This is a genomic window from Acetobacter senegalensis (assembly GCF_001499615.1).
Classification (GTDB): Bacteria; Pseudomonadota; Alphaproteobacteria; order Acetobacterales; family Acetobacteraceae; genus Acetobacter; species Acetobacter senegalensis.
The window spans coordinates 519,043-634,385 of the sequence record NZ_LN606600.1 but is presented as its reverse complement, the minus strand read 5'-3'; the positions used below and the strand labels follow the sequence as shown (position 1 = coordinate 634,385).

97 protein-coding genes, 1 tRNA gene, 1 other RNA gene, 1 pseudogene and 1 riboswitch (1 of these 101 running past the window's edge) are annotated in these 115,343 nt (G+C 57.0%); of the genes and pseudogenes, 33 read left to right on the top strand and 67 right to left on the bottom strand.

The window, feature by feature from the left end; translation table 11 throughout:
- Positions 1-181 precede the first annotated feature (181 nt).
- From ASN_RS02720 to recO, 4 genes are all read left to right on the top strand, one after another.
- Positions 182-1,285: a Rieske 2Fe-2S domain-containing protein gene (locus tag ASN_RS02720; RefSeq protein WP_058989077.1), complete on the top strand. Its 1,104-nt coding sequence runs from the start codon at positions 182-184 to the stop codon at positions 1,283-1,285.
- 160 nt (positions 1,286-1,445) lie between these two features.
- Positions 1,446-2,243, top strand: a complete 798-nt coding sequence (gene rpsB / locus ASN_RS02715) for a 30S ribosomal protein S2 (RefSeq protein WP_039904457.1) — start codon at positions 1,446-1,448, stop codon at positions 2,241-2,243.
- A gap of 124 nt (positions 2,244-2,367) precedes the next feature.
- A complete protein-coding gene (gene tsf / locus ASN_RS02710) occupies positions 2,368-3,273 on the top strand; it encodes a translation elongation factor Ts (protein WP_039904455.1) in 906 nt (301 codons plus the stop codon).
- 19 nt (positions 3,274-3,292) lie between these two features.
- On the top strand, positions 3,293-4,126 hold the full coding sequence (gene recO, locus ASN_RS02705; RefSeq protein WP_039904453.1) for a DNA repair protein RecO: 834 nt from the start codon (positions 3,293-3,295) through the stop codon (positions 4,124-4,126).
- 75 nt (positions 4,127-4,201) lie between these two features.
- Here recO and ASN_RS02700 read toward each other — a convergent pair whose 3' ends face one another.
- On the bottom strand, positions 4,202-5,164 hold the full coding sequence (locus tag ASN_RS02700; protein WP_058987131.1) for an alpha/beta hydrolase: 963 nt from the start codon (positions 5,162-5,164) through the stop codon (positions 4,202-4,204).
- 160 nt (positions 5,165-5,324) lie between these two features.
- On the opposite strand from ASN_RS02700, the gene parC reads away from it, so the two are divergent.
- Positions 5,325-7,532 carry a DNA topoisomerase IV subunit A gene (parC, locus tag ASN_RS02695; protein WP_039904451.1) on the top strand — a complete coding sequence of 736 codons (2,208 nt, stop codon included), beginning with the start codon at positions 5,325-5,327 and terminating at the stop codon, positions 7,530-7,532.
- A gap of 277 nt (positions 7,533-7,809) precedes the next feature.
- Here parC and ASN_RS02690 read toward each other — a convergent pair whose 3' ends face one another.
- The 3 genes from ASN_RS02690 to ASN_RS02680 form a co-directional block, all read right to left on the bottom strand.
- Entirely contained in the window at positions 7,810-8,565 is a 756-nt protein-coding gene (locus ASN_RS02690) for an arginyltransferase (RefSeq protein ID WP_006558735.1), read from the bottom strand.
- Positions 8,566-8,713: 148 nt separating this feature from the next.
- A complete protein-coding gene (hemB, locus tag ASN_RS02685; protein WP_058987130.1) occupies positions 8,714-9,718 on the bottom strand; it encodes a porphobilinogen synthase in 1,005 nt (334 codons plus the stop codon).
- Positions 9,719-9,858: 140 nt separating this feature from the next.
- Positions 9,859-11,316 (bottom strand): amino acid permease, encoded by a 1,458-nt coding sequence (locus ASN_RS02680; protein WP_058987129.1) that lies wholly within the window; start codon positions 11,314-11,316, stop codon positions 9,859-9,861.
- 186 nt (positions 11,317-11,502) lie between these two features.
- Here ASN_RS02680 and glyA point away from each other — a divergent pair, with 186 nt between their 5' ends.
- The 3 genes from glyA (at position 11,503) to ASN_RS20030 (ending at position 14,791) form a co-directional block, all read left to right on the top strand.
- Positions 11,503-12,792 (top strand): serine hydroxymethyltransferase, encoded by a 1,290-nt coding sequence (gene glyA / locus ASN_RS02675; protein WP_006558732.1) that lies wholly within the window; start codon positions 11,503-11,505, stop codon positions 12,790-12,792.
- A gap of 417 nt (positions 12,793-13,209) precedes the next feature.
- Complete coding sequence (locus ASN_RS02670) at positions 13,210-13,728, top strand: hypothetical protein (RefSeq protein ID WP_097802411.1); 519 nt, start codon at positions 13,210-13,212, stop codon at positions 13,726-13,728.
- Between the two features lie 40 nt (positions 13,729-13,768).
- Positions 13,769-14,791: a helix-turn-helix transcriptional regulator gene (locus ASN_RS20030; protein ID WP_058987127.1), complete on the top strand. Its 1,023-nt coding sequence runs from the start codon at positions 13,769-13,771 to the stop codon at positions 14,789-14,791.
- Here ASN_RS20030 and ASN_RS02660 read toward each other — a convergent pair.
- From ASN_RS02660 to ASN_RS02650, 4 genes are all read right to left on the bottom strand, one after another.
- On the bottom strand, positions 14,781-15,611 hold the full coding sequence (locus tag ASN_RS02660; protein WP_058987126.1) for a sulfotransferase family protein: 831 nt from the start codon (positions 15,609-15,611) through the stop codon (positions 14,781-14,783). The genes ASN_RS20030 and ASN_RS02660 overlap by 11 nt on opposite strands.
- A gap of 10 nt (positions 15,612-15,621) precedes the next feature.
- On the bottom strand, positions 15,622-15,759 hold the full coding sequence (locus tag ASN_RS19825) for a hypothetical protein (protein ID WP_167541278.1): 138 nt from the start codon (positions 15,757-15,759) through the stop codon (positions 15,622-15,624).
- A 31-nt stretch (positions 15,760-15,790) separates the two neighbouring features.
- Positions 15,791-16,222, bottom strand: a complete 432-nt coding sequence (locus tag ASN_RS02655) for a VOC family protein (RefSeq protein WP_058987125.1) — start codon at positions 16,220-16,222, stop codon at positions 15,791-15,793.
- Positions 16,223-16,779: 557 nt separating this feature from the next.
- Positions 16,780-17,715, bottom strand: coding sequence for a LysR substrate-binding domain-containing protein (locus ASN_RS02650; RefSeq protein WP_058987124.1), 936 nt, complete (start codon positions 17,713-17,715; stop codon positions 16,780-16,782).
- Positions 17,716-17,840: 125 nt separating this feature from the next.
- Between ASN_RS02650 and ASN_RS02645 the strand changes: the two genes are divergently transcribed.
- Together ASN_RS02645 and ASN_RS02640 are read left to right on the top strand one after the other, a co-directional pair.
- Positions 17,841-18,710, top strand: coding sequence for a pirin family protein (locus tag ASN_RS02645; RefSeq protein WP_058987123.1), 870 nt, complete (start codon positions 17,841-17,843; stop codon positions 18,708-18,710).
- A gap of 225 nt (positions 18,711-18,935) precedes the next feature.
- Positions 18,936-19,517, top strand: a complete 582-nt coding sequence (locus ASN_RS02640) for an NADPH-dependent FMN reductase (RefSeq protein ID WP_058987122.1) — start codon at positions 18,936-18,938, stop codon at positions 19,515-19,517.
- Positions 19,518-19,607: 90 nt separating this feature from the next.
- On the opposite strand, the gene ASN_RS02635 is transcribed toward ASN_RS02640, so the two are convergent.
- Entirely contained in the window at positions 19,608-20,651 is a 1,044-nt protein-coding gene (locus tag ASN_RS02635; RefSeq protein ID WP_231948333.1) for a M14 family metallopeptidase, read from the bottom strand.
- Positions 20,648-20,824 (bottom strand): hypothetical protein, encoded by a 177-nt coding sequence (locus tag ASN_RS19820; protein WP_167385438.1) that lies wholly within the window; start codon positions 20,822-20,824, stop codon positions 20,648-20,650. Before ASN_RS19820 ends, ASN_RS02635 begins: the two co-directional genes overlap by 4 nt.
- 61 nt (positions 20,825-20,885) lie before the next feature.
- On the opposite strand from ASN_RS19820, the gene ASN_RS02630 reads away from it, so the two are divergent.
- Positions 20,886-22,109, top strand: a complete 1,224-nt coding sequence (locus ASN_RS02630) for a glycosyltransferase family 4 protein (RefSeq protein ID WP_058987121.1) — start codon at positions 20,886-20,888, stop codon at positions 22,107-22,109.
- A gap of 2 nt (positions 22,110-22,111) precedes the next feature.
- Complete coding sequence (locus ASN_RS02625; protein WP_058987120.1) at positions 22,112-23,266, top strand: glycosyltransferase; 1,155 nt, start codon at positions 22,112-22,114, stop codon at positions 23,264-23,266.
- Here ASN_RS02625 and ASN_RS02620 read toward each other — a convergent pair.
- Complete coding sequence (locus ASN_RS02620; protein WP_058987119.1) at positions 23,157-24,431, bottom strand: DEAD/DEAH box helicase; 1,275 nt, start codon at positions 24,429-24,431, stop codon at positions 23,157-23,159. The genes ASN_RS02625 and ASN_RS02620 overlap by 110 nt on opposite strands.
- An 80-nt stretch (positions 24,432-24,511) precedes the next feature.
- Here ASN_RS02620 and ASN_RS02615 point away from each other — a divergent pair, with 80 nt between their 5' ends.
- Entirely contained in the window at positions 24,512-25,552 is a 1,041-nt protein-coding gene (locus tag ASN_RS02615; RefSeq protein ID WP_058989075.1) for a mitochondrial fission ELM1 family protein, read from the top strand.
- 5 nt (positions 25,553-25,557) lie between these two features.
- Here the strand turns inward: ASN_RS02615 and ASN_RS02610 are convergent, their stop codons facing one another.
- The 4 genes from ASN_RS02610 to serB all read right to left on the bottom strand — a co-directional run bounded on the left by ASN_RS02610 (position 25,558) and on the right by serB (position 31,685).
- Entirely contained in the window at positions 25,558-27,600 is a 2,043-nt protein-coding gene (locus tag ASN_RS02610; RefSeq protein WP_082666548.1) for a phosphocholine-specific phospholipase C, read from the bottom strand.
- Positions 27,601-27,612: 12 nt separating this feature from the next.
- Positions 27,613-29,994 carry a TonB-dependent receptor gene (locus ASN_RS02605; RefSeq protein WP_231948331.1) on the bottom strand — a complete coding sequence of 794 codons (2,382 nt, stop codon included), beginning with the start codon at positions 29,992-29,994 and terminating at the stop codon, positions 27,613-27,615.
- A 565-nt stretch (positions 29,995-30,559) separates the two neighbouring features.
- Entirely contained in the window at positions 30,560-30,757 is a 198-nt protein-coding gene (locus tag ASN_RS02600; RefSeq protein WP_035380451.1) for a hypothetical protein, read from the bottom strand.
- A 40-nt stretch (positions 30,758-30,797) separates the two neighbouring features.
- Positions 30,798-31,685: a phosphoserine phosphatase SerB gene (gene serB, locus ASN_RS02595; protein WP_058987116.1), complete on the bottom strand. Its 888-nt coding sequence runs from the start codon at positions 31,683-31,685 to the stop codon at positions 30,798-30,800.
- 29 nt (positions 31,686-31,714) lie between these two features.
- On the opposite strand from serB, the gene miaA reads away from it, so the two are divergent.
- The 5 genes from miaA (at position 31,715) to sodC (ending at position 37,184) form a co-directional block, all read left to right on the top strand.
- Positions 31,715-32,731 carry a tRNA (adenosine(37)-N6)-dimethylallyltransferase MiaA gene (gene miaA, locus ASN_RS02590; protein WP_058987115.1) on the top strand — a complete coding sequence of 339 codons (1,017 nt, stop codon included), beginning with the start codon at positions 31,715-31,717 and terminating at the stop codon, positions 32,729-32,731.
- 37 nt (positions 32,732-32,768) lie between these two features.
- The gene (ilvB, locus tag ASN_RS02585) at positions 32,769-34,583 is read left to right on the top strand and encodes a biosynthetic-type acetolactate synthase large subunit (protein WP_006560243.1); all 1,815 of its coding nucleotides are present in this window, start codon (positions 32,769-32,771) and stop codon (positions 34,581-34,583) included.
- 71 nt (positions 34,584-34,654) lie between these two features.
- Complete coding sequence (gene ilvN, locus ASN_RS02580; RefSeq protein ID WP_006560244.1) at positions 34,655-35,173, top strand: acetolactate synthase small subunit; 519 nt, start codon at positions 34,655-34,657, stop codon at positions 35,171-35,173.
- A gap of 55 nt (positions 35,174-35,228) precedes the next feature.
- Positions 35,229-36,248: a ketol-acid reductoisomerase gene (gene ilvC / locus ASN_RS02575; RefSeq protein WP_006560245.1), complete on the top strand. Its 1,020-nt coding sequence runs from the start codon at positions 35,229-35,231 to the stop codon at positions 36,246-36,248.
- 405 nt (positions 36,249-36,653) lie between these two features.
- Positions 36,654-37,184 carry a superoxide dismutase[Cu-Zn] gene (gene sodC, locus ASN_RS02565; RefSeq protein ID WP_058987113.1) on the top strand — a complete coding sequence of 177 codons (531 nt, stop codon included), beginning with the start codon at positions 36,654-36,656 and terminating at the stop codon, positions 37,182-37,184.
- A 153-nt stretch (positions 37,185-37,337) separates the two neighbouring features.
- Here sodC and ASN_RS02560 read toward each other — a convergent pair whose 3' ends face one another.
- Together ASN_RS02560 and ASN_RS19415 are read right to left on the bottom strand one after the other, a co-directional pair.
- Entirely contained in the window at positions 37,338-38,615 is a 1,278-nt protein-coding gene (locus ASN_RS02560) for a lipoprotein pyruvate-formate lyase (RefSeq protein ID WP_058987112.1), read from the bottom strand.
- Between the two features lie 1,109 nt (positions 38,616-39,724).
- A complete protein-coding gene (locus ASN_RS19415; RefSeq protein WP_157765082.1) occupies positions 39,725-40,225 on the bottom strand; it encodes a LytTR family DNA-binding domain-containing protein in 501 nt (166 codons plus the stop codon).
- 432 nt (positions 40,226-40,657) lie between these two features.
- On the opposite strand from ASN_RS19415, the gene ASN_RS02545 reads away from it, so the two are divergent.
- Complete coding sequence (locus ASN_RS02545; RefSeq protein ID WP_197603324.1) at positions 40,658-41,608, top strand: alpha/beta hydrolase family protein; 951 nt, start codon at positions 40,658-40,660, stop codon at positions 41,606-41,608.
- A gap of 508 nt (positions 41,609-42,116) precedes the next feature.
- Here the strand turns inward: ASN_RS02545 and gltX are convergent.
- From gltX to ASN_RS02520, 5 genes are all read right to left on the bottom strand, one after another.
- The gene (gene gltX, locus ASN_RS02540) at positions 42,117-43,454 is read right to left on the bottom strand and encodes a glutamate--tRNA ligase (protein ID WP_058987109.1); all 1,338 of its coding nucleotides are present in this window, start codon (positions 43,452-43,454) and stop codon (positions 42,117-42,119) included.
- Positions 43,455-43,520: 66 nt separating this feature from the next.
- The gene (locus tag ASN_RS02535; protein WP_006558242.1) at positions 43,521-43,925 is read right to left on the bottom strand and encodes a hypothetical protein; all 405 of its coding nucleotides are present in this window, start codon (positions 43,923-43,925) and stop codon (positions 43,521-43,523) included.
- The gene (locus tag ASN_RS02530) at positions 43,922-45,124 is read right to left on the bottom strand and encodes a nicotinate phosphoribosyltransferase (protein ID WP_082666547.1); all 1,203 of its coding nucleotides are present in this window, start codon (positions 45,122-45,124) and stop codon (positions 43,922-43,924) included. Before ASN_RS02530 ends, ASN_RS02535 begins: the two co-directional genes overlap by 4 nt.
- Positions 45,125-45,229: 105 nt before the next feature.
- The gene (locus ASN_RS02525; protein WP_058987108.1) at positions 45,230-46,609 is read right to left on the bottom strand and encodes a class II 3-deoxy-7-phosphoheptulonate synthase; all 1,380 of its coding nucleotides are present in this window, start codon (positions 46,607-46,609) and stop codon (positions 45,230-45,232) included.
- A gap of 196 nt (positions 46,610-46,805) precedes the next feature.
- Positions 46,806-47,045 carry a hypothetical protein gene (locus ASN_RS02520; RefSeq protein ID WP_058987107.1) on the bottom strand — a complete coding sequence of 80 codons (240 nt, stop codon included), beginning with the start codon at positions 47,043-47,045 and terminating at the stop codon, positions 46,806-46,808.
- Between ASN_RS02520 and ASN_RS02515 the strand changes: the two genes are divergently transcribed.
- Positions 47,024-47,425 (top strand): hypothetical protein, encoded by a 402-nt coding sequence (locus ASN_RS02515; protein ID WP_058987106.1) that lies wholly within the window; start codon positions 47,024-47,026, stop codon positions 47,423-47,425. The genes ASN_RS02520 and ASN_RS02515 overlap by 22 nt on opposite strands.
- Positions 47,426-47,507: 82 nt before the next feature.
- On the opposite strand, the gene ASN_RS02510 is transcribed toward ASN_RS02515, so the two are convergent.
- Positions 47,508-48,104 carry an IMPACT family protein gene (locus ASN_RS02510; RefSeq protein WP_058987105.1) on the bottom strand — a complete coding sequence of 199 codons (597 nt, stop codon included), beginning with the start codon at positions 48,102-48,104 and terminating at the stop codon, positions 47,508-47,510.
- 295 nt (positions 48,105-48,399) lie between these two features.
- On the opposite strand from ASN_RS02510, the gene uraD reads away from it, so the two are divergent.
- Both uraD and ASN_RS02500 read left to right on the top strand, forming a co-directional pair.
- Entirely contained in the window at positions 48,400-48,936 is a 537-nt protein-coding gene (gene uraD, locus ASN_RS02505) for a 2-oxo-4-hydroxy-4-carboxy-5-ureidoimidazoline decarboxylase (protein ID WP_006558236.1), read from the top strand.
- 140 nt (positions 48,937-49,076) lie between these two features.
- On the top strand, positions 49,077-49,457 hold the full coding sequence (locus ASN_RS02500; protein WP_006558235.1) for a hypothetical protein: 381 nt from the start codon (positions 49,077-49,079) through the stop codon (positions 49,455-49,457).
- Positions 49,458-49,756: 299 nt separating this feature from the next.
- On the opposite strand, the gene ASN_RS02495 is transcribed toward ASN_RS02500, so the two are convergent.
- The 23 genes from ASN_RS02495 to rnpB form a co-directional block, all read right to left on the bottom strand.
- The gene (locus ASN_RS02495) at positions 49,757-50,602 is read right to left on the bottom strand and encodes a pyruvate, water dikinase regulatory protein (protein ID WP_006558234.1); all 846 of its coding nucleotides are present in this window, start codon (positions 50,600-50,602) and stop codon (positions 49,757-49,759) included.
- Between the two features lie 51 nt (positions 50,603-50,653).
- Positions 50,654-53,326, bottom strand: a complete 2,673-nt coding sequence (gene ppdK / locus ASN_RS02490) for a pyruvate, phosphate dikinase (protein ID WP_058987104.1) — start codon at positions 53,324-53,326, stop codon at positions 50,654-50,656.
- A 210-nt stretch (positions 53,327-53,536) separates the two neighbouring features.
- Positions 53,537-55,624, bottom strand: coding sequence for an NAD-dependent DNA ligase LigA (gene ligA, locus ASN_RS02485; RefSeq protein ID WP_082666546.1), 2,088 nt, complete (start codon positions 55,622-55,624; stop codon positions 53,537-53,539).
- On the bottom strand, positions 55,617-57,338 hold the full coding sequence (gene recN / locus ASN_RS02480) for a DNA repair protein RecN (protein ID WP_058989072.1): 1,722 nt from the start codon (positions 57,336-57,338) through the stop codon (positions 55,617-55,619). The genes ligA and recN overlap by 8 nt, the downstream gene beginning before the upstream one ends.
- A 171-nt stretch (positions 57,339-57,509) precedes the next feature.
- Positions 57,510-58,517, bottom strand: coding sequence for an outer membrane protein assembly factor BamD (locus ASN_RS02475; RefSeq protein ID WP_006558229.1), 1,008 nt, complete (start codon positions 58,515-58,517; stop codon positions 57,510-57,512).
- A 92-nt stretch (positions 58,518-58,609) separates the two neighbouring features.
- The gene (gene lpxC, locus ASN_RS02470; protein WP_035380420.1) at positions 58,610-59,590 is read right to left on the bottom strand and encodes a UDP-3-O-acyl-N-acetylglucosamine deacetylase; all 981 of its coding nucleotides are present in this window, start codon (positions 59,588-59,590) and stop codon (positions 58,610-58,612) included.
- A gap of 325 nt (positions 59,591-59,915) precedes the next feature.
- Positions 59,916-61,436 (bottom strand): cell division protein FtsZ, encoded by a 1,521-nt coding sequence (ftsZ, locus tag ASN_RS02465; RefSeq protein WP_035380419.1) that lies wholly within the window; start codon positions 61,434-61,436, stop codon positions 59,916-59,918.
- A gap of 84 nt (positions 61,437-61,520) precedes the next feature.
- Entirely contained in the window at positions 61,521-62,951 is a 1,431-nt protein-coding gene (gene ftsA, locus ASN_RS02460; RefSeq protein ID WP_035380417.1) for a cell division protein FtsA, read from the bottom strand.
- Positions 62,948-63,886, bottom strand: coding sequence for a cell division protein FtsQ/DivIB (locus tag ASN_RS02455; protein ID WP_006558224.1), 939 nt, complete (start codon positions 63,884-63,886; stop codon positions 62,948-62,950). Before ASN_RS02455 ends, ftsA begins: the two co-directional genes overlap by 4 nt.
- Positions 63,886-64,824, bottom strand: coding sequence for a D-alanine--D-alanine ligase (locus tag ASN_RS02450; RefSeq protein WP_058987102.1), 939 nt, complete (start codon positions 64,822-64,824; stop codon positions 63,886-63,888). Before ASN_RS02450 ends, ASN_RS02455 begins: the two co-directional genes overlap by 1 nt.
- Entirely contained in the window at positions 64,821-65,759 is a 939-nt protein-coding gene (gene murB, locus ASN_RS02445) for a UDP-N-acetylmuramate dehydrogenase (protein ID WP_058987101.1), read from the bottom strand. Before murB ends, ASN_RS02450 begins: the two co-directional genes overlap by 4 nt.
- On the bottom strand, positions 65,756-67,189 hold the full coding sequence (gene murC / locus ASN_RS02440) for a UDP-N-acetylmuramate--L-alanine ligase (RefSeq protein ID WP_006558221.1): 1,434 nt from the start codon (positions 67,187-67,189) through the stop codon (positions 65,756-65,758). The genes murB and murC overlap by 4 nt, the downstream gene beginning before the upstream one ends.
- Positions 67,186-68,334, bottom strand: a complete 1,149-nt coding sequence (gene murG / locus ASN_RS02435; RefSeq protein WP_058989071.1) for an undecaprenyldiphospho-muramoylpentapeptide beta-N-acetylglucosaminyltransferase — start codon at positions 68,332-68,334, stop codon at positions 67,186-67,188. Before murG ends, murC begins: the two co-directional genes overlap by 4 nt.
- The gene (locus ASN_RS02430) at positions 68,331-69,497 is read right to left on the bottom strand and encodes an FtsW/RodA/SpoVE family cell cycle protein (RefSeq protein WP_006558219.1); all 1,167 of its coding nucleotides are present in this window, start codon (positions 69,495-69,497) and stop codon (positions 68,331-68,333) included. The genes murG and ASN_RS02430 overlap by 4 nt, the downstream gene beginning before the upstream one ends.
- Complete coding sequence (murD, locus tag ASN_RS02425; RefSeq protein ID WP_058987100.1) at positions 69,497-70,924, bottom strand: UDP-N-acetylmuramoyl-L-alanine--D-glutamate ligase; 1,428 nt, start codon at positions 70,922-70,924, stop codon at positions 69,497-69,499. Before murD ends, ASN_RS02430 begins: the two co-directional genes overlap by 1 nt.
- Positions 70,921-72,015, bottom strand: a complete 1,095-nt coding sequence (mraY, locus tag ASN_RS02420; protein WP_006558217.1) for a phospho-N-acetylmuramoyl-pentapeptide-transferase — start codon at positions 72,013-72,015, stop codon at positions 70,921-70,923. The genes murD and mraY overlap by 4 nt, the downstream gene beginning before the upstream one ends.
- Position 72,016: 1 nt before the next feature.
- Positions 72,017-73,408: a UDP-N-acetylmuramoyl-tripeptide--D-alanyl-D-alanine ligase gene (locus ASN_RS02415; RefSeq protein ID WP_058987099.1), complete on the bottom strand. Its 1,392-nt coding sequence runs from the start codon at positions 73,406-73,408 to the stop codon at positions 72,017-72,019.
- Positions 73,405-74,952, bottom strand: a complete 1,548-nt coding sequence (locus tag ASN_RS02410) for a UDP-N-acetylmuramoyl-L-alanyl-D-glutamate--2,6-diaminopimelate ligase (protein ID WP_099048277.1) — start codon at positions 74,950-74,952, stop codon at positions 73,405-73,407. Before ASN_RS02410 ends, ASN_RS02415 begins: the two co-directional genes overlap by 4 nt.
- Positions 74,949-77,012: a peptidoglycan D,D-transpeptidase FtsI family protein gene (locus ASN_RS02405; RefSeq protein WP_035380406.1), complete on the bottom strand. Its 2,064-nt coding sequence runs from the start codon at positions 77,010-77,012 to the stop codon at positions 74,949-74,951. Before ASN_RS02405 ends, ASN_RS02410 begins: the two co-directional genes overlap by 4 nt.
- Positions 77,013-77,048: 36 nt before the next feature.
- Positions 77,049-78,035 carry a cell division protein FtsL gene (gene ftsL / locus ASN_RS02400; RefSeq protein WP_058987098.1) on the bottom strand — a complete coding sequence of 329 codons (987 nt, stop codon included), beginning with the start codon at positions 78,033-78,035 and terminating at the stop codon, positions 77,049-77,051.
- Positions 78,032-79,048: a 16S rRNA (cytosine(1402)-N(4))-methyltransferase RsmH gene (gene rsmH / locus ASN_RS02395; protein WP_058987097.1), complete on the bottom strand. Its 1,017-nt coding sequence runs from the start codon at positions 79,046-79,048 to the stop codon at positions 78,032-78,034. Before rsmH ends, ftsL begins: the two co-directional genes overlap by 4 nt.
- Entirely contained in the window at positions 79,045-79,518 is a 474-nt protein-coding gene (gene mraZ, locus ASN_RS02390; protein ID WP_035380402.1) for a division/cell wall cluster transcriptional repressor MraZ, read from the bottom strand. The genes rsmH and mraZ overlap by 4 nt, the downstream gene beginning before the upstream one ends.
- A 312-nt stretch (positions 79,519-79,830) precedes the next feature.
- An RNA gene (rnpB, locus tag ASN_RS17895) (RNase P RNA component class A) lies at positions 79,831-80,242 on the bottom strand.
- A gap of 77 nt (positions 80,243-80,319) precedes the next feature.
- On the opposite strand from rnpB, the gene ASN_RS02385 reads away from it, so the two are divergent.
- Positions 80,320-81,435, top strand: a complete 1,116-nt coding sequence (locus tag ASN_RS02385) for an alpha/beta hydrolase (protein ID WP_197603323.1) — start codon at positions 80,320-80,322, stop codon at positions 81,433-81,435.
- 155 nt (positions 81,436-81,590) lie between these two features.
- On the opposite strand, the gene ASN_RS02380 is transcribed toward ASN_RS02385, so the two are convergent.
- Together ASN_RS02380 and zwf are read right to left on the bottom strand one after the other, a co-directional pair.
- Positions 81,591-82,040 (bottom strand): hypothetical protein, encoded by a 450-nt coding sequence (locus ASN_RS02380; protein WP_045542797.1) that lies wholly within the window; start codon positions 82,038-82,040, stop codon positions 81,591-81,593.
- A complete protein-coding gene (zwf, locus tag ASN_RS02375) occupies positions 82,037-83,509 on the bottom strand; it encodes a glucose-6-phosphate dehydrogenase (protein WP_006559172.1) in 1,473 nt (490 codons plus the stop codon). Before zwf ends, ASN_RS02380 begins: the two co-directional genes overlap by 4 nt.
- 259 nt (positions 83,510-83,768) lie before the next feature.
- Here zwf and ASN_RS02370 point away from each other — a divergent pair, with 259 nt between their 5' ends.
- Together ASN_RS02370 and ASN_RS02365 are read left to right on the top strand one after the other, a co-directional pair.
- On the top strand, positions 83,769-84,041 hold the full coding sequence (locus ASN_RS02370) for a DUF2312 domain-containing protein (protein ID WP_006559171.1): 273 nt from the start codon (positions 83,769-83,771) through the stop codon (positions 84,039-84,041).
- 86 nt (positions 84,042-84,127) lie between these two features.
- Positions 84,128-84,793, top strand: a complete 666-nt coding sequence (locus ASN_RS02365; RefSeq protein ID WP_058989068.1) for a hypothetical protein — start codon at positions 84,128-84,130, stop codon at positions 84,791-84,793.
- A gap of 40 nt (positions 84,794-84,833) precedes the next feature.
- Here ASN_RS02365 and proB read toward each other — a convergent pair whose 3' ends face one another.
- The 4 genes from proB to rplU all read right to left on the bottom strand — a co-directional run bounded on the left by proB (position 84,834) and on the right by rplU (position 87,915).
- A complete protein-coding gene (gene proB / locus ASN_RS02360; RefSeq protein WP_006559169.1) occupies positions 84,834-85,964 on the bottom strand; it encodes a glutamate 5-kinase in 1,131 nt (376 codons plus the stop codon).
- A 186-nt stretch (positions 85,965-86,150) separates the two neighbouring features.
- Positions 86,151-87,173, bottom strand: a complete 1,023-nt coding sequence (gene obgE / locus ASN_RS02355; RefSeq protein ID WP_035380397.1) for a GTPase ObgE — start codon at positions 87,171-87,173, stop codon at positions 86,151-86,153.
- A gap of 109 nt (positions 87,174-87,282) precedes the next feature.
- The gene (rpmA, locus tag ASN_RS02350) at positions 87,283-87,552 is read right to left on the bottom strand and encodes a 50S ribosomal protein L27 (RefSeq protein ID WP_006559167.1); all 270 of its coding nucleotides are present in this window, start codon (positions 87,550-87,552) and stop codon (positions 87,283-87,285) included.
- 48 nt (positions 87,553-87,600) lie between these two features.
- A complete protein-coding gene (gene rplU, locus ASN_RS02345; RefSeq protein ID WP_006559166.1) occupies positions 87,601-87,915 on the bottom strand; it encodes a 50S ribosomal protein L21 in 315 nt (104 codons plus the stop codon).
- A gap of 215 nt (positions 87,916-88,130) precedes the next feature.
- Here rplU and ASN_RS02340 point away from each other — a divergent pair.
- Positions 88,131-88,220: transfer RNA gene (locus tag ASN_RS02340), tRNA-Ser, on the top strand.
- 338 nt (positions 88,221-88,558) lie between these two features.
- Here the strand turns inward: ASN_RS02340 and ASN_RS18445 are convergent.
- The 8 genes and pseudogenes from ASN_RS18445 to ASN_RS02305 all read right to left on the bottom strand — a co-directional run.
- Positions 88,559-88,903, bottom strand: a pseudogene (locus tag ASN_RS18445) (transposase); the annotation flags it as partial.
- 727 nt (positions 88,904-89,630) lie between these two features.
- Entirely contained in the window at positions 89,631-89,801 is a 171-nt protein-coding gene (locus ASN_RS19405) for a hypothetical protein (RefSeq protein WP_157765080.1), read from the bottom strand.
- A gap of 247 nt (positions 89,802-90,048) precedes the next feature.
- The gene (locus ASN_RS02330) at positions 90,049-91,314 is read right to left on the bottom strand and encodes an AGE family epimerase/isomerase (RefSeq protein WP_058987096.1); all 1,266 of its coding nucleotides are present in this window, start codon (positions 91,312-91,314) and stop codon (positions 90,049-90,051) included.
- Positions 91,307-92,167, bottom strand: coding sequence for a glucose 1-dehydrogenase (locus ASN_RS02325; RefSeq protein WP_058987095.1), 861 nt, complete (start codon positions 92,165-92,167; stop codon positions 91,307-91,309). Before ASN_RS02325 ends, ASN_RS02330 begins: the two co-directional genes overlap by 8 nt.
- 527 nt (positions 92,168-92,694) lie before the next feature.
- A complete protein-coding gene (locus tag ASN_RS02320) occupies positions 92,695-94,164 on the bottom strand; it encodes a sugar porter family MFS transporter (protein WP_058987094.1) in 1,470 nt (489 codons plus the stop codon).
- A gap of 43 nt (positions 94,165-94,207) precedes the next feature.
- Positions 94,208-95,068, bottom strand: a complete 861-nt coding sequence (aroE, locus tag ASN_RS02315) for a shikimate dehydrogenase (RefSeq protein WP_058987093.1) — start codon at positions 95,066-95,068, stop codon at positions 94,208-94,210.
- Between the two features lie 91 nt (positions 95,069-95,159).
- Positions 95,160-96,128 (bottom strand): LacI family DNA-binding transcriptional regulator, encoded by a 969-nt coding sequence (locus ASN_RS02310; protein ID WP_231948329.1) that lies wholly within the window; start codon positions 96,126-96,128, stop codon positions 95,160-95,162.
- An 881-nt stretch (positions 96,129-97,009) separates the two neighbouring features.
- On the bottom strand, positions 97,010-98,233 hold the full coding sequence (locus tag ASN_RS02305; RefSeq protein ID WP_058987091.1) for an NAD(P)/FAD-dependent oxidoreductase: 1,224 nt from the start codon (positions 98,231-98,233) through the stop codon (positions 97,010-97,012).
- A 488-nt stretch (positions 98,234-98,721) separates the two neighbouring features.
- Here ASN_RS02305 and ASN_RS02300 point away from each other — a divergent pair, with 488 nt between their 5' ends.
- The 3 genes from ASN_RS02300 (at position 98,722) to ASN_RS02290 (ending at position 101,382) form a co-directional block, all read left to right on the top strand.
- Positions 98,722-99,717, top strand: a complete 996-nt coding sequence (locus ASN_RS02300) for a sterol desaturase family protein (protein WP_058987090.1) — start codon at positions 98,722-98,724, stop codon at positions 99,715-99,717.
- Between the two features lie 73 nt (positions 99,718-99,790).
- A complete protein-coding gene (locus ASN_RS02295; RefSeq protein ID WP_058987089.1) occupies positions 99,791-100,405 on the top strand; it encodes a hypothetical protein in 615 nt (204 codons plus the stop codon).
- Between the two features lie 29 nt (positions 100,406-100,434).
- On the top strand, positions 100,435-101,382 hold the full coding sequence (locus tag ASN_RS02290; protein WP_197603322.1) for a Vgb family protein: 948 nt from the start codon (positions 100,435-100,437) through the stop codon (positions 101,380-101,382).
- A gap of 208 nt (positions 101,383-101,590) precedes the next feature.
- Here ASN_RS02290 and ASN_RS02285 read toward each other — a convergent pair whose 3' ends face one another.
- From ASN_RS02285 to ASN_RS02255, 7 genes are all read right to left on the bottom strand, one after another.
- Positions 101,591-102,277 (bottom strand): molybdopterin cofactor-binding domain-containing protein, encoded by a 687-nt coding sequence (locus ASN_RS02285; RefSeq protein WP_058987087.1) that lies wholly within the window; start codon positions 102,275-102,277, stop codon positions 101,591-101,593.
- A gap of 51 nt (positions 102,278-102,328) precedes the next feature.
- Positions 102,329-103,939, bottom strand: a complete 1,611-nt coding sequence (gene tnpC, locus ASN_RS02280; protein ID WP_058986868.1) for an IS66 family transposase — start codon at positions 103,937-103,939, stop codon at positions 102,329-102,331.
- 63 nt (positions 103,940-104,002) lie between these two features.
- On the bottom strand, positions 104,003-104,350 hold the full coding sequence (gene tnpB / locus ASN_RS02275) for an IS66 family insertion sequence element accessory protein TnpB (RefSeq protein ID WP_010510701.1): 348 nt from the start codon (positions 104,348-104,350) through the stop codon (positions 104,003-104,005).
- Positions 104,347-104,706, bottom strand: coding sequence for an IS66-like element accessory protein TnpA (tnpA, locus tag ASN_RS19130; protein ID WP_058986867.1), 360 nt, complete (start codon positions 104,704-104,706; stop codon positions 104,347-104,349). The genes tnpB and tnpA overlap by 4 nt, the downstream gene beginning before the upstream one ends.
- Before the next feature lie 93 nt (positions 104,707-104,799).
- The gene (locus ASN_RS02265; protein ID WP_058987086.1) at positions 104,800-106,305 is read right to left on the bottom strand and encodes a molybdopterin cofactor-binding domain-containing protein; all 1,506 of its coding nucleotides are present in this window, start codon (positions 106,303-106,305) and stop codon (positions 104,800-104,802) included.
- Positions 106,306-106,459: 154 nt separating this feature from the next.
- Positions 106,460-107,158: an SDR family NAD(P)-dependent oxidoreductase gene (locus tag ASN_RS02260; protein WP_058987085.1), complete on the bottom strand. Its 699-nt coding sequence runs from the start codon at positions 107,156-107,158 to the stop codon at positions 106,460-106,462.
- A gap of 146 nt (positions 107,159-107,304) precedes the next feature.
- Positions 107,305-109,791, bottom strand: coding sequence for a TonB-dependent receptor (locus ASN_RS02255; protein WP_058987084.1), 2,487 nt, complete (start codon positions 109,789-109,791; stop codon positions 107,305-107,307).
- Between the two features lie 468 nt (positions 109,792-110,259).
- On the opposite strand from ASN_RS02255, the gene ASN_RS02250 reads away from it, so the two are divergent.
- The 4 genes from ASN_RS02250 to uca form a co-directional block, all read left to right on the top strand.
- Positions 110,260-110,580, top strand: coding sequence for a non-heme iron oxygenase ferredoxin subunit (locus ASN_RS02250; protein WP_052051214.1), 321 nt, complete (start codon positions 110,260-110,262; stop codon positions 110,578-110,580).
- Positions 110,581-110,847: 267 nt separating this feature from the next.
- Positions 110,848-110,948, top strand: a riboswitch (guanidine-I (ykkC/yxkD leader).
- Between the two features lie 205 nt (positions 110,949-111,153).
- On the top strand, positions 111,154-111,885 hold the full coding sequence (locus ASN_RS02245; RefSeq protein ID WP_197603321.1) for an urea amidolyase associated protein UAAP1: 732 nt from the start codon (positions 111,154-111,156) through the stop codon (positions 111,883-111,885).
- 11 nt (positions 111,886-111,896) lie between these two features.
- Positions 111,897-112,532 (top strand): urea amidolyase associated protein UAAP2, encoded by a 636-nt coding sequence (locus tag ASN_RS02240; RefSeq protein WP_058987083.1) that lies wholly within the window; start codon positions 111,897-111,899, stop codon positions 112,530-112,532.
- Between the two features lie 93 nt (positions 112,533-112,625).
- Positions 112,626-115,343: the 5' portion of an urea carboxylase gene (gene uca, locus ASN_RS02235; protein WP_058987082.1), read on the top strand. The gene runs 882 nt beyond the window's last position; 2,718 of the gene's 3,600 nt are visible here — the first part of the coding sequence; it begins with the start codon at positions 112,626-112,628; its stop codon lies off the right edge, out of view.

Genomic DNA, 115,343 nt, shown 5'->3' with positions numbered 1-115,343 from the left:
CGGCAAGGCGGCTTTTTTGCGTGACGTGATAGGCACGCCTCTTCTTCATGGGCTAATCTGGCATGCAGAGGCCGGGGTTGTATGATGGCAACCACAGGCTCAATCGTAACATGCAGGAATTGTGTGAGGTTGTGTTCGCACCGAACAGCAGCCTCTGGTCATGGGAAAGGACGGGCACGCCATGCTGGTGGAAGCTTCTCGGAGTGAAACGGCTCAACAGGCTGAAGCGCCGGAATATGATCTTCGGCAGATCGATAGTAATCCGAATTTCTGGTATCCGGTGGCGTGGGCGCACAAGGTGCGTCCGGGCAAGGCTTTTCCCACCCGCTATGCTGGCCACCCCATTGCGCTGATCCGCCCGGAAAAAGGGCCGGTCTATGCCCTGGAAGACCGTTGCGCGCATCGTCAGGTGCCCCTGAGCAAAGGGCTGGTGGAAGGCGACTGCATCAAGTGCTGTTATCATGGATGGGCGTTTGACCGCGCAGGCAAATGCGTGACCGTGCCCTACCTGAACCGTTCGGATGTGGGGCGGCCCGTGCGGGCGTATCCATGCCGGGAAAAGGCGGGCCTGATTTTCATTTTCCCCGGAGATCCCGCTCTGGCCGAGACTGTGCAGGTGCCCGATATCGCGCAGGTAGGGAATCCGGAATACAAGACGCGCCAGTTCGGCCCGCGTCTGAAATGCCACTACACCTTCATGCATGAAAACCTGATGGACATGAACCATCAGTTTCTGCACCGCCGCCAGATGGGCTCCATCACGGCGCGCTTTCTGGGGCAGGACAAGGGCGATAACTTTCTGGAAGCCCGTTACAGCTTTGCCCGCAAGGGCGGCAACCAGCCGCTGGCCGAAGCCCTGATTTTTGGCAAGCACCATGATCTGGAGGGGCGGGAGCAGCCGGTAGAGGAAGTGGTGTCCATCCGCACCACCTACCCGTATCAGACGCTGAAAATTCATGACAAGGACGGCGATCTGATCATGGATCTATGGGCCTGTTACGTGCCGCTGGGCTCTGACCAGCAGGGCACGCAGGCGTTTGGTCTGTTGTCTGTCAAGAAACCCAAATGGGGTTTTCTGCTTGATCTGGCATGGCCCGCGCTGGGGCTGTTCACGCACCGTATCTTTGAAGAAGACCGCGAGATTGTGGAGCTTGAGCAGAAAGCATGGCGTGAACTGGGTGGGGACCACAATGTAGAAGTGTTCCCCATCGTCAAGGCGTTGCGGGCTCTGCTGGCCCGTGGGGGCGTGCCCAACAAGGCAGCCAGACCGCTGAAAAAGGGCTGAAAACACACTTTTTGCCTTGCATGGGCCAGCGAAAACCGCCATATCGGCATCGCTTGGCCCAGGCCGGGACGACGCACGCGAAGCCTTCACCCTCTGGTGTCCTGTTCACGCAGGGCAGTGCTTCGCGGAGGATTAACCAGAATGGTAGGAAAAACGCCCCATGGCGATGCCTGATTTCACACTCCGTCAGCTTCTGGAAGCTGGCGTTCACTTTGGTCACCACACCCGCCGGTGGAACCCGCGCATGGAGCCGTATCTGTTCGGCGTGCGCAACCAGGTTCACATCATTGACCTGCAGCAGACCGTTGGCCTGCTTGACCGCGCCCTGCAGGCAATCCGCAACACTGTTGCCGGTGGTGGCCGCGTTCTGTTTGTTGGCACCAAGCGCGCCGCAGCCGAACCGATTGCTGAAGCCGCCAAGCGTTGTGGCCAGTATTATGTGAACCACCGTTGGCTGGGCGGTATGCTCACCAACTGGAAGACCATCACGGGTTCCATCAAGCGTCTGCGCCAGATTGAAGAAATGCTGGACGGCGGCACGGCCGGTCTGACCAAGAAAGAAATTCTTGATATGACCCGCGACCGCGACAAGCTGGAACGCTCCCTGGGTGGTATCAAGGAAATGGGCGGCCTGCCCGATATCCTGTTCATCATCGACACCAACAAGGAAAAGCTGGCTGTTGAAGAAGCCAACAAGCTGGGCATTCCGGTTGTGGCCATTCTGGACAGCAACTCTGATCCGAAGGGCGTGACCTTCCCGATTCCGGGGAATGATGACGCCATCCGCGCGATCTCCCTGTACTGTGATCTGGTGTCCTCCGCTGTTCTGGACGGGATTTCCGCTGAACTCGGCGCTTCTGGCCAGGATTTCGGTGCTGCTGAAGAGCTGCCGATTGATCCGGCTCTGGAAACGGAAGCAGCTCCTGCTGCTGAAGCTCCGGCTCCGGCTGCAAACTGAAGTTGACTGACAGGCGGGCCTTTTGCCCGCCTGTTTCAGATGAGATGGGTGCCTGCGCGCAGGCACAAACAGCCCGGTGCGCGCCCCTACACGGGCGCGTTCCGGTTTTTAAGGAGTGACAGATATGGCGGCTATTACCGCTGCACTGGTGAAGGAACTGCGCGAAAAGACCGGCGCAGGCATGATGGACTGCAAAAAAGCGCTGAACGAAGCCAATGGTGAAATTGAAGGCGCCATTGACTGGCTGCGCACCAAAGGTCTGGCTGCTGCTGCCAAGAAGTCCGGCCGTACCGCTGCTGAAGGTCTGGTAGGCGTTGCGTCTGAAGACAAGAAAGCCTCCATGGTTGAGGTGAACGCCGAAACCGACTTCGTGGCCCGTAACGAAGCCTTCCAGAACTTTGTGGAAAGCGTTGCCAAGGTTGCCCTGAAGGTTGGCGAAGATCTGGAAGCCATCAAGGCCGCTACGCTGGAAACCGGCCGCACGGTTGCTGATGAACTGACGCACCTGATTGCCACCATTGGCGAAAACATGTCCCTGCGTCGCGCCCGTGTGTTCACGGTGCCGTCTGGCGTTGTGGCAACCTATGTGCACGGCGCGCTGCGTCCGGGCCTGGGCAAGATTGGTGTTCTGGCTGCCATTGAAGCCCCCACGGCTGATGATGCCATTGAACAGCTTGGCCGTCAGGTTGGCATGCATGTTGCTGCTACCCGTCCGTCTTCTCTGGATGTGACCAGCCTGGACCCGGAAGAAGTTGAGCGTGAACGCGCTGTTCTGGTTGAACAGGCTCGCGCTTCTGGTAAGCCGGAAGCGATCATCGAAAAGATGATCGAAGGCCGTATCCGCAAGTTCTATGAAGAAGTTGTGCTTCTGGAACAGGTGTGGGTGCATGATGGCGAAACCCGCGTGAAGAACGTGCTGGAAAAAGCTGGCGTGAAGCTGGTTGGCTTTGACCGCTTCCAGCTGGGTGAAGGCATTGAAAAAGAAGCCGATGACTTTGCTGCTGAAGTAGCGAAAGTCTCTGGCGTCTGATTTCAGGCGAACCTGACTGATGCAACAGGGCGGGACTTCCCAGGATAGGGAGGCTCCCGCCCTTGTGCTTTCTGCCTTCCCGTTGGGGGAGGTCAACGCCCGCGTGCATGTGCTGACCGAAGAGAATGGTCTGGTGCATGGCGTGGCGTACGGCGCACGCTCCCGTGCAGGGAGTGCGCTGTGGCAACCGGGCAATGTGGTGAAAACCCGGTTTCAGACCCGCAGCACAGGCACCATGCCCCGCCTGTCTGGCGAGATGCTGTACGGATGTGGTTTTCGGCTGCTGGATGCGCCGCTGGCTTTGTCCATGATGCAGTCTGTGTGCGTTTTGGCTGATACGGCCCTGCCAGAAGGCGAGCCTTGCCCGGCTCTGTTTGCCCATACTCTGAAATTGCTGACTTTTCTGGGAATGGACCCTGCCGTGTCCGAACAGGAAGGGTTGCCGCATGTTGTGCGGTGGGAACTGGCGCTTCTGGCCGATCTGGGGTTCGGGCTGGATCTCTCCTGTTGCGCGGTAACAGGGGCGACGGAGGGACTGGCCTATGTTTCCCCGCGCACAGGTAAGGCCGTGACGGAAGAGGGCGCAGGGGAGTGGAAAAACCGCCTGCTGCCGCTCCCGGCGTTTCTGCTGTCTGATGAAGAGACCGGCACGAAGCAGGACTGGTTGGCTGGCCTCCGTCTGACCAGTTATTTTTTGGCGCGGGATGCCTACGGGCAACGCCATAGACCCATGCCCGCAGCGCGGGAACGGCTGGAAGAGCGTGTGGCGCGTCTGGCCGATGCCGAAGAAAAGGCGGAGACGCTTGTTGAGCATGATCAGCCGCCCGAAAAAAGTGCTGACCCTTCCGAGTGAGGGGGATGATGATCACTCCCGCAGGGGAATACGCACCCATTCTCTCATAACGCCTCCTTCAGCAGTTTCTGGATGTTAGCTGATGAATGACTGCTCGTGCAGGAACTGTTCCGCCAGATGGGGCCATGTGAGGGTTGGCGTGCCGGGGCGGCCTAGCCCGAAGCCATGACCACCGGTGGCAAAAAGGTGCCGGGTGACAGGCACGGCATTCTGCTGACACGCTTGCTCTAACAGGGCTGTCTGGCCCGGGGCGGCAATCGGGTCATCCGCTGCCTGAACCAGAAAGAACGGCGGGCCGCCGTGCCGAATGTAAGGGGGAATGGACCATGCCCGCGCATCTGCCTGCGTTGGGTGCGGGCCGAGTAATGTGCGGCTTGTATGCGTATGGTTATATGGCGGTTCCAGAGAAATGATGGGATAGGCGAGGAGGGCCAGCGCTACCTTGATGGGGGCGGTGTCTGCGGTATCCGTGGGGGAGTAGGTCTGCCAATCAGGGCGGGTGGCGCATAACCCCAGCAAATGCCCTCCGGCAGAAAATCCCAGAATACCAATGCGGTCAGGGTCAATGCCATACTGACGGGCATGGGTGCGGAGCAGCCGTATGGCGCGTTGGGCATCCTGAAAGGGCGCGAGGGACGCCGCATGCCATCCTTCTTCTGGTAGCCGGTAAGTGAGCACCCCTACGGTTATGCCAAGTTTTTGCAGCCAGCGTGTGGCAGGCGTGGCTTCCTTGCGTTGCGTGATGTGCTGATATCCTCCCCCTGCCGCTACGATCATGGCCGCGCCATTGGGGCGGGCCGGACGGTAGATCTGAAGCACGGGTTCGGAAATGCCTGTCAGAGAGCCGGTGGGGGAAAGATGGGGTGTGTGATTGTCCGGGCCGCCTCCGCCGGGTGGTGTGGCGGGCCATAACGGGAGCACCGTTGCATCCGGCAGGGAGAGAAGGGGAGCCGCAGGCGTTTCAGCCCGCGCGCGGCTTCTGGTGATCACGCAGGAGGCTGTGCCTGTCAGAACCGTTCTGCGCGTAAGCCGGGGCATGGGGTGTCCTCAAGAAAAAGCGGTGGAGAAGAAACCGGCGGCACAGGCCAAAGAAAGCCTATCACCTTTTCCGACTCTTTGCTGAGGGCTGGAACAAAAGGGCAAGCAACGCTATGTGTCCAGGCGGGCGAGAGCCTGCACAGTGTCCGGGGAGCAGGAAATGAGCGAGACGTTTGAAGGCCATGTGGAAGAGACCAAGCTGGCGGATGCGCTGAGCGAACGGTATCTGGCCTATGCGCTGTCCACTATCATGTCCCGCTCTCTGCCGGATGTGCGTGATGGGTTGAAGCCGGTGCACCGGCGGTTGGTGTATGCCATGCACCAGTTGAAGCTGGACCCCTCGGCGGGCTTCAAGAAGTGCGCCCGCGTGGTGGGGGATGTGATTGGTAAGTTCCACCCCCATGGCGATGCCTCTGTTTATGAAGCGCTCGTGCGTCTGGCGCAGGATTTTGCTGCCCGCTACCCGCTGGTGGAAGGTCAGGGCAATTTTGGCTCGATTGACGGCGATAATGCCGCCGCCATGCGATACACCGAGGCTCGGCTGACAGAAGTTGCCCGTGCGCTGCTGGATGGCATTGAAAACGATGCCGTGGATTTCCGCCCCACCTATGATGGAGAGGAGCAGGAGCCGGTTGTGCTTCCGGCAGCCTTCCCGAACCTGCTGGCCAATGGGGCATCCGGTATTGCGGTGGGTATGGCCACCAGTATTCCCCCGCACAACGCGGCGGAAGTGTGCGCTGCTGCTGCCTTGCTGGTGCGCAAGCCCCAGAGCACCACGGAAGACCTGCTGAAGCTGATGCCGGGCCCGGATTTTCCCACAGGCGGCCTGATTGTTGAAGATTCCGACGCCATTCTGAAAGCCTATGAGACCGGGCGCGGCAGCTTCCGCATGCGTGCCCGCTGGGAAGTGGAGCAGGGCCGGTTTGGCACGTGGCAGATCATTGTCACGGAAATTCCGTATCAGGTGCAGAAATCACGCCTGATCGAGCAGGTGGCTGACCTGCTGGAGCAGAAAAAGCTGCCGCTGCTGGGGGATATCCGGGATGAAAGCACGGATGTGATCCGGCTGATTCTGGAACCCAAAACCCGCGGGATCGAACCAGAAGTGCTGATGGAAACCATGTTCCGGGCCACGCAGCTTGAAAGCCGGTTTGGCCTGAACATGAACGTGCTGGGCGCAGACCGTGCCCCCGGTGTGCTGGGCCTGAAGGATGTGCTGCAGGCGTGGCTGGACCACCGGCACGAGGTTCTGGAACGTCGCACCCGCCACCGTCTGGACGCTGTGGAGCGGCGGCTGGAAATTCTCAGCGGCTTCCTGGCGGTTTATCTCAATCTGGATGAGGTGATCCGCATTATCCGGGAAGAGGATGACGCCAAGGCCTGCCTGATCAGCACGTTCACGCTTACGGATATGCAGGCCGAGGCGGTGCTCAACATGCGCCTGCGTAGCCTGCGCAAGCTGGAAGAGCTCGAAATCCGCAAGGAGTATGACAAGCTTTCCGCTGAACGGGATGACCTTCTCAAGCTGCTGGGTGATGAAAAACTGCGCTGGTCCCGTATTGGCCGCGAACTGGATGGCATGGTCAAACAGTTTGGGGCCGGTGCACTGGGGCAGCGCCGCAGCACGCTGCTGTCCGCGCCCAAGCCGGTTGATATCTCCGTGGTGGAAACGGTGGAGCGCGAACCCATTACCCTGATCCTGTCTCAGAAAGGGTGGGTGCGTGCTATCAAAGGGCATGCCATTGATCTGGAAAACCAGAAGTTCAAGGAAGGCGATGGTCTGAAACTGGCGGTGCCCTGCCAGACGACAGACAAACTGTGCTTCTTTGGCACGGACGGGCGGGCCTTTACCCTCAAGGGGGCGGATCTGCCGCGTGGCCGTGGTGATGGCCAGCCGGTGCGCCTGCTGTTTGATCTGGGTAATGATGAAGATCTGATAGCGGTTTTTGCAGTCAAGGAAGGGGCAAAACGGCTTGTGGCATCCAGCGCAGGGCGCGGCATGCTGGTGGAAGAAGACAGCATGGTGGCCGAAAAACGCTCTGGCCGTCAGGTGCTCAATCTGAAGGAAGGCGAATACGCCAAGATTTGCAGCCCGGCGGAAGGTGATCAGGTTGCTGTGTTAGGCGATAATCGCCGCTTCCTGATTTTTCCGGCTGAGCAGTTGCCCGTCATGGGCCGGGGGCTGGGCGTGGCGTTGCAGAAATATGCAGATGGCGGCCTGCGGCAGGCCATGGTGTTCTCCTCCACGGACGGGTTGCTCTGGCCCGGTGCCGTGCGCGTTCGCCAGTTTGCTGATTTGCAGGAATGGGTGGGTAAACGTGCTGCGGTAGGCAAAAACGCTCCCGCCTGGGCTCTGAAAAAGGCCTGACCTGGTAAGGGGTATGGCAGAATAGTCATGCCCCGGTCGTGTTCCTCAGTGCAGTCTGAATAGTCAGCACATAAGGGCCAGATAGAACGTTTTGAAGCTGAAAAGCGGATGTGAAAGCGTGGGGGGCGGATATCTGGACGACGATAGCCTTCACCGTTCGTTATCGCGGGGCGAAAATCCAACGCACGCAGCCGCTACGGTGGCGGCCGAATGCGACTTAGGTGTTTCCGTCCCGTAAAAATCTGTTCGGTTGACGTGACAGGTTTTTATACCCGTTTTATTCCGGTTCTCGTCGCTCTTCTGGCGGCGGATTGTCCGGGTCAAGCGTGTGCCATGTGCCCTGACTGAGAATTTCGGCAGGGTGGTAGCGGGATTTGTAGGACATCTTCCGGCTTTTCTGCACCCAGTAGCCCAGATACAGATAAGGTAATCCCAGCCGCTCCGTTTCACGGATCAGAGCCAGAATGGCGAAGCTGCCCAGGGAGCGGTGGGGGGCAGCGGGTTCATAAAAACTGTAAACGGCCGAAAGACCATCCTCTAGTTGGTCGACAAGGCTGACGGCCAGAAGCTGGTGGGTGGTATCCCGGAATTCCACCACCATGGTTTGTACCGTCGTGTCCTCAATCATGCCGCGATATTCTTCGGCGTTCATGTCGGCCATGTCGCCCTCCGCGTGGCGGGCGGACTGATAGCGGGTGAACAGGTCGTACTGTTCTTCCGTGGCCTTGGGGGCGGTGCAGGTGGCGGTCAGATCAGCATTGCGGCGCAGGGTGCGTTTTTGCGTGCGGTCTGGCGTAAAGCGCGCAACAGGCAGGCGGATGGGAATACAGGCGGCGCAGGTGGCGCATACGGGGGCATAAGCCAGTGTGTGGCTGCGCCTGAACCCCACGCGGGAGAGGCGGCTGTGCAGGGCATCTGCCGCAGGCACATTCAGATCAGCAATAACCTTCCGCTCCATCTGCCCCGGCAGATAGGGGCACGGCTGCGGTGCTGTGGTGTAGAAAAACTGCGGATGTCGCAGCGAGGAAACCATATCATCCTGTCCGGCAAAGATTGGAGCGGGCTGGGGCGCCGCCTAACAGCCTGCCGGAGAAGTGTAACAGCATGCTGGCCCGACGCGCACTCTGTTTCAACACCAACAGAGTGCGCAGGGTTTAACCTTGACGTGAAATAAAAACGGATCAGACGCCGTAGGTCTGTTTGATCCGTTCTGCGGCTTCAACTGCAAAGTAGGTCAGAATGCCGTTGGCGCCCGCACGGCGGAAGGCCAGAAGGCTTTCCATCACGGCGCGTTCATGGTCCAGCCAGCCATTACGGATGGCGGCCATCAGCATCGCATACTCGCCAGACACCTGATAGGCATAGGTGGGCACGGCAAACGTGTCCCGCACACGGCGGATGATGTCCAGATACGGCATGCCGGGTTTGACCATGACCATATCCGCGCCTTCAGCAATATCCATCTCCACTTCGCGGAGGGCTTCATCGCTGTTGGCGGGGTCCATCTGGTAGGTTTTCTTGTCGCCCTTCAGCATACCGCCAGAACCCAACGCATCACGGAACGGGCCGTAGAAGGCACTCGCGTATTTGGCGGCATAGGACATGATACGGGTGTTCAGCAGCCCGGCTTCATCCAGCGCCATGCGCATGGTGCCAATGCGACCATCCATCATGTCAGACGGTGCGATGATATCCACGCCCGCAGCGGCCTGATTGATGGTCTGCTGCGTCAGAATGGTGACGGATTCCTCATTCACCACATACCCATCGCGGATCACGCCATCATGGCCGTGGCTGGTGTAGGGGTCCAGCGCCACATCCCCGATCAGCCCCACATTGGGGAATTCCTTTTTCAGCAGGCGGGCGGCCCGGCACATCAGGTTATCCGGGTTCAGGGCTTCCGTGCCTTCTGCATCCCGCACTTCCATAGGGGTGACGGGAAACAGCGCTACAGCGGGAATACCCAGTTTGGCGGCCGGTTCAACGTGGGCGGCCAAGCGGTCCAGCGTAACGCGATGCACGCCGGGCATGGAGGCCACTTCTGTCACGGTGTTTGTGCCTTCCGTGAAGAAGATAGGCCAGATCAGGTTGTTGATGCCCAAAGAGGTTTCTGCAACCAGCCGACGGGTGAAATCGTCAAAACGGTTGCGACGGGGGCGGGCCAGAGGGAAGCGACCGGCCTTCATGGGCGGAATCTCCTAGCGTGTCGGCGCTCTGATACGGCCGGGCAAGGAGAGTGCGACCGAATACAGGCAGGGCCAACGGGGTGAACGGCAGGGCGGAGTATGCTCTCCCTGCCGCGTTATGCAACCCCGCCCAGCGCGTATCAGGACCGTGCCAGAACGCTACGGTAACGCCCGTATCCCAGATAGATGACCATGCCGATGGCCAGCCACACTACCAGACGGACCCATGTCAGTTTATCCAGAGAAACCATGACGGCGCCGCAGCTCAGAATGCCCAGAACCGGCACAATATCCCCGCCCGGCACACGGAAGGCGCGCGGGGCGTCAGGGGATTTGCGGCGCAGAACCATCACGCCCGCACATACCAGCACAAAGGCCAGCAGGGTGCCGATGGACGTCATGTGCCCCAGTTCCGAGATAGGCAGAAAAGCGCTGAGCAGGCAGGTGAGCACCATGAAGAACAGGTTGGAGAGCCAGGGGGTCTGATACCGTGGGTGGGTTTTGCTGAACATAGCCGGCAGAAGCCCATCACGGGACATGGCGAAGAACACGCGGCTCTGACCCAGAAGCATGCCCAGCAGAACGGAGGTAAACCCGCAGATAATGCCGATTTTTACCGCCAGTTGCAGCCACTGGTAGGGCGTGCGGTTGATGGCGGTGGCCACGGGGGCGGCATCACCCAGCATGTCCTTGTAGTTCACCAGCCCGGTCATGACGAAGGAGAACGCAATATAGGCCAGAGAGCACACCAGCAGGCTGCCCAGAATGCCGATTGGCATGTCCCGCGCCGGGTTTTTGGTTTCCTGCGCCGTGGTGGAGACGGCATCAAACCCCACATAGGCAAAGAAGATGGTGCCTGCGGCGCGCATGATGCCAGACCAGCCATAATGGCCGAATGTGCCATCATTGGGGGGAATGAACGGGTGGTAGTTGGACGGGTTGATGTAGGAAATGCCAAACCCGATAAAGGCGGCAATCACCAGCAGCTTGATGGTGACAATAACGGCGTTGACCTGCGCGGACTGTGAAATACCGCGAATAAGGATCCAGGACACCAGACAGATGATAAAGGTGGCCGGAAGGTTCATCAGCCCTGTTACGGTGGAGCCATCAGCCAGTTGAATCGTTTCAAAGGGAGAAGCTGTCAGCCGGGGTGGTAGTACCAGCCCCCACGACTCCAGCAGGGAGACAACGTAGCGTGACCAGCTTACCGCCACGGTTGCAGCGCCTACCGCGTATTCCAGCACAAGATCCCACCCGATGATCCACGCCATCAGTTCGCCCAGCGTAACGTAAGCATAGGTATAGGCGCTGCCGGCAATGGGGATCATGCTGGCCAGTTCACTGTAGCACAGGCCTGCGAATCCGCATGCGATAGCGGCAATCAGAAAGGAAATGACAACGGCCGGGCCTGCATTTTCAGATGCCGCAATACCAGTGAGGGAAAACAGACCTGCCCCGATGGTGGCGCCCACACCCAGCGCAACCAGACTGCCGGGGCCCAGAACCCTTTTAAGGCCTTGTGTGGATTCCAGCTTGTTCAGGGGCATACAGCGGGTAAAAGCCGAGGCTGCGGAAGAAGCAGGCCTTTGCGTCATTAAATTTTTCTCCTGTCAGAACCACGGCAAAAACGGTAAGAGAGCGCCGTGGTAGCCTTCTCTGCCCTATAGAGAGGCTAGTGTGCACGTCTTAGCAAGATGTGTTTTGAACGTAATGAACTGGCGCGGGGTCCATCCGGGCGGTACCCGTGCCGGGCGAAGTGATGAAATTCAAGGGAGCTCCTGATGAGCCAGACGGATCTGGATCGTTTTTTTCACGCACCGGTTACAGAAATTGATCCGGACGTTGCGGCCGCTCTGGCCAGTGAGCTGAAACGCCAGCAGGACGGCATTGAGCTGATTGCCAGCGAGAACATGGTTTCTGAAGCCGTGTTGCAGGCTCAGGGCAGTGTGCTGACCAACAAATATGCGGAAGGCTATCCCGGCCGCCGCTATTACGGTGGCTGTTCTGAAGTGGACAAGGTCGAGGTGCTGGCCATTGAGCGCGCCAAGACCCTGTTTGGCGCAGGATTTGCCAACGTGCAGCCGCATTCTGGTGCGAACGCCAACCAGGCCGCCTTCATGGCGCTGGCCAAACCGGGCGATACCGTTGTTGGTATGAGTCTGGCTGCTGGTGGCCATCTGACCCACGGTGCGGCCCCCAACTATTCCGGCAAATGGTTCAATGCCGTGCAGTATGGTGTGCGCCGTCAGGATGGTCTGCTGGACTATGACGAAATGGAACAGCTGGTTCGGGAAAGCAAACCGACCCTGATTGTTGCCGGTGGGTCTGCTTACCCGCGCATTATTGATTTTGCCCGCTTCCGCCGTATTGCCGATGAAGTTGGCGCGGCGCTGATGGTGGACATGGCGCATTTCGCTGGTCTGGTCGCTGCCGGTCTGTATCCCAACCCGGTTGAGTATGCGGATGTCGTGACATCCACCACGCACAAAACTTTACGTGGCCCGCGTGGCGGCCTGATCCTGACCAATAACGAGGCGCTGGCCAAGAAGATCAACTCTGCCGTGTTCCCTGGCTTGCAGGGTGGCCCGCTGATGCATGTGATTGCGGGCAAGGCCGTGGCGTTTGGGGAAGCCCTGCGTCCGGAATTCAAGGAATACCAGAAAGCTGTTCAGAAGAACGCGAACGTTCTGGCTGAAGTGCTGGTGGAACGCGGGTTTGATATCGTGACCGGCGGCACGGATTCTCACCTGCTTCTGGTTGACCTGCGCCCCAAGAAAGTGACCGGCAAGGCCGCCGAGCAGGCTCTGGAACGCGCTGGCATTACCGCCAACAAGAACGCCATTCCGTTTGATCCGGAAAAACCCGCCATTACCTCTGGCGTGCGTCTGGGCAGCCCTGCTGCTACGGCTCGCGGCTTCCGTGAAGCTGAGTTCCGTGAAGTGGGCGAAATGATTGACGAAGTGCTGACGGCCCTTGCCGCTTCTGGCGGAGAAGGCAACGCGGAAGTGGAAAACGCCGTGCATGAACGCGTCAAAGCCCTGTGCGCCCGTTTCCCGATCTATTCCAAATAAGACGGTCTTCGTTCTACAAAACGGCAAGAAGGGGCAGGCTGCGGTCTGCCCCTTTTTTGTTCTGGGCGGGGAAAGCACTCGCCCCGGTGCCTTGTCTGTCACACCTGAGCAGGAGTGGGATCGGGTAGGGCCAGCCCTCATCGCCCTGAGGCCGCAAACGTGAGTGCAGCTTCATGGGCCTGCCAACAGGACCCTCTTCGTGCGTTACCGTGTGGGCCGAAGACTATAGAGGCGAGTATAGTATATTGTAGAAACAGTATTTGTATCATTTCGTTTCATTGAGGCAAAATATCCAGATTATAACCATTCCGGAATAACTATTTGTAACATCTATAGTGTAAATGTTTTATTTGTTGATTTGCTGAAAAGCGTTTTTCTGCTGTTTGTTGCACGCATGTTACAGCGCGGAGCGACGCAATGAGCGCGATATTCCTCTCTTTTCCAGAGAGCATCTTTACCACTCATCATCCTGACAGATCTGGTCGTCAGCGGCAATGTTGCGGAATTGGCCTGACAGTTCTGCTGATGCCTGTGGCCTGCATCATGGCCCATGCCGCACCAGCCTCGTCTTCCACGCGCCAGTCCGGTTCCAGAACAGAAAATCTCAGGTCTTCCGCTCCCAAGACGGATATGTCTGTGCCCAACAGCAGCCAGATGAAGCCCGTGGGGAAAGAGTATTTCATAACAGCCCCTGCGTTTTCCTTGCAGCCGGAGCCCCCTGCCGGGTTGAACCGTTTTGGCGCAGTGACTTTTGAGCAGAGTAACCGCAGCTTCATGCCACTAGAGACAGGCCGGACAGTGACCGCCGCCTATCCCGTGAAAGGTGTGCCGGGAATGGATCTGACCGTCAGCATGTTTGCCGGGCATCGGGAAACCAATACAGGCAGTGATGTAGGAACTGCGGCCGTCATTGCCGGGATGCGGTTCAAATGGTGAGCAGAAAAATGCCAGTTCTCCACGTGAAACTGTCCCTATCATGACGGCGGAACGCCCCAAGACCATCTCGGCCCAGACTGTCTATGAAGGTGCCGCCCCCGATACGGCGCTTCCGGCCCTTGTGCGGCTTAATGCCTATACCCGTTTGGTTGCACTTCAGACCGGCATCCGTATTCTTTATTGGGATGCTCGCACCGAGCATGATTTCAGTTACTCGGTCAGGCATGATGACGATCTGATCTATTTTGGAGCCTACACGGGCGGCAAAGCCCATCTTGAGGCCCGGTGCCGTGATGGTCTGACACATTACGAAACGGATGGCGGTTTGCATGATGCGTACATCGCCTATCGTCCGGGGTGTCGGATTGATTTTACCAAAACGGCGGGGATGGGCGCTGGTGTGACCATTGCCCTCAGCCCTTCGGTTCTGGCTGACCTGTCTGCGGAAGATGCAGCGTGCCTCGATCAAAAACTGCGGTCAGGGCACTATTTCAATCAGGTGCGGGGCGGGCGGCAACTTCTTGCTTTTGCAAACGGATTGCGTGCTGTCGGCAGCACAGGCAGCACAGGCAGCACAGGCAGCACAGGCAGCACAGGCAGCACAGGCAGCACAGGCGAAGGCGAGCGACCGGGCAGCCAGTTGCAGATGCTGGGGCAGAGCTTGTCCTTCATGGGGCTGCTGCTGGAACAAATGTTTCAGGGGGAAGCGTCTGATACCTCCTTATCCAGGCGGGATATACGCAGGCTGAATGAAATTCGTGACATGCTGCTGGCGGATCTTGCCGCACCGCCTCGTCTGGATAAACTTGCCCGACAGGCGGGGATGAGCGTGTCCCGCCTGCAACGGTCCTTCCGCATGCTTTTTGGAACCAGTGTGTATGCCTTTTTTCAGAAGGAACGCATGCAGGAGGCGCATCGGCTGCTTCTGAGTGATGAGGAGTCGATCCTTGGGATTGCGCTCCGCATGGGATACTCAAACCCCGGTCATTTTACAGCCGCTTTCCGTAAACAGTTCGGGCTCAATCCCTCAGATCTTCGGCAATCATTGCGCCTCAGGCGATAACCACAGCGCCGCCTGTGTTCAAACCCGGCTCACGCCAGAACGTCTGGTGCGCCATGCGCTCGACAACATGAGGCGGCAGGATCAGCCGTTTCTGGGTGGGCTCCACACGCGGGTGGACGCTATGCAGGCCCGGTGTGTTGAGGGCTGCGTCAAATGTGGTGGTATCCGGTGGAGCAATATGCTGGAAATTATAGGAAAAGGGCGGCAATCCGAGCAGACGTTCCAAATGGTTCATGACACCGCTGGGAGAGGCCACAAGCCGGTCATACTCCACAACAATGACGTGGTGCGCGTAGGGGCCGAAAAATACCTCGTTCAGCAACCGCCATGCGTAGCCAAAGGCACCCTCGCGTGAGGCCAGATAGTCAATGCGGTCATGCTGGGTGGCGCGGTGGGCCATGGGTACAAGTTTAGAACCCAGTAGAGGATCACGGGTGATCAGATGCTCGAACGAGTTGAGAATCCACACGGGGTCTCGCACACAACAAATGATTTTTGCTTGCGGGTAAAGGGTTGTCAGAAGCCCTGCATGTGCGCTCCAATCCCGATTGATGTCGATCAGGAAAGGGTTTTTGGCTTCTGGGTCAAGATAGGTTTGCAACACGCCGCGCATGATGTTCTGCCATTGAGCTTGAGCAAACGCGGGCTGATATTCCCCCTCACTCATAAGAGACATCATGCGGATGAGCATGGGGGCGACAGGCGTGTTGTGGGCTGCAGTTTTTACATAAGGGTTCTGCCGCAGAAGTGCCGCAAGCACGGTTGACCCGGACCGGGGTAACCCGGAGATGACATGCACGGAAGGAAGGGCGTTTGACATGCCCGTGACGTCACCCCAAAACCGTCACGTCGTCTTCCCGAAAAAAGGATTTCAGTACCCCAATCCGTTTTTTGACACTGCGCAAAGTGGCGGCTTCCGGGCCAGATTCCGGGTGATGACGTGGCGTCACCGTGCCGTAAGAGAACATCCGGAGAGAAAATTCCTACTGTCCGACACGTTTAATAATTGGGCCACAGGCCGGGGGTGGCGAATTCCAGAAGGTGGCCGTCGGGGTCTTCAAAATACAGGCTTCGGCCGCCTGCGGGCCATGTCATTTCGCCCCGGAAGGGAACGCCTTCGGTTTGCAGATGGTGCAGCCATGGTTGGTAGCTTTCTGCAGGAATGGCGAAGGCCATGTGCAGGGGGCCTGAACCATCATGCCCTGGCACAACGCCATGGCTGTTGGGTCTGTCCGCTTTTGATGCACCGCGTTTGAAGAGAAGTAGAACCCCCTGACGCCCAGCATCAAACACACTCAATACCTCGCCGCGCTGCATGCAGGGCAGATGGAGCACCTGTTCGTAAAACAGAACAGCGCGGGCCATGTCATCCACATAAAGCGACGTTTCAAGGAGGCCGGTAATTGTCAGGGCGGTATAGGGGGCTGTCATTTGTCCGTCCTTTAACAGTGTGTTTGTGTTGTGAAAGTCCATGGCAAAGTGGCAAAAAGGGCGCGGAGCCCTCCCTTTTTCTCGGTCAAGCATCAGTCACACTGGCTGCGGCTGTACCTTTTCCGGCTGTAACGCATGTCTTTAACAAGCGTTTGGGGAGATCTGTTCTGTTTTTAGCCGGGACAGTCCGGAGGTAGGATACCCCTGTGTCAGCCCCCATGATGCAAGGGCGCTTGAACAGGCCGCAAGAAACGACGGCAAGGCTTTCTGGAGTGAAGCAGGCATAGTGGGCGCTTGATAGATGCTGCGGGTTCCAGAAGTTACTCACCTTCCTTTTCTCTTTCCGAAGTTTTTGGGCGTGGCGGCGTGCCTTCAGGAGTGTTTAAAAAAAGCGGGGGTGAGGGGTGCCGGGACGTTTCCATGGCGCGACGGTGGGCTGTGTGACAGAGAAGCCGTGATATGAACGGAAGAAGGAAACGCAGTTATGTGCAAGAGAAAACAAAAGACAGAGTATGGTTGTTTTTGAATATTTCTCTGTAGGTGGTATTGAAAAAAAATCAGATTTCAGAAGATGATTTTGTGAATGCTTCCATAGCAAGGTTTCGCTGGATACTGCATTCCTGCGCCAGAAAATCCAGTAGGGCACGCACGGCTGGCACCAGCCCACGGCGGGACGGAAAAACGGCGTGCACAATGCCAGCCCGTGGGCTCCAGCCGGGGATCACGCGCACAAGCCGCCCGGCTTCAATATCCTGCCAGATCATTATGGTGGGCAGTTGCACAATGCCGGTGCCTGTCAGGGCGGCTTCACGCAGTACCGCCATGTCGTCCGTCACCAGTCGGGGTTCGTGAAAAACGGTGGCGGTCTGTCCGTCCTGACTTTCCAACAACCACGAATGCGCTCCCGGTGTGGTGTGTAGATCAAGACTGGGGAAAGCAGTCAGATCAGCCGGGGAGGCAAGGGGGTGTGGCACCAGTGCGGGGGAGGCAATCAGGCATTGGGTGCTGGTATCAAGCGTGCGCATGACCAGATCAGAGGATGGCAGAGGCGGAAACCGCACGCGTATGGCCAGATCCAGACCTTCTTTCAGCACATCCACTCGCCGGTTGGTGCTGTCCAGATGCACGGTGACAGCGGGGTGCCGTTGCATGAAGCGCGCCACAAGCGCCCCGAACTGAAAGTTGAGCAAGGCCACAGGGCAACTCAGGCGGATGACCCCGCAAGGCTCCGTCTGGAGTTGCGCAACGGAGCGCTCCGCAGTGTCGGCTTCGGCCAGCATGGCCACGCAGTGTTCGTAAAAACGGTGGCCTGTTTCCGTCACACTGAAATGGCGGGAGGAACGCTGGATCAGGCGCGTATGCAGCCGATCTTCCAGCAGGCGGATGCGCCGGCTGAGGAGGGATTTCTGGAGCCCGGTTGCACGGGCGGCAGCGGAAAAACCGCCGTGTTTCACCACCTGCACAAAATACGCGAAGTCGTTAAGTTCCCTCATCGTTCCTTCCATAGAACGCATCGTTCGATCTGGCACTCTTCATGCGACAATCAGAAAAGCCCATGTTGACCCTTAACGGAAGAGGCATTGGGCCGTTCTTCCTCTCATCAACAGGACAAATCGCCATGCAGAAGAAAATTCTCGGCCGCTATGGAAATGATCGTGGCCACTGGGTGGGAGACGGGTTTCCGGTGCGGTCCCTGTTCTCCTACAGCAATTTTGGTGAACATCTCAGCCCGTTTCTGCTGCTGGATTATGCGGGCCCGCATGAATTCGGTCCAACGGAGTCCCGGCGCGGCGTAGGGGAGCACCCTCACAAAGGCTTTGAAACCGTCACGATTGTTTATGATGGTGAGGTCGAACACCGGGACTCCTCCGGCGCTGGCGGCGTGATCGGGCCGGGAGACGTGCAATGGATGACGGCAGGGAACGGCATTCAGCATCAGGAATATCATTCTCCTGCTTTTGCCAGAACGGGCGGCCCGTTTCGGATGGTGCAGCTATGGGTCAACCTGCCGGCAAAGGATAAAGGAGCGTCTGCTGGCTACCAGACTTTGGCTGCGGCGGATATTCCAACCGTGCCGCTGGCCAATGGCGCCGGAAGCCTGCGCGTGATTGCTGGGGATTACAACACGGCGCACGGCCCAGCGCGGGTGTTCTCGCCGCTTAACGTGTGGGATGGCGTGTTGCAGGAGGGGGCGGAGGTGACGCTTAACCTGCCCGAGGGGCATAACAGCGCGATTGTCTCTCTGGAAGGACGATTGATCGTCAACGGCACGGAGGAACTGGGCAGCGCGCAGTTCGCCCTTCTGGGGCGGGAAGGCGCAAGTGTGACACTACAGGCTACAGCGCGCTCCAGCTTTCTGGTGCTCACAGGTCAGCCGCTGAACGAACCTATTGCCGGTTATGGCCCGTTTGTCATGAATACCCAGGAAGAAATCCGTCAGGCGTTAGAGGATTTCAAAGCGGGCCGGTTTGGCGGTATCGCCGCCTGAACAGCAGGTATTGGTGGCGGGCTACGCCGAGCCAGTCGGTATGGTAGGAAAGGAGGGGGACAGAGTCTTGAACTGCCCCCTCTTTCTGAGGACCGGATACCCGCCCCACCCTGTACACAGATCAAAGCAGATAAGGGCACAAGCCCGGCGCATTCTTCAGACTGGCTTTCTTCCGGAAAGATGCTGTTTGTGGAACACGCATAAAGGAAAAGGACAGACAGACTCATGACACAGGGCACACCGCTTCATTTCGTCACGCTTCTGGGTAGCCTGCGCAAGGCATCTTTCAATGGCATTGTGGCGCGCACCTTGCCGGACCTTACGCCGGAGGGGATCACGATCTCGCCGTTGGGGTGCATCAGCGCGTTTCCTCATTACAATCAGGATGTGCAGGATGCAGGTTTTCCTGAGCCTGTTCTGGCTATGGCCGAGCAGATCCGTGCGGCGGATGGGGTGATTGTTGTCACACCTGAATATAATTACTCCGTGCCGGGTGTGCTCAAGAACGCACTGGACTGGCTCTCCCGCGTAACGCCGCAGCCATTTGCAGGCAAACCGCTGGCAATCCAGACAGCGTCTCCCGGTGCTATAGGGGGTGCGCGGGCGCAGTATCATCTGCGGCAAAGTCTGGTGTTTCTGAACGCCTATGTTCTGAACCGGCCTGAAGTGATGATAGGGCAGGCCACAGGCAAGTTTGATACTGACCGTCTTGAATTGACGGATCAGAAAACGCGGGATTTTTTGGTAACGCAGATCACGGCGCTGGCGGAACTGGCCCGCACGGTCAAAAAGCCGCCTCAGGGCTGAAAAACGCACTCTGCAAGATCGTCCTTCTCATCAGCTCGCTGCGAGAGAGGCGGAAGATGGCGGAAAGAATTTGTAAAAGTGTTGGGCTGTTCAGGCGGAATCTACAAGCCTGGCCAGTCTGACAGCAGTATGGCCGCGCATGGGGCGTAGATTGGGCAGCACCAGCAGGCAGTTGCTGTAAGGGGTTCTGATTTCGTCCTGTCCGTCAAAGGCTACGAGGCTACCGGCTTTTTTGACAACATCACCGCTGCGGAAGGCACGGGTGAAAACAAAACGGCTGCTGTGCGCCAGCACGGTATGCGTGACAACCGCACAGCGTGCCGGGCCTGCTGGCGTGGCGCAAAGGGGCTGGGGGGATAGAAGACCCATCTGTCCCAGAAAAAGCTGTGTGGCTATGTGCGCAGTGGTAACACTTTCCGGCCGCCAGTGCTGGCCTGCTTCCAGCAGGCAGGCGGTTGCCCCAGTGCGGTTGGAGGCAAAGCGTTCATAATCAATCAGTCGGGGGCCATCCTCATGCCCGCCGTCCTGCACCACCAGCGGCGGTTTGGGGTGTGCTGCGGAAAGAGTACAGGCCAGCGCATGGCTTTTCTCCGTCAGGCCGCACAGATAGGCCGGGGGAGAGGGCCAGAGCATGGAGTGGAGGTCCAGCAGGGCATCCACTGTTTCCATGATCGGAATAATCTCGCGCACGCGCTCCATTTCCACCGATGTGTGGGAGGAATGCACAAGATCAGCACACCACAGGCGGTTCATGTCCTCTTCAACAAAGCGGGAGAGGGTGGGTTTTTGGGGGTCAAACCGGGCAAAGGCCGCCAGGTTCAGAAAAATCAGGCTGAGGCGCCCACGGTGGGGGCGGATGTTCCGGGTGAGCAGGTCGGCCAGAACATGCGCGCCGCTATATTCATTGCCATGCATCAGGGCCGTTAGCGCAACATGCGGGCCGGGGAGCGTGGCTTCAAAATGATGCACGCCCGCAATGCCACAATTACCCGCCGACCATCGGGAGAGATCGGGCGGGGGCACGGCTATCCTGAATTGAGGCAATTGTGTCTGCGGCGGTGGTAAGGTTTCAGAGAGCGTGCGAACACGAATAACGCCCCGCTCCGGGTTATGGCGGCGGGACGCACAGCTCATGAGCGCGCAGGCTCCGGTGGGGTGCGCAGGCCACCCGCCATAAGGACGGAGTGCCGGGCTGTGAGCGGCATGGCTTGCCCCCACGCGCAAGGGGAGGCAGCAAGAGGGGCGGTGCAGACAGGGCAGTTGCAATCAGTCACCATGGGGTGAGCAGTATTATCTGGCTTGCACATTGGCGCAATCCCTCCGTTTTCAGGGGTAGGCGGTCTGATACGTTTCTGACACAATGGAAGAGTGACGTCCGACCTGCATCTTTTTCATCGCCTGTGGCGCCTGTTGCCAGTGGAAAGCCGCCGTCGGGCGCTGGCTGGCATGACGGCAAAGCTGGCCCCCAAAGCAACCTGGCCCGCCCCTGCGTGTGATGGCCGGATGCTGGTGGCTGGCGAGATTGGCCGGGGGTCGGGATTAGGGGAAGGCGCACGCCTTCTTCTGCGGGGGCTGCAAGCCCACCATGTGCCGACCGAGGCTGTTGAGGCCGGGTTGCTGGCTCCACGTCCTGTTGCCGCGCAGGTGCCGTTTCTGGTGGAAAAACAGGCGGCTCTTCTGCTGCATGTCAACAGCCCGCAAACGCCAGCCGCGCTGTTGCGGCTGGGCCGTAAAGCGGTGCGGGGGCGGCGCATTGTGGGCTATTGGGTATGGGAACTGCCCAAAGTGCCGGAAGAATGGCGGGCGGGCCTACGGTCGGTTCATGAAATCTGGACGCCTTCACACTTCAGTGCGCGTGCATTGGAAGAATTGGCACCGGGGCGTGTGCGGGTGGTGCCTTACCCGTTGGTGGATGCACAACCTCAGCCCTCTGTGTTGACCCGGCACGATTTTGGCTGGCCAGAACATGCCGTGGTGGTGCTGACGTCTTTCAGTCTGGCTTCAAGTTTTGCCCGCAAGAACCCGCTGGCTGCCATAGCCGCTTTCCGACAGGCTTTTGGCGAGCGCCCGGACCGGGTACTGGTGATGAAGGTCTCCAACGCCACGCATTATCCGGACGATATGCAAAGATTGCAGGCGGCCACACAGGGGGCCGCCAATATCCGGTTTGAAACGCGCACACTGCCCATGCCGGATGTGCATGCCATGACCCGCTGCGCTGACATTGTGCTTTCCTTGCACAGAAGTGAAGGGCTCGGGCTTGTGCCTGCGGAAGCAATGCTGCTTGAAAAACCTGTGGTGGCGACAGACTGGTCCGCAACAGCGGAATTTCTGGACGCTTCCTGTGGCATGCCAGTGCCCTATACTCTGGTGCCCGCGCGGGATGAACGGGGCGTGTATCAGGTAGCAGGGGCGCAATGGGCTGACGCGGATGTGGGCGCTGCGGCGCAGGCTCTGCACCGGTTGGCGGACGATGAGATTTTGCGGCGCAGGCTGGGTACCGCAGCCCGGCAGACTGTGCTGAAGGCTTTTGGCGCGCGCCCCTTGCTGGATGCAGTGGCAGGGCTGACGCAGAAGAAGGATAACAACTGAGAATGCGGGTTTTGGTCTGGCAGTGGGGGCGGCGTGGCGCAGGACCAAAAATGGCGGTGGAACTTGCGCGCGGGATAAACGCGCTTGAAGGCTGTCAGGCGGTTCTTTCTCTTTCAGAAAAGGCGGAAATTCTGCGGGCTGACTCTTCAGTCCGGAATGATCTGCCTTTTCGCACCTACACAACGCTGCTGTCTTTGCTGGTGCGTGTTGTTCAGGCTCCCTGGCTGGTGAAGGGGCTGGCGGCAAGATTGCAGCGCATCAGGCCGGACCTTGCCATATGTGCCATGCCGGGGCCGCTTGATCTGATCATGGTGGCGGCCCTGCATCGTGTGGGCGTGCCGGTGGTTGTAATTGTGCATGACGCGCAGGCGCATCCGGGTGATGGGTTCCCCGGTCAGATTTTCCTGCAGCGCCTGCTGGTGTGGCGGGCTGATGTGGTTGTGGCGTTGACGGCGCATGTTGCGGCTTTGCTGGCACCACAACGCTGCATGCGCGGGCGGAAGGCCATTGTGGCGTCTCACCCGCCCTTCGCGTTTGAAGGTGCTACGGCCCTTGCGCGGCCCTTGGCGCACGGAGGGCCGATCCGGTTGCTCGCCTTTGGACGTCTGCTGCCATACAAAGGGCTGGATCTGCTGGCGGAGGCGTTGCAGCGCATGGGCTCGACACCGGATTATGTCTGCCGGGTTGTGGGCAAAGGGCCGGATGCGCCATGGCTGCGCCAACTGGCTGCGGTGCCGGGCGTAAGCGTGGAAAACCGTTGGGTGCCGGAAGGCGAGATTGCCGGTTTGCTGGCTTGGGCGGATGTGCTGTTGCTACCGTACCGCGAGGCCAGCCAGAGCGGAGTAGGCGCTGCGGCTCTGGCGGCGGGGCGCTGGGTGTTGGCCACCAATGTGGGGGGGCTGGCGGAACAGTTCCGTGACAAACCCCAGGCCGTGCTGTGCGCGCCAACAGTTGAAGGCATTGCACAGGCGCTCAGCCAGATCATCACTCAGCCGCCGCCCGTGCCGGAGGCCGAGGAGAACGCCACCATCAAGGCGGATTGGGCTTTTATGGCCGGGAAGCTGCTTTCGAACGTTTGCCGCGTGCTGCCTCATCGGGCTGGGTTTTCTGCTGCGGGGTTGAAGGTGGCAGAGCCTGCTCCTCGGACAAAATCCTGAGCTTTACGGCAGCCCCCACTTCTATCTGCCGCAGCTTTTTACGGTCTGTCAGACTGCACAGGGTCAGGGCCGTGCCAGTTTTGCCCCCGCGGCCCGTGCGGCCTATGCGGTGTAGGTAGGTTTCAGGCTGATCTGGCGGGTCCATGTTGATGACGGTGCGGATATCCGGCACATCCAGCCCACGGGCGGCAATGTCCGTTGCCACCAGAACAGGGGTGCGGCCAGCCGCAAAGCTGGTGACAGTGGACGTGCGCTGCGCCTGAGAAAGATCACCATGCAGCGGGGCAGCGCCCACACGGAATTTCTTGAGCGTGCTGGCCAGTTGATCGGCTTCGGCTTTGGTTTTGACAAAGATCAGAGTGCGGCTTTTGCGGTCGCGGTTGAAAAACGCCTTGAGAAACGCCAAACGCTGAGCGGGCTCTATGAAATAGGCCCCCTGCCGGATTGGCCCCCGTTTTTCCGCAGGGGCGTCAATCTGGACTTCCACAGGTTTGCGCAGAAGTTTCTGCAAGATGGGGGTCAGGGTTTTGGGCAGGGTGGCGGAAACCAGCATGGTCTGGCGTACCTGTGGCAATCCTTCCACCACGGTAGCACTTTCTTCAAAAAATTCGGGGGAGAACAGGCGGTCTCCCTCATCCAGCACCACATGCGTGCAGGTGGACAGATCAACCTCGCCCGTGTGGGCAAAATCCAGCAGGCGGCCGGGGGTGGCAATCAGCACACGGGGGCCATCATGCAGCAGGTTTTCCGCCTGCGGGGCACGGTCCACCCCGCCATACAGGGTAATAATGCCGGGTGTTCCGGCTTTCTGGCGGTTGTCTCTGGGGTTCAGCCCCAGACAGATGCGGAACACGCCCGCCGTTTGCAGCGCTAATTCCCGCGTGGGCACCAGCACCAGCGCATCCTGCGGCCGCCGTGCCTTGAGCAACTGTTGCAGCACGGGCAGCGCATAGGCTGCGGTTTTACCCGTGCCGGTAGGGGCTATGGCCAGAACATCGCGCCCGGCGAGTGCCGCCGGAATGGCCTGCTGCTGAATGGGGGTAGGAGTGGCCATGCCTGCCTGCGCGGCGTGTGCGCACAAGGACGGCAGAAGGCCCATTGCCTCGAAGCTGTTGGACATGCTGAATTTATCCGCCTTGACCCGGTTGAAAAACATGCTTTGCATGGCGTGGTGCAGGTCTGGCTGCTCTGCAAAGAAGCAGGCACCGGGCCGGACAGCGCATGAAAAGCGGGGGAGATCGCCTGATGGCTGAAGACGTATATGCTGGAAAGGCGACGGTTTCAAACACTGTCTTGAGCCAGGAGCCTGCCGAGGTGGGGGTGGATGTGCCAGCGCTGGTGGTTGGAGAGGATTTTGCGGGCATGCGCTCGCAGGCGTTGGGGCTGGTCAGCCGGGCGGGTTGGCAAGGGCAGTTTCATGCCGTGCGGCCGTCTCGGCTTGCCCGCTTGGCTTTGCGGGGGCCGCAGTGGCTGCAATCCCGCTTTCTGGATGATGGGGCCAGCCAGCCTTTGCTGTCCGCGGCCGATCAGGCACGGGTTGTGGTGAGTATTGGCGGTAAGGGCGGGGCCGTGGGCGCTGCCTTGCGTGCGCCGGGGCGGCCAGTGGTGCAGATTCAGCACCCACGGCAACCGCTCTCCAATTTTGATCTGATTGTGGCGTGTGTTCATGATGAGATCACCGGCCCCAATGTCTTGCTGGGTCGTACTGCCCTGCATGGGCTGACGCCCGATGTGCTGGCGCAGGCGCGTGAGGCATGGATGCCCCGTTTTGCCCATTTGCCGCGCCCGTTGATTGCCGGGCTGATTGGTGGCTCCAACGGGCGGTTTCAGTTTGGCGTGGGGGAAGCCGCGCAACTGGGGGCCATATTGGTCAAGGCCGTGGCAGAGCAGAAAGGCAGCCTGATTGTCACCCCATCCCGCAGGACAGACCCGCAGGCGCAGGAAATGCTGAGTGATCTGGTGGATTCTGTTGGGGGCATCTTATGGGATGGCGAGGGGGAAAACCCTTATGTAGGGCTGATTGCCTGCGCAGATCATCTGGTCGTGACCATAGACAGCGTTTCCATGGTTTCTGAGGCTGTGGCGGGGCAGGCCCCTGTTTCGGTTTTTCCGCTGCCCGGAAAATCCCGCCGTATTGCCCGCTTTGCTGAGGAGCTTGAGCGTTCAGGCCGCATACGGATGCTGCGCAGACACTCCCCTTTCAGAAAACTGGAGCCCTGGGCAGTGGAGCCGCTGGATGATACCCCAGCGCTGGTGGCTGAAATGCACCGGCGGCTGGGGTTTTGATGGGGCTATTGGTGTGGCTGGCCGATAGCGGGATCAGTCCAGTCGGGCATGCCGTTTTCACAATGGCCTGAAAACTGGGCCAGCAGTTTGTGTGTGGCGGCACTGTTTATTGTGAGATCGTACCACATCGTTCCGGGTTTGACGGCGAGCACCAGACTTTCCGGGTGCCGCGCCGTCAGCCGTTGGGAGAGCAGAGTCTGCTGTGAGTAAGCCTCGCTTACTGTAACGGTAGAAAAGTCCGGCGCGGAAGACAGTGGTGTCAGATCAAGAACCATGCAGGATTTTTCTTTGTCATGGCGCAGTGTCATGGCAAGCGGCAGGCCGGTTCTGAAAAAACGGTAAAATCCGTTCTGGCCGTAAACCTGCACGGTTTGCCCATGCCTGTGTGGCACCGGAATACGCACTGCGCTGCCCATCCTGAGTGTATAATGGCGCGTGTTGGTGTGGTTGAGGGAAACACGGAAGGTTGCTGTGCGCAGGCCGATGTTATGCAAGACCAGTGTGGTGGCGTTTGCGCTGACAAGCCAGTCGGCTGTCATGTCATAGGCAATGGCGCGGGCAGGTTTCTGCCCTTGTTCCTGAACTGGCATCGTCTGCACCAAGGGCACCAGCGGGGGCGGAAGTTTGCAGGAACGCCGCGTTTCTTCAAGATAGGTGGCAGTGTCTGGCAGATGGGCCTGCCAGTCCGGGTTGGCTTGTGAGAAATCAAAAACGGAGGTCAGATCTCCACATACGGACCGTCGCCATGGGGTAAGGTGGGGCACTTCAACCTGAAACCGCTGCTCCAGAAACCGCAAAACGGAAGTATGGTCAAACAGCTCTGAATTGACCCACCCCCCTTTGGTCCAAGGAGAAATGATAATGGCGGGCACACGCGGGCCAAGGCCGACAGTCTCCCCGTGATAGACTTCTCCCTGTGTCGAGACATCCGTGAAGCCTGCTGTGGCGTTCAGAGCCGGGACAGGGGCGGGAACATGATCAAAAAAGCCGTCATTTTCATCATAGTTTAGAATGAAGACCGTTTTTTTCCACACCTCCGGATGAGTGACAAAGATATCCATCAGGCGGGAGATCAGATACTCGCCATAGCCCGGCGGCGCGTTGGGATGTTCTGAGAGGGCGGCAGGCGGCACGATCCATGAAACCTGAGGCAAGGTACCGTTCGCGACATCGCGCTCAAACGCTTTTATAAGCGCGTGGCCGTCCGTCTCCTTCATGGTCTCGGTGCTGGAACCGGGTACAATGCTCCGCGCGTTCTGATACTGCCATGAGGAGCAGGACAGGTTTCTGAACTGCGCAAAGGAGGCGAGGGGATTATCCCCGAAATTATCGTATTCCTGATAAACCTTCCAGCTTACGCCCGCTTTTTGCAGGGCTTCGGGGTAGGTGCTCCAGGTGAAGGGGGTAAAATCAGGCTTGTCATGCGCCATGTCGGCAGACCAGTTGCCATCATCCACATTGTCTATGGCCTGTTTTCCGTCCTGACCAACCGCCAGCCCGTTTGTGCCGGAAAACAGAAACAGCCTGTTGGGGTTTGTCGGCCCAAACAGGGAGGCATGATAGCTGTCACAGACTGTAAAAGCATCTGCCAGCGCGTAATAATAGGGAATGTCCTGCCGGGTGAAATATCCCATTGTCATGGGCGTTTTGTGGGGCACCCATGTATCCCATTCGTTCCAAGCGGCCTGAGTGCCCTTCCAGCTATGATCCAGACTGCCCAGACAGGCGCTTGAGGTATGGGCCACATTGAAACGGAACGGTAGAACCCTGCCGCCCTTTCCATCGGGCTGAGAAAAAACGCTTTGGCCATCAGGTAAAATAGGGGCGCGGGGGTCTGAATAGCCCCGCACGCCTTTCAGTGTGCCAAAATAATGATCGAACGACCGGTTTTCCTGCATCAGGATCACCACATGCTCAACATCGTTGAGGGTGCCGGTTCTGTTATTCGGCGTAACCGCCAAAGCCTTGCGGATGTTGGACGGTAATGCACCCGCTGCGGCAGCCGCAGAAGAGTGCATTAGAAAATGACGACGTTTCAGAATGGCCATAGGGTGGTGCAATCAGTCAAAATGTTTGCGCAGGGTGAAGAACACCATACGCGGAGATCCTGCCTGCAGGGTTGCAAAACTGCCTGTTGGGTCAGAGAAGACGGCACCGTTACTGCCAACTGTTGCAATATAATGTTTGTTGAACAGGTTGCTCACGTTGATCTGGGCATCCAGCCCCCGCAGGAACCAGTTCTGGCTCTGGAAGCGGTAGCCAAGATTCAGGTTGAAGATGTAGTTTGCAGGAACCCACGCATCATTCAGATAGGTATAGGTGCGGCGGTCCTGAAACTGCATGTTCGCGTTGCCCCAGATTGCGCCGTCATCATATCCAACCTGCACGTTGGCCAGATTGCGGGGCATGGCCACAACTTTTTTGCCTTTAAGGGCATAGACGGTGGAGCCTGACGTGACGTTGTCATTATACGTGGAGTCATTGAAGGCGTAGGAGGCGTAAAGGGACCAGTTGCGCGCAAAGCGGTAATTGAATGCGGCATCAATACCGCGGGCCGTAACACCACCCACGTTGGCCAGAACGGAGGGGTTACCCTGAATACCGGCCCCCTGCGTAATGGAGAGCAGGCGGTTTTCAAATTCTACGTAATAACCGGTAAGAGACGCCTGAATGGTGTTGCTGTGATACCGGTAACCCACTTCTTCCGTATAGGCCATTTCCGGGCGGATCTTGTTCTTGATCGCTTCATATCCCGCAATGGTGGTGGCAAACGGGCTGGTAGCGCCTGTCTGCGAGTTATCATAGGCGGCCATGTTGCGGGCAAAGTCTGCAAAGATTTCGTTATGATGGTTCAGGCGATAGTTGGCGCCTACCTGCGGCAGGAAGCCATTGGCAGCCTGAATTGAACCTGACGGATAAGGGTTGGCCATTGGTGTGCCCAGATAATTTCCGGAAAGTGCGCGGGCGCTGTTATCGACAATAAGAGAGCGGAAACCGTAATTCAGCTTAAGGGCCGGTGTGATCTGCCATGTATCCTGCAGGTGCACCTGATAGGTCTTGGTGTTGAAGGTGCTCTGCCACTGTGTATAGAAGGAATTGTTTGTGTACCAGTGGATACTGCTGGGCGAGCCATCCGTATTCAGACCGTAGTAGCGGCGCGCCTGTTCAAAATTGTTATTTTCAAACCAGAAGCCACCTTCAATGGTGTGGTTGGCAATCTTGTAGGTCAGGCTGCCAATGAAACCGGCCCGGTGAATATCATATTCCGTGGTGCGGGTGGAAAGAGGGGAGCCTCCCAGTTCAGCCGGGGTTGGGACATAAGGGGTAACCCATGCGCCCTCGCCGCTGTTGGTATGGCCGTAGCCCATGATATAGCCTTTGAGACGGTTGTTGATCCTGAAATCAAGTTTCCCGTATCCCATGGCGTCCTGCCGCAGGCCGGCGGCGTTGTAATAGACAAAGTCCTGATCCGGTATCCCGGCAGGAAAAGCTGTGCCGTTCTGGTAGGCACTGGCAATCTGCTTGGCCAGAGCATAATTGCCCGTAATGTTATCAACGTTATAGCCGTATTTATGAACGGTCTGCAGGGAAAGATCCTGATAATCGTTTTCCCGGCGCTGGGACCAGTCTCCAAACAGGGTCAGCTTTACGTTATCGCCCAGCGGCTGAACGTATTTGGCATTGGCCTGATGCTGGCGCTGGATACCATCACCTTTCCACTTGTTGGCATCCTGATAATCGTAGGAGACGTAAAATTTTCCGCCACCGGGCAATGTGCCGCTGTTAACACGCATGAAGGTGCGCCATGTGCTTGCCGAGCCAATGGTGCCTGCAACATCCACGCCAAATTTGTCGGTGGGGTCTATGGATGTAAATTGCAACGCCCCGCCAAGGTTATTGGCCGCGGCAACATCAACCGAGCCCGCACCCTGGCTCAGGGTTGCGCGCCCGTTATTCTCGGTTTGCAGGGCGCGGCCAATGGAGAGGCCGTTATCATTCCCGTAAGCCAGATTCCCCAGTGGCACGCCATCCATGGTAAAGCCCAGACGGCTCTGATCAAACCCGCGGATAATGATCTGCTGGGACCATTCATAGGAACCCAGCGGATCAGACGAGGTGAACATCACCCCCGGTAATTTGGAAAGCGCCTTGAAGGGGCTTGTTCCGGGCGTGTATTCCTGAAGAGCCTTGTGAGACACATTCTGTGTTTCGCGCGCAGCGCCAGCCCCAAGCACCACAATGGATTCGGCTTTATCTGCCGCCACCGGGGCCGCATCCGCCTTTTTGTGGGTTTTGGTAACCTGAGCGCTGGCGGGCTTTGCCGCAGATGTTGCAGCGTTCTTCTGCTGGGTCTGGTCAGGCTGTGGAGCAGCAGCACTTGCGTGATTGACCAGTAAGGCGCTGAGGCATGTTCCCAGCAAAAGAGAAAAGGATTTCTTCATCTTGCTCACAATCTCGTCTCGCTGCGGCATCGAACCATCGATGATCAACACGCTCTAGTAATGGGATGAGCAGGAAAAGAGTGTGATGTTTCTATGAAAACGTAATGTGGGCGCAGAACCGGGACAGCGGAAGGATGTTACAGGCGTCACACGTCCGTCTGGCAAAATTCAGGGCATGGCAGCGTCTGTTGCAAGCGGACTATGGTTCAGGGGAAGACTGAACCAGCAACCAGTGACCGCAGCACGATAACCGTATTGGTTACGCACAAGCCTCTCCGGAAGGGTGTCTGAAAAATCTGTCAGGACGGTAGAACGGGAGTCTGGGGGGAGTATGCGTCGGACTTTCATCCAGCTCGAGACGAAAAACGGCGCCGCATCCCGCCCTTCTAAATCTGCCTTGTTGGCTTCGCAAATCCCAGAGTCGGCATCTGCTGACGTTTCAAGCTGCATCTTGCCCTGTGGGGGTGCTGATAAGGCAGGACAGGTTCATTCCCCGCTGAATATGGCCGGTGCAATAGGGCGTGTTGTCAGTTAAGGGGGAGGATTATGCTCGTGCGTGGGGACGTCAGACCCAGATGGTGCCCAGCAGGATGAGTGTGCCGATAATCAGAGCAGCCACGTGGCGCATGACGTGTTCAGGCGAGTCTGGGGGAAGGGTCAGGTAATACTGGAAGCAGTAAGCCATCAGCGCGCAGCCCACCAACGCCAGAAAGACGCGCACAAACGGAAAGGAGGAAATGTTGCGTCGCGGGTCGAACTGCATGGGGTGATCTCCTTCCTCTTTCTGGCTTGATGGCCTGTCTTTATGCGCCTGAAAACGCTGAGGCTGGATAGCCTTGCACAAACAGCGCCGTGCGCAGCGAGGTATGGTTGATCTGCGCTGCAATGGCATTGCGGATAATGGGCTTGGCATAAAAAGCCAGACCAAGCCCCGCTGCCTTCAGCATGGGCAGATCATTCGCACCATCCCCAATGGCCAGTGTGGCGTTAGCCGGAAGGACGTGTTTTTCCGCCAGAGAGGTCAGTAACGCCAGCTTGGTATCTGGCCCTAGAATGGGGTGCCCGGTTTCTCCGGTCAGCATGCCATCCGCAATGGTCAGGGTGTTGGCGTGGTTTTCCTGAAACCCGCATAGCGCTGCCACGCGGGAAGTAAAGAACGTGAACCCGCCAGAAACCAGTGCTGTATGGGCACCGTGCACGCGCATGGTTTGCACCAGTTCCTTTGCGCCTTCGTTCAGCCGCACATCGTTCCAGGCTTTTTCCAGCAGGGAGGCAGGAAAGCCTTTCAACAGGGCCACCCGTTCCCGCAAGGCCGTGGCAAAATCAAGCTCGCCATTCATGGAGCGGGCTGTGATTTCGGCAATTTTTTCACCAATGCCCGCATGGGTGGCCAGATCATCCAGCGTTTCGTTCGCCACAATGGTGCTGTCCATATCAGACACCAGCAGGCGTTTGCGTCGGGCATCCTGATGTGTCAGGACCGCATCAACCGGCTTGTCAGCCAGCGCAGCGCGCAGGGCGGGCAGGCGGTCTGCCGCAGTGGCGGGGCAGGGAATGTCCACCGCTTCTCCGGCGGAGAGTGTGGTGACAGTCTGCGCGCCATCCACGGCGTCCCGCGCCAGGGCAATGGTTGCGGCATCAAGTGTGGCGGCGTCGCGCTGTGCGACAAGTGTCAGGACCAGGCTCATCATTTGGAATTGGGTGTGACAGGAATACCCGCATGAAGCAAGCGGAAGACCAGAGAAACAGCGTTGCGGAACGCGGGCAGGTTGCCCTTATCATTGCGGGCCCCACATGCTCGGGCAAATCAGCCCTTGCGCTGACTGTGGCGCGAAAGTTGGGCGGCACCGTAATCAATGCGGATTCCATGCAGGTGTATCGCGATCTGCGGGTTGTGACCGCTCGCCCAACGCCGGAGGAGGAAGCGCTGGTGCCGCATCGGCTTTATGGTGTGTTGCCAGCGGCGGAAAAAGGCAGCGTGGCCTGGTGGCGTGCGCAGGCTCTGGCCGCCATGGAGGAAGCATGGCAGGCGGGGCGACTGCCCATTCTGTGCGGCGGCACCGGCATGTATATGCGTGCCCTGACAGATGGTCTGGCCGAAATACCGGATTGCGGAGAGGCTGCCCGCACCGAGGCGCGACGTCTGGTGGCGGAGGAGGGGCCAGAAGCCCTGCATGCCAGACTGGCGGATGTTGATCCGGATATGGCCAGCCGCCTGCGCCCGGTGGATTCTCAGCGGGTTTCCCGTGCGTGGGAGGTCTGGCGAGGCACGGGGCGCAGCCTTGCGTGGTGGCAGGCCCAGCCCGGTTTGCCACCTGCGCCCTGCCGCTTTGTGGCTGTGCGCCTTCTTCCGCCCCGGTCAGAACTACGGGCCAGAATCGGGGTGCGGTTTGACCATATGATGCAGCATGGTGCTGTAGAGGAAGTAGAATCCTTACTGGCGCAGCATCTTGACCCCGCTTTGCCTGCCATGCGGGCGCATGGCGTGCCGGAACTTTCAGCCTTTCTGCGCGGCGAAATTCCGCAGGAGGAAGCCGTGCGGCTGGCTGTGGTGGCAACGGGCAAATATACCCGTAGGCAGGCCACCTGGTTTGCGCATCATGCCCTCTCTCAACCGGGGCTGACATATGATCTTGATATGTGCATGCCACCTTCCGAGCAATTTTCGGAAAGAAAATTCAGTGAAATTATTTCTTTTATTCTATCCGGGATTGACGATGCTGACAGGGTTCCCTAAAGATGCCGCCCAACCCGCTTTTGGGAGATAGGAAGAAATGACACCCAAAACCGCTTCTGCCACCATGGCCGCACAGACCCCCACCACCCTACCGGGTGCGGAAGTCCTTATGCGTGCGCTTGCTGAGCAGGGCGTTGAGGTTATTTTCGGCTATCCCGGTGGGGCTGTCCTACCCATTTATGATGCCCTGTTCCGCCAGAACCATATCCGGCATGTGCTGGTGCGGCATGAGCAGGCGGCTGTGCACGCAGCCGAGGCCTATGCCCGTTCAACCGGCAAGGTGGGCGTGGTGCTGGTCACCAGTGGCCCCGGTGCCACCAATGCCGTAACCGGCCTGCTGGACGCCATGATGGATTCCATTCCGCTGGTGTGTCTCTCCGGTCAGGTGCCCACGGCGCTGATCGGGAATGATGCCTTTCAGGAGGCAGATACCACCGGCATTACCCGCCCGGTGACCAAATACAATTATCTGGTGCGTCGCCCGGAAGATCTGGCCCCGGCGGTGCATGAAGCATTTGCCATTGCGCAGTCTGGCCGCCCCGGCCCGGTGCTGATTGATCTGCCCAAGAATATTACAGTGGGAGATGCGCCGTACGTTGGGGCCGATCAGGTTAAGCCGCGCACGGGCAAAGTGCAGGTTGACCCCGAGCGTGAGGCCGTGGCCCGTGCCGTTGCCGCCATGAAAAAGGCGCGTCGCCCGCTGTTCTATACAGGTGGTGGCGTGATCAACTCCGGCCCGGAAGCCAGTGAAGGCCTGCGCAAGCTGGCAAAGCTGACGGGCTTTCCGGTTACCTCCACCCTGATGGGGCTTGGTGCGTTTCCAGGCACGGATAAGCAGTTCCTGGGTATGCTGGGCATGCACGGCACGTACGAAGCCAATCTGGCGACGCACGGATGTGATGTGTTGATTGCTCTGGGCAGCCGGTTTGATGATCGCGTAACCGGTCGGCTGGATGCGTTTTCACCCGATTCTTTTAAAATTCATGCGGATATTGATCCTTCCCAGATCAACAAGATCATCCATGTTGATCAGCCGATTATCGGCGATGTGGGCCGGACCATCGCGCTGATGATTGAAGAGTGGGAAAAACAGCCTGCCTATGAACACAAGGCCGAACTGGCTGCGTGGTGGGAGCAGATTGAGGCATGGCGGGGGCTGAACTGCCTGCGCTTCAATCAGGATCACGCACCGGAAGCCATTATCAAACCGCAGCAGGCCATCCAGCGTATTTATGAACTGGCGCAGGAAACCGGGCGCGATACGTTTGTCTCCACGGAAGTGGGGCAGCATCAGATGTGGGCGGCTCAGTTCTTCAAGTTTGATGCCCCCAACCGTTGGCTGACCTCTGGCGGCCTTGGCACCATGGGGTATGGCCTGCCCGCCGCCGTTGGGGCGCAGATTGCCCACCCGGATGCGCTGGTGCTGGATGTTGCCGGGGAAGCCTCAACCCTGATGAACATTCAGGAACTGGGCACCATTGCCCAGTATCGCCTGCCGGTTAAGCTGTTCATCATCAACAATCACTATATGGGCATGGTGCGCCAGTGGCAGGAACTGCTGCACGGCTCGCGCTATTCTGAAAGCTATAGTGATGCGCTGCCGGATTTTGTAAAACTGGCGGAAAGCTTCCACGCCAAGGGGCTGCGTGCCACCCAGATGGACCAGCTTGATGGCGTGATCCGTGAGGCACTGGCGCATGATGGGCCGGTGGTTGTGGATCTGTGCGTGGCGGAAGGGGAAAACTGCTTCCCCATGATTCCATCCGGCGCTGCGCATAATGAGATGATCCTTGGGCCGGAACAGGAAGAGCGTGGCGCAAAGGTCACGCGTGAGGGCATGATGCTTGTCTGACGCCCCCACCTTTTTGTTCCGTGGCGTGATGATACGCCTTTAGTCTCGCGTGATTTTCAGGAAGTTTTTCAATGCAGCAGAATGCTCCCGGCTCTGCGGTTATCTCCCTGCTGGTAGATAACGAAAGCGGTGCGCTGGCCCGTATTATCGGTCTGTTTTCAGGGCGCGGATACAATATCCGCAGCCTGACCGTGGCTCCGGTGGATGAAGAGGGACTGGTGTCCCGCGTGAATATTGTCACCACCGGCACCCCGGCAGATATCCGGCAGGTGAAGGCGCAGATCGAACGTCTGGTGCCTGTTTCCCGCGTGGTTGATCTTTCTTCCGCCGGGCCGCATGTGGCGCGGGAGATGGCGCTTATCAAAGTTGTGTCCTCTGGTGAGCCGCGTACCGAGGCGCTGCGCATTGCGCAGGCGTTCCGTGCCCGCGCGGTGGATACCACGGCCTCTTCCTTCGTGTTTGAACTGACTGGTTCAACCGACAAACTTGACAGTTTCATTGAACTGATGCGTCCGCTTGGGCTGGCTGAGGTTTCCCGCACCGGAATCGCGGCAATCTGCCGCGGACCGCAGACAATTCAGAGTCACTGAAGATAACAGAGCGGCAGGAAAAATCCCTGCCGTGGTAAGGAGAAAAACAATGTCTATGCGTGTTTATTACGACCGTGATGCGGACGTGAACCTGATCAAATCCAAAAAGGTTGCAGTTATCGGGTATGGCAGCCAGGGCCACGCTCACGCCAACAACCTGAAAGACAGCGGCGTCAAGGACATCGTGATCGGTCTGCGTGAAGAATCTTCCGCCGTGAAAAAGGCGCAGGATGCTGGCTTCACCGTGATGACGCCTGATAAAGCCGCTGCCTGGGCCGATGTTGTGATGGTGCTGACGCCTGATGAAGGCCAGGGCACGCTGTACAAAGAATCTCTGGAAAAGAACCTGAAGCAGGGTGCCGCTCTGGCGTTTGCTCATGGTCTGTCCATCCACTTCCGCATCATTGAAGCCCGTCCTGATCTGGACGTGTTCCTGATCGCACCGAAGGGCCCCGGCCATACCGTGCGTTCCGAATACCAGCGCGGCGGCGGTGTTCCCTGTCTGGTGGCTATTGCGCAGGATAAGTCCGGTTCCGCTCTGGAAATCGCGCTGTCCTACGCATCTGCTATTGGTGGTGGCCGTGCAGGCACCATTGAAACCAGCTTCAAGGAAGAAGTGGAAACCGATCTGTTTGGTGAACAGGCCGTGCTCTGCGGTGGTCTGGTTGAACTGATCCGCGCTGGTTTTGAAACGCTGGTTGAAGGTGGCTACGCACCGGAAATGGCGTATTTCGAATGTCTGCACGAAATGAAGCTGATCGTGGATCTGATCTACGAAGGCGGCATTGCCAACATGAACTACTCCATCTCCAACACGGCTGAGTATGGTGAGTATGTGTCTGGCCCGCGTGTGATCACGCCGGACACCAAGAAGGCCATGAAGGACATTCTGACCGACATTCAGAACGGCACCTTCGTGCGTAACTTCATTCTGGAAAACCAGTCTGGCAACATTGGCTTCAAGGCTACCCGCGCCATTAATGATGCCCACCAGATTGAAGCTGTTGGTGAAAAACTGCGTGGCATGATGCCGTGGATTTCCAAATCCCGTCTGGTTGACAAAACCAAGAACTGATCAGCCAGCCTGTTCTTTCAGGTTTCTGACAAAAAGCCCTGCCGTGCTTACGCGGCAGGGCTTTTTTGTTTGAAAGACCACAGACTTCGCGGAACGCTCGCGCCCAGAGCAGAGCAGAGCAGAGCAGAGCAGAGCAGAGCAGAGCAGAGCAGAGCAGAGCAGAGCAGAGCAGAGCAGAGCAGGCGCGGGACGATGTGGAAACCGGGGCACGATGCTCTCGGTGGGGCGGGGGGAGGTCGGATGCGGCAACCTTGCTCCGGCATCATGCGTTTGACATCGTTCGGTCAATTTAAGGTGCAGAGGGCACTCTGCTGCTCACAACTCTCTGAGCATATGCCAGACTATGCAAGTGAGACTGAATAGCGATACCGTATCCGACTGTCGGAAGCGGAAAAGGAGAAAGCAATGTTTGCTTCACGTCTGAAATTTGTTGCTGCTCTTGCCTGCGGGATGGCGCTGGCTCCCTCCCTTGCGATGGCGGCGAGCACCGCCACGGGTGACCTGCAGGGGGCGGATGGTGCTGCCCATGGCACCATCAAAGTGACCGAGGCCCCCAATGGTGTCCTGCTTCGTGTGGAAGCAAAAGGGCTGACGCCCGGATGGCACGGTCTGCATTTTCATGAAAAGGGAAGCTGCGAGCCCCCAAAGTTCACCAGTGCTGGGGGGCATATTCACACCGCAAAGCCTGTTGTGCACGGCCTGCTGCATGAGGGCGCGAATGATGCGGGCGATCTGCCCAACCTTTATGTCGCCGCAGATGGCACGGCAACGGTCGAACTCTACTCCAGCCTTGTCTCTCTGAACGCGGGCGGCAAGCATCCAGCCCTTCTGGATGCTGACGGATCATCCGTGGTTATTCACGCAAACCCGGATGATTACACCACCCAGCCGATTGGTGGCGCAGGGGACCGTGTTGCCTGTGCGGTCATCAAGTAAGATTGTTTTATAAGGCGCTACGGCGCGGGCACAGCGCGAACCACACTGGATATTGGATGCAGAAGTCTGCTCAGTACGGTTCGTGCTGCGTCGTTTAGTGTAAAAAGGTGACGTTCACCTTCATCTGTTCCATGCCGGGGTAACGCGCTGTGTTCACGGCAGGCGTGGTTCGGTTTCTCCTAGAAAAATACTGGCTTCTTCTGGAATCCATTCCCCTGTATTTTCATCCCGCCCTTGCAGGACCAGCCGAGGTGTGGCGGAACTGCGCTGGCTACTGGCCTCTTTCAGAAAGGGGGTCATGCTATCAGACTGTTTGCGGTTGATGAGGCAGCACAGTGCAGTTTCCGGAAAAGCGGAGAGCAGGTGGGCTGAGCTTTCTTCTCCCGCAAAAATCATCAGCGGAGGGCGTTTCCGTTTGGCGATAACGTATTTGTGGATAATGGCCGTTTTACCGCTTCCGTACGGGAACGGATATTTTGCAGATTCAGTAGAAAGCAGAACTTTTTTGTGTTCATCCAGCCGTGCACCATAAATGTGCTCTCTGGGAATATTGTAGCCGTATTCAGCAGATGTTGCAAAAAAGGCTGTACAGTCTTCCAGTGAGGATGTGCAGACAACAGGGTCTATGCCGTGTTCCTGCAATATCTGGAATAGATCTGCCATTTCTGGCGTAAGACGCAGGGCCTGCACAAAGGTGGCCTCGACCGCACCGCTTTTTCCGGCGCGGTCAGGCGGGCAACGCCATGTAATGGGCGTAATGGATTGGCCCAGCCCCCATTCATTTGCGGCGCGTGTCAGGGCCAGAACATCGGTAATGGTCTGACCAGCCAACAGGCGAAGTACCCAGCGCTGAGCTTCTTCACCGCCATGCACGGTCCGCAGGCTGTGATAATAAAAGATCATGCGGGCGCGAAAGGCCTGATGAGCCGGATCATTATCCAGATCTTCGAGCGAGAGCGGGTGCGGCAGGTGTCCATACCGTGCTTGCAGTGCCCGGTAGTCCTCAAGAATATCCTCAACCAGCAAAGGCTGGGAAACAGGTTTGCCTGCAATGGTTGTAAACGGCGCGGGCAATGCTTTTTCTGGCATGTGGGTATGGATCAGATGCCGGAATTCATGCGCGGGCAACAGAAAACTGAAATGTTCCAGCATGTAATGGAACAATGTTTCCTGCACATTGCCCACAATGGCGGTTTCATCCCAGTCAAACACCGCATAGGGGCGGTGAGCCTGATCATATTTTTCTGAATACTGGCCGTATTCACTCATCACGGCCTGCACGCGGGTGCGTGTTTTGGGGGCCCATTTCAGGGTTTCCAGCATGGGCGGGGTTTCCGCCGGGGTGAAGGAACTTGCCCGGGCAAAAGCAGGGGCAGTCAGCAGGCCGGTCAGCCCGAAACTGAAAGAACGGCGGGTCAAAGAAGACGGCATGCGAGGTCCAGAGTGGCTGTTGCAAAAAATCCAGCGCGAAGGCGCGGCTGAACGAAAACATACGTCGGGCAGCAGAGTGCCTAATCTTTCACGTCCTGTCACGGGGAGAACGGAAGACAAATAAAGGCAAGGCGGAAGGGATAGGGCAAAAAGGCAACGGCACTTTGGCAGGAAAGGAGCGCAAGACTGATGGTAGAGGGCTTTTCGGGGTCTCCCGCCGTTTCTGAGCCAAACGACCGGGTGGCAGCCCCCACTGCAGAAGCAGTCGTTGGTTATATACAGCGCGAGCAGCTTCAAGCACCAGTCATCATTAGGTCATTCTCTGGGTGGCGAGGTACGTTCAAGCTTGGCGCGCGTCATCCCTCTCTTGTCGGTCGCTTGATGATCATTGATGTCTTGCCATTTTACACCTTGATGTTCGACCCTGCGGCCACTTCCGAAACGGCCAGACCTCGGGCCGCAGCGTTCCGGGCATCTTTACTGGCGGCATCAGGCCCGCAGGCGGAAGCCTCTCAGACCGCTGCCATCGCCCGTCTAGCCAAAACCGAAACGGTAGACCTGCTTTGCTCCAAGCCTTCCTCAGTTCGGATCGCAACACGGTGGCCAATGCAGCCTATGAGCTCATGACGACCGACCTGCGCCCAGAACTAGGCCATATCGGCGCTTCAATTGAGTCGTCTATGCCTATGACTCTTTCTATGGCGTCTCGGCCACGCGGATCGATGCACTCTTTCATTCCGCCTATGGGGCGTTATCACGCGCATGTTTCAGAAGGATAGATGAAAGTTTCCATTTTATCATGCTGGATCAGCCGGACTTGTTTGTGCGTGCTGTTCTCGACTTCCTTGGGCCGAACCCTTCAGAGGGATCGCCGCTGCGTTGAAGAGAAGTCTGATATGGCGGATTGGAACAGCACTGAAGCAAGAATTTTCAAAGATGAAAGGCAGATGCATAATCGTCTGATTCTATATTCGTTAACGGATAACGGACCATTCGTTCTCCCGGCCGAAACGACCAGTCGGTTCAACGGAAACGGAGCAGACAGTCGGCGGTCGCCTCACTGCGGATATTGACGATAAGATACATACTGTCGAAAAGTAGACGTGGGCTTATTTGTCTCCAATTGCATCGAGCCAGCCCGCTTCTCTCAGGAGTGCAACAGCCCCTCGAGCCACCGGCGCAACGATGTTGCCCTCGAGATGCAATCGCATGGAGCGTGGGGTGCCTTCAATGTAGTCCACAGCAGCACGCGCGACCCACCATGACCGATGTGTCCTGAGCCCTTCGACTGGGCCGACGGTTTCGATCGCCTCAGTCAGAGTCATATGCGCGAGCCGTGAACCGGTACGCGTATGGATGCGCACGTAATGGTCTTCCATTTGCAAGGCAATGATATCTTTGCCCAGAGGAACGGTGCGGGCAGGACGTTCAACAAGCACAGGCCCACTGTTGGCCGACTTATCATGCGTCGTCGATCGCTGCTTCAGGATGATCACACAGATAAACCCGACCGCCGCGATCAATCCGCTTTGTAGATACCAGACTGTCCAGCCAGGAGCATGCTGGTGCAGTTCCGGCCAAATCATCAGGGCGGAGATCCGAGTTATCATCGCTTGTACAAGTGACGCGATAATGAGCATTACGGCCAGTAGGGGCCAATGCACGCGCTTTAAGCTTCTGGCTTGCCGTCGCCATGCAAGCCATGTGCCGCCGAATAACAAGAATCCAAACCAGATCGACGCGCACCAATACAACAGGCGCCAGATCAGGCCAGAGTTCAAATAGCTGCCGAATGGAGCCAATAGACCGAGACATAGCCCTGCGCCCGTTGTGATAACGGCCAGCCGGACTCGATGTGCACGTAGCATGGGTGGGAAAACAATTTCGGTCATTATAACGGAATCTACCCGATGTTTTGTTTTGGCGCTACCGTTCCGCCAGTTCGCGTGCCCGTTCGCCCATTCACGAAAACCGTGGTTTTCCGCCATTTTAAGAGCATGCAGAGATAGGTTTGGTTTTACATCAAAGGAGGTGTTTCTCTCATGCTCATGCAACTACTTACCTTTCTGTCATTGCTTCTGATTGCGCCCTATGGCGCTGCTGCGTCTACTTCGCAGGAGGTCGGCTTCCAGTACCGACACATGAGCGATGGTACCGAGGTCGGCATTTGGTATCCGGTGATTGGAAGACCAGTGCACCAGCATCTCGGCATCTACGAACAGGACATCGTGCCAGAGGGGCAGCCTCTTGGTCATGATCTTCCGTTGGTGGTCATTTCGCACGGTCACGGCGGTGTGTCCTCTGGTCATCTCGATACCGCTGTCGCGTTGGCACACGCAGGCTTTGTTGTTGCGAGTCTGACCCATCCTGGCGACAACTGGCGCGACGATAGCAGAGCGATCCAAGTTGCGGATCGGCCAAAAGCGCTGAGCCGACTGATTACTTACATGTTAACGACCTGGCCGCACCATACCGTCATCAGCGCTGCTCGCATCGGTGCGTTCGGGTTCTCCTCCGGCGGTTTTACCGTGTTGGCGGCGGCAGGTGCGCAACCTGATTTTGCTCGCGTGGCAGCACATTGTAATCAACATCCCGAGTATTATGATTGCCAACTCATCAGGCATCATCCCGGCCCACTGCCGACGTGGTCCGATAGTCATGATCCCCGGATCAAGGCGATTGTGGTGGCCGCTCCAGCACTTGGGTACACATTTGGGCGAGAGGGTCTTCGAGATGTGACGATTGCTGTGCAGCTATGGCGTGCGGACGACGACCATATCCTGCCCGCACCTTTATATGCCGACGCCGTGCAGGCTGATCTGCCTCATACCCCAGAGTTCCATAGCGTGCCAGGGGCTGGGCATTTCGACTTCCTTGCCCCCTGTGCTGTATCCACGCCGATCTGCCAAAGTGCGCCAGACTTCAACCGGATCGCGTTTCATCGCGACTTTAATGCAAATGTCGTGACATTCTTTACTCGCGCTCTCCATTGATCGAAGGGGAAGCCTTTAGCTTCTATCCCTGTGATATTGGTTTTCGCCCGTTAATAATAGGTTTGTGGATATTGCCGCTCCAAAGAGGAGCGTCTGCAAATTCTATCCATATCGCTAGACCTCTGAATATGATCAAGTGAACTAATGCCGGCCGCGATGTTCCGGAGATGTCTACTACGCATAACACTCAGAGCGTGTTTGATAGCGCAACACGTGATGGGTGGCTCAGGGCTTTTGAATACTGAAAAAGCCGATATGAAAGTTTGATACGGGACTGGAATGGATGTTCCCAGCGATCAACCACGAGAAAATGCGTCGGACTGATCGGGCAGACTATTCAAATAGAATATAGGAGGAGCCGAAGCTGCGAGAACAGGTTTCAGACCGTTCTACCCCTGTCCTATCAAAAGGGGCTAGGTGCCAGAAGGAGCGAGAAAAGCGCGCCTTCTGCACCGTGCGTGGAAAAGACGTGCGCGGTGCAGAGGCTTTTTACAAAGGGAAGGGAGGCTTAGCCTTCCTGTCCCATCAACAGCCGTTCGAGTGCGCGTTTGCGGCCGATGAGCGGTAGCAGGTCACGCAGTTCGGGGCCGTGTTCTTCGCCTGTCAGGGCAAGGCGCAGGGGCAGGAACAGGGCTTTGCCGGAGCGGCCTGTTTTTTCCTTCAGGGCTGTGGTCCAAAGCTTCCAGGTTGCGGTGTCCCACGGTTCTTCTGGCAGCAGCGCGGCTGCGTCTTTCAGGAAGGCGGATGTGTCCGCTTCCTGCGGTGGCGGCACAATGTCTCCATAGACCACACTGGCCCACAGCTTCGCTTCGGAAAGCATTTCGATATTGCCGCGAATGGCCAGCCAGAAGGCTTCCGTCGCGCCGTGGGGGAGGCGTTCCGCCACGGCAGTGAAAGGCGTCTGGGCCAGCAGCTTGTGGTTCAGGGCCAGAAGCTGGCGGGTATCAAACCGCGCGGCGGATTTTGAAATGTGGGAGAGGTCATACACCTTGGCCTGCTCCGCAAACGGCACCAGAATTGGGTCATCCGAACTGCCAAGCCGAGCCAGATAGGCCACCAGCGCTTCGGCCTCCACCCCGTCCTGACGCAAGGTGCGCAGGGACATGGCGTCAAACCGCTTGGAGAGTTTGCCCCCATTTTCATCCAGCAGCAGCGGCAGGTGCGCAAAGCGGAAATGGTCGGGGCGTGCGCCCAGAGCCTCGGCAATATCAATCTGCACGCCGGTATTGGTGACGTGATCTTCGCCACGAATGATGTGGGTAATGTCTGTTTCCAGATCATCCACAACGGAGGCGAGCGTGTAGAGCACGGTGCCATCGGTCCGCACCAGAACGGGGTCAGACACGGAAGGCAGTTTGACCTGACACGCCCCCATCACAAGATCCCGCCACTGAATGATGCGGTCAGAAAGACGGAAGCGCCAGTAAGGCACCTTGCCATTGGCTTCGGCCTGCGCACGCTGTTCTGGCGTCATTTTCAGCATGGCGCGGTCATATACCGGCGCGCGGCGCTGGCGGATCTGTGTTTCGCGCTTGGCGGCCAGTTCCTGTTCGCTTTCAAAGCACGGATACAGGCGGCCCGTGGCCTTCAGTTTTTCAATGGCTTTGGCGTAACGGTCCAGCCGCTCGGTCTGGCGGAAGGTTTCATCCCACGTAATGCCCAGCCATGTCAGGTCTGTCTGAATGGCTTCAACATGGCTTTCCTTGGAGCGCTCGATATCCGTATCATCAATACGAAGTTGGAACGCCCCGCCATGGCGGCGGGCAAAGAGGGCGTTGGCAATGGCAAGGCGAGCATTGCCAACATGCAACATACCGGTGGGGCTGGGCGCAAAACGAAGCTTCATGACGTCTCTATGCCGTGACTGGCGCGGAAATACCAGCCCTCTCCTGCCTGTCAGGCCGCCAGTTTTTCAGTGGGTGGTGGGTGGTTCGTCGTCGTCCGTAAACGGAGCGTCATCCTCTTCATCCACCAGTCGGCGGGGGTCCAGCGCGCGCCAGTCCCGCTCCATGGGGGTGGCGCGGGTAGCGGCAAAATCATCCAGTTCATTGGCGGAACGCCAGCCGTCATCCCCGGCGTCCAGCACCACGGCGTCTTCCCCAAAGCTGAACCAGGCTGTCAGCACATCCTTGGTAGAAGCGCCCGGCACGCGGCACCGTTCCACGCTGTCTCTTACATAAGAACGGGCAAACGCATTGGCGTGCGCCAGATCATGAAAACCGCCAACTTCTTCAACAATGTTGTCTTCTGCGCCGCCTGAGAGATCAAGAATACGCACACGCCAGGTTTTATCTTCCGGTGTGGGGGTTTCTGTCATGCAGAGGAGCCTTTCTGTGCTTTGCGCTGGGAGGGGAGGAGGAATTCCCGCCCGATCTTCACGCGTTCCGTGCCGTTGTAGGACACAATATCCGCCGTGGCGTACGTTTCGTTCCAGCGATCAGGAATAAAGGAGCCGGTGCCGACCACATCAATGGGGGCGTGGGCATCGGCCATGCAGGCGCATTTGGTAACGCCAAAGCCAGAGGAAGCAATGATCTTCACATGCGGGAAGCCAGCCTCATCCAGCGCGTCACGCATGCGCCAGACAGCAGCGGCGGAAACGCCGGTGCCAATCAGGTAACGCAGTTCTGAATCAGAACGATACCGGCGCAGGGCTTCCGGTGCGTGGCGATCAACTACCGCGTAGGATTCCTGCGGGTTCAGCCCTTCCAGAAACCGCCCGCCATGGGTGTCAAGGCGCACGCCAAGGCGGCCCTGTGCGGCAAGGTCAGGAAAGCGGCGGCATACGGCCAGCGCATCCGTCACTTCCTTGCCAAAGTAATCTACCAGCACCACCAGATCCGTTTCCGGATATAGCTCGTGGAACATTTCCGCAGCGCGCACGGTAGAACCCGCATAGCCAATAAGGGCATGGGGCATGGTGCCATAGCCATGCGTGCTGTTGAAAAACGGCGCTACGGCATCATTTGCCGTGCCGATAAAGCCGATGGCGCCATCGCGTTTGGCGGCACGCCCCCCTACGGAAGCCGCATAGGCCATCAGTTCCTGCATTTCATATCCCGCGCAGTGGCGGGCATCCATGGCCAGAAACTTGGTGTGGGGCAGGGAGACGGCAATTTGATAGGCGCGGTGGGCGGCCACACAGGGGCTGCCCAGCTTTTGCAGCAGAAGCGTTTCCAGATCAGCCAGATGGGTGAAGGAGCCGGTGATGTACACCAGGGGCTCACCCGCACCGACCCATGCCCCTTCAGGGTGGATCAGATCAATTGTGTAAGGGCTGTTCCGCTCCGCCATCACGTTCTTCAGCCATTCCAGCATCAGCCCCGGCGCGGAGATGACGGGACGACGAATGAAGAAGGCGTATGTAACCTCACAGTCTCCAAAGTGAGAGACAATCCGCTTGGTGCGGTTGAAGTAGGAATCCGTTCTGGCCGTAATGACCGGGTCGGGAAGCGGTGCGGACGAACAGGCCGTTTTCAGGCCGGGCGTTTCAACGCCGTTAGAAGGCTGCACCATCCTTGTCTCATCTCCATTCCGGTTCAGGCTGTCTGGATGATGGGGGTTCCGGGCGGTGCGGTAAAGGCACCCCCCGGTTCTGTGATCGTGGGTTGGTGGACGCGTTCAGCGTTTGCCGGTCAGTTCCTCAGCCATCAGGAACGCCAGTTCCAGAGACTGCTCGGCATTCAGGCGCGGGTCACAGAAAGTTTCATAACGGTCGGCCAGATCGGATTCCGTCAGGCAATGTGCGCCGCCCACGCATTCCGTTACGTTCTGACCGGTCATTTCAATATGCACGCCACCGGCATGCACACCTTCAGCCGCACAGGCATCAAAGAAGCCTTTCACTTCCGTCATGATGGCATCAAATGACCGTGTTTTGACCTTCTGCGTGGTGGAGATGGTGTTGCCGTGCATCGGGTCAGTCAACCAGGTCACGGTACGGCCCGTGGCTTTTACGGCCCGCATCAGCGGCGGCAGGTGCTTGTCAATCTTGTCAGCGCCCATGCGGGAGATGAGCGTAATACGCCCGGCTTCATCAGTCGGGTTCAGGATTGCCAGCAGCTTTTCCAGATCTTCCACCGTGGAGGTCGGACCAACCTTGATGCCGATGGGGTTACGCACCCCACGCAGGAATTCGACATGCGCGCCGTCCGGCTGGCGGGTGCGGTCCCCGATCCAGATGAAATGGGCGGAGCAGTCATACCATTCGCCTGATGTGGAATCGACACGGGTGAGCGCCTGTTCATAAGGCAGCAGCAGGGCTTCATGAGACGTATAGAATTCGGTTTCATCCACCTGCGGGGCGGAGGCAGCGTCAATACCGCAGGCCTGCATGAAGGACAGAGTCTCCCCAATCCGTTCCGCCATCACACGGTAGCGGTTGGCCAGCGGAGAACGTTCCACAAACCCCAGATTCCAGCGGTGCACTTCATGCAGGTTGGCATAGCCCCCGCGAGAGAAGGCGCGCAGCAGGTTCTGGATGCCAGCGGACTGGAAATAACCGGTTTCCATGCGCACAGGGTCAGGAATACGGGCTTCTGCCGTGAAGTCCGGCCCGTTGATGATATCCCCACGGTAGGACGGCAGCGTGACATCGCCCTTGGTTTCCGTATCGGAAGAGCGCGGCTTGGCGAACTGGCCCGCCATGCGGCCCAGCTTCACCACCGGCACTTTTGCGCCAAAGGTCAGCACAACCGCCATCTGTAGCAGCACGCGGAACGTATCGCGCACCACATCGGCCTTGAATTCGCCGAAGCTCTCGGCGCATGCGCCGCCCTGCAATACAAAAGCCTGCCCTTTGGCGGCCTGGGCCAACTGGGCGCGCAGGCGGCGTACCTCACCGGCAAATACCAGTGGCGGATACACATGCAGCCGGTCTTCCACCGCTTTCAGCGCGGCTTGATCCGGATAGGTTGGCATCTGCTTGACAGGAAACGAACGCCAGCTATCCGGCATCCAGGTAGCAGACGTCGGGCGGGGCTGGGCGAGCGAGGCACTCATGGACTTGATCCTGTCAGTTCTATCTGTCTTGAAGATGTGGCGTTCGGTATAAAGATAACAGTCCCCACAGCCGTAAATGGCAGCAAGGGGCTGCCTTTATGTCCAAAACGCGGCCAATACGCAAATTTTGTTCCGTTAATCTAGCCGCCCACGCAACGAGTGGGCCGGGAATGCGTAAAGAGAATGAGCGGGCTGTTCACATGGCATGGCGTTTGCCCGTGGGGCAGGAGAGCGGTAACTCATCCTGAAACCCCAACAAGATCAGCACCATAGGAGCGTTCACGCGTAACGCCGAAGGCAAAGTAACGCTGATTGGATTTTTTCGTGAGTTGGTGCGATAGTAACGCCATGCCGCCTGCGCCACAAAGTTGAGGGCACAGGTTAGGATCACTTTTTTCCACGGGGTGACGCGCAATGGCGCAGCTGCGTAAATCATCTTTCCTGCTGCTGGCGGGTCTCAGCCTTGGTGTGTGTCTGGCTTCCGGCGCATCTGCCGCGCCTGGTGACCCATCCCTGACGCCGGATAACAATATTTCCTTCGGGGAAGGGTCTGCCTCTTCCGGTTCATCCCAGAGCGGAAGTTCTGCTGAAAAAAGAACTGTGCACGGGCATCGTAATCTGCCTCCGGGGTATCAGGATGCGCCGTCCATGGAGTTCAACCATGGGGATGATCCAGACCATCTGGCCAAGGTGCATCGTGACTCCATCACGGGGTCAGATCTTTCCCGTTATGGTTCTGCATATGAAAGCAGCGGCCCCTATGGGTCTGGCCAGCTTGGCGACTCCACAGGGAACGGCTGGGTAACGCCGCGCTGATCTTCCCTTTTATGGCTTGCCCTGCAGCATTGTGAGGCTGTGGGGCCAAGAGCGTTCTTTCACGCCGTGATTTCGGCGCTTCTCACGCTTCCACAACAGAAACGTTTGTCTGACCGCTTGTCAGGTCTTGCAGGCGATGTGTCAGATCTTCCTGCTGTGCGGCGGGGAGGGTGAGTACAAACTGCGCCCCTGTCGCGTCATATTCGGGTGTCGCGGTCTCCAGCCCCCATTCCTGCAAGCGGGCCTGGATTATGGCCAGCAGTGAAAACGGAATGTGGAATGTCAGCGTCACACGCTCGATAATGGCTTCCTTGGGGGCCTCGCGCAGGCATTCCGCTGCCGTGCCAGCATAGGCGCGGATCAGGCCGCCTGCGCCCAGTTTGATGCCGCCAAACCAACGGCTGACCACAACCGCCACAAAATCCAGCTTCTGGGCTGTAATGACCTGCAAAATTGGTCGCCCCGCCGTGCCGGAGGGTTCGCCTGCATCATGACAGCGGCAAAGAGGCCCAATCTGCCAGGCCCAGCAATGGTGTGTGGCGTCAGGCTCGGCGGCTGCAATCTGGCTGATGAAGGCATCAGCTTCTTCCGCGTTGCGCGCCGGTGTGGCCCGCGCCAGAAAACGGCTTTTGCGGATGTCTTTCTCAAGTGTGAACGGGCCAGTCAGCGTTTCGGTCATGCCGCGTATGATAATGGCGCGCCCTGAAAGGCGACAAGGGGCAGCGTGGCGTCCCCCACGCAAATGCCACAGGGCGGCCAACCGGGCGGAAAAGGACGGGGTAAGAGGCGGTGCTAATTTTTGTTCAGATGAAGTGTCAAATATATGGCAACAAAGTGAGGGGGTGCTGCGTTGCGGCAAGTGGGGGAACGCACCATTTAAAAAGGAGGGAAGATGCCCTCCCACTCAATGGTGAGTTTTCTGAACACAGGCGCAGTCTGTCACACGGGCTGCCGACAAGAGAGGCGGCAACTGTATGAGCACCCCATTGATCCAAAACATAAATGACATGAAGCGGGAGCAGTTTGTTTCCACTTTCGGTTCTGTTTTTGACCATGCAAGCTGGGCTGCGGAAGAGGCGTATGAGTGCCGTCCGTTTGCTGACATCAAATCCCTCTTTACAACGCTGACAGCCATGGTGCGCGCCGCACCAGAAGAAGCGCGGCAGCGGGTGATCCGGGCGTATCCGGGGTTGGAAAAATTTCTGGCGGTTGCCTCGGCAGAGTCGTTGGTGGAACCTGTCTCTGATGTTCCGGCGGATCTGAACCGGCTTTCGTCCGAGGAGTTTGCCCAGTTCCGTGCCCTGAACAAGGCGTATCAGGAACGGTTTGACATGCCGTTTGTGATTTACGCTCAGGATCTGACACGCGCGCAGGTGATGAGGGCGCTGGAGCAGCGGCTGCGGTACGAACCTGAGGTTGAAACGGCAACAGCGTTGGGGGAAGTGGCCAAATTTGCCCGAGCCCGATTGGCGGAGATCTGCCAGAAGCTGGAGCCGGACCAGACGGCGTAAGTCCTCTTTCTTCTCAGGGCGGCGGAGCATATGTTGTGCGTGCAAGGGCAGAGGCGCGGGCCACACAATTGCACTTGCCGTAAAAAGCGGGCACATATCTCTGGCATGTAGCTGTGTGAGAGTGGGGAGTGCGACACGTCATGACGCAGTGGTTTCGTAAAGGATGTCTTCTGGCCGCAGGATTGCTGGCCGTTTCCCTTCCTGTGATAACTGCGTCTCCGGTTTTGGCGGATGATGACGATGGCGGTGATGAAGAAGGCCACAAAGGGCCGGACATGCACAAGCTGGCTGCCAAGCCGCCTTTGCCCCGCGCCCACAAGGATTTCAGCAAATTCCGCTACCGGCCCGCTGGGGACAAAGTGCAGGAACAGGCCGACGCCAACCGCCTTCTATTCTGGACGCCTGATGGCAAGCCGGATGGCTATGCACAGCGCCGCGGCAGCAGCATTATCTATTACAATGCACAAGGGCAGGCCACGCGGGTTCAGCATCTGGAACCCAATGAACTGACTGACGATTAAGAGCCTGTTTAACAGAGGCTCCAAGTTTTTCAGGTCTGTTTGTGGCTGAATACCGTTTGACTGGGCGGGTGCACCTTTGCATTCCGCCATCAGGTCGGCTTTTTCGGTCCCCAGAAATTTACTTCACTTTGCACCGACAGATTTTTTCAGCGAGCCATCAACCTCGTATGAATGATAACCCTCTCTTCATGATCTGAGGACGGTGGTTTCGCGATGGCTTCCGGAGCGAGGATGGCACGAAGTTGGATGGTTGTCCCTTATGAGGAAAGCCTTCAGACCTTAAACCTGCACTGCCGTTTTCAGGTAGTGCCCACGTAGCCGGGGGTTTCAATCAGATCCAGAATGGAGGCTGATGTTTCCTCAATGGAGCGACGGGTTACGTCAATAACCGGCCAGTTGTGGTGGCGGCACAGGCGGCGGGCCCAGCGGAGTTCTTCCTGCACTTTTTCCAGATCAATGTAGGCATAATCAGCAGCAGGGTCACGCAGGCGACCGGATGGAATCATCTGGGAAAGGCGCGTACGGCGAATTTCGATCAGTGTTTCCGGATCAATGGTCAGGCCGATCACCGGGCGTTTTATGGTGAACAGCGCCTTGGGTGGCTCAATGCCCATCACCAGTGGCACGTTGGCGGCCTTGATGCCCCGGTTAGCCAGATAAAAGCAGGTTGGCGTTTTGGAAACACGGGAAACGCCCACCAACACCACATCGGCTTCATTCAGTTCGTTTGTTTCCTGCCCATCATCATGCGCCAGCACGTAATGCATGGCCTCGATACGCTGGTAATAGTTTTCATCCATGATGTACTGGCCACCAGGATGCCGCGTAGCTTCCTCCCCCGTTTCTTCTGAAAGGAAGGTCACGGCGCTGTCCAGCACATCCAGAAGCCGTACCTGCATGCTGGCACATCCTGCTTCCATATCCGCCTGCAAGGCAGGATCTGTTAGCGAGGACATAACGGGCCCACGGTCCAGCGCGATGTGACGCAGAACGCGCCGAAGCTGGAGGCGGGAGCGGATCAGGTTCCAGTGGCGGAGCCGGATTTCCGTGTTCGGGAACTGCGCAATGCAGGCGCGGGCAACAGAATCAAGGGTCTGGCCTGTGGCTTCAGACACGAGATGAAGGGTCAGTGTTTTCTGGTTCATAATCGTTTTGGCTGAGAAAAAGGCCGCCCTTTTTGGGGCGGCCCTGTTTCTTCAGGCTTTTACCGCATTGCGGCGGGCGGCAAGGGCGGCCTGTGCGCTGGCAAGCCGCGCAACAGGCACGCGGAAGGGGGAGCAGGATACATAATCCAGCCCCACTTCCTCAAAGAAGGAAATGGAGAGCGGATCGCCCCCGTGTTCCCCGCAGATGCCCAGCTTGAGGTCGGGCTTGGTCGCACGGCCTTTTTCAACACCCATGCGCACCAGCGCGCCAACGCCTTCCCGGTCAATGGAGATGAAGGGGTCCTGCGGCAGCAGCCCTTTCTCCACATAGGCAGGAAGGAAGGAGCCAGCATCGTCACGGGACAGACCAAGGGTGGTCTGCGTCAGATCGTTCGTGCCGAAGGAGAAGAAGTCCGCGCTTTCCGCAATCTGGTCTGCCGTGATGGCTGCACGGGGCAGCTCAATCATGGTGCCAATGGTGTAGGTCAGCTCGGCGTTCTGTTCTTTCAGCACATCCGCAATCACGCTTTCACAGGCTTTGCGCACCAGATCGAGTTCTGCTTTGGTGCCCACCAGCGGGATCATGATTTCCGGAATAACGGCCTTGCCGGCTTCCTTGGAAACGGCAAGTGCTGCTTCCGTAATGGCCCGCACCTGCATGGCGTAGATTTCCGGATAGCTGATGCCCAGACGGCAGCCACGGTGGCCGAGCATGGGGTTGGCTTCGGACAAGGCAGACCGGCGGGCGCGCAGGGCGTCCACGCTCTGCCCAAGGGCAGCGGCCACGTCTTTCAGTTCTGCCTCCCCATGCGGCAGGAATTCGTGCAGCGGCGGGTCAAGCAGACGGATGGTGACGGGCAGCCCCGCCATGATGCGGAACAGGGCCGAGAAATCATCCCGCTGGAAGGGCAGCAGTGCCCCAATGGCACGGGCACGGGCTTCCGGTTCTTCCGTCATGATCATCTGGCGCACATGGCCAATCCGATCCGGGCCGAAGAACATGTGTTCCGTACGGCACAGGCCAATGCCTTCCGCGCCGAAGCGACGGGCTGTTTCAGCATCTTCCGGCGTTTCTGCATTGGCACGAATGCCCAGACGACGCACGGAATCGGCCCAGCCCATCAGGGTGGAGAAATCGCCAGAAAGAGAAGGCGGAATGGTGGGAACACGGCCCAGATAGACAGCACCCGTGCCGCCATCCAGCGTGATCCAGTCACCAGCCTTCAGGGTATGGCCGCCAACGCTGAGTGTCTGTGCCTTGTAGTCCACGGCAATGCTGCCAGCACCTGCAACGCAAACACGGCCCATACCACGGGCCACCACGGCGGCGTGGGATGTCATGCCACCACGGGTTGTCAGCACACCACGGGCGGCGTGCATGCCATGCACGTCTTCCGGTGAGGTTTCGATACGCACCAGAATAACATCTTCACCCTTGGCGGCGCGGTCTTCCACATCTTCAGCGGAGAACGCAATGACACCGGTAGCTGCGCCCGGAGAAGCCGGAAGGCCACGGGCAAGCTGTGTGCGCTCGGCCTTGGGGTCAAGAACCGGGTGGAGAAGCTGATCAAGCGAGGAGGGCGGCACGCGTGTAATGGCGTCTTCCTGCGTGATCAGACCTTCGCGTGCCATGTCAATGGCAATGCGCAGTGCGGCTGCGGCGGTGCGTTTGCCGTTACGGGTTTGCAGGAGGTACAGCTTGTTGCTCTGCACCGTGAACTCAATGTCCTGCATGTCCTTGTAGTGGCGTTCCAGCAGTTCGCGCACCTTCAGCATTTCCTGATAGGCCTGCGGCAGTGCCTTTTCCATCGGGTTCTGATCAGGCGTAGCGCGTTCGGCGGACATGGGCTGCGGCGTGCGGATACCCGCCACCACGTCTTCACCCTGCGCGTTGATCAGGTATTCACCGTAGAAAATGTTCTCGCCGGTGGAGGGATCACGCGTGAAGCAGACGCCAGTGGCGCAGTCATCACCCATGTTGCCGAACACCATGGACTGAACGTTGACAGCCGTGCCCCAGCTTGCCGGAATATCATGCAGCTTGCGGTAGGTGTTGGCGCGCGGGTTCATCCAGGAACCGAACACGGCACCAATGGCGCCCCAGAGCTGATCCTTCGGGTTTTCAGGGAAGGGTTTGCCCGTTTCGTTCTGAACAATGCTCTTGTAGTCCTTGACCACAAGCTGCCAGTCTTCAGCGCTGAGGGCGGTATCATCTTCCTTGCCCAGTTCCCGCTTGGCCTGTTCCAGAATGTCTTCAAACCGATGGTGCGGGACACCCAGCACAACGGAGCCGTACATCTGGATGAAGCGGCGGTAGCTGTCCCACGCAAAGCGGGCATCACCGGAGGAGCGGACAAGCCCTTCCACCGTTTCATCATTCAGGCCCAGGTTCAGCACCGTGTCCATCATGCCGGGCATGGAAACACGCGCGCCCGAGCGTACGGAAACAAGAAGCGGTGCGTTGGCATCACCGAAGCGCAGCCCCATGGCCTTTTCAACCCGGCCCATGGCATCCTCAATCTGGGATTCCAGCTCTGCCGGGTAGGCGCGGCCATTTTCATAAAAGGCGGAGCAGACTTCAGTGGTGATTGTAAATCCGGGCGGAACTGGCAGGCCGATGTTGGCCATTTCAGCCAGATTGGCCCCTTTGCCGCCGAGGAGATTGCGCATTCCGGCGTTGCCTTCATTATGGCCAGCGCCGAAACTATAGATCCACTTGGTCATTTTGCCGTTCACTTCGTTGGTGCGAACGCAGAGCCAGCTCTACCCCGATCGAGGGGATGGGAACTACCGGAGCAACGGGCCGATCTGCGAACGGATTTTATTTTTTTATTTTGGACGACTTAATCCACCCCATCGATAGCAACGAGCATGACGCGTTTTGTTTCCCGCGGCAATGACTCTTTTTGGGCAAAGGCCGGCTTCAGGCCGGTCTTAGCCCTGACTTGCGCAAAAATCGTTCCATCCGGCTTCGTCCAGCGTATCAATGCCGAGTTCCGCCGCTTTTTTGGCTTTGGAGCCCGCTTTTTCCCCCAGAATGACAAGGTCCGTTTTTTTGGAGACGGAATCAGACACTTTTGCCCCCATCCGCTCCGCCATGGCGCGGGCTTCCTGCCGGGTGAGGGTGTGCAGGGTGCCGGTAAACACGACGGTCTTGCCTGCCAGCGGCCCGCCAGAGGTTTGTTCTTCCTCTGTTATGTTCAGGAACGATCTCAGGTCTTCCAATGTTGCAAGGTTGTGCTCCTCGCTCATGAAGGCCACCAGATCATCCGCGATCACGCTGCCAATGCCGGTAATGGAGCCCAGTTCAAGCCGTTCGTCTGAACCAATGATGGCGGCCTTGCGCAACTGTGCCACCCAGTTTTCATACGTGCCGTAATGGCGCGCCAGCAGACGGGCGTTGCTCTCGCCAATGCGGCGGATTCCCAGCGCGAAAATAAAGCGGGAGAACGCAATGGTGCGGCGCGCTTCTATGGCCTGCATCAGATTACGCACAGACTGTTCACCCCAGCCATCCCGCTTCATGATGCTTTCCGCATGGCTGTGCAGGCGGAAAATATCCGCAGGGGTGTGGATCAGCCCTTCCTCATAAAACTCGCGGATACTGCGCTCGCCCAGCCCTTCAATGTCAAAGGCATTGCGGGAGACAAAATGGATAAGTCGCTCCACAATCTGCGCAGGGCAGGTCAGGCCCCCTGTGCAGCGGCGCACGGCTTCCCCTTCCGGCCGTACGGCCAGCGCGCCACAGGCAGGGCAATGGTCAGGGAAATGGAACGGCTCCGCACGGGGCGGTGCATCCGGGCCCGGTGGCACCACCGCCAGAATTTGTGGAATGACATCACCCGCGCGTTGAATCTGCACCGTATCGCCGGGCCGCACATCCTTGCGGGCAATTTCGTCTTCATTATGCAGCGTGGCGCGCATGACCAGCACGCCCCCCACATTGACGGGGTCCAGATGCGCAACAGGGGTCAGAGCGCCGGTGCGGCCTACCTGAATTTCAATGGCCCGCAGGGTGGTAATGGCCTGCTCTGCCGGGAACTTCCACGCCACCGCCCAGCGGGGCGCGCGTCCGGCAAAGCCCAGACGTTCCTGCAATGTCAGATCATCTATCTTGTAAACAACGCCATCAATATCGTAGCTCAGCGCGGCGCGGGCACGGCCAATCTCTTCAAAAAAAGCTTCGGCACCACTGGCCGCTTCCAGCCTGCGGGAGAGCGGATTGACCGGAAATCCCCATGCCCGCAACTGCTCCAGATATGCCCAATGGCTGCGGGCCTGCTTTTCTGAACTGAAGCCCATGGCATAGGCAAACAGAGAAAGAGGGCGGCGGGCGGTAACGCGAGGGTCAAGCTGCCGCAAGGAACCCGCGGCTGCGTTGCGTGGGTTGGCGAAGGGTTTGCGGCCAATGGCTTCCTGCGCAGCGTTCAGCGCCAGAAAATGCTCTTTGGAGAGGAAGACTTCCCCGCGAATTTCAATCAGTTCCGGCGCGTGCCCCTCAAGCTGCTGGGGTAGATCCTTCAGCGTGAGCAGGTTGGCGGTGACATCCTCGCCTTCCGTGCCATCGCCGCGGGTTGTGCCACGTACAAAGCGCCCGTTTTCATAGGTCAGGCTGATGGAGAGCCCGTCAATCTTGGGTTCGGCCACAAAGGCCAGCTTCTGGGCATCTGCCTCGCTCAGCCCCAGAAAACGGGTGGCGCGGCTGATGAAGGCTTCAAATTCCGTCTGATCAAACACGTTGTCCAGAGAGAGCATGGGCACCAGATGCCGGTGCTTGCCAAAAGCATTGTCTGGTGCGGCCCCTACGGTCTGGGCTGCACTTTCTGCCGGTTCAGACTCCGGGTGAAGCGCCACAATGGCATCGTAGCGTTTGCGCAGGGCGTCATATTCAGCGTCGCTCACTTCAGGCGCATCATGCGTATAATAGGCGGTATTGTAACGGCCTATCAGGTCTGCAAGGCGGGTGAGTTCGGCTTTGGCCTGTGCGGCGTCCAGTTCAGTCGGGGCGAGGTGTTCAGTCATTCTTCTGTCCAAGCAGGCTGGCGGCGGCGGCGCGGGCGGCATCGGTAATTACGTCTCCGGCCAGCATACGGGCAATTTCTTCCTGCCGTTCTTCCATGCCAAGCGGTGCGGCGTGGGTGGCGGTATTGCCATTGCGTACAATCTTGCCAATGCGCAGATGGGCATCCGCGCTGGCCGCCACCTGCGGGCTGTGTGTCACGGCCAGCACCTGCACGGACCGGCTTGCCAGCCGGTGCAGGCGTTCCCCAATGGCGGCGGCGGTGGCACCGCCCACACCGGCGTCAATTTCATCAAACACAATGGTGCCAATGGCGGATTGCTCCGCCAACACCAGTTTGAGTGCCAGCATCAGGCGGGAAAGCTCACCGCCGGAGGCCACCTTGGCCAGAGGGCCGGGGGGCTGGCCGGGGTTGGCCGCAATCAGGAAGGTAATCTGCTCCATGCCCTGCGCACTCCAGTTTTCAGGGGGCAGGGGCTGGATATCCACCAGAAAGCGGGCCTTTTCCAGTTTGATGGGTTTGAGTTCACGGGTCACAGCCTGTTCCAGCTTGCGGGCGGCTTTTTCCCGCGCTGCAGAAAGGCGTCTGGCGGATGTTTCATACACCGTGCGGGCTTCCTGCATGGCCTGTTGCAGCGCATCCAGATGCGTGACGCCGGTTTCAAGTGCCGCCAGCCGCAGGGTCAGCCGTTCGCGCAGGCCGGGCAGATCCTCGACTGTTACATCATGTTTGCGTGCGGCGGCACGCAGGGCGAACAGGCGCTCCTCCGCTTCTTCCAGCAGGCGCGGGTTGGCTTCCGATTCATCGGCCAGACGAGAGAGCAGGGTTTCTGCTTCCGCCAGTGCGTTTTCTGCGCCTTCAAGGGCAGCCAGAGCCTCGCTGGTGCGGGCCTCCAGCGGGTCATGGGTCGTTTTTTCGGCAGAGGGAGGCGGAAGCAGGCGTTGCAGAGCGCGGCTGGCACCCCGTAAGGCCGCTGCCGGGCCAGCATTGCGCCGGTCTCGCGGGTTCAGTTCTGCTTGGGCTGCCGCTATGGCCTCACCGCGCCGTTCGGCCTGTTGAAGGGCATGGCGCTGCTGGGCTAGAGCGTCTTCTTCTCCCGCTTGTGGGGCAAGGGTGGACAGTTCGTCCACCGTGTGCCGCAGCCATTCTTCTTCCCGCGCGGCTTCCTGAAGATTTCTGCGTGCGGTTTCCAGTTCAGTAATCAGTTTCTGCCATGTCACGTAAGCGCGTGTTACGTCCGTGAGCAGAGAAGACCCCACGCCATAGGCGTCCAGCAATCCGCGATGGGTGCTGGAATCGGCAAGCCCCATCTGCTCGTGCTGGCCCTGAATTTCCACCAGGGTGACAGCTACGCGACGCATGAGCGTGATGCCCACGGCCTGATCATTCACCCATGCGCGAGACCGGCCTTCCTTTGAAATAATGCGGCGGAGCATCAGGGGCTCCCCGGCTTCGGCCGGAATCCCCTGTTCGTTCAGCAGCGCATAGGCTGGGTGATCAAGTGGCACGTCAAAACTGGCGGTCACACGGGCCTCATCGGCTCCCGCGCGCACCAAGCCAGCACTGGCCCGTTCCCCCAGCGCCAGCCCCAGACTGTCAAGCAGGATGGATTTCCCGGCGCCGGTTTCTCCGGTAAGCGCTGTGAAGCCTGCGTGCAGGGAAAGGTCCAGCGCCTCGATAAGCACCACATCCCTGATGGAAAGGTTTGTCAGCATGATGGGTCCGGTCTGAAAATCTGACGAAGACAATCTCTGAAGCGGTGGTGTGTTAACCGCCTTGAAGCGTTCTATAAAAAAAATAGGCGAACGGAAAGAGAACAGAAACAAAAAGGGGCAGACCGCAGCCTGCCCCTTTTGTGGAAAATGTTGGCGTGAGCACCTTCAGGCTCAGAGCACGCGGGCCTGATCTGGTGGTGCGGGCTCGGCCTTGACCGGTGCAACCGGCGCTTTCTGAATATCCATGGGCTGTGCCGCACCCGGCTGCTGGCCAAGGGCCGAAGGCGCAGGAGCCGCACCGGCTGCCGTAGGCGGCGTGGTTGTGGCGGCGGGGGCCTTGGGGGCAGTAATCAGTTTGCCCGGAACGGGGAAGTTGTCGCTCAGCAGTTTGTAACGCTTGAGGTTGCTGTAAGCAAAGCGGTACCATTTGCTGCCGGGGTAGTTGTAGCCCAGCACAATACCGGATTTACGGGCTTGATCTGTCAGCCCCAGATCAAGATAGACTTCCACCATACGTTCCAGCGCTTCGGGCACATGGTTGGTGGTCTGGAAGTCTTCCACAACCCGCTGGTAGCGGTTGATGGCGGCTTCATAGTTGCGTTCCTGCTGGTAATAGCGGCCTACCAGCATTTCCTTACCGGCCAGATGGTCACGGCACAGGTCGATCTTGAGCTGCGCATCTCGTGCGTATTTGGACTGCGGGAAGCGGGTAATCACTTCCTCCAGCGCATCCATGGATTCCACGGTGCCCTGCTGGTCACGCTGCACATCGGCAATCTGTTCATAGAAGCATAGGGCGCGCAGGTAATAGGCGTAGGCGGCATCCGCGCTGGTAGGGTGCAGGCCGATGAAGCGGTTCAACTGCTGCACAGCTTCCGGGTACTTACCCTTCAGGTAATAGGAATAGCCTTCCATAAGCTGCGCGTTGGCAACATAACCTGAATAGGGATAGTTCTGCTGGAGCACCTCAAACTCGGCTGCGGCCAGCGTGTAACGGCGGGTGCGCAAGGCATCAATACCGTTATTATACAGCGTTTCAGCCGAAGCCAGTTTGGGAACTGGGGGCGCTTTCTCGTGCCCGAACAGCCCGCAACCGGACAAGCCCAACAGCAGACTGGCCGACACCAGATGGCGTATGCGGCAGCGAACGGAAAGAGGGTTGATAACGCTCACAGACATCCCGGCTCTTCAATTTGAAGCTGTCTTATAGCACGCATAGCGAGCAAGGAAAGGGAAGGAAAGATGGTCTGTGCGCTTTCTCTCTAATGTTCTTACGCAGCCACCCGCGCAGAAACGGCGGAAGGCGGGGTAAAGCGCCATGCTGACGGATCAGCAAACAGGGAGCGCAGAACCTTGTTGTTCAGGCTATGGCCGGACCGATGGCCGGTGAATGCGCCCTTGATGGGGGCACCCGCCAGATACAGATCTCCTACCGCGTCCATCACCTTGTGGCGGATGAATTCATCCGGGCACCGCAGGCCGGAGGGATTGAGAATCTGGTCTCCATCAACAACAATGGCGTTTTCCAGCGAACCACCACGGGCCAGACCGGCCTTGTGCAGGGCTTCTATTTCCTGCCGCAGGGTAAAGGTGCGGCTGCGGGCCAGTTGATGGCGGAAGGTGGCTGGTGTCAGTTCCAGCGCATAATCCTGCTTGCCAATGGCGGCGGCGGCAAAGTCAATCTGAAGCGACAGATGCAACGTTTGGGTCGTGGAGGGGCGGAGTTCAACAAAGGCTCCGTTCTGCTCTACCCGGATAGGGCGCAGCACTTCAATGCTCTGCCGTACGGCGTCCTGAGGCACACGGCCAGCGCAATCCAGCAGAAAAACAAAGTCAGCGGCCGAGCCATCAAAAACGGGAATTTCCGGGCCGTCCACCAGAACAAGGGCATTATCAATGCCGCAGCCATGGAAGGCCGCCATCAGATGTTCAATGGTGGCAATGCGGTTTGCGGGGTTGCCCGCTTCCCCCACAACGGTGCTCAGGCGCGTGTCCACCACGTAATCGAATCGGGCAGGCAGGGGCGCGGCGTTCAGGTCGGTCCTCTGGAAAACAATGCCATGGCCAACAGGGGCTGGTCTCAGGGTCAGGTTGATCGGTGCGCCTGTATGCAACCCCGTCCCTACGCTGGAGATGGAGTGATGCAAAGTATGCTGCACGGCCTTGACCGTTCTGGCCCGGTTATGAGTGGGAACCGCATATGTTTCCGGAGTGGTGGAAAGAGTAATCGGTTCCATCAGGAGACTGTCCATGGCTCTGACGTTTTCCTGCTAGAGTGAAAAACTTTGCAGCTTAACGCTAAAGCCAGCGAGATGTTCTGGCGAGTCAATGATTATTGCCATCTATTACATTGAGAGGCTGTTTAAAAAGTCTGCCCAATCGGGCTGGTGGACGTTCGTTGCGCCTGAAAAATGGTGTTTTTTTGTTCCGATATATCCGTATCGGCCTTTAAAAACCGCCTTTTCTGCTACAACAAATAGTCACCAGTCTGACGCTGCGGACTGTTCAAGCGGCCTCTAAAAAACGCGCTGCCCTGTAAGGAGCAGCGCGCCAGAAAAAAGAAACGAACGGAAAAAATTACTGACGGCGCAGGAAGGTCGGGATTTCCAGCCCCGTGTCATCCGTATCGGCCTGCCGCACGCTTGGGCCCTGATCTGCCGGGCTGATGGTGGGCCGGGGTGCGGGGGCTGCTGGTTCGTTCCGAGGTTCATCCATGCCGGTGCTCCGGCGGAACGCACCCGTTACGCGCCCGAACAGGCTGCGGGAAGAAGGCGGCGTGGGGTCCGGCTGATAAGACGAACGCGGTGTTTCCGTGAACAGACCAGAACGCGGAGACGGGATAGGCCGGGCTGCGGGCTGCGGCTGCTGCGGTGCTGCTGCGGGCGGAATCTGGCCCGGAATGCTGTGCGCAGGCGGCGGGGCCACGCGGGACGTACCACCCTGAGGAGCCTGATACTGCGGCTGGGCCGGTGCTGCGGCGCGCGGCTGCTGGGGGGCGCTGGCTTCCGGTGCGGCCTGAGCAGCCGTGTTGGTGGACGGAGCCTGACCAGCGCCAGTTGCTGCAGGGGCTTCCTGCGGGGTTTCTGCATCAGCAGGCACCAGATGCAGGCGTTCCGGAGCAGGGGGCTTCATGTCAATGCCGGTCGCCACAACGGACACACGGATCTTGCCATCCATGTTGTCATCAATAATGGAGCCCCAGATCATGTTTGCGCCTTCGGCCACTTCACGCCCGATGCGCTTGGCGGCTTCTTCAACTTCAAACAGGGTCATGTCTTCGCCACCGGTGATGTTCACCAGCAGGCCCTGTGCGCCAGACATGGAGGAATCTTCAAGCAGCGGGTTGGCAATGGCGGCTTCAGCGGCCTCAATGGCGCGGTTTTCGCCTTCGGCCTCGCCGGTGCCCATCATGGCCTTGCCCATTTCCGCCATTACGCTGCGGATATCGGCAAAGTCCAGGTTGATGTAGCCGGGGGCCATCATCAGATCGGTCACGCCACGCACGCCCATGTAAAGAACATGGTCAGCCATTTTATAGGCTTCACGCAGGGTCGTGCGTTCACTGGCAACGCGGAACAGGTTCTGGTTGGGGATCACGATCAGCGTATCAACATACTGCTGAAGTTCCTTGATCCCTTCATCTGCAATCAGGGCGCGGCGTTTGCCTTCATAGTCAAAAGGCTTGCTGACCACACCGACCGTCAGAATGTTCCGCTCGCGCGCCATGCGCGCAATAACGGGGGCCGCTCCGGTGCCTGTGCCACCGCCCATGCCCGTGGTGATGAACACCATGTGCGAGCCGTCCAGATACCGTGCAATTTCATCCGCCGCTTCTTCCGCTGCCCCGCGGCCAACATCTGGCTTTGCGCCAGCACCCAGCCCGTGGGTCAGATGTGGGCCAAGCTGGATGCGGCGGTCAGCCCGGCTTTTGGCAAGGCTCTGGGCATCTGTATTGGCGACAACAAATTCCACGCCCTGAAGGTTTGACGTAATCATGTTGTCCACTGCGTTCGTGCCGCCGCCACCAACGCCGATGACTGTGATTCTCGGCGAGAAATCAGCGTGATTTTGAGGTGGAACGGTCAGATTCAGTGTCATGAGTCTCTCCTGGGAAACGGCAGCGGCAAACGGTATCTTTTGAAGGGCGGTGTGACGTGATGAGTCAATATTCTTTTAAGTATATCAAACTCTCTCACGAATAAAAGCGACGAGTTTTTGCAAAAAGCCAGATGGCGGGGCTTCCCTGAACTCCACATCGCCAAACGGACGTTCGGCGCTGGCAGCCCAGGACAGCAGGCCCGCTGCGGTGGCGAACCCTGCCGCCGCTGCGGTTTTTTCGGGCAGGCCCAGAATATGCTTGGGCCGTCCCAGCCGGACAGACCGGGTAAAGGCGGGTCCATGCCGGCCCTTGGCGGCGGGTGAACCCAGAATACGTTCTGCAAGGGGGCGCATGCCATCAAGAAGTGAGGCCCCGCCGGTCAACACAATGCGACCACTGGCGGCATTGCCCAACCCTGCGCCATCCAGTTTCTCCCGCACCAGTTCAAGCGTTTCTTCCATCCGGGGACGGATGATCCGGCCTAACTGAGCACGGGAAATCTGTTCAAACTGCGGCACATCATTGCCCAGCAGTTCAACGGTCAGCAGTTCATCTTCAACATCAGAGGCCAGATCCGCGCTGCCATACACCGTTTTAAGGCGCTCGGCATTCTCCAGTGACGTGCTCAGCCCCCGTGCAATATCGCGTGTGACATGCAGGCCGCCTACGCCAATCTGTGCGGTGTGCAGAATCTGACCTTCTCCAAACACGGCCAGAGACGTTGTGCCACCACCCATCTCAATAACCGTCGTGCCAAGTTCACGTTCGTCGGCATCCAGCACGGACAGGCCGGACGCCATGGGAGAAGAAACGAGCGCTTCCAGCTTCAGTTCCGCCCGGCTGAGCACTGTTTCCAGATTCAGCAGCGCTGTGGAGGCGGCATCAATAATATGCAGACGGGCCTTGAGGGTTTCACACAGATGGCCCCGTGGGTCTGCCACGTTCTCCGTATCATCCACCGTGAAATCAATGGGCAGGGTGTGCACAACATCCCGCCCTTCCACCGTGGCCTGCACGCGGCCTTCCGTCACCACGCGGCGGATGTCCGCTTCAGTCACCACACGTCCGCCCACAGGCCAGCGCACATTGAACAGGCGGCTGGCCGGGTGCCCGCAGGAGAGGTTGACCACCACGCGGTCTATGGTGCGTTCGGCCATCATTTCGGCCTGCCCAACCGTGGCACGGATGGCGGTTTCCGCCTTGTGCAGATCTGTAATGGCCCCGTTGCGGATGCCATCAGACCGTCGCCAGCCGCAGCCAACCACCCGCAGGCCGCCATTGATCTCCCCGCGCCCGATCAGGCACGTGATCTTGGTGGACCCGATATCCAGTACGGCAGAATATCCGCTGCGCCAGGTGCGCGGGCGTTTGTTGGCCTCGGAAGGGGGCAGCGGCAGGATGGTTTCATCCCCGCTCATCCGCAGGCTGGAAGACGAGGAGGCAGGAGTCCCTTTCTTGCGCGGGCGGCCACCGAGGGAAAAATTGGGAGAAGAAGAGCGTGAGCGGTCGTTCATGTGGGGTTTCCCGGCGGGGGGGCTGAGGCGTGAGAGGAGCCACCCTGGGCGGAGTTCTGTTGTGCGGCATGACCGGGGGTGGTGTCCGGCCCGGCCTTGCCGGAGGAGTCTGGTTGCGGGGCCGCCTCTGGCGGTTTTTCCCGAATGGTCAGCCGGTCTGGCAGGCGCATGTCAATCAGCACCACCGGGCGATCAAGCAGGTGCGTGGTGGCGTGCAGCTTGGCCAGACGGTGAATGGCCGGAACCTCTTCCCCTTCAGGCAGCAGCACGGTTGCGCCGTCTTTCAGTGTCAGGTTCCAGCGGCGGTTGCTCACGCGCACGGCCGCAACCATGCGGGAGCGTACGTCCGGCTCCTGTGCCAGTGCATCAATCAGGGCGGCGGCGGGTTCATTCGCACCGTCACCCACGACCAGCGGCAGTTTGGTGAAGGCTTCTGCATCCTTGCCGGTCATGCCCTGATCCGGCACCTTGTTGCCTTGGCGGTCTATCAGTTCAAAATGCCCTTTGTGCTGCCATACGGCAAACGGCGGGCGCTCCGTAATATGGACGTCAATCTCGCCAGACAGATGCCGTTCCACCACAACATGATCAATAAAGGGCAGGGCGTTCAGCCTGTCCCGCGCGTCCGTTACACTGAAGTTCAGCACCGGTTCGCCCACGGAAACGCCCAGCGCCTTGCGGATGGTGTCTTCACTGGTCAGTTGCGCGCCATCAATCTTGATACTGGTGACGCGCAGCGGCGCCTTGTTCAGCAGTTTGTCGCGCAGGGGGGCAAGTTGTTCCCGCGTGCCCGGCAGTTGCAGGTACAGATATCCCGCCCCCCCAAGTGCGCCCAGCACCAGAAGCCCGGCCAAAGGCCGCAGCAGCCGCTTTTGCCGCCGGGCGAACAGGCCAAGGCGTGACGGACGATCAGAAGGGGAAGGCGGGGTTCTCATCAGCGGCGAAGTGCCTCTTCAACCAGCCAGCCGCACAGTTCCGGGTAACTGATGCCACAATAAGCCGCCTGTTCTGGCAGCAGGGATGTTTCCGTCATGCCGGGCTGGGTGTTCACTTCCAGCAGCACAACCCGCGCCGGGCCGCTGCCGGTGTCATCCAGCCGGAAATCAGAGCGGGACGCGCCTGAACATCCCAGCGCCTGATGTGCGGCCACGGCAATGGCACACGCCTGTTCCGCCACCGCCGGGTCTATTTGTGCTGGCAGCGTGTGGGAAGAACCGCCCGCTTTGTATTTGGCGTCATAATCATAGAAATCATGCCCCTTGCCGGGGGTGGGGGTGATATCCGTGACTGTCAGGGCGCGGTCTCCCAGAACGCCAACGGTGATTTCACGGCCCGGAATGAATTCTTCCACCAGGGCATGCGGGCCATAACGCCAGCTTTGCACAATGCTTTCCCGAATGTTGGAGCCCTTGCGCACAATCGACACCCCAACGGAAGACCCTTCGCTTACGGGTTTGACCACATACGGGGCGGGCAGCGGGTCTGCGGCTTCCAGTTCTTCAATGGCAATCACCTTGCCTTCCGCCACGGGCAGCCCGGCGGCGAGGAACACGGCGCGGGCGGCGGCCTTGTCCATAGCGGTGGCAGAGGCGCGCACGCCGGAATGGGTGTAGGGCAGGCCCATCCATTCCAGCACGCCCTGAATACATCCGTCTTCCCCTAGGCGACCATGCAGGGCGTTGAACACAACATCCGGTTTCTGGGCAGTCAGATCATTAACAAGCGCAGCCAGATCCGCCCCGGCATCCAGTTCCGTTACGGTATGGCCCAAAGTGCGCAGGGCAGCGGTAATCCCCTTGCCCGATGCCAGACTGACATCACGTTCGGAGGAGATACCCCCCATCAGAACCGTCACACGTTTAGGGTTGCTCATGCCGGGGTTCCTGCCTTGCCAATGCGTTTGATTTCCCAATGCAGTGTGACACCCGCGTTCTGGGCCACACGCTTGCGCACTTCTTCCCCCAGCGCCTCAAGATCCGCCGCAGTGGCGGAGCCGGTATTGATCAGGAAGTTGCAATGTTTTTCGCTTACCTGCGCGCCGCCCAAAGTCAGGCCACGGCATCCGGCAGCGTCAATCAGTTCCCACGCCTTGCGGGGGGACACATCCGGGTCCGGGTTGCGAAAGGTGGAACCACCCGTTCTGGCCCTTACAGGCTGTGACTGCTCACGCGCGGCCCGGACATCCGCAATGCGGGCGGAAACATCGGCAGGGTTGGCAGGGGTGCCTCGCAGGCGCGCGCGCGTAACAAACGCCCCCTCCGGCAGGCCTGAGCGGCGGTAGCCAAAATTCAGCGCGCCGGCTTCCAAAGTAACAATGCTGCCATCCCGCGTAACAATTTCAGCCCAGTCCAGCACCGTGGCGATGTCCGAACCATAAGCGCCCGCGTTCATGCGCACAGCACCACCAATGGAGCCGGGGATACCGGCCAGAAACTCCAGCCCAGCCAGCCCTGCCTGTGCGGCGTGTTCTGCTACGATGGCGTCCAGGCACGCGGCCCCCACCACCAGACCATCGTCTTCCACCACAACATCGGCAAAGCCGCGTGCCAGACGTACCACAATGCCATCCAGCCCGCCATCCCGGATGATCACGTTGGAGCATGCCCCCAGCGCCGTGACGGGCAGTTCTGGCGAGAGCTTCTGCATGACGGCAGCCAGATCCTGCGTGTCCGCAGGTTGGAACAGCCATTCCGCTGCGCCACCCACACGGAACCACGTGCGGGGCCCCAACGGAGCCTGAGGCGTGACCCGCCCCCGTGCGCCATCAAACGCCTGTTGCACCAGATCTGTCATGGTGACGGCACTCATGCCGCGCGTCCGCCTTTGGCCGTAGCCTGTAGCGCGGCAAGCTGTGCGGGCAGCGCCTGCGCCCAGTTGGTGATGGTGCCTGCACCAAGGCACACAACATAATCACCGGGTTTGGCGATGGCGTTTACCATTTCCGCCAGATGGTCCGGGCTGGAGAGCGGCACTACGGAACGATGGCCGCGTTCACGCAGCCCTTCAATCAGCACGTCACGGTCAACGCCTTCAATCGGGTTTTCCCCGGCAGCGTAGATGTCGGCCACAATCACGGTGTCCGCATCATTCATGCAGGTGCAGAAATCAGAGAACAGCATTTGCAGGCGGGAGTAACGGTGCGGCTGCATGACGGCAATCACGCGGTTGGCCCCGGCCTGCCGTGCAGCTTTGAGCACGGCGGCAATTTCAACAGGGTGGTGGCCGTAATCATCAATCACGGTAATGCCACCGGCTTCACCCGTGCGGGTAAAGCGGCGCTTGACCCCCCGGAAGGAGGCCAGACCGGAGCGGATAACGTCATCGCTGATATCCATTTCCGTTGCCACGGCAATGGCGGCCAGCGCGTTCTGCACGTTGTGAGAACCCAGCATGGGCAGGCGGAAGGGGCCAGCCTTGCGGGTGCGGCGGGTGACGCGGTCCGTCAGGGTGACTTCAAACGTTGCGCCCATTTTATCGGTGATCAGTTTTTCAGCGCGCACATCAGCCTGTGGGGAGAACCCGTAGGTGACAATCCGATGGTCGGACAGGCGCGGGATCATCTGCTGCACGGCCGGGTGATCAATGCACAGAACGGCAAACCCATAGAACGGCACGTTGGAGACAAACTGGTCATACGCCGCTTCCATGGCCTCGGCAGAACCCCAGTGGTCCAGATGTTCCGGGTCCATGTTGGTCACAACGGAAATAACGGAGGGCAGACGCAGGAAGGAGCCATCGCTCTCATCCGCTTCGGCCACCATCCAGTCCCCTTTGCCCATGCGGGTGTTGGTGCCGTAGGCTTCAATAATCCCGCCATTGATCACGGTGGGGTCAAGCTGTGCGGCTTCCAGCACGGCTGCTACCAGACTGGTGGTGGTGGTTTTGCCATGTGTGCCACCAATGGCCACGGACCAGCGCAGGCGCATGAGTTCGGCCAGCATTTCCGCACGCCGCACAACGGGAATAAGGCGGCTGCGGGCGGCCACCACTTCCGGGTTGTCCCGGCTTACGGCGGTGGAGATCACAACCACCTGCGCATCACCCAGATTGGCGGCGTCATGCCCGATGGCGATGGGAATACCCGCTGCGCGCAGGCGTTTGACATTGCCGTTTTCCGCAATGTCCGATCCCTGCACGGAATAGCCGAGCATGGAGAGCACTTCTGCAATGCCGGACATGCCAATGCCGCCAATACCGACAAAATGGATGGTTCCAATGGAAAGGGGCAGGGCTCTCATGCGCTGAACTCCGTCTGGCTGGGTGGTGTCGGATAGGCGGGCGAGGGGGAAAGGTGCAAGCATTCTTCTACAACATCGGCCAGACGGGTGGCGGCGTCCGGTCGGGCGAGAGAGGCTGCGGCGGCCGCAGCCCGCGCCAGCTCTTCCGGAGCCGTGAACAAATCGCCCAGCCGGGAGGCCAGGGCGGCGGGGGTGAAATCCGGCTGGCGGATCATCCATCCGGCGCCAGCGGTGGTGATGGCGCGGGCGTTTTCTGTCTGCTCATCACTGGCGGCAATGGGCAGCGGTACCAGAATGGAAGGGCGGCCAGCGGTGGTCAGTTCCGCAACGGAAGACCCACCGGCACGACCAATCACCAGATGCGCGCTCTGCAACAGGGCGGGCACATCGTTCAGGAAGGGCTCAACCCGCGCCTGAATACCCAGATCAGCATAGGCCTTGCGCACTTCATCCAGATCGGCCTTGCGGGCCTGTTGGGTTACACGCAGGCGGGCGCGAATGGTATCGGGCAGTTTGCCAAGGGCTGCGGGCACAACCTGCGCGAACACCGTGGCGCCCAGAGAACCACCCCATACCAGCAGGTTCAGTGTCTCGCCCGGTGGCACAAAACCTTCGCCTGCCAGCGCGGCAATGGCGGGGCGCACCGGCATGCCGGTAAAGGCGGTGTGGGCCCCCATGGGCAGCTTGGCGACGGAGGGGTAGGACGTGGCGATCACATCCGCAAAGCGGGAAAGCACGGCATTGGCCTTGCCCAGAACGGCATTGCCTTCATGAATGATCAGCGCCGGATGCTTGCGGCCCAGCAGGCGTGCGCCCAGCAGCGGCGGCACGGACGGATAGCCGCCAAACCCCACAACGGCATCCGGCTGGATCGTGCGCAGGATGGAACGCGCCTGCCACGCACTGGCCAGCAGGGTTGTGCCGGCCTTCAGCGCCCGGATGGGGCCACGGCCAGCCACCCCTGCACCCCGCAGCACATATTGCGGGCAGGAGGCAAACACGCCCTCGGTCCGCTTGCCGGCGCGTTCGTCCGTCATCAACACCAGATGGTGGCCGCGTTCGGCCAGCGCATCGGCCAGCGCCTCAGCCGGAAAGAAGTGTCCACCGGTCCCTCCGGCGGCAATGACGATAGTGCGTGTGCTCATGCGGGCCGCCATTGTCTGAGAGTGGTCATGAAGCCGTTTCCGATCTGAGTGCGGCTGCCGGGCTGGTGCCGCGTAAGCGCCAGCACCATGCCAACCGCCAGAGCGATGGACATGGCGGAGGAGCCACCATAGGAGATGAAAGGCAGCGTCATGCCCTTGGTGGGGATAAGATGCAAGGTTGAAGCCATGTTCACAAAGGCCTGAAGCCCGAAACCCGTGACCAGCCCCGTAACGGAGATGACCACAAACGGGTCATCCTCACGGATCAGCCGCAGCAGGGTACGCACCACAATCACCCCGAACACAAGGATAATGAGCATGCAGACAATCATGCCATATTCCTCGCCCGCCACAGCAAACACGAAGTCCGCATGGGCATCGGGCAGAAGGTCTTTTACGCGGCCTTCACCGGGGCCGCGGCCGGTCAGGCCACCATTGCCAAACGCGCGCAGGGCGGTGTCAATCTGGTAGTGATCCCCCACGCCGGGGTGCATGAACCGCTCCACGCGGGAGCGCACGTGCGGGAACAGGAAGAAAGCGGAAATGCCCGCACCAATCATGCAGGCCACGCCCACGCCCACCAGCACAAGGCTCAGCCCATCCACAAAAAGCTGGGTCATGAACACGGTAGTAATAACCGTGAGCATGCCGATATCCGGCTGGGATTTCAGCAGCATGAGAATGACGCCAAACAGCGCAAACGCGATCAGCATGCCCGGAAAATATTTGGACAGCCGCCGCTGGGTAAGCAGCCAGCCCGTGACCACTGCAAAGCAGGGCTTGAGGAATTCGGAGGGCTGGAGAGACATCAGCGGCAGCGCGATCCAGCGGCGTGCGCCCTTGATCTCAATGCCGTGCACCAGTGTCAGGGCCGTGGCCCCCAGCATCAGCGCGCCCCCCAAAAGGGAGAGCCGTAGAACCGCCTTGCGCGAGAGAGTGGAAACCCCGGTTACAATCACCCCGGCAATGGCAAGGAACATCATTTGTTTGAAGATGAACATGTTGCGTGATGCACCAATGCGCACGGCAACCGCCGGGCTTGCGGCCATCATGAGGATGTAGCCAAACCCGATGAGAATGAACGCACAGATCAGCGTGGTGCGGTCAACATTGCGCCACCAGCGGCCCAGAGCGGAATCATCACTGCGGGAATAACCAGGCATCAGCCGTTCTTTCCTGTCTGCGGTGTTGTCTCGGCGCTGACCGTGCGCGCCAGTTCCTGAAAACGCAGGCCTCGGGCTTCAAAGCCCGAGAACTGGTCAAAACTGGCGCAGGCGGGGGAGAGCAGCACCACCGGGGTCTGGGTCTGCCGTGCCACGGCGTAGGCTGCCGGAACAGCGGCTTCCAGCGTGCCAACTACCGTATAGGGCGCATTATGGGCCTCTAGCGTGGCGGCCAGTTCTTCCGCATCGCGTCCAATCAGGAACGTATGCGCCATACGGGGAAAATAGGGCACGAGAGAGGCGATGCCGCCTTCCTTGGCCATGCCGCCTGCAATCCACACCAGTTTATCGTAACAGCCCAGCGCGCGGGAGGACGCATCCGCATTGGTGGCCTTGCTGTCATCGACAAACACAACGCCATCCTGCTCGGCCACAACTTTCTGGCGGTGGGGCAGGCCGGGGAAGGTACGCAGGCCCGTGGCAATCTGGTTGTCCGTGATGCCAAGGAAGGACGCCATGGCATAGGCGGCAGCCGCGTTTTCCGCATTGTGGTTGCCGGGCAGTGCGGGGCCAATGCCCGCCACTTTCCGGCCATTGTGCCATATGGCGTTGGCCTGTCCGTACACATCGCTGGGTGGGGTGACAGGCGCGCCGGAAATGGTGATGCAGCGGGCCGGACCAGCTTTCAGGCGGGCAGCGATATCGCGGCACCATTGGTCTTCCACGCCAATCACGGCCAGATCGGCTTCTGTCTGGCCTGCAAACACGCGCGTTTTGACGTGTGCATAGCCTTCCATGCCAGCGTGGCGGTCCAGATGATCGGGGGTCAGATTCAGCAGGCAGGCGGCATCAAAACGCAGGGTGTCCAGCCGTTCCAGCATGTAGGAGGACATTTCCAACACATACACGCCGTTATCGGGCAGCAGCGGCAACGCAAGGGCTGCCGGGCCAAGGTTGCCGCCAGCCGCTACGGGCACACCGGCTTCAGCCAGAATGTGGGCCAGCAATGTTGTGGTGGTGGATTTGCCGTTGGTGCCGGTAATGCCCGCAAACCGCGCCTTGCTGCCAGCACGTCGCACGGCCTGATACAGCAGTTCTGCATCGGAAAGGATAGGCACGCCCGCTTCCTTGGCCAGCAGGGCAACCGGGTGCGGCTTTGGCAGGACGTGCGGAATACCGGGGGAGAGCACAAGCCCGTCAAACCCCGTAAGTGTTTCAATCGGCGCGCAGGTTATGCGGGCGGCAACATCCGCAGGCAGATCGGCGCATTGGTGGGCCAGCGCCGTGCGTGCGGTTTCTCCATCATCCCACGCCTGCACACGGGCACCGCCCTTGGCCAGAGCCAGTACAGCAGGCACGCCGTTCCGGCCTAAACCCAGAACGGCGTAATGATGACCCGTGAAGAGCGTGGAAGGAAAAGAGTTCATCGCAGTTTCAATGTGGCGAGACCGCACATCCCCAGAATGACGGAAATAATCCAGAACCGGATCACGATCTTCGGTTCCGCCCAGCCTTTTTTCTCAAAATGGTGGTGGATGGGGGCCATCAGAAACACCCGCCGCCCAGTGCGCTTGTACCAGAACACCTGAATGACGACGGAGAGCGTTTCCACCACAAACAGGCCACCCACAATGCACAGAACCAGTTCATGCTTGATGGCCACGGCCAGTGCGCCCAGCGCGCCGCCCAGAGAGAGCGAGCCTGTATCACCCATGAATACGGAGGCAGGCGGGGCGTTGAACCACAGAAAGCCCAGCCCGGCCCCGACCAGAGCGGCGCAGAAAACCGCCAGTTCCCCAGTGCCCGGCACGGCATGCACCTGCAGGTAATCCGCAAATACATGGTTGCCCACCACGTAGGAGAGAATGCCAAACACCATGGCGGCAATCACCACTGGCACAATGGCCAGCCCGTCCAGCCCATCCGTGAAGTTCACGGCGTTGCCAAAACCGGTAATGGTGATCATGGCGAAGATGGGGAAGGCGAACCCCAATGGCAGCAGCAGGTCTTTTACAAACGGAAAGGCCACCATGTTGGCAAGGTCTGCTGGCATCAGGGATTGCAGCCACCAGCCACACAACAGGGAGGTTGCAAATTCACACCCTAGCCGTGTGCGTTTGGAAACGCCGTCTGTATTGCGGCGGGAGAGCTTGAGGTAATCATCCGCAAAGCCTACCGCGCCAAACGCCAGCGTGGTCAGCAGCACAGCCCACACAAACCCGTTCTGCAAATCTCCCCACACCAGTACAGACAGCGTGAGAGAGAACAGGATCAGCACACCGCCCATGGTGGGGGTGCCGGTTTTTTCCAGCAGGTGCCGCTCCGGCCCAAGGGCGCGGATGGGCTGCCCACCACGCTGGATGCGCCGCAGCATGGCAATCAGCGGTTTGCCCATCAGCAGGCTGATCACCAGCGCCGTCAGGCAGGCGCAGCCCGCGCGGAACGTGATGTAGCGTAGCAGATTGAAAAGGGGCAGATGCCCGTCATGGATGGAATTGGAGGCAAGAAGATACAGCATCTCAGGCAGGCCCCACCGCGCTCAGGGTGGTCAGCGCTGCAATCACGTCCCGCATGCGGCTGCCTAAACTCCCTTTCACCAGAACGGCGTCTCCCTTGCGCAGCGCGGCGCAGACCAGAGGAGCCAGAGTGGCGGCGTTGTCCGCCCATGCGCCCTGGTTAGCGTCAGGCAGGGCATCAAAAAGGGATTTCATGTGAGGTCCGCAGCAAAAAACAAGATCAGCAGAAGCAGCGGCTGGCTGGGCCAGTGCCGCATGTTCCGCGGTGGAAAACTCTCCCAGTTCACGGATATCGCCCAGAACGGCAATATGGCGGGAGGCAGGAAGAAGGCGCAGCACATCCAGCGTGGCGCGGATGGACGCGGCAGAGGCGTTATAGCTCTCATCCAGCAGGGTGATATCGCCCCCGGCGATGGTGGCCAGCGCGCCACGACCCTTGCCGGGACGGAAGCTGGCAAGCGCTGCTGCCGCACGGGCAACATCGGCCCCGAAGGCCGCACACACGGCAAGGGCTGTCAGCGCATTGCGGGCCAGATGCGCACCAGGCGCTTCCAGCCGCACCGGCACACTTGACTGCCCCAGATGAGCCGTAAAGCTGGAACCACCTTCTACCGCGTTCAGAGTATCCAGATGCGCAAAGCTGTCCGGCTTCAGGCCGCTGAGCCACAGGGTGGCATGGGCCTTTTGCGAGGCGGCGTGGAATATGGCCTGTCCGTGGGCATCATCCGGCACAATGGCGGTGCCACCAGCAGGCAGGGCGGTAATGATCTCCGCTTTTTCCTGCGCAATGGCGTCCAGACTGCCCATATGGCCCAGATGCGCAGACCCGATGGTGGTGATCACCGCTACATCCGGGCGCACCATGCGGGCCAGAGGCAAAATCTCACCGGGATGATTCATCCCGATTTCGCTGATGCAATAGGCAGCATCACGCGGCAGGCGGGCGAGGGTAAGTGGCACCCCCCAATGGTTGTTGTAGGAGGCCACGGCGGCATGGGTCGGGCCAAGGGCGCTCAAGGCCACGCGCAGCATGTCCTTGGTGGTGGTTTTACCCACACTGCCGGTAACGGCCACCACCTTGCCCCCAAACCGGGCGCGGGCGGCATGGCCCAAAGCCTGCAACGCTTCCTGCGTATCCGCCACAACCAGCAGGCGTGGGTCTGCAAGGCCCGTGGTGTCATGCACCATCACGGCGGCGGCCCCTTTTTCAAGGGCCATGGCGATATGGGCGTGGCCATCACTGTTATCGCCTTTCAAGGCAATAAACAGGTCTCCGGGGGCCAGCGTGCGTGTATCAATGGAGATACCGGTAATACCCGCATCGTTCTGCGGGGTTCCTGTAAACTGGCCTCCTGTTGCGGCTTCCAGTTCCTCCCGCGTCCAGAGCACACTCATGCCTGTGCCGCCGGGGCGGCGTTCGCCAGGCTTTGCCCGGCCAGCGTGCGCAGAACGTCAGCATCATCAAACGGATGAACTTCCGTGCCAATAATCTGGCCCTGCTCGTGCCCTTTACCGGCAACCACCAGCACATCCTGCGGGCCGAGCATGGCCAGCGCCTCGGCAATGGCGGCACGGCGGTCCCCAATTTCCAGAGCGTCCGGCGCACCGGCTTTAACATCGGCACGAATGGCGGCGGCATCCTCCGTGCGGGGGTTGTCATCCGTAATAATGGCAATATCCGCACCGCGTTCAGCTTCCTGCGCCATCAGGGGGCGTTTGCCCTTGTCACGGTCTCCGCCTGCACCAAACACCACAATCAGACGGCCAAGGGCGTGCGGACGCAGCGAGGCCAGAAGGCGGGCCAGTGCATCTGGCGTGTGGGCGAAATCAACATAAGCGCTGGCGCCGTTAGGCAGCACAACCGCGCGCTCCATCCGTCCGCGCACACCTTGCAACTGCGGCAGAAGGTCCACCTTCTGCATCAATGCGGCATCATCCGGTGCGGCAAGGGCTGCGGCCAGCAGGGCGTTATCCACCTGAAACCGGCCCGGCAAAGCGAGCGAGAGGGTGTGTTTCTGCCCGCCCACATCCAGCACCAGTTCCTGACCAGAGGGGAGGGGGGTGTGCGTGATCAGGCGTATTGTCTCTCCGGCCTCTCCCACCGTGCGCAGGGTGAGGTTACGGGTGCGGGCAATGGCACGCAGGGCATCAAGCGTCACGCTGTCCATGTCTGCATTGGCGGCGGCAATCCGGCCACTGGGCAGCAGGTCAGCAAACAGTTTGAGTTTGGCTTCACGGTAAGCCTCTACCGTGCCGTGATAATCCAGATGGTCACGCGTCAGGTTGGTAAAGCCTGCGGCGGAAAGATGCAGGCCATCCAGCCGGTTCTGTTCCAGCCCGTGGGAAGATGCTTCCAGCGCCACATGCTGCACACCCGCACGTGCCAACGCAGCCAAACCGTTGGCGAGTGCCACCGGGTCTGGTGTGGTGAGGGCCGGCATGGTGATGGGCGGCAGATCCACCCCCGTCAGGCCAAGCGTGCCTAACCCGGCGGCCTTCAGTCCTTGCAGTGCCCATAGCTGGCGCAGGAAATCCGCAGTGCTGGTTTTGCCGTTGGTGCCCGTAATGGCCACAAGGTTTTCTGGTTGCGGGCCCGCCAGCGCGGCCGCCATTACCGCCAGTGCGTGGCGTGGGTTTGGGGTCAATACAAGCGGGCGTTCTGGCACGTTTTCGGGCCATGTGGTGCCAGTGGGGGCCAGCACGGCAACGGCCCCTTTTTCAACGGCGCTGGCAATAAAGGCACGTCCATCGGCTTTTACACCGGGCACGGCGGCAAACAGCGTGCCGGGCATTACAGCACGGCTGTCTGCCGTAATGGCCGTTACGCTTACGTTCCCGCTCAGGGTATCAGACGGGTGGCCGTCAGACAGTCCTGTGGCGTGCAGTTCCGCGGCAGTCAGACCAGCGATATGGCGTAATGAGGACAGGGAAAGGCTCATTCGTCCATAACCTCGCTTCCGTGTTGTTTCTTCAGTTCGGCCAGCTTCTGTTTTTCAGCCGCTTTTTCTGCCTTGCGGGCGGCCTCCGCCTTGCGCGGATCACCGGGATCATTGCCCGGCCCCAGAGGCCTTACGCCACGCGGCACTGGCGGGTGCATGGGCAGCGCCATGGCGGCGTCAATTTCCGCTGCATGCGCCGTATCCGGGAAGATCTGAAGCATCGGGCCAATACGAGAGATAATTTTGGAAACAGTAGGTGCTGCGTTCCAGCCAGCCGTTGTCCATCCGTGGGTCTGCGGTGTGGGCTTGGGGCTATCCAGCATGACGTACACGGCGTAGCGCGGCGTATTCATGGGGAAAATGCCCGTAAAGGCCGAGATGTTGACGTGCTTCAGATAGCCACCATGCGGGCCGATCTTTTCTGCCGTGCCGGTTTTACCACCCACAAAATAGCCGGGAGATTCCGCCGTGCGTCCGGTGCCGCTGGTGACATCCAGCCGCAGCAGGCGACGCAACAGAGAGGAATTCTTTTCCGAGATCACGCGCGTGCCTTCCGGTGCCGGAAGAGGCTCTTCTCCAGTATCGGTTTGGGCGGTGGGCGTTTCTGCCGCCGCAGCGGGCTTGGGCTGGGCAACGGCCTGCTCAAGGGCTGCGGTCTGCACACCCTGAGCCAGCGGATTGTCAGGAGCATTGCCAGCCATGGCGGCGGCGGCATCTTCCCGTTCAAGCAGGGTGGGTTTCAGCAGAATGCCACCATTCACGGTTGCGGCGGTGCCGCGCACAATGGCCAGTGGCGGTTCTGCCATACCGTGCCCGAAGCCAACGGTCATGGTGGTGGAAATACTCCACTGGTGCGGCACCAGCGGGCGGGCGGCTTCTGGCAGTTCCACCGGCACAGGCGCAAAAAAGCCCATGTTGCGCATCCATTCCGCCTGCTTCTTGCCGCCAACATCCAGTGCGATGTGGGCCGCAGCCGGGTTGGAGGAATAAGCCATCACTTCAGGCAGCGTCAGCCACTCACTGAAATGATCGCTCTTCATGTCGGAAATCTTGAAGCGGCCCACATGGATCGGCACGGAAGAAAAGCGGTCCCAGATATGAATGGTGCCAGTTTCCAGCCCCATGGCCGCCGTTTGCAGCTTGAAAGTGGAGCCAGGCTCATACAGCCCGGTCACGGCCCGGTTGAAGCGGGCATCATTGGTGGCGTGGTTGAATTCGTTCGCGTCATAATCAGGCAGGCTGACCATGGCGACAATCTCGCCAGTGTGCACGTCCATCACAATGGCGCACGCCCCAATGGCCTGGAATGTGGTCATGGCGTTGGCCAGTTCATCCCGCACTACGGACTGCACGCGTACGTCCAGTGAAAGCCGCAGCGGGCGATGGTCAGACATCAGGCGCTTGTCAAAATAGCGCTCCACACCAGCCACGCCGTGATCATCAATATCCACCGTGCCCATGATCTGGGCCGCCATGTGGCCAAGCGGATAATGGCGGCGTTCACCCGGCTCAAAATAGATGCCGGGAATACCCAGACTGTTGATGGCCAGTTCCTGCTGGGGCGAGATGTTGCGGGCGATATAAACAAACTGCTTGGGCAGGGAGAGCCTGCGCACAGTCTCGGCTTCATCCAGATCTTTCAGAACGGATTTCAGCTTTTGTGTCACATCCTGCGGGTCAATCAGTTCCTGCGGGTTGGCGTATACCTGTGCCACCGGCAGGGAAAGGGCCAGCGTCTGGCCATTGCGGTCCACAATGGAGGCGCGATGTACCTGCGGCAGAGAGAAATCTCCCGCCAGACTGGCTTTGGGGTCGATCTTTGGAATTTCAGGAACCTGAGGCGCAATCTGGCGTTTTTCAGGTGCCATGGGGTGCAGTACGGTGGCGATGGTCAGCTTGACGGCCACAACCGCAAACAGCACGCAAAAGCCGCCTGCTACCCCCAGAAGTCTGACATGCATCTGATCCCGATGGGTCCGCGCACGAAGGTCATCACCCGTGACGCGCACAGTGCGCCCCACAGGGGAGGTGTTTTCAGGTTCGTGCGGCGGTAGGGCCATTGCGGGGGATAGACACTTTCAGACAAGAGACAAAAATTAGTTGGTGAGCGGCACCGGCGGCGGCAGGGCATCTCCCCCGCGCTCCAGCAGCGAGCCACTGCTGTAGGAGGAATTGGCCCGCGCTTCAACATAGCCAGCGGCGGGCGCTGCGGTGCGCCGCGTGCGCGTGGCGTGCCAGCTTGCCACCGTAACCGGCAGCGGATGGCGAACCTGCTGTTCGGTCTCGTTCTCCTGCGGCGCAGGTCGCGGGGTCAGAGCCGCTACATGGGCAACAGCGGGGGCCGTGCGGTGTATAGCGGGTTGTGCCGCCGGAGCAACACTGGCCACAGTCGTAACAGGCTGTGCCACCGGCGCGGCTGGACGGCTGGGTTCAGCCAGAACCGTGGGGGCGTGGCGCACGGGGGCAGGCCGCGTAACGGCGGCTACCGTACGAGCTGGTGCATCACTGGTGTCTTCATCCAGCATGTGGGGTGCTACATCATGCCGGATAACGGCGCGAATGGGCGGCCGTGCATGGGCAGGAGTAGCATCAGCCACAAGGTTAGGGGCGCGAGGCGTTTCTGCCGTATCGTCATCATTGCGGTCATGACGCGCTACAGGCTTGGCATCCGCCGTAACCACGGCAGGCGCATGCACAACCGGAGCCGTAACGGCAGGTGCTGCAACAGTGTCAGCAGAAGCCAGCGTGGCAGAGACCAGCCCAGCCCGCGGATCTTCCGCCGGACCACGCCCGGTGGAGGGCAGGTGCTTGTCCAGATCCGCCATGCGCACGAACTGTGATGGGTCCATGGGGTGAAGGCTTGCCAGATGGTGCTCGGCCAGACGGGTCAGGCGTTCAGGCTGGTTTTCCAGCGCCCATTCCGTGCGCAGCATGGCGGTCTGGGACCGCATGCGCTCCGTATCAGACACGATTTTGGAAATCTGCTGATCCAGAACCGTTGTCTGATGTTTCTTGGTGTACAGAAAGAATCCCGATGCAATGGCCAGGACAGCGCAGCAGCAAGTAAAAGGCCGGGGGATCATGGATTCAGTCCTTTGCCTGAGAAGGAAACATCAGTAGGGCGCTTTGCAACGGCACGCAGGCGTGCGCTGCGGGCACGTGGGTTGGCGGAACATTCTGCATCACCCGGGCGAACGGGTTTGCCGGTCAGCGCAACAAAGGGGGCATCATCCGCCTTTGTCATGGCTGCACGCGGGTCATAACGGGAGAAGCTCTGGCTCTTGCCGGTGGCATTGCCCAGAACACGTTTTGCAATCCGGTCTTCCAGAGAATGGAAGGACACAACAACAAGTCTGCCGCCGGGTGCCAGCAGATCAAGCGCCTGCTCCAGCCCGCGTTCAATTTCGCCAAGCTCATCATTCACGGCAATGCGCAGGCCCTGAAAGGAGCGCGTGGCGGAATCAATGCCAGAGCGGTCAGACGGCACAACCCGGCGGATCAGCCCCGCCAGTTGCGCCGTGGTGGTGAAGGGGGTTTCAACACGGTCTGCCACAATGGCGCGCGCCACGCGGCGGGCATGTCGTTCCTCACCATAGAAATGGAAAATGTCAGCCAGTTCGGCTTCACTTGCGGTATTGACCACATCCGCCGCCGTGCGCCCAGTGCGGGCCATGCGCATATCCAGCGGGCCATCCTGCTTGAAGGAAAAGCCGCGTTCGGCTTCATCCAACTGGAAGGAAGACACGCCCAGATCCAGCACAATGCCATCAAAAGCGGGGGCTTCTGCCTGCTGCGTCAAATCCTGCATGGAGCCAAAGCTGCCGTGCAGCATGTGCAGGCGCGGCTTGCCAGAGGCTTCGGCAAAGGCTTTTGCCAGAATGTTGCCGCGCACAATGGCGTCCGGATCACGGTCAATAGCCCATACGGTGCAGTCGGCCGCGTTCAGAATGGCGGTTGTGTATCCGCCACCGCCAAAGGTGCAGTCCAGAATAGCGTTGCCATCAGCCGGTTTCAGGGCTTCCAGCACTTCCGTCAGCATGACGGGAATGTGGCCGCTGGAGGCAGAGGTGGGGAGGGGCAGAGGCAGAGCGTTCATGATGCCTCGCCATCTCGAGCAGCGGGAATGCTTACGCGGCGGGAGCGCAGGCGGGCTTCTGCACGGCGCTGCTTGGCGGCTTCGGGTTCCCAGATCTGAAAAGTGCGTCCAACACCCATGAAGGCGGCATTGGCGGCTTCTGTCAGCCCGGCATGTTCACGCAGGAAATCAGGCAGAATGATACGGCCTTCGCGGTCCGGGTCCATGGGGTAGGCATCCGCGTACAGGGCTGCGGCCAGATCGTCGTGTTCGTCAGAAAACATGTCCAGCCGGTCAAGCGGTTGAGTCAGGCGGGCAAACGCGGCGGCGGGCCAGGCTTCAATGCAGGGCATGGTGTGCGATGGCCGGAGAATCACCAGAGAGTCGCCTTCAGTATGCTGGGCCTTCAGGACTGAGCGGAACCCGGCCGGAATCGAAACACGCCCCTTGGCGTCGAATCGATTTTCATGCGTGCCGAGGAACACACTCACGAGAGACGAAATCCTTCCGAGTCAGACCTTTCCGTTCACAGAACAGCGGGGAACGGTGCCGCCTCCACCACTTTCATGGTGTGGTTTGGGATAGCATGGGATTTTATGGGAAGCAAATTAAAACAACAGAAAAAACAGCAGAAAACTGCGGTTTGCAAAGTATTGTCCTAGAACTGTTTAGCAGCGGTAGATGGCCAATACTGCAAAACCGAACAAGAGATTGACATCATTTGTTCTTCAAATGTTCTCTTTTTGGGGAAGAACGTGTCAGAACACCCATGAAAGCCCATGCTTTGGGGCAGAAAAATGGAAGATGCCAGACGGCCTGTAAGCCGGGTTCTGTCCGGCCCCAAAAGGGGCGTGGACGGTCATTCCTCTGGGACCCGCCTTGCAGCGGGCCTCACGCAACCAACCCGAGCGACGGGGCGAAAGAACCCCTGAAACCCTTGCGGGTTTCTGCCGCTCCTATTCGGTCTTGCTCCCGGTGGGGTTTACCGTGCCTCCTCCGTTACCGGAGGAGCGGTGCGCTCTTACCGCACCGTTTCACCCTTACCTTCAGTGCTGTCCCACGGTTTCCCACGGGGCAGAACCCGGAAGGCGGTCTGTTTTCTGTGGCACTTTCCCTAAGGTCACCCTCGCCGGTCGTTAACCGGCACCGTTCTTCCGTGGAGCCCGGACTTTCCTCCCCCTTGCAAAGCAAGGCAGCGACCGTCCAGCCGTCTGGCGTGCGCACCCTGCTGCCAGAGCCGGACCAGGTCAAGCGAAAACACACGCTGCACCATTGCCCTTTATGAACAGGATGTGACAGCTTTGTATCTGCTGGCATGGTGCGCTCTTAAAGAGCATAAAAAGGAGAAGCAGCGTTTCATGGTGGACCCATCAGGCTTTTTGCACGCAGAGACAACGCCAGTACGGCCTGCGTTATCAGCGCGTTTGTTGCTGTGGTGGATCAGATGGCAAGCGCAACGGCGGCGTAAACATTCAGAAGCCGAGGCAACCACGCCAGACCCGTTACCCGTGCCGGAAGAAGCTGTGGAACACACGCAGGAGCAGGCGCAGGAGGCCTTTCTCAAGGCATTGCGGCAGGCCATGGATACGCCTTCCTTCCCCACGCGCCTTTCTTCCGTGCCTTTACGCAAGGTGTATGCCCTTTCCGTGCCCGGTGCTGCGGGCCTTATGCCCGCACGGCTTTATATTCCCCATGGGCGGGTGCGGGGCGCCGTGCTGTATCTTCATGGCGGCGGGTTTGTGCATTGTGGGCTGAACTCCCATCACGGCATATGCTGTCGTCTCGCGCGCAGTTCTGGCGCGGCGGTGCTGATGCCTGATTATCGTCTGGCACCGGAGCATCCCTATCCCGCCGCAGCGGATGATGCGCTGGCGGCATACCGATGGCTGGCAGATCTTTCCCGTCAATATTGGGGCGGCAAGGTGGCCGTTGCCGGAGATAGCGCGGGTGGAAATCTGGCCGCAGTGGTAGCGCAGGATGCAAAAGCGGGCCGTTGCCCCCAGCCCGCCTTGCAACTGCTGTATTACCCATCCCTATACGGGGCGGAAACGTTTCCGTCCCATGATCTGTATGCGGAAGGCTATTTTCTCTCCCGCCGCTCCATGGAATGGTATGGAGATCAGTACATCGCGCGGGAGGAGGACTGGACCTCCCCGCGTTTTGTGCCCGGCCATCAGCCTGACCTGCATGGTCTGGCCCCCGCCGTGATTATCACAGCGGAATGTGACCCCATGCGGGATGAGGGGGCGGCATATGCACAGGCGCTAACTGCGGCAGGTGTGCCCGTACAATATCTATGTTGTCGTGGCGCTGTGCATGGGTTTCTGAATTTCTATTCCCTGATGCCGCCCGGTAAGTTCGCGCTCAGACGGGGCGGCCGCGCCTTACGCAAGGCCTTTACTCCATAAACAGAAAACGGAAGGCGGGTAAGCGCGCCTTCCGTTTCCGTGTTTGGTTAATTGAGGGTGGGAGGTCACCCCGCATGGTCTTGAAGGCCGTTGGATAAAGTCCGATGGGAGAAACCGTTGTCAGACTTTATCCGCGGGATGCTTCCATGACCCTTCTATGGAAGAGGATGGAACGTGCCCGGTGAGCCTTGGTCAGACTGAATGATCCGGTTCATGCGGTCCACCTGTAACGTGAACAGCTTGGGCAGATCGCCCTTGGGGCCGGGGCATGTGCCGGAATGTTTCTGCATCACATCAATGCGGGAGGCATTGGGCGGATCATTCCCGTTCACCACAAACAGCAGGCAGTCCGGCCGATCATGAGACATGCCGTTATGGGTCACCACCACACGCAGGTGGCGCACAAGGGCGCTATCATCAAACCAGCTTTCGGGCCGGAAGGTGTAGCGGTCTGTCAGGGTGTCAATCATGCCGCTCTTGGCCAGCACAATCATCAGCACCGTAATGGGCAGAACCAGAGCCAGACGCCGCACAATGTGCTGGCGCAGGCTGCGCTTCTTCAGTGGCCCACGCGGGGGAACGGAGGGTTTGGGTTTGTCGGTCATGTCAGCATGTCCTCATGCCACATGGCTCCATCACGCGCCAGAAGGGCGCGGGTGGAAGCCGGGCCCCAGCTTCCGGCCGGGTAAGGTTCCAGCGGGGAAAGTCCCTGCCGCCATGAGGACAGAATGGGTTCCACCCATCGCCATGAGGCTTCAACTTCATCACGGCGAATAAACAGGGCGGGGTTGCCACGCACGGCATCCAGCAGCAGCCGTTCATAGGAATCCTGATATTCCATGGTGAACTGGTTTTCGTAGGAAATGTTCAGCGCTGCATTCCGCACCCGGAAGCCACCAGCCCCCGGGTCCTTGGAGGCAAGCACCAGCGAGAGGCCTTCATCCGGAGCAATGCGGATCACCAACCGGCCCGGGGACGGTGTATTGGTGAAAATGGGCCAGACCTGAGGGCGGAACTGAAGCACGATCTCGGTGGTTTTGGCCGCCATCCGCTTGCCCGTGCGCAGGTAGAACGGCGTGTTGCCCCAGCGGGAGGTGCGGATCTTGGTGCGGATGGCCACAAAGGTTTCCGTGTTGGTCGCGCGGTCATGCCCCAGATCTTCCGCGTAGCCGGGCACATCCTTGTTCTCAATACGGCCCGCAGTGTACTGGCCGCGGATAACGTTCTGGCGCACCATGTCCGGGGTCATGGGGCGCAGGGCATTCAGCACTTTCAGTTTCTCGTTGCGTAGATCATCCGCGCTGAGGGAGGCCGGATCATCCATGGCCAACATGCACAGCACCTGAAGCAGATGGTTCTGCACCATATCCCGCATGGCGCCGGATTCGTCATAATACGCACCGCGGGAGCCAACGCCGACGGTTTCAGCCGCCGTAATCTGCACATGGGCTATGGCGTCTGAACTCCACAGTTTTTCCAGTGCCGGGTTGGCAAAGCGCAGAGCCAGCAGATTCTGCACCCCTTCCTTTCCCAGATAATGGTCAATTCGGTAAATGGACTCTTCAGGGAAAAAGCGGCCCACGCCGTCATTGATCTGGGTGGCGGTTTTCAGGCTCACGCCGATCGGCTTTTCCAGCACCACACGGGTGGCGCGTGTAATCAGCTTATGCTCGGCCAGTGCTGCACACAGGGGCGCATACAGGGCCGGGGCGGTGGCCAGATAATAAACCCGCGTTCTGGCCTGATCCTTCAGGGCGTCTTTCAGTTCATCCCAGTTGCTGTCAGGCTTGGTGGCATCCAGCGCTACATACGTCACACTGCCCAGAAAACGGTCAAGAACAGTGGCGTCTTTTGCCGTATCTGGTGCAAATTCCTTTAGAGCCTGCCGCACCTGCTGGCGGAATTTGTCCGGCGTGTGGGCGGAGCGCGCAATGCAGATGATGCGGGCATCCTGTGTGAACTCTCCGGCATGGAAGCGGCGCAGGAACGCAGGCAGCAGCTTGCGCATTGTCAGATCGCCCGTGGCGCCGAAAATTATGAAGTCAAAGGGGTCAATCAGATTGACATGCGCCATGAAATTTTACTCCCGCAGGATGCGTGGGGTTCCCTTATAAACGCCGGGAACAGAAGTGGTGATGCACACTGTCGTTGTTACGAGCCCGAAGGGGAGGCGAGCAAGGGGCAGGGTTTGTCTGCAAGGCTTCCGGCTGTCAAGGCAATTGACCGCAGGCCCCGCGCGCGATAAGCCCGCCGCTTTGGTGCACAGGTCGTGCGGGCAGCATGGCTGCACGCCTGATGGCCTGAGCATGGCAAGCAAACAGGGGGACTGACGCATGGATAACGAAGGTTTTTCCGGTGGGGAAGACGCCGCTGTAGGTGGCATTGCCGCAGACCGGCTGCGTAGCATTATTGAACGGGTTGAGCGTCTGGAAGAAGAACGCAAGGCATTGGCCGGAGATATCAAGGATATCTTTACAGAAGCCAAGTCCGCCGGGTTTGATGTAAAGGTGATCAAACAGATCATCCGTCTGCGCAAGCAGGAGCCCGCAGAAATTGAGGAGCAGGAAACCCTGCTTGATATCTATCGTCGTGCATTGGGCATGTAACGGGCTGCACGGCTCCTGATGGCGTATTTCCTGATGGAAACTGCTAGGGAAACGTGCGGAAAAATGGCGCGTGGGGTCTGCTGTTTATGATGTCACTGTCTTTTCCTGACTGGATGCCACTCTGGGCGCAGCTTGTGCTCATGGCGGTGGGGATTGTGTTTGGCCTCGGCTTCCTCATGATGCCCTTTGCCGTGTTTGGCGTAAAAGGGCGTCTGGCGGAGCTTGAACTGCTTGTGCAGGAACTGCATGCAGATGTGCGGGCCATTTCCCTGCGTCTGGCATCTGTGCAGGGTGTGGAAACAGGCCGTCTGTCACGGGATATGTATGACCGGCCCCAACCACCCGGACAGGCTGTGGTGGAAGAAGTGCGTCCTCCCGAACCTGTGCGGCCTGCTGGGCCGCCGTCACCGCCGGTTCTGGGGCCGCTGCGTGCGCCGCGCGTCTCAGATGCCTATGAACCGCGGCAGGATGCGCCTCCTGCCCCGCATGTTGCCTCGGAACGTTCCTCTCCTCTGTCCACGCGCCGGATGCCGTGGCACGAACCTGTGTCTGAGCGGGAAGAAGGGCGTGCAGAACCGCAGGCGCATATCCGGCGGCGTGATCTGGCACCAGATGCCAACCAGCCACCCTATCGGCCAGATTTCTCCCGCGAGCGGGAAGATCTTCACACACCCAGACGTCATGACCCTGAAACAGGCCGCACGGAGCCGATGCTGAACTGGCCGCCGGGCAGGCCTTCCATTCAGGAATAGGGTGGCTTTAAAAAATTCCCCGGCGCTTTAGGCCGGGGTGTCAGACCATCACCAGATCATCACGATGAATGATCTCGTCACGGCCCTGCCAGCCAAGAATGCCTGCCAGTTCCGATGAGCGATGGCCCGCAATCCGCCGGGCGTCATCCGCATCGTAGGATGTCAGGCCACGGGCCAGAATGCGCCCGCTCTCGTCAATCACTACAACCAGATCGCCTTGCGTAAAGTCTCCCTTCACGCCTTTCACACCGGCAGGCAGCAGGGAGCCGCCATGGTTCAGGGCATCTGCCGCGCCCAGGTCAATCATGATCTCGCCAGCCGGGGTCAGGCTGCCTGCAATCCATTGTTTGCGGGCTGTCTGGCTACAGGTCTGCGGCAGGAACCAGGAGCAGCGGGCTCCTTCAAGCAACGCGCGCAAGGGGTGGTGTGTCTTGCCCAACGCAATGGCCATTGCGCAGCCTGAGCGTGTTGCAATGCTGGCCGCCAGCAGTTTGGTGCGCATTCCGCCCGAAGAATAGCCAGGCGGTGGTTCGCCCCCCATGGCTTCAATATCAGGCGTCAGTGTTTCAATCACTGGCAGATGGGTGGCGGTGGGGTCTGTGCGCGGGTCGGCTGTATACAGTCCATCAATGTCAGAGAGCAGAACAAGCTGGTCGGCATCCGTCATCTGTGCCACGCGGGCGGCCAGACGATCATTGTCTCCAAAGCGGATTTCAGCCGTGGCAATGGTATCGTTTTCGTTGATGACGGGTACACACCCAAGGCCCAGCAGGGTTTCCAGTGTGGCGCGAGCGTTCAGGTAGCGCTTGCGGTCTTCCGTATCTTCGGGCGTCAGCAGAAGCTGGGCGGCTGTTAAACCCTGCGCAGAAAGAGCATGGCTCCAAGCCTGCGCCAGACTGATTTGACCGACAGCCGCAGCAGCCTGTTTTTCTGCAAGACGCAGTGGTCCGTTGGTTAGCCCCAGTGTGTGGCGGGCCAACGCAATGGCGCCAGAGGAGACAACCGTAACATCCGTTCCCTGTTTTCTCAGCAGGGCGATATCTTCCGCAACACTGGCCAACCACGCCTGCCGAGGGGCGGCGTTTTCCGCATCCACCACCAGCGCGCTGCCTATTTTGACAACAAGCCGCCGCGCGGAAGAGAGGGAAGGAGGAGTGGGGCGTCCGGTCATGGAAGAATCCGTTACTGGCAGTGTGGCCTTTACCGGAGAGGGTTAAAGCATATCCCGCCCGCTGCGAGTATCCACAGGGCCGGAATATGTCCGTTTACACCCCCAAGGCGGGGGTGAAACGGTTGTGCGATGCCTTATCCTCTTCCCGTATTCTTGTGCCGGTTTTCAGGTGTTGGTCTGGGTCCGTCAGGAGGCGGCGTTTTCCGCTTCTTCCCGACGAATAAGCGTGACACGGTCCTGAATGGTCCGCAGCAGTTCCGGTACCCCTTGGCGGGAGGCGGCAGAAATCAGCATGACGGGTGCGCCACTGGCTTTTTCCAGCGCCCGGCGGCGTGCTGAAGCTTCCTGCGGGGTCATGGCATCATTCTTGTTCAGCGCAATAATTTCCGGCTTTTCAGCCAGACCGCCGCCATATTCCGTCAGTTCATGGCGAATGGTGCGCCACGCATCCACAACATTGCCCGCAGCGCCGTCAATCAGGTGCAGCAGCACGGCGCAGCGCTCCACATGACCCAGAAAGCGGTCTCCAAGGCCTGTGCCTTCATGCGCGCCTTCAATTAGCCCCGGAATATCCGCGACCACGAATTCTTCCGTCATGGAGAGGCGAACAACCCCAAGCTGCGGGTGCAGGGTGGTAAAGGGATAATCCGCAATTTTCGGGCGGGCGGCGGAGACAACAGACAGGAAGGTGGATTTGCCAGCATTGGGCATGCCCACAAGGCCCACATCCGCAATCAGCTTCAGGCGCAGCCATACCCAGCGTTCCTCACCCGGCCAGCCTTTGTCCGAGCGGCGAGGGGCGCGATTGGTGCTGGTCTTGAAGTTGGCGTTCCCAAACCCGCCATCTCCGCCACGGCACAGGGTTACGCGCTTACCAGCCTCATCCAGGTCAGCCAGCAGAGTCTCACGGTCATCATCCATGATCTGGGTGCCGATGGGCACCTTGATGATAACGGGCTGTGCTGCGGCCCCCGTGCGGTCTGACCCCGCACCGTTTCCGCCTTTGCGGGCGCGAAAATGCTGGGTGTAGCGGAAGTCGATCAGGGTGTTCAGGTTGGGCACGGCTTCAAAAATGATGTCGCCACCGCGGCCACCATTTCCACCGTCCGGTCCGCCGAACTCAATGTACTTCTCCCGGCGGAAGGCGGTTACGCCGTCTCCACCATCGCCCGAACGGACATAGATTTTTGCCTGATCAAGAAACTTCATGGGGTAAGGGTACTTTCAGTGCCAAAACAGGAAAAGGGGCCGATCCTGAGGACCGGCCCCTTTCGCCATTCCGGCCACGGGTATAACGCGCAGCAGGGGTGCTTGATGCTTATTCAGCAGCAGCCGGCAGCGCATCAACAGAAACGTGCACGCGGCCTTCAGCGCGACGTTCAAAGCGAACGCTGCCATCAATCAGAGCGAAGATGGTGTGGTCACGACCAACACCAACGTTTGCGCCCGGCTTCATCTTCGTGCCGCGCTGGCGGATGATGATGTTACCGGCAACAACCTGTTCGCCACCAAATTTCTTGACGCCAAGGCGGCGCCCGGCGCTATCGCGCCCGTTGCGGGATGAACCGCCAGCTTTCTTTTGTGCCATGACCTAAGTCCTCCTGGTCTTGCCTGCTCTTGAACCCGGATGCGGGATTCAGGCGGCGTTGATCTCTTGAATGCGCAGAACGGTAACCGGCTGACGGTGACCATTCTTGCGGCGGCTGTTCTGCCGGCGGCGCTTCTTGAAGATGATGACCTTCTTGAGGCGGTCCTGAGCGATGACGGTTGCCGTCACCTTTGCGCCAGCTACGGTGGGGGCGCCAATGGTGGTGGTGCCTTCGCCACCTACGGCAAGAACCTCATCAAACGTGATGGTTGCGCCAGCTTCGGTTTCCAGTTTTTCAACCTTGAGCACCATGTTGGGCTCAACCCGATACTGCTTGCCGCCGGTGCGGATAACTGCGAACATAATAAACGGTCTCTCTTTCCGATCTCTCAACCTCCCGCGGCAGTATGCAGGCGAGTGGTCTGGACGCTTTTTGTTCTTGTGCCGCACAGGCGGCATGCCTCCCTCTGTGGGGAGTGGTGCGGCCTTTTAAAGGTTTGCAGTGGCCTCCGTCAACAAAAACATGCACAGCATCCCGCTTGCACGCGCATTCAAGCCCGCTTATAAGCCAGCTTCACGGAGAGGTGCCGGAGCGGTCGAACGGGGCGGTCTCGAAAACCGTTGTGCGAGCAATCGTACCGAGGGTTCGAATCCCTCCCTCTCCGCCAATATTCCAAAAAACATTAAATAAATCAGTACCTTATGGTACCGCATCTAAATGTTCCCATTATCCCTCCCACCTGGAGGGATCGAAGAATCTTCGGTTGGTGTCATTGGGTCCTGATTTCAGGGTTATTTCGTGTTGATTGATAGTTCTGGGGTCTGACTTTCGCTCTGTGTTTCCAGCAGAGTAATGGTTGCATGCTCTAATTTTCTACGCTGCGGCGTTAATCCGCTCTAGGAACAGAAAGCGGCGCATGGTGTAGACGATATTGGCCAGTCCAATCCTCATGGTGGCACGGGCGAAGCCCAACATTGCGGTCAAACAGTCTTTCAATCGCCCCAGCCTGGTCAGACGCTCGCGAAACAGCCAGATCGTTTTGACATCCGGCACACGGTCTGACAGCCCCAGACCGAGGAAATGCATGAAGGAGAGCCGGTCATTGATCAGGTATTCTGTCCGCTCGTCGGACAAGTTGTTCAGCGTCTGAATCACAAGGATCTTGAACATCAGCGCCGGATCAAATGGCGTTCGCCACCTTTACTGCCATCTGAATAGGACAGAGCCTTGTCCAGATCAGGACGGAGTACCTCAAAATCCATAGTCCGGGAATAAGGCTTCGAGTTGGTCACCAAGCCCGCTCAAGCGGGCCAGGCGTTCTTCAACATCAAAGAAACCAGGTTGCTTCATTCCAGCCCCCCCCTTATCACAAGATGAGAGAGGGAATCATACAGAACCTATCAAAACTAGGGGTTCTGCGAACCTTCCGGTTTGTTCGCAACTATCGTCCCGATAGCCAATCTGCACGACGGCAATAATCGATCAGGCGATTGGTTGACCTTTTCCGATCACCCAATCGCGGGTGCTCCGGTCATCATAGAATTGCGATAGCCCAGCATAGGACATCGACTCTACCGTTCCTTGTGAAGAACAACGCAGCACAAATTCTACCGAGGGCGGTTCCATATCTGGTCTGCGCTCTACCAAGCAAAAATTATGCGGGAGACGCCAGCTAATTTCATCACAAACAAGGTTTGCCGCACGCCTCAATGGACGTCGTGCTGCATTGTTTGTCTCAGCGTTTCACTCCCGGCGGTGGCCATTTGCCCGTCTTGTCGAGGGTCAGGATTTCGGCACGGGAGGGCGGAGGAAAGGGATAGCCTCGTGCCTTGAGTTTTTCGATCACCCGCAGTCGTGCTGCATCCTCGGGAGAGTCACGCAAGATACGACTGGTGAGCGTGCGTTGGGCAGTCGTAATGCCGAACCTGTCATGTGCCTAGATATCAGCGCCATGGTCGATCAGGATTTCCACGACCGGCCACTGATCCGTTGCCGCCGCATAGATCATCGGCGTTGACTGGTCGTCTGTATCACGCTCATCCAGTCCCTGATGTCGTTCTGCAAGGCGTCTGACTTCTTAGGTTTCCAAGTTCATGACCGCGCCAAGCATGAGCTGACTGTTGCCCAGCGGCAGCGTCTGATTGACAGGGGATATGGGTTTGTTCTCCGGTTCACAGGCTACCAGTCTTGCATGAAGAGCGAGGCAGGTAAGAACGGCAATGCCTGCCACAACACGTTTCTTCATCATGGGCAATCGTCGACAACAAGCGCTTGCTCGTTCCGGACCTGCCTGCGCTTCAACGCAGAGAAACCGGGCAGCCTCATGCCATCATCCCCTCATCACGATACAAGGGATCGAATCACAGAAAAGCAATCAAAATCAAGAGGTTTTTAGAACCATTCACGTTTTGGTCAACTGCTGATATGTTGTGGGTTATCGCATAATGTTAAAGTGGTACTATATTTTTTTGAACTTGTAGATAGGCAGGTATTTTTCAGAATAGCGCTTGAACCGCAGTCGCAAAGCTAGGCGAGAGCGGGAGGAGGGGTGTCAATGTTGATTGCCAGGCATGGTATAGATCTGCTTTGCCAGCATAAACGACTTCCGAAGGACGGTTCTCGCCATCCAGTTCCTGAAGCCATCCGCCATTATGTCGGTCAATCATATAAAGATCGATATAGTCCCATAGGGTCTGATACCAGGTTTCATATTTGACATTGCCAGTCCGCTTCAGCAGAGCCGCGGCCGCAGTAAGTGCTTCGGCTTGTACCCAGTGTGGACGGTTTTCCACAGCAGGTTCGATATCGTTATTGACGGTATAAAGCAGTCCGGGTCTGCCATTTCGGCTCCATCCCGCTGCGATACCCTTCTCAAAAAGGGCAATGCTGTCGGTTAATAACCATTCCGGAGCTGTCCCACTTTCACGAAGGAGAGCAGCTTCAAGTTTCAGCAGGAGGTGAGACCATTCAACAAAATGACCTGGGGTCAACCCATAAGGTCGCAGGTCGTCTGTTGGTCGGGTGCGATTATAATCCGCAAGATACGTCCAGTTGCGATCGTAATGTTCGCGTACAGCATAGTCGGAATCTCGCGCAAGAATATGGATGAAACGCTCGGCCGAACGAAGGGCGCGATGTCGCCATACCGGATTTTTGGTCACGTCAGCAAGCGCCATGCAGGCTTCGACAGAATGCATGTTGGAGTTCGCACCACGATAATCCTCCTCACATGACCAGTCGGCTTGAAAACTCTCGCGAAAAACACCCTCCTCTTCACTCCAGAAATGTGTTTCCCAAACTGATGTCGCCTGTTCCAAAAGCTGTGCGGCTCCCGGTAGACGTGCGACAACAGCAGTGGACGCTGCCAATGATATGAAGGCATGAAGATAGTTCTGTTTATGTTGCTGCGTTTCCGTCGGTCTGCCATTTGTCAGACCACCAAACCATCCTTCATGCTCTGCATCCCGTAACGGCCCAAGAAGCGACTGGACACCATGTGCTGCCAACATTCTACATCCGGGTAGCCCCCGAATGGCTGCGGTAGCATAAGAATGGGTCATTCTTGCTGTAAGGGTCGTGTCTGGTTGGGCATCTGGTACGAGCTTTCCTTGATTGTCGAGAGCTCCAAATCCATCGTTTAATCGGGATGCTTTCGAAAAATCCAGTAACCGTAACCCTTGATATTCCAGCCAGTATCGATGCGGGGTTGAACGTAGCCAACTGGAGGTTGGCACCATCAGCGATGGCAGCATTTCAGCCATTAATAATTTTACCTCCATTTACATGCAGGGTCTGCCCGGTCATGAAGCTGGAATCTTCTGAGGCAAGATAGACATATGCTGGCCCCAATTCGGCCGGTTCACCACAACGGCCCATTGGCGTGTCTGAACCCAGTTCTGCTACCGCCTGCGGATCGACAGGGCCCCAGCTCGCGGGCTGCAAAGGCGTCCACACGGGGCCAGGCGCTACAGCGTTAACACGGATACCCTTATCGGCCAGTTGCAATGCGAGCGCCCGTGTAAAGCCCATTTCGGCGGCTTTGGTCGTCGTGTATGCCACCAGAGATTTGTTGCCGGAAAATGCGTTTATGGAAGAAGTTGAAATGATCGTGGCTCCCTTTTTCAAATGGGGGAGGGCTGCTCGTGTTATGTAGAAGTAACCATTGATGTTTACGTCCATGTGATGCTGCCAGACCTCATCAGTAATATCCGTGAGGTCCTCACTGACATATTGGACGCCCGCATTATTGACCACGATATCAAGGCCGCCCAATGCTTCGACAGTCTGCTTCACAGCTTCGTTGCAAAATGTGCTGGATGCAACATCACCCGGAATCGCAATAGCCTTGCGTCCTTCATTTTTGATCGGACGAACGGTTTCCTGCGCGTCCTCATGTTCTTCAAGATAGATAATGGCTACGTCAGCGCCCTCGCGAGCGAAGTGCAAGGCAGCAGAACGCCCGATGCCACTGTCTCCGCCGGTTATCAGCGCTTTCCTGTTGGTGAGTTTGCCGCTGCCACGGTAATCGGGCCTGATATGGACGGCTAGTGGCTTCATGACTTTCTCAATGCCAGGTTGGTGAGATTGGCTTTGGGGAGAGATTGTAAGCGGCATAAGGCTTCCTATCGTTGTTAAATTAACGTCCTCTCGAATTAACAAATGTCTTTGCATAGGGTTTCATAGAAAATGGTCCGCGCAAGACATTGTAAAAAGAAATTTGTGATATATCCAAAAACGATATGTCATTTATACAATTATAATGGTTTTCTTTATCTGTAACGGAATGGTGTTCATAAGGTAATGGCCTCGTCTCAGAAGATATGACGGTTTGGTTCACGTGTTTAATGTGGTCTGATAACAGGGCTGAACGCGTAAGTTTGTATTGAGCCGTTGCCGAACGACGAACTGGTATTTCTCTCACTTAGCTTTTAGGAAACGGGATTTTTTATATTCTGGTTTGATCGTAACCGGCTTCTTAAGCCCAAGCATTGATAAATTTGGCAAAGAGATAGTTTTTCTACCGAGGTAGATGGATTCAGTGACTCTTCGGCTGGATTATTCTCAATGATAGTGTGGCTATCTTCTGCGAGAAATATTGAAGGTTTTCCGAAATATCTAATTTATAAAAGGAAAAACAATATCTATTTTTTCTGTATTTTGTAGAAATTTCCATGCCTTAAAGACTCTTCAATATATTCCAATGTCGTGCCGGCTGTTTCAGGAACATATTTCCAGATGAACAGGAATGCCGCGACGTTAACACCCCCGAATAGCCAGAAGGTTCCTGTCGTACCTAATGCTTCAACCAGAGAAAGTGTAATCAGGGATACGATGGTATCGGAGAACCAGACTGTGGCACTTGCTAGACCCATTGCTTTGCTGCGTATAATAAGAGGGAACACTTCAGATGCAACCAGCCACACAGCAACGGACAGTGAGCCAAAATTAAAGAAAATATATCCCAATAAAGAAACTATCATCAGAGCCAGACGCACACCGGAGAGTGGTGCGGAACTGATGAAAATGGCACCCAGCACAAAGAGGGAGAGCGCAGCCAGCGGAAGCATGACCAGCATCATGCGGCGTCTTCCCACTCTATCAATCAGGGCGATCCCCAGGGCTGTTGTGATGGTGGATGCCACGCCAACAGAAACAGATGTCAGTAATGCCGCGGAATGTCCCAAGCCAGCTTGTGACAGAATGATAGGAGCATAATAGACAATCACGTTGGGGCCTGACAGTTGGGAAAAGGCAGCTATTCCTAAAGCGGCGATAAGTGCTGGTCTTACCCATTTCTGCTTCAGGATTTTCCAATCGCCTTCGTTGTGCTTTCCTGTTCTGACAACAAGTGCTTCATCAAGCTCATTGCGTACCACGTCCTTATGGCCACGGAGCCGATAAAGAACGGAGACGGCATGCTGCTCCTGCGCGTTATGCAACAACCAGCGCGGGCTTTCGGGCAAGAACAGCATGCCAAAGGCAAGGAGCAATGCCGGCAGGGCTCCAAGCATGAACATGGCCCGCCATGATTCAGCACTGCCTGCAAGTTCGTAACCAACAAAAAACGCCAGAAGCAGTCCTAAGGAGAACACAAGCTGGAACAGCGATACCAGCCCGCCCCGACGAGACGCAGGGGCCAATTCCGCTACATAGACTGGCACGATCTGCGTAGTAGCCCCAATGGCAATGCCCAGACCAAGCCGGGCGCAGATCAGCACTGCCACATTGGGGGCCAGTCCACATCCGATTGATGCCGCGATGAAGACCACCGCAGCAGCCATAATAGCAGGACGCCTGCCCCAGCGGTCAGAAATCGGACTGCTGAACACTGCGCCGAAAATCGCACCGATGTTTAATGAAGCAGCAACCCATTCCTGCCCCATTGTGGAAAGAGAGAACGTCTGCGTCACAAAAATCAATGCGGACGCTATGATGCCGGTATCATAGCCAAAAAGAAGCCCACCAACCGCAGCGACAGCAGCAGCGATGGAGACATACCGACGCGCAGATTTGCGTTGATCCTCTTCATGGGCCTGAGCATGAAAGGCAGATATCGCACGCTTATGCATTAAGGACGTGGATGTGTTGTGGGTGCCCGGCGCGGCAGTCATAACGGCGCCTCCATTTTCTGTGATCAGGTGCAGTGCCCGGACATCATTCCGCGTCAGATGTGTTGAATATGTCGCTCAACGTACGCTGCATAACGGTCGCATCAAGCGTCTTGCCCAGCCAGAGTTCCACCCCGATCACGCCCTGATTGACGAGCATTCCAAGTCCGTCAAGCGGCGTGCAGCCCCGTTTCTTTGCTTCACGTAGGAAGCGCGTCATCGGTGGGTTTGGAATAACATCAGCGACTACCTGGCCTTTTTTAAAAGTCTCGACATCTACTGCCGCCATGGCGTCTGCGTTGCCAAAGCCAACCGAGGTCGCATTGATCACAATATCCGTATCAGCCGGGATGCGCGCTTCGCCTTCCCATAGGTGTGCAGTCGCATTGCATTTGGTGTTATCACGCACGAGATTAGCAATGGTGTCAGCGTGCGCCTTTTTCATATTGACCACGGTTATATGGGCAGCACCAGCCAGACCAAGCTCAACGGCAATTGCCCGCGCGGCTCCTCCGGCACCAAGAAGAAAAACCTTCTTGTCTGCAGGATCGATGACGGTCCTGAGCGAGGCAAGGAAACCCTTGCCATCGGTGTTGTCGCCTATCAGTTTGCCATTACGAATGCTGACGCAGTTGACGGCACCGATAATCCGGGCAGCTTCGGCCATGTCATCAAGATACTCGATAACAGCAACTTTGTGCGGCAGGGAGCAATTAAAGCCAGCCCATTCCATGGCCAGAGCCCCGCGTACTGCCTCGCCTAGGTGCGCAGGTTTCACGTCACAGTTGATATAACGCGCGTCCAGTCCTGCGTGCTGAAACCCGGCTTCGATCATCGCGACGGTAGGGTTGTCTGCGCATGGCGTTGAGAAAGAACCCGTGAGAATGCTACGGAAAGTGCGGTGCATCGTGTTGCATTCCTTTTTAGTGGCTATGGAGCTTGTATGCATAGCTATGCAATGAAGACCATTTTTGCCTGGGAGCGCAACCCCTAATCCCTTATCTGCCTGTGCGCGTGCTGCCGCGTTCGATCAACTGCGCGTTAATGGTGTGTGTTTGGGAATACGGGTGATTGACCGTCTGAAGCGCCTCATTCAGCATATCCATAGCGACTGTCACCATCTGATCCGTCCGTTGGTCAAAAGAGGTCAGATCATAGCCATGCCATGCTGCCTGGGGGATGTTGTCGTAACCCAAAACGATCACATCATCAGGGCAACGCAGATCTGCGCACTCACGCAGGGCATCCAGCACACCACAGGCCATCATATCGTTACTGGAAAAAATACCATCGGGACGTAAGCCTCGCTGCAAGAGGCGGCGAATAGCATTATAGCCGCTCTGATAGGTATCATCGCCGCGAAGCCGGACCAGTTTGCCAAAACAGTCAGATGTCTCTTTCAGGGTATCGCAAAATCCTTCTCCTCGTGCGCGGGAGGCCGCATTTTTTGCGGGGCCTGCCAGCCATACAGGATGTGTTACGCCATGTTTAATGAAAATTTGTGCTGCGATCTGGCCAGCCCCGTAATTGTTGGATACGACCGTGGATATCCACGGTCCCACAAAAGATGAATTAAAACAGATCACGGGGGTATGAAGTTCGGACAGTGCCTGAACGACGGATTGCGAGCCCACGGCCAATGAGGTTACCACTGCATCAATTCTGTAGCTGGCTAACTGGTCAAGCGCTGTATCCAAAGTCAGCGCGTCGTCAACCTGAACCAGCAGAACCTGCAGTCCTGCCTGGCGCAGGGCTATTGCCAGCCGTTCGAGTGCGGAAGCATAAAACGGATTATCTAGCCCCCCGATAACGACACCAACCATATGAGATCGTCCGGAAAGCATGATGCTTGGTATCCGGTTGGGGCGGTATCCGAGCGTGGCAGCAGCCGCCAGTACCCTTTCTTTCGTCTCGGCGGAAATGCTCGCAGTTGAAGAAAAGGCACGGGAGACAGCCGACTGGGACACACCGGCCAGCTTTGCAACATCTATCGACGTAACGGAGCGAATGATTCTGGTCTCCCTTGGTTCATGTGAAGTTGCTGTAGAGAGTGACCGAAGGCAGCTTATAGTTATCTACTATGGGTAAGTAATAGCTGCCAACCTCTACATTTTCCCAGCAACATGCTTCGCCTAATGGTCAATTACGGTCGTTAAACCGATCAGTTCCAGTGTGGCGAATGGAGTGCGCCAAAGACGCATGATAACATATCTGTGCTTGATGGTGGTGCTTGTGCCCATTTGTGAGATGTGAACGGAATGGCACTACCGAGTGCTGGCAGGCGATGTTTTTGTTGGGTGCGGTTCTGGCATAGGAATATCGGAAGTACAATGGGGCACGATGGGGAGAACTGAGGCTTGCCAGGAAATGTTCGGCCTTGATTGCCGCCTTGGACATAGCTGCTCTTACCCAGTCGTCAGCTCAGAAGTGGAGGGTTCTACAAACCCCGTGGTTTTGCGTGCGTGTCTTTGCTTCCATGCTTCTCATGGTGATTGGGCGGGATAATCATGAAGCAGGCGGGTTTCTTTGATGTTGAAGAGCGTCTGGCTGGCTAATATCGTCTACAATGCGCCGTTTCCTCTTCCTGGAGCGGATCAGCGCTGCCGCATAGCAATCCAAGGCACAAACCTTCACTTTGCTTCCAACGCACGCAGAGCGAAGGCCATAGTGCAAAAACCAATAACCAACGGCAGCCTTGCATGAAATCAGGGTGATTATGCTTCAAGTAAGGTTTTTTCGATCTTTCCAGCTACAAAGAAAAATGGTCTTTCATTTTTTCTTATACCAGAACAGACCGTTTCATTTAGGAAAGTCTGTTCTGGTAAGTAACCGGGGAGGTAAGTTTTATTTAGTAATCGGTTAAGTCTGTTGTTGGATCTGCTAAAATATCTTGTGGTACTGCGCTGGCATTGCTGACTAATCGCCGTAATTTGCGTAACTCGCGCGTGGCGTTAACAGCCGTTATCCCGCTGATAACTGAGCCATTAAGGTGGAAAATAACAAAAGCTCCATCGCTCGGGTTACCGCGTACAACTTCGCTGGTTCCAAGCGGGTTACCTACAACTTGAATGTTAAAGGTGTACTGGTCTGTCCAATATGACCCTGGTGATGAGTACTCATCAGGCACACCAAGAATCGCTTTGGCTACGTGCTCGCCATGGCTCGCTGCGTGCTGCCATGTTTCATCACGGCGTTGCGTGCCGTAATGTACGTTGTGATGAAAGGCGACCTCTCCTGCAGCATAAATGTCTTTAATGCTGGTTCTGCCGTGTGCATCTACAGAAATGCCGCTAGGTGCAGCCTCAATCCCAGCAAGGCTGCCAAGTTCGTGCTCAGGGCACACACCAATGCCAACAACAATCAAATCTGCAGCGAGGGTGCTCTTGTCAGAGAGGGTGAGAGAGTAGCCAGACTTGCCTTTTTCTACATCTATAATATGCGTTTGGCACCGAATATCTACACCATGTTTAGTGTGTTCTGCCGCAAGAAAGCTGGCCAGTAACGGGCTGCCAGAGCGCGCCAGCGGCCTTTCCCCAGCCTCAATAACAGTAACATGAAAGCCTTGTGCCGTTGCCGCGGCAGCGACTTCAAGGCCAATAATGCCTGCACCCACAATAACCATGCTGGCCCCTTTGGGTAGGCTTTGCATGTCCTGTCTTAGTCTTTGCGTATCAAGGGACGTGCGCAAATAATGGATAAAGGGCGCACCGTAAGGAAAAAGAGGCAGCGTGCGGGGGCGTGAGCCTGTGGCCAAAAGGAGCGTACTGTACGGCAGTTGTGTCCCGTCAGAGAGCGTTACCAGGTGGGCTGCAGCATCAATAGCGGTCGCTTCGGCACCTAGCCTCAGGTCTATCTGGCTTGTCTTGTAAAAGGCTTCGTCACGGAGCAAGAAAGTGGCGTGCGGTGCGCTTGTATGCAGAGCATCTTTAGAGAGCGGTGGCCTATCATAAGGCATTGTATTTTCACGGCTTAACAAGATAATCTGCCCTTTAAAGCCATTTTCCCGCAGGGCTTGGGCGGCAGATACGCCAGCTATGCCAGCCCCTACAATGACAACCGTTTTTTCTTTCACTCTCAACTCTCACTTACTTGTTAATGCGCATACAAGCAAAAAATAATACTTAACCCCTATGTCAGATAAATTTTCCCCTCACAAGAGAGGGAATATATTAAAAATTACGTTATAATAAGAAAAAATCATGTTTGTCATGCGACATGAATAACTTGGGAGTTGTTCCTGATTGAGGAGTGGAATGCACTATTTTAATCAGCGGGCAGGACGCACAGGAACTTCTTACGCAGCATCACTCGGCTCTCATATTAAAAATTATCAATATTGTGCTCTGTAAAGCATAAATATCTCTTCATCTTTCGTGCGCTAGAATTTCAAAAAGACTAAAAATTTCTAGTGCATATCACCATAAAAAGCGCTTAAAAGAGAATTGTTGCGTTTCAAGAACGGAAAAGCCAGCCAGAAACCCTTCGGGCTGCGTCGAATGACGTATGAAACTCTGATGGAGAATGAGGTAAATTCAAACCAATGAATTTTTGGAGGTGGAGATGAGCGGAACTCGCGTTGGAAACAGAGTGATCGGTTCGCAAGCTCCCGTCACGATTGGCTGGGATAATATACCAAAAGTGGAGGGGGGTAAGGTTAAGCAATTTGTCTTCACCTATTTTCAGCCGACTATGCTCTTCGCCTTGATTGTTTTTTGGTATTACGCTCCCAATTCAATAGCGACGGCCACAACAGCCATCTGGATAGGCGTAGGCTTTCGGGTTCTCTTGATGGCGCTTGAGTGGGTAAATCCACGTTATGAAAGTTGGCGTTTGACCTGGAAAGAGCTGGTCACGGACCTTTTTTATGTCGGCGTCGGTTATACTTTTTTACGGATTGTAAATAGTTATATTGGTAGTGATGCGGTGATTGATTTCATCCAGAGCTATTTTCATTTTGATAAAGTTATGTGGTTTCTTGTTCTTCCTCTTTTGGTTCAGGCGTTTATTATTTCATTTATTTTTGATTTTGGTCAGTACTGGATGCATCGCGGTATGCATACATGGTATCCGCTGTGGTTGCCGCACTCGGTTCATCATTATGTTACCCAATTGAATATTAATAAAGGTGCAGTGGGCAATCCAACAGAGTTGTTTCTTATCGGACTTGGTTTGGGTGGCTTTTTTGATTTTTTGCCACGAGCTGTTTTGTTGGCTGGAGCCATGTCTATGGCAATTGGCGAATATCAGCATATTAACGTAAGGTTTAACACGCCGCGTTGGTGGAGATATTTGTTTAATACTACGGAGCATCATAGTTTGCATCATGCACAGGATTATGAAGCAACATGTAGCAACTATGCGAGCGTTTATATTTTCATAGATAGAATGTTCGGTACTTGCGTTGACGGTGAGGCTGAACTGCTTGGAACAGAAGGCGGGCGTCGTCTTACAATCAGTGAACAAATGACGTACCCGTTCACGAATGGTTGGCGCTACTATAAGAGGAAAGTCAAAAAAATGACCAAGCAATGGTTTGGAACAAAAGCGCGGCAATAAGCCCTAAATCATTGTTTCATTACTATTGAATGGGTTTGATCACTTAAAATGGTTAAAGAGAAGGGGCACAAAAGTGAACTGGCATCTTATTGATTGGATATGGCATGTAAGAGGATGTCTTTCAATTCCCGCGCAACAAACCAGCAGCGAAGTCTTTTGTAAAATAGATCCTTTGTTTCAGGAATTTGGAACAACGCATGAATTGAAAAATGAGAGTCTGGTTTTTTCTAAAAAAAATCAACCTTCTCAAGATAAGATGGCTGTATTTGATGATGGTGTTTTGAGCATAGAGAGCAAAAAAGAAGGTTCTGTTTTACAGTATGACTTAAGAAGTAAAACACTCCTTTTTTGTTTTTTGGCACCGTTTTTCTTTCTGGCAATGGCCGAACTCACAATTGTGGTTAAACACCTCCAAAAGCCATCAACCGAAGTGTCACAGTCTTTAGCCGAGAAGGAAAAAGAGGAAGAGGCCAGATATCTTATTCAAAGCCCTATAGACAAAGCTTTGGGGGTGCCCGCGCCAGAAAAGAAAACAGATAAAGACGACGAGAAACAGGGCAAGAAAAAACTCTCTCCCGTAGCGGCTTACGTTTTTGCCGGTATCTTTTCGGTCTTATACGTTATCGGCAGGATTAGCGAAGCTTTGTCCGTAAAGTCTCTTTTTAGAAAATATTTGTCTGAGTATTGATTTTCTAAGACATTCGAAAAGGTTGCGGTGTGCGTATTAAAAAAATACTAAAACATGCTTTAATGTTGGCGGTGTTTTCACCGTTCAGTTGTCTCCCTCATGCATTTGCGGCAACAGCGCCTACACAGCAGGTTATGCATGTACCGGGTTCACCTGATTTTCTTGCCGTTGATGGTGCTTCAGTTTGGGTTATGAACAGAGGGCGTGTAGAGCACTGGTCTGTGTCGGGGAAACTGGCTGAAGTTAAGTTGGGCCATCCTTGTGGTGCCATGTCAGTAGCGTTTGGCTCCCTTTGGGTTGCTGATTGCAAAGCGAATACCCTCAACCGGATAGACCTCAAGACTGCACAAAAAGACGTTGTTATTCAAACAGGTATAGCAAACCCCAGAGGCGAGCTGAATGTTGTCAGTGGGGAGGGTTCTATCTGGGTAGCCAGTGATGGCAGTGGGAAAGTTGCCCGTGTTGACCCACTTACAAACAAAGTCATTGCATCTATCCCGGTCGATTCTGAAACCTATTATCTTGCATTCGGTTATGGTGCCCTATGGGGTGTAAGCGCTACCCATAACACGCTTCAAAAGATCGATCCGCAAACTAACACCGTCGTCAAAAAAACCGCTCTTGGGCGTGCTCCTGGCTTTCTTGCTGCGGGGGAGGGGGCTGTTTGGGTACAAGAGCAGGGTGACGGAACAGTTGCTCGCGTCTCCCCAGAAACAGGAGAGGTTTCTGGTCGGGTAAAAGTCGATAACTCATTGATGTATGGGGATATTGATGCCGGGGGTGGTAAGGTCTGGCTGCGTACCACAGACCATCAGACATTTGTCGTCATTGACCCCCAAACTCTGGCCATTCGTGCACGAGTTGGTGCACAAACGGGCAGTGGCGCGTTGCGGTACACCCCAGAAGGTATCTGGACAACATCTCACGATATTCATGTTCTGGCATGGTGGGCAAAACCGGAAAATATCGGGAATTAAAAAGCTGAAGAAAGTTACCTAATAGAGTGGTAGCTGCTTCGTGCGCGTCGGGTAGTATCTGTCTTTTATAAAAGTAGTAACAAGGTAAGCCCTGCCTGTCTAACTCAGCCAATATAGAAGCGAGCACAAAAAAGCACCCTCTTATAAAGCTCACCCTCTTATTGGGTGAGTTTTTCAAAAGCGAGAAACAATCCCATTACAAATTGGTCTAAATTGAACCGAACTCGCCATTAAAGAAATGTGGAGAGAACGGATAGCGCCTACATCTTTTGCCCGTAGCATTAAAAAGTGCATTGCCAAGTGATGGAAACGCAGCAGTCGTACCGACCTCTCCAATACCGCCGGGGCTGTCAGTACTTTTGATGATATGCACATCAATGGGCGGAGCGTCATTAATGCGCATAAGCGGGTAGTTATGAAAATTACTTTGCTCTATGCGCCCATTTTTTATGGTTATTTCTCCATAAAGCGCGGCGCTAAACCCAAAAAGAAGTCCACCTTCCATTTGTGCTATAAGTGCATCCGTATTAACGGCTATGCCGCAATCCACAACGGCGGTCACCTTCTTTATAGCAATAGATTTTTTATCCGTTACCACTGCTTCAGTGACCACAGCGCAATGGGAGCCAAAAGCATTATGTAAGGCCAGGCCACGGCCGGTGCCTGTAGGGAGCGGTTTGCTCCATTGGCTTTCTTCCGCAGCACGTTTTAGAACTGCTACAGAACGAGGGTTTTTGCCCAAAAGGCGTAACCTGTATTCAAGCGGGTCGGTATGTGTTGCGGCGGCTAATTCATCTATAAAACTTTCTACTACGTAAACATTATGCGCTGGGCCAACACCCCGCCACCAGCCAACTGGCACAGGCGTATCAGCGCGCGTCCACGTTACAAACATCTGGGGCAAGTCATAAGGTGTATCGTAACCGGCCGTTCTGTGCCGCCTTGATTATGCGGCCTTTTTGTGAAGCGTATTCGCGGGTTGCCAGTTCCATGGCAACAATTCGTGGAGGCGGTTGATCTTGTGTTCGTTGATGCGGGCGAGAACATCGGCGAGGTAATCGTGCGGGTTGAGGCCTGAAAGTTTTGCGCTTTCGATAAGCGTCATGGCATCAGCGATGTTGTCGCCCCCGGCGTCTGAACCGGCAAACAGATAGTTTTTCCGCCCGACGCATACCGGTCGTATGGCCCGTTCGGCAGGATTGTTGTCGATGGCAACACGACCATCTTCGAGGAAGAGGGTAAAGGCTGCCCACCGGTTGAGCGCATAACGGATTGCTTTTGCCAGTTCCCCCTTGCCAGGGATACGGGCGAGCTGTGTTTCGCACCATGCGTGGAATGCTGTGACACGAGGGCGGCTTTTTTCCTGTCGGACAGCCAGACGATACGGAGCAGGAGACCCGGTGAGCTGCCGCTCGATATCGTAGAGTTCCCCGATCTGCTCGAGTGCTTCCCTTGCGATTGTCGAATCACTGCCCTTCCAGACATCATGGAAGGCCCTGCGGAGATGAGCCCAGCAGGCCGCTTCGCGCACATGCACGGTTCCCGTTGCATCGGGTTTATACAGATCCCTGAACCCCGCGTAGGCGTCAGCCTGCAGAATGCCCCGGAACTGTGCCAGATGGGTCTGGGGATTGATCCCCTTGCGATCGGGAGAGAACCAGTAGGCCACGGCGGGCGGATCACTCCCGCCCCAGGGGCGGGGATCGCGCAGATAGGTCCAGATCCGCCCTTCCTTCACACCACGTGGTTTCCCAGCCTGGCGCAGACGGGAATCAAGAACCTGGATGGGTGTATCATCGGCATGCAGCAGGTCTGCCTTTACGACATCCTGACGGATCAGATCTGTGAGAGGACGCAGAACGGCAACGGCCTGACCACACCAGTCGATCAGGGTTGAACGGGGAATGTCCACACCCTGACGGGCAAAGATCTCGTTCTGACGATAAAGCGGGATATGGTCATCGAATTTCGAGACCAGGATATGGGCCAGAAGCCCGGGGCCAGCCATCCCCCGTGGAACAGGGCGCGACGGTGCTTCAGGCTGCACCATCGTTTCGCAATGGCGGCAGGATTTCTTCAGCCGTGCCGTTTCGACAACTTTCAGTTTTGCCGCAATAAAGTCCAGTATTTCGGTGACATCTTCGCCTACAAGACGCAGAGGACCGCCACAGGCAGGACAGGCCTCACCCGGGTCGAGAACAATACGCTCCCGTGGTGTCGTGTCAGAAACCTGTGGTTTGCCACGCTGCCGTGGGGGAGAGACTGCATCATCGCTGACATCATGCTCCCTGATATCAGGAGAAGGATCGGCTGCCGCGATGGCGATTTTTACATCTTCAAGGAGCAGTTCGAGCTGTTCAATCTCACGGTCTATCTTTTCTGAACTGGCCCCGAATTTCTGTTTCTGAAGGCGTGCGATCCGGATTTTGAGAGACTGGACAAGAGCCTCATACGCACGGGCCGACGCAGAAAGCCGGGCCACTTCGGTCTGCAGGGAAACAATCATTTCCCTCAGGATATCCGGATCATCAGGCAGGACCACGGGTGCAGGCGTCATTATGAAAAAATAGCAGAAAATCTAAGAAAATTCAAAAGGTTCTACACGATCACGCCATAAAAATCAGGCTACGCGAGACGGTGGTGCAGACCAGGAAGGGCGTCTCCACTCCATGCCTTCCCACAGCATGGCCATCTGTGCTGTCGTCAGGCGTGCAACGCCCTCTGCCGGAGACGGCCATGGAAAACGTCCCTTCTCAAGCACCTTGTAATAAAGACAGAACCCCTGACCGTCCCACATCAGAAGCTTGATCCTGTCGCCACGGCGACCACGAAAAGCAAAGAGCGCCCCTGATGTCGGGTTCTGACGCAGCACGTCCTGTGCCAGTGCTGCCAGACCCGATATGCCCTTGCGCATATCGGTCACCCCGCAGGCCAGATAGACACGCACGCCGTTGCCCACGCCAATCATGCCGTCTCCGCAATCTGGATGACCCGGGCCAGAAGATCTTCGGCAGGATGTCCCGTCACCCTGATACTACGGCCATTGCGCAGCACTATGGCCAGTTCGTCAGGTCCACCGCCAGATGTCACAGCAGGTGTCGTCACTGAAGCAACAGGAATAAACGCCACAGACTGATCTGGCGAAGATAGTCTTTGACGGAATGAACTCCGCCATTGGTAAAGGTGTTGGCGGGTCAGGTCATGCCGACGTGCCACATCCGATACACTCGCTCCATCCACACCAACTTCAGACAGTATCGCCAGTTTGCGTTCATCCGACCAGCGGCGACGGCGTTCAACACCAATCAGGATTTCCTGGGCCATTCTTACCTCTCAAATGACGTCAATAACGACGTCGTTAACGACGGTAAGTTACCAGTCACAATCTTTAATCATAAGGCGGCCTCAAACGGCCGGTTACGGTGTATCTACTGCGCCGGCGACAGCATCAGTATCGAGCTTGCCTACGGGCAACCCGCCTGGGGCAAAGCGGTCAACGACAGAAGGCCCACTTACATGGTGCTGCCAAGAAAGCGGCTGCCCATTTTGACCCAGTGTTGCACTGATACGGTCATAGTACGCGGGCCGAAAAAGATCCTGACGGATATCTTCTTCCCGGCTCCAGATAAATTTTACAGGGTGAGAGACCTGACAGGCGAAGTGTGTTGCCTGTTCCAAAAAGTCTGTAGCCAGCCTACGCCCAAAACTACCGCCTATCATGTGGTTGTGAATTGCAACTTTTTCTGGCGGCAAACCTGTTATCTTTGCAACGGCAGCCCGTGCACGGGTTGGAACCTGCGTACCCATCCAGACATCGCAACGCTCTGCACGCACATGTAGTGTTACATTGGCGGGTTCCATAGGTGCATGAGAGAGAAATGGGAGCTCATAAGTCGCTTCCAGTTTTTTGCCAGACTCTGCAGAAGTATTCTTGGGTTTATCATTGCGCGCAATAATTTCTGGCACAGAAAGGGAAGCATCGCGGATTTTTCGTCTGATGTCCTCAGAGCTAAGAGAAGAGTTTTTTCCTTCTACCCACTTAATTTTGAGAGCTGCTAAGCCTTTTTTAGCGGTCCAGTAATTCCTTGCTATAACAGCAACGGCTGTGCTGGTTTTTAGAACATTCAGAACACCAGGGATAGTCCTGCACAATGTGTCATCAAGGGTGTCGAGAGTAGCGCCAATAACAGGTGCTCCCATAACAGCGCCAATCGCCATTTCTGGCACACGCACATCAATACCAAAAACAGCAGTACCGTTCGTTTTGGCAGGAATATCAACCCGCGGGAAAGACTTGCCTATCAATTTCCAGTCGCTGGGTGATTTTAGAGGCACATTTTGGGGTATGTTCTGCCGGGCGGCATCAACCGCAAAGTCACCATACTGTGCACAATGCTGGCCTGTATGGTCTTTTATGTAACCATTTTCGGCTGCTAACAAATGCTGCGGTATATTCCAGCGTGCAGCAGCAGCAGTAAGAAGCATAAGCCGAACCGTTGCGCCAGCTTGCCGTAAGGGTACCCACCCATTACGGACAGAGCGGGAACCGCCTGTTGAAAGGGATTTTAGAAACTTTGGAGCAACATCACTCACGTCCTGCGGCAATGCAGGCAGGACAGTAATGTCTTTAGGGTCTACTTCCAGCTCTTCTGCAATAATAATGGCTTCAGTTGTGTAAATACCCTGTCCCATTTCAATGTTTGGAACAATGAGAGATATTTTATTATCGCTCCCAATACGAACAACACCCCCAAGCGTAATATCTGATGGGGAGTGAACATTCTGGCTTGTTTGCGCCAAGGCCACTTTACTACGTGCAGCAGGTAGCCCTGCAAAAGCAAGCGCTATGCCCCCTCCCAAGAAGTGGCGCCGTAAAAGAGGGTTCAAAGCGTTGTCAGCTTTGCTAACAAAAAGAGAAGGCATTTGTGCGCCTGTCACCTAATAGTCTCAAGGGAGAGGAGAGAAAGTAAAGCGAGTAAAAATAGTTCCACACAAAGCGCCTGTTAGGGTTATTGGACTGGCCAAGGCAAATTTGTTGTGAACTCAGCCTTGCTTTTCGAGTTTATTTTAAGCCAAGCTAGTAGCTTTCCTCTGCCCTGCAATTTACGGGAATTTCCGAAATACTAACCTCATTGGGTGACGTGACAAGGAAATGCGCAACGCGGGCAATTTCTTCTGGTGGGGTCATGTTCAGTTCCGGCATCATGCCCTCAACCATGTCGGTCTTTACAAAGCCAGGGCAGATCACCGTGGCTCTAATGCCATATTCAAACCCAGTGTGGCGAATAGAGTGCGCCAAAGCAAGCGTTGCAAATTTGGACACGGCATAAGGGCCAGAATCTGAATCATAAACGCGTTTGCTCGACAGGGAGCCAATCATAACAACTCGGCCGCTGCCACAGGCAACAAGTTGTTCCCATGCAGCTTTTACGAGGCGGCGGGGGCTTTTAATATGGACGTCCAGCAGGTCATCCATCTCACGTTCAGAGATGTCTATAATGTTTTTCCAAATGCCAATGCCAGCATTTGCGACAACTGCATTAATATGCCCAAAACGGCTTATTGTGCTTTCAACCCAACTGGCTTCTGTTGTTGTGTCTAAGGCATCGTAGTGGCCAATCAAAACGCGCTCTTTGTCTGTTGCCCATGCTGGTATCTGGGGTTTGCGCATACCAAGGCTAACACACCAGCCTTCATCGTAAAATTTTTTGGCAATCGCAGCCCCCATGCCTCTTGCTGCGCCTGAAACCATAATGACTTTTTGTGTTGTTCCCATCAGAAATTTCCCTGCTTATGGTAATTTTTTGAGTTGATATGAGCATCGAAACAAGGTGCACACCAAAATAATAGAAAGACCCCCATATGGAAAATATGTTTCACATAGAGGGGTCTTTCTTTGTGGTATCAGTCAGGCACTAATTTTTAGAAATGTGCGCTTGCTTCCAGCCCAAAGGTGCGTGGTGTTAAAACGCTATAGGCATAATAACGTTCAGCAATGCCATCACGGGAACGAATGGAGCTCATATCGTTACTGACTGCAGTTACAGCATACTGATCAGTCAGGTTATTGACAAAAAGATCAACACTCCATTTCCGTGTGTTGTATGTAATAGACGCTCGGTGCGTTACATAACTGGGCATGCGGTAGCCATAGCCTTCTAGCCCCACACGAGAGAAGATGCTGCCTTGATAAGTGGTTGCCCAATTAAACTGGATATTTCGGTCCTCATCTAGGGGGAAGGTATAATTTGCAATGATACTGCCCGAATTCTTGGTCGAGCCGGGTAAACGGTCCCCTGGTTTTCCTGCATAGGAGCCTAGTACGTTGGTGACTAATCCTGGAGAGTATTTTGTCAAGTGTGCATCAACATAAGAATAGGTCGCTGAAATCGTAAAGTTTGGCAGAACCTTCACATTTACAGACGCATCGAAGCCTCTTGAGACAGCAGCCGCGCCGTTTTTCGTAATTCCAACATTCCCATATTGGGTCTGGCCGGGAACCTGTATGTTCGTCCAGTCAATATTGTAGCCAGCCAATGTAAATATTAACCGGCGGTGGAAAAAATTCCCACGGATACCAAGTTCGGCATTGCGTGTTTTATCTGGTTTATAACTGACTTCATTGGGTAGGGCGCAAGCATGCTGGACGCTTGTGTCCAATGGCATGGAGCAGGGGGCCACTTTGTTTACCCCCCCCACACGATAACCAGTGCTGTAAGTAAAGTAGGTCATGATATTCGGGTTAATACGGTAGGAAATGTTCGCTTTCCACATGGTGCCATTGGCACCGGTAGAACCCTGTTGTGAGCTATAGTTTACATTCGGGTAGGTTTGGAAGAGCGGCAATGCAGTGCCACCATCTACCGAAGAGTCATAATCAAAGTACCGGAAGCCACCTGTAATCTGAAGATTTTTCAAGATATGGTAGGTAAGCTCGCCATACACTGCGCGCTCCTGCGTTTTGGTGTGCACGCGTGAGGCATACTCAAGTTCATCAGGCCGATCGATACCCGCCCAAGATGTATACCCAGGGACATACTCATGGCGGTTGGTATCTGTTTTCTGGTTGTTGTAAAAACCACCAATAACCCAGCTTATCGGCCCCTTATGGGTAGAAACAAGGCGCAGCTCTTCGTTGAACTGTGTGTATTTTCTGTGATTCTCGGCATAGGAAGAGAAGTTTGGGAAGGCTTGGTACCCATAATCAAGATCAAGCAGAAGATCCGTATTATCTTCAACTGAGTCTATGGTCTGGTGTGTATAAGCCGTTGTGTTGACCAACTGAGCAAAGTTGAAAATGTTGAAATAGAATTCCCCACTATAAAGGTCTGATTTGCGGTTTACTGGCTCCTGATAGCGCCACGGTGCATCATAATGGCCAGTCCCGAGCACGCCCGCAGCATTGGCCTGCTGGCCGCCTGTACGGGTTTCCTGGTGCATGTAGGTCAGGTAACCCTTGATGTTAGGGTTAACCTGCACCAAGAGCTGGTTACGGGTTGTAAAGGTGTGGTCGTAGTTCAGATCTTTACGGCGGTAAAAATTCTGGGCGCGCTGTTCAGCTGTACCCAAAGAGTTAGCACCCGGCTGCGGGTTAGAAACTCCCGGTGTCTTCAGCAGGTAGTTGTAGTCCATAAAGCCGGGGTCATTATAGTACCCAACAACCGTTCTGAACGCCAGATGGTCTTTGATAAGTGGAATATTAAACGTGCCCGTTGTTTCACCACCAGGGGAGCCACTGTGCGATTCCCCAAAGGTCTTGCCGGTTACATCTGCAGACCAGTGGTTCAGAACAGGGCGGTGGGGCATATAACGAATAGCGCCAGCCAAGGTGCCTAAACCGTATAGGGTACCCTGTGGCCCCTGTAGCACTTCAAGGCGATCGATATCGACCATCTTGAAGTCTGTATAAAGCGGCACTTCGCCCAGATAGACACCAACCGAGTTGTTGGTGAAGTTCCCGGTTGTTGACGTTGAGCCAGAAGAGAGGCCGCGCATAATAATGTTACCGGTATTGCCCGGGCCGTTATCGGTAATGGTCAAACCCGGCACAAAAGAGCTCAATTGGCGAATGTCAGTGATCCGCTCATTCTTCATCAGCTTCTGATCAACGACAGAAATATTGATGGGCGAGTCTTCCAGCTTGGTTGAACGCCGTGTTGCCGTAACCATAATCTGCTCTTCTTGGGCAGCACGCACTTTCTGCTGAACAGGTTTAACAGCGGCGGCTTTCGTTGTTGCAGGTTGCTGCTTTGCTGGTGCGCCAGAGCGTGTCTTCTTTTCTGCCACCGGGCCATTCTTCTGGTCAGACGAGGCTGCATGAGCAGAGGCAGCGAGAGCAAAGGGAGCGCCACTGATCAACATGGTGGCGCAAAACAGATATGCCCTTCTTTTAGCCGGACAATCCTGCATACATTACTCCTGTTTTCACTTTGGTGAGTGTCTTAGTCGCCAGTTTGAGCAACCAAGAAGAGAGTTGCTAAACAAATTCATATGGGAGCGTAGATCAATTATTCCGTAACCGATATATGTTGTTTGACGTAATTAAAGGTGTTTGTCATCAAAAAAGCATCGGTTTTCAAACATGAAGTGCATTAAATGATCGTTATCATTGAGGTGTGGTGAGAGTGTCAGATGCAAAACAGCGATTTTCCTATTTAGATAATTATGAAAAATAATGATAAAACAATATATATTTCAGGTTCTATGGACCCTGTAACGGCACGTGCCAAGTGTGCTGTAGGCATAATCAGGTTTGGCAAAATATTTTTTGTGGCATAGGGAGGGCATGGTGATTGTAAAACCAGTCAACCTATGTCAGCTTCTATTCTCAGATCGAAACGGTCTATAAATTTACAAAAATATATGCTGGAGAAAGCAATGGTCGAAAAAGTTTTTTTGTGCCGTAACAGCGAGCTTAAAGAGAGCGCTATGCGCCAGGTGGCCGTTGCGGGAATAGATGCCTCGCTGGTGGTTTATAAGGTTAAGGGTAAGGTTTATGCGACAGACGCCCTTTGCACTCATGGTAAAGTAGCTCTTACCGAGGGTGATCTGGAAGGAACCACCATTTACTGCCCATTGCACGGTGGTGGTTTTGATGTGTGTACGGGCAAGGCTGTTTCTCCGCCGTGTACTGTTCCGCTCAAAACATATTCTACCGTTGTTGAGGGTGATGACATTTTCGGTTTGTTGGAGGATTAATCTTCTCCATCTTATGCGGATTTAAGCTGCCATCTTTACGTCAAAAAAGAACTATGGGTGCTTTTGGCCTTAGTTGAAAGCACCGCCTTAATTTCAGACAAAAAACCATTACAATACAATATGTTAGAGATGTTTCTTGTGGCGTGCGGGCAGGCTTCACTCTGGTAAAATAAATGTTTCTTCCAAAAAATCCATTACGGTATTGATTCAATGTCAGAGACTCTGCTATAAAAGCGTTATGCAGTCTTAGTTAGACTGTAACAATATGCAATGGTTCGCTAGGGTTCCGACCTGTTTATGCAGGTGTCTGGTCCGAGAGCGAACGACCTCTGGTTGAGGTTACACGGCGGGACAAAAGCCCGGGAGACAGCACACTTTTTGTGTCGCGCTGCTCTGTTTGTCGTCGTGTTAACCGGAGGTCTTTAAAATGCATTTCTCTTCTTTTCCCTTGTTTATCAATGAGATAGGGCTCTCGCTTACACAATCTTGTAGGCCTGAGTGTTCTGTTCCTGCTGCTGCGCGTGCTTATTCACGCTGTTGCGCTTTCCACCCTCCAGGAGCTGAGAGTCTATAATGAAAAACGATATGTCGACGTTGCGTCCGTGTCTTTACGAAGAACTTGTCCCTGGTGGGGGGCATACGTCTTTTATCCTTAAGCGTGGGCGTGTTTTGCGCATTAAAGATATAGAGGGCGGTGCAAATGTAAGTGCCACTTTTCTTAATGCAGATCAGAAAAGTGAGCGTTTTAATCTACCAGATACCCTAAAGGGGCAGCATACTGCAAAACTGACTGCCGGGCACTGTCTGTATTCTGATATGGGACGCGTTTTACTCGCTATATCAGAAGATAGCTGTGGCTGGCACGACTCTTTTGGTGGCGTAATGAACGCGCAGGAAGTAGAAGAAAAATACGGCCCTGGCCGCTATCAGGAACTGCGCAATAAATTCCACCGCAATGGGCACGATAACCTTCTTGTGGAGATGGGAAAGTGGAACCTTAATATTCAAGATCTCCTGATGGTTGTTAATTTTTTCAGTAAAGTCATAGTTGATGAAGCGGGTCAGTTTTTCTTTGTGGAGGGCAACTCTTCTGCGGGTGATTATATCGACTTGTACGCCCCGATGGATGTGCTGATTATTCTAACTGCGTTGCAGCACCCCATGGACCCTTCACCGCAGTACAACCCAAAACCTATCTCTTTTTCAATACATGATGTTGTAGAAGACGGTATTTCTTTTGGTTGTCATACCTCTCGGCCAGAAAATGGGCGCGCTTTTTTCAATACAGCTCTTTATTGCGTGTAAGGAAAACGGACATGAAATTAACGCCAAGTGCTCTGTCACCCGAAACAGCGTTTTTCCGCCATGTGATTCCCGCAGGTGAACCGTTTCTTTTTGAAGTAAAAGCTGGTCAAACACTGCGCCTTCTCGATCTGGAAGGTAATCAGGCCATAGATACTTTATTTTATAATGCTCAAGTGCCACGGGAGCGTTACGACCCCCAGCGTACAATACGGCGCCAGAACAGCGTTTACCTTACGTGTGGCACAGTGCTGTATTCCAATATGGGTAATCCTATGTTGACAATTGTGGCAGATACATGCGGTCGGCACGATACTTTGGGCGGCGCTTGCGCGCAGGAGAGCAATACCGTTCGCTATGCGCACGACCGCCGGTTTATGCATAGTTGCCGTGACAATTTCTTGTGTGCCTGTCTACATGATGGCAGATTAGGCAAGCGTGATATTGGCGCCAATATCAATTTTTTCATGAACGTGCCCGTTACACCAGATGGTGGGCTTACGTTTGAAGATGGTATTTCCGCCGCCGGAAAATATGTTGAAATGCGCGCCGAACAAAATGTCATGGTTCTTATTTCTAATTGTCCGCAATTGAACAATCCCTGCAATGGGTGGAATCCCACACCGGCTGAAGTGCTGGTCTGGAATTAAAAACGGCCACTTCGGCTGTTTTTAAGCGGGTTGTAGAGCCAAGCCAGTCTTTTTCCCGTAGTGGGTAGCCACTTTCTTCTGAATGAAATTGTAATGTTTAAAAAATTACTCATAGCTAACCGTGGCGCCATTGCAGCCCGTATTGAGCGGACTTTACAAGACCTGCATGTTTGTTCGGTGGCTGTCTATTCAGAAGCAGACCTTGGAAGTCTTCATGTACGCAATGCAGATCTGGCTATTTCGCTTGGGGAAGGCGCTGCAGCTGAAACCTATCTGAAAACAGATAAAATTCTGGCAGCAGCCCGGCAGGCGGGTGCTCAGGCTATTCATCCTGGTTACGGGTTCTTGTCTGAAAATGCCGCTTTTGCTGAAGAGTGTGAGAGTCAAGGTTTTGCGTTTGTTGGTCCTACACCAGAGCAACTTCGTACTTTTGGTTTAAAACATACCGCGCGAGATCTGGCCGCCGCACAAGGCGTACCTATGCTACGTGGCACCCCTTTGCTCAATACAGCCCAAGACGCAACAGATGCCGGCACCCAGATCGGCTATCCGGTCATGCTCAAAAGTACGGCAGGCGGTGGCGGCATAGGCATGCGTGTCTGTTACTCTGAAGAGGAATTGATAGAGGCCTTTGATAAAGTTCGTCAGTTGGGCCTTAACAACTTCTCTGATGGAGGGGTGTTTATTGAAAAATACATTGAGCATGCACGACACCTCGAAGTTCAGATATTTGGTGATGGACAGGGTGAGGTTATTGCCCTTGGGGTGCGCGACTGTTCAATACAACGCAGAAACCAGAAAGTTATAGAAGAAACCCCGGCTCCCGGCCTGCCCGATGGCATAGCTGAAGCCTTGTGTGAAGCCGCAATTCGGCTGGGTAAAGCCACGCACTACCGCAGTGCGGGCACTGTAGAATTTGTTTATGATAGTGATGTCAAGCAGTTTTATTTTCTAGAAGTTAATACACGGCTGCAGGTTGAGCACGGGGTAACGGAGCAGGTCTGGGGTGTAGATCTGGTTCGGTGGATGGTTGAACTGGCGGCAGGTACACTGCCCCCGCTCAGCACGCTCATGGCTAGCTTAACGCCGCAGGGGCATGCCATTCAAGCCAGACTGTATGCTGAAGACCCCGGTCGTAATTTTCAGCCTTCTCCCGGCCTTGTCACGCATGTTCACTTTCCACCAGCAGATGGAAAAGCTCTGCGTATAGATACATGGATAGAAGCTGGCGCAGAAATTCCGGCGTTTTTTGACCCCATGGTGGCCAAGGTTATTGCGCATGATAGCACACGCCAAGCAGCCCTTGCCCGTCTGGATGACGCACTCGCCAAAACAGAGATTTACGGGGTTGAAACCAATTGTGCCTACCTTAGGCAAATTCTAGCCTATCAACCGTTTGTAGAAAGCAACCCATGGACAAGATGCCTTGAGGGCTTAACCTATAAAGCCAATACGTTTGAAGTTCTTGTCGCTGGCACACAAACTACCGTGCAAGATTTTCCCGGCAGGTTGGGGTACTGGGCTGTTGGTATTCCCCCCTCTGGTCCCATGGATAGCCGATCTTTCCAGATGGCTAACAGGCTTTTGGGTAATGCCGCAGGAGCGGCTGGTCTTGAAATAACCATGAATGGCCCAACTCTGCGTTTTAATACAGACGCTGTTGTTGCCATTACCGGCGCCGAAATTGTTATTGAGCTTGATGGGCAGCCTTGCCCAATGAACACCGCATTCCGTGTTTGTGCGGGGTCTGTTTTAAAGCTGGGTAGTATCGTCAGAAAAGGCGCGCGTAGTTATCTGGCCCTGCGCGGCGGTATTGTTGTGCCCTCTTATCTGGGCAGTTGCAGTACGTTTATTCTGGGTCAGTTTGGCGGGCATGCAGGGCGCGCGTTGCGTGTGGGTGATGTATTGCATCTCCCGCCATCACAGAGCCTAACAGATGGTGCTGTGCTGCCTGTATCGCTTGCACTCGCACTGCCCGATGTGCAGACCGTGCGTGTGATCTACGGCCCCCATGCCGCACCGGAATATTTCACGCCCGCCTATATGGAAACATTTTTCGCTACAGAGTGGGAAATCCATTTTAACTCCAGCCGCACGGGCATTCGCCTTATTGGCCCCAAGCCGGAATGGGTACGTGAAAGTGGTGGAGAAGCAGGCCTTCACCCCTCCAATATTCATGACAATCCATATGCGATTGGGGCAGTCGATTTTACGGGAGACATGCCGGTTATCCTGGGTCCAGATGGCCCCAGCCTGGGTGGGTTTGTGTGCCCCGTAACCGTTATAAGCGCGGACCTATGGAAGCTGGGGCAGCTACGGGCAGGTGATCTGGTGCGCTTTGTACCGGTTGACCTGCCTACGGCGCACAGCTTGGCGCGTTCGGGTGAAGCCGAAGTCCAGACACTGGAGGAGCAAAGCCCATCGTGGGAGCGCGCACAGCTTTCCTCCCCCATTGTCATGACCGAAGGGGAGGGCAGCACACGCCTTGTGGCCCGGCTCTCGGGTGATGCAAACCTTCTGCTTGAAATTGGCGATCCCGAACTTGATCTGACACTCAGGTTTAGGGCGCATGCGCTTATGCGCGCAATGGAGGCAGAAAATCTCAACGGCATTATTGACCTAACGCCAGGCATTCGCTCCTTACAGATCCATTATGCCTCCAATCTAATCACTTCTGGGCAGTTGCTTAGCATCATTAAGCAGCTATGGGCTGATGTTTTAAAAAAAACTAACCTACGTGTTCCGTCTCGTATTGTGCACCTCCCCCTCTCGTGGGATGATCCAGCTTGCCAGTTGGCCATTCGCAAATAC

Bases quoted from the DNA above. Each gene is read 5' to 3' on its own strand.
- ASN_RS02645 (WP_058987123.1), top strand. From the start codon at position 17,841: ATGCAGAAGAAAATTCTCGGCCGCTATGGAAATGATCGTGGCCACTGG.
- ASN_RS02325 (WP_058987095.1), bottom strand. From the start codon at position 92,167: ATGCCGCTTACAATCTCTCCCCAAAGCCAATCTCACCAACCTGGCATT.
- ASN_RS02450 (WP_058987102.1), bottom strand. From the start codon at position 64,824: ATGAGCAACCCTAAACGTGTGACGGTTCTGATGGGGGGTATCTCCTCC.
- parC (WP_039904451.1), top strand. From the start codon at position 5,325: ATGAGCGAGACGTTTGAAGGCCATGTGGAAGAGACCAAGCTGGCGGAT.
- serB (WP_058987116.1), bottom strand. From the start codon at position 31,685: ATGATGAGCCTGGTCCTGACACTTGTCGCACAGCGCGACGCCGCCACA.
- lpxC (WP_035380420.1), bottom strand. From the start codon at position 59,590: ATGGACAGTCTCCTGATGGAACCGATTACTCTTTCCACCACTCCGGAA.
- ASN_RS02660 (WP_058987126.1), bottom strand. From the start codon at position 15,611: ATGTCAAACGCCCTTCCTTCCGTGCATGTCATCTCCGGGTTACCCCGG.
- ASN_RS02265 (WP_058987086.1), bottom strand. From the start codon at position 106,305: ATGCCTTCTCTTTTTGTTAGCAAAGCTGACAACGCTTTGAACCCTCTT.
- ASN_RS02620 (WP_058987119.1), bottom strand. From the start codon at position 24,431: ATGCAAAGCATGTTTTTCAACCGGGTCAAGGCGGATAAATTCAGCATG.
- ASN_RS02240 (WP_058987083.1), top strand. From the start codon at position 111,897: ATGAAATTAACGCCAAGTGCTCTGTCACCCGAAACAGCGTTTTTCCGC.
- ASN_RS02600 (WP_035380451.1), bottom strand. From the start codon at position 30,757: ATGCAGTTCGACCCGCGACGCAACATTTCCTCCTTTCCGTTTGTGCGC.
- ASN_RS02455 (WP_006558224.1), bottom strand. From the start codon at position 63,886: ATGAGAACCCCGCCTTCCCCTTCTGATCGTCCGTCACGCCTTGGCCTG.
- ASN_RS02380 (WP_045542797.1), bottom strand. From the start codon at position 82,040: ATGACCGACAAACCCAAACCCTCCGTTCCCCCGCGTGGGCCACTGAAG.
- ASN_RS02365 (WP_058989068.1), top strand. From the start codon at position 84,128: ATGATGTCACTGTCTTTTCCTGACTGGATGCCACTCTGGGCGCAGCTT.
- ASN_RS19825 (WP_167541278.1), bottom strand. From the start codon at position 15,759: ATGTTCTCTTACGGCACGGTGACGCCACGTCATCACCCGGAATCTGGC.
- ASN_RS02250 (WP_052051214.1), top strand. From the start codon at position 110,260: ATGGTCGAAAAAGTTTTTTTGTGCCGTAACAGCGAGCTTAAAGAGAGC.
- ASN_RS19405 (WP_157765080.1), bottom strand. From the start codon at position 89,801: ATGATGAAGAAACGTGTTGTGGCAGGCATTGCCGTTCTTACCTGCCTC.
- ASN_RS02255 (WP_058987084.1), bottom strand. From the start codon at position 109,791: ATGCAGGATTGTCCGGCTAAAAGAAGGGCATATCTGTTTTGCGCCACC.
- ASN_RS02535 (WP_006558242.1), bottom strand. From the start codon at position 43,925: ATGACAGAAACCCCCACACCGGAAGATAAAACCTGGCGTGTGCGTATT.
- ASN_RS02640 (WP_058987122.1), top strand. From the start codon at position 18,936: ATGACACAGGGCACACCGCTTCATTTCGTCACGCTTCTGGGTAGCCTG.
- ASN_RS02370 (WP_006559171.1), top strand. From the start codon at position 83,769: ATGGATAACGAAGGTTTTTCCGGTGGGGAAGACGCCGCTGTAGGTGGC.
- uraD (WP_006558236.1), top strand. From the start codon at position 48,400: ATGAGCACCCCATTGATCCAAAACATAAATGACATGAAGCGGGAGCAG.
- ligA (WP_082666546.1), bottom strand. From the start codon at position 55,624: ATGACTGAACACCTCGCCCCGACTGAACTGGACGCCGCACAGGCCAAA.
- ilvC (WP_006560245.1), top strand. From the start codon at position 35,229: ATGCGTGTTTATTACGACCGTGATGCGGACGTGAACCTGATCAAATCC.
- ilvN (WP_006560244.1), top strand. From the start codon at position 34,655: ATGCAGCAGAATGCTCCCGGCTCTGCGGTTATCTCCCTGCTGGTAGAT.
- murB (WP_058987101.1), bottom strand. From the start codon at position 65,759: ATGAGTGCCGTCACCATGACAGATCTGGTGCAACAGGCGTTTGATGGC.
- murG (WP_058989071.1), bottom strand. From the start codon at position 68,334: ATGAGCACACGCACTATCGTCATTGCCGCCGGAGGGACCGGTGGACAC.
- aroE (WP_058987093.1), bottom strand. From the start codon at position 95,068: ATGCACCGCACTTTCCGTAGCATTCTCACGGGTTCTTTCTCAACGCCA.
- obgE (WP_035380397.1), bottom strand. From the start codon at position 87,173: ATGAAGTTTCTTGATCAGGCAAAAATCTATGTCCGTTCGGGCGATGGT.
- ASN_RS02650 (WP_058987124.1), bottom strand. From the start codon at position 17,715: ATGAGGGAACTTAACGACTTCGCGTATTTTGTGCAGGTGGTGAAACAC.
- ASN_RS02560 (WP_058987112.1), bottom strand. From the start codon at position 38,615: ATGCCGTCTTCTTTGACCCGCCGTTCTTTCAGTTTCGGGCTGACCGGC.
- ASN_RS02635 (WP_231948333.1), bottom strand. From the start codon at position 20,651: ATGAGCTGTGCGTCCCGCCGCCATAACCCGGAGCGGGGCGTTATTCGT.
- ASN_RS19820 (WP_167385438.1), bottom strand. From the start codon at position 20,824: ATGTGCAAGCCAGATAATACTGCTCACCCCATGGTGACTGATTGCAAC.
- ASN_RS20030 (WP_058987127.1), top strand. From the start codon at position 13,769: ATGACGGCGGAACGCCCCAAGACCATCTCGGCCCAGACTGTCTATGAA.
- proB (WP_006559169.1), bottom strand. From the start codon at position 85,964: ATGACCGGACGCCCCACTCCTCCTTCCCTCTCTTCCGCGCGGCGGCTT.
- ftsA (WP_035380417.1), bottom strand. From the start codon at position 62,951: ATGAACGACCGCTCACGCTCTTCTTCTCCCAATTTTTCCCTCGGTGGC.
- ftsL (WP_058987098.1), bottom strand. From the start codon at position 78,035: ATGATCCCCCGGCCTTTTACTTGCTGCTGCGCTGTCCTGGCCATTGCA.
- ASN_RS02475 (WP_006558229.1), bottom strand. From the start codon at position 58,517: ATGTCTGTGAGCGTTATCAACCCTCTTTCCGTTCGCTGCCGCATACGC.
- ASN_RS02330 (WP_058987096.1), bottom strand. From the start codon at position 91,314: ATGGCTGAAATGCTGCCATCGCTGATGGTGCCAACCTCCAGTTGGCTA.
- rplU (WP_006559166.1), bottom strand. From the start codon at position 87,915: ATGTTCGCAGTTATCCGCACCGGCGGCAAGCAGTATCGGGTTGAGCCC.
- ASN_RS02510 (WP_058987105.1), bottom strand. From the start codon at position 48,104: ATGACCGAAACGCTGACTGGCCCGTTCACACTTGAGAAAGACATCCGC.
- ASN_RS02615 (WP_058989075.1), top strand. From the start codon at position 24,512: ATGGCTGAAGACGTATATGCTGGAAAGGCGACGGTTTCAAACACTGTC.
- ASN_RS02415 (WP_058987099.1), bottom strand. From the start codon at position 73,408: ATGAGTGTGCTCTGGACGCGGGAGGAACTGGAAGCCGCAACAGGAGGC.
- ASN_RS02655 (WP_058987125.1), bottom strand. From the start codon at position 16,222: ATGACAGCCCCCTATACCGCCCTGACAATTACCGGCCTCCTTGAAACG.
- rpsB (WP_039904457.1), top strand. From the start codon at position 1,446: ATGGCGATGCCTGATTTCACACTCCGTCAGCTTCTGGAAGCTGGCGTT.
- ASN_RS02520 (WP_058987107.1), bottom strand. From the start codon at position 47,045: ATGATTTACGCAGCTGCGCCATTGCGCGTCACCCCGTGGAAAAAAGTG.
- ASN_RS02670 (WP_097802411.1), top strand. From the start codon at position 13,210: ATGAGCGCGATATTCCTCTCTTTTCCAGAGAGCATCTTTACCACTCAT.
- glyA (WP_006558732.1), top strand. From the start codon at position 11,503: ATGAGCCAGACGGATCTGGATCGTTTTTTTCACGCACCGGTTACAGAA.
- sodC (WP_058987113.1), top strand. From the start codon at position 36,654: ATGTTTGCTTCACGTCTGAAATTTGTTGCTGCTCTTGCCTGCGGGATG.
- ASN_RS02285 (WP_058987087.1), bottom strand. From the start codon at position 102,277: ATGTTTGTAACGTGGACGCGCGCTGATACGCCTGTGCCAGTTGGCTGG.
- mraY (WP_006558217.1), bottom strand. From the start codon at position 72,015: ATGCTGTATCTTCTTGCCTCCAATTCCATCCATGACGGGCATCTGCCC.
- recN (WP_058989072.1), bottom strand. From the start codon at position 57,338: ATGCTGACAAACCTTTCCATCAGGGATGTGGTGCTTATCGAGGCGCTG.
- ASN_RS02625 (WP_058987120.1), top strand. From the start codon at position 22,112: ATGCGGGTTTTGGTCTGGCAGTGGGGGCGGCGTGGCGCAGGACCAAAA.
- ASN_RS02610 (WP_082666548.1), bottom strand. From the start codon at position 27,600: ATGGCCATTCTGAAACGTCGTCATTTTCTAATGCACTCTTCTGCGGCT.
- rsmH (WP_058987097.1), bottom strand. From the start codon at position 79,048: ATGAACGCTCTGCCTCTGCCCCTCCCCACCTCTGCCTCCAGCGGCCAC.
- tsf (WP_039904455.1), top strand. From the start codon at position 2,368: ATGGCGGCTATTACCGCTGCACTGGTGAAGGAACTGCGCGAAAAGACC.
- ASN_RS02530 (WP_082666547.1), bottom strand. From the start codon at position 45,124: ATGGTGCAGCCTTCTAACGGCGTTGAAACGCCCGGCCTGAAAACGGCC.
- ASN_RS02690 (WP_006558735.1), bottom strand. From the start codon at position 8,565: ATGGTTTCCTCGCTGCGACATCCGCAGTTTTTCTACACCACAGCACCG.
- ASN_RS19415 (WP_157765082.1), bottom strand. From the start codon at position 40,225: ATGATAACTCGGATCTCCGCCCTGATGATTTGGCCGGAACTGCACCAG.
- ASN_RS02320 (WP_058987094.1), bottom strand. From the start codon at position 94,164: ATGACTGCCGCGCCGGGCACCCACAACACATCCACGTCCTTAATGCAT.
- ASN_RS02720 (WP_058989077.1), top strand. From the start codon at position 182: ATGCTGGTGGAAGCTTCTCGGAGTGAAACGGCTCAACAGGCTGAAGCG.
- ASN_RS02525 (WP_058987108.1), bottom strand. From the start codon at position 46,609: ATGAGTGCCTCGCTCGCCCAGCCCCGCCCGACGTCTGCTACCTGGATG.
- ASN_RS02300 (WP_058987090.1), top strand. From the start codon at position 98,722: ATGAGCGGAACTCGCGTTGGAAACAGAGTGATCGGTTCGCAAGCTCCC.
- zwf (WP_006559172.1), bottom strand. From the start codon at position 83,509: ATGGCGCATGTCAATCTGATTGACCCCTTTGACTTCATAATTTTCGGC.
- ASN_RS02515 (WP_058987106.1), top strand. From the start codon at position 47,024: ATGGCGCAGCTGCGTAAATCATCTTTCCTGCTGCTGGCGGGTCTCAGC.
- ASN_RS02405 (WP_035380406.1), bottom strand. From the start codon at position 77,012: ATGGCCCTACCGCCGCACGAACCTGAAAACACCTCCCCTGTGGGGCGC.
- ASN_RS02495 (WP_006558234.1), bottom strand. From the start codon at position 50,602: ATGAACCAGAAAACACTGACCCTTCATCTCGTGTCTGAAGCCACAGGC.
- ASN_RS02260 (WP_058987085.1), bottom strand. From the start codon at position 107,158: ATGGGAACAACACAAAAAGTCATTATGGTTTCAGGCGCAGCAAGAGGC.
- murC (WP_006558221.1), bottom strand. From the start codon at position 67,189: ATGAGAGCCCTGCCCCTTTCCATTGGAACCATCCATTTTGTCGGTATT.
- ppdK (WP_058987104.1), bottom strand. From the start codon at position 53,326: ATGACCAAGTGGATCTATAGTTTCGGCGCTGGCCATAATGAAGGCAAC.
- tnpA (WP_058986867.1), bottom strand. From the start codon at position 104,706: ATGGCCCAGGAAATCCTGATTGGTGTTGAACGCCGTCGCCGCTGGTCG.
- hemB (WP_058987130.1), bottom strand. From the start codon at position 9,718: ATGAAGGCCGGTCGCTTCCCTCTGGCCCGCCCCCGTCGCAACCGTTTT.
- ASN_RS02245 (WP_197603321.1), top strand. From the start codon at position 111,154: ATGAAAAACGATATGTCGACGTTGCGTCCGTGTCTTTACGAAGAACTT.
- murD (WP_058987100.1), bottom strand. From the start codon at position 70,924: ATGAACTCTTTTCCTTCCACGCTCTTCACGGGTCATCATTACGCCGTT.
- tnpB (WP_010510701.1), bottom strand. From the start codon at position 104,350: ATGATTGGCGTGGGCAACGGCGTGCGTGTCTATCTGGCCTGCGGGGTG.
- rpmA (WP_006559167.1), bottom strand. From the start codon at position 87,552: ATGGCACAAAAGAAAGCTGGCGGTTCATCCCGCAACGGGCGCGATAGC.
- ASN_RS02700 (WP_058987131.1), bottom strand. From the start codon at position 5,164: ATGCCCCGGCTTACGCGCAGAACGGTTCTGACAGGCACAGCCTCCTGC.
- ASN_RS02605 (WP_231948331.1), bottom strand. From the start codon at position 29,994: ATGAAGAAATCCTTTTCTCTTTTGCTGGGAACATGCCTCAGCGCCTTA.
- ilvB (WP_006560243.1), top strand. From the start codon at position 32,769: ATGACACCCAAAACCGCTTCTGCCACCATGGCCGCACAGACCCCCACC.
- recO (WP_039904453.1), top strand. From the start codon at position 3,293: ATGCAACAGGGCGGGACTTCCCAGGATAGGGAGGCTCCCGCCCTTGTG.
- ASN_RS02500 (WP_006558235.1), top strand. From the start codon at position 49,077: ATGACGCAGTGGTTTCGTAAAGGATGTCTTCTGGCCGCAGGATTGCTG.
- ASN_RS02410 (WP_099048277.1), bottom strand. From the start codon at position 74,952: ATGAGCCTTTCCCTGTCCTCATTACGCCATATCGCTGGTCTGACTGCC.
- ASN_RS02545 (WP_197603324.1), top strand. From the start codon at position 40,658: ATGCTCATGCAACTACTTACCTTTCTGTCATTGCTTCTGATTGCGCCC.
- tnpC (WP_058986868.1), bottom strand. From the start codon at position 103,939: ATGACGCCTGCACCCGTGGTCCTGCCTGATGATCCGGATATCCTGAGG.
- gltX (WP_058987109.1), bottom strand. From the start codon at position 43,454: ATGAAGCTTCGTTTTGCGCCCAGCCCCACCGGTATGTTGCATGTTGGC.
- miaA (WP_058987115.1), top strand. From the start codon at position 31,715: ATGAAGCAAGCGGAAGACCAGAGAAACAGCGTTGCGGAACGCGGGCAG.
- ASN_RS02680 (WP_058987129.1), bottom strand. From the start codon at position 11,316: ATGACGCAAAGGCCTGCTTCTTCCGCAGCCTCGGCTTTTACCCGCTGT.
- ftsZ (WP_035380419.1), bottom strand. From the start codon at position 61,436: ATGACACTGAATCTGACCGTTCCACCTCAAAATCACGCTGATTTCTCG.
- ASN_RS02430 (WP_006558219.1), bottom strand. From the start codon at position 69,497: ATGCCTGGTTATTCCCGCAGTGATGATTCCGCTCTGGGCCGCTGGTGG.